Below are 110623 nucleotides of genomic sequence, written 5' to 3' on the forward strand. Positions count from 1 at the left end.
GAAGGGCCTGTTCGTCGTGGTCTCGACCGAGCCGGTGCGGGACGAGGTCACCAGAAGTGCCGACCTGCGCCGCTGCAATGGCTGCGCGGATGACTTCGCCCGCAAGCTCGGCGCGGATGTCGCGATCACCGGCGAGGTGCAGAAAGTCTCGAACCTGATCCTCAACCTCAACGTCTACGTGAAGTCCCTCACCGGCGACGCGCCCGAGAAGGCCTACAGCGTCGACCTGCGCGGCGACACGGATGAGTCCTTCGACCGCGGCATCCGCTTTCTGGTCGAGAACAATATGGGCGCCGGCAAGTAGCTTGCGGGCCAATCAATATTTCGCAGCGCCACGGGATCGATCCAAGTGATTGAGCTCGCACGCGCTGCGGTGCGGCGGCGGGGGCAAGTGGATCGAAAAAGCCTTTTGCCGAGAAAATAGCTATTGACCGACTTGGAGGACGGGCGCAGTCTCCATCTGTGCTTAGCGAGAGCGGGCACGGACCGGCACGAAATCTTGACGCGATCAGGTTTCGCAGCGGTGTCGGTCGTCGGAAGCTGGAGGAGACAGGGATGACTCCACCGCAGCGGAATGCCGCCTAGACGGTTCAGGGACAGGTTCGGCCCGAGACCTAGCGGCACAATACGAACAGCCGGACGGACGCGGCTCCAGGGGCGCAGAAGCGGCCACGCATGGCACGCCTTCGAATGCGCGAAAGGCCCCACTTCGAGCCGTTCCGCCGCGGTTTCTCTTAGAGGATCTGTTCGTGGCCCACCTGCCCGGCATCGCCGCGGCGGGATCTCGTCGTGGCTTTGGCGAGCATGGGACTGGCCGGCGACGTCGAAGTGACAGCCATCCGATCCCGGCACTCATCCTGAGGCCGGGCGCGGACTGGCCGCTCGCCGCGGAAGGCTCACTCGATCCCGAGCTTCGCCTTGAGCAGCGCGTTCACCGCCGCGGGGTTCGCCTTGCCGCCGGTGGCCTTCATGGTCTGGCCGACGAACCAGCCGAGCAGGGTCGGCTTCTCTTTGGCCTGGGCGACCTTGTCGGGATTCGCCGCGATGATCTGGTCCACCGCCGCCTCGATGGCGCCCGTGTCGGTCACCTGCTTCATGCCGCGGCTCTCGACGACGGCGCGCGGGTCGCCGCCCTCGGTCCAGACGATCTCGAACAGGTCCTTGGCGATCTTGCCGGAGATGACGCCCTCGCCGATCAGGTCGATGATCGCGCCGAGCTGGTCCGCCGAGACCGGGGTCGCGTCGATGGACAGCCCCTCCTTGTTGAGGCGCCCGAACAGCTCGTTGATCACCCAGTTGGCCGCGGCCTTGCCGTCCCGGCCCTTCGCCACCGCCTCGTAATAGTCCGCGGAGGCGCGCTCGGCGACCAGCACGCCGGCATCGTAGGGCGAGAGGCCGAACGCCGAGACGAACCGCGCCTTCTTGGCGTCCGGCAGCTCGGGCAGCCCCTCGGCCAGGGCGTCGACGTAGGCCTGGTCGAATTCCAGCGGCAGCAGGTCCGGATCGGGGAAGTAGCGGTAGTCGTGCGCCTCTTCCTTCGAGCGCATCGAGCGTGTCTCGCCCTTGGTCGGGTCGAACAGGCGCGTCTCCTGGTCGATCTTGCCGCCGTCCTCGAGGATGGCGATCTGGCGCCGCGCCTCCGTCTCGATCGCCTGCCCGATGAAGCGGATCGAGTTGACGTTCTTGATCTCGCAGCGCGTGCCCAGCGGCTCGCCGGGGCGACGCACCGAGACGTTCACGTCGGCGCGGAGCGAGCCCTTCTCCATGTCGCCGTCGCAGGTGCCGAGGTAGCGCAGGATCGTGCGCAGCTTGGTCACGTAGGCCTTCGCCTCCTCGGACGAGCGCAGGTCGGGCTGGGAGACGATCTCCATCAGCGCCACGCCCGACCGGTTGAGGTCGACGAAGCTCCGGGTCGGATCCTGGTCGTGCAGCGACTTGCCCGCATCCTGCTCGAGGTGCAGGCGCTCGATGCCCACGGTGATCGACGCGCCGTCTGCCAGGTCCACCAGGACCTCGCCTTCGCCGACGATCGGGTCCTTGTACTGCGAGATCTGGTAGCCCTGCGGCAGGTCCGGATAGAAGTAGTTCTTCCGGTCAAACACGGAGCGCAGGTTGATCTTGGCCTTCAGGCCGAGGCCGGTGCGCACCGCCTGGGCGACGCACTCGGCGTTGATCACCGGCAGCATCCCGGGCATCGCGGCGTCGACCAGCGAGACGTGGTCGTTCGGCTCGGCCCCGAACTCCGTCGAGGCGCCGGAGAACAGCTTCGCCCGGCTGGACACCTGGGCGTGGATCTCCATGCCGACGATCACCTCCCAGTCGTGGAGGCCGCCCTTGATCAGCTTCTTGGGGTCGACGGGTGCGTTCATGGTCGGTCCGAAAGGCGGCTGGCGTTCGAGGCGTCGCCGTCTTCGCGAGCGCAGCGAAGCGATCCAGGGAAGCGCGAGGCTTCCAGGCGTTGCACCGCCGGATCGCTTCGCTGCGCTCGCAGAGACGGCGGAGGCGCCGCATGCGTCGAGCGAGAGATTTTCTAGGAGGCCCCTGCCCGCAGGGTCAAGCGCGGCGTCCGACCGCCTGCCGGGCGCCGTAGCCCACGACGGCCCAGATCAGGGCCGCGACGGCGCGTACCGGGAAGAAGGTCGGGCCGTCGCGGGTGATCGGCGCCGGCCACGGGATGCCGGCCGCGCTGACCGCGTAGGAGAACAGCACCGAGAAGCCGAGCGCCGCGATCGCCGCGATGAAGACCTTGCCGAACTGGCTGGCGGTCCAGCCGAGATAGACCGCCACCACGATCAGCGCCGGATCGAACGCGGCCCAGATCCAGACCGTCCAGGGATAGTACGGGACGGTCATGACCACCACGGCTCGGGCAGGACGGTGCGACCGGCCGCGTCCTCAATCACCTGGGCGACCGCGAACAGCGTCTCCTCGTCGAAGGGCCGGCCGATGAGCTGGAGGCCCAGCGGGAGACCCTGCCCGTCGAGACCCGCCGGCACCGCGATGCCCGGCAGCCCGGCCATGTTCACCGTCACGGTGAACACGTCGTTGAGGTACATCTCCACCGGGTCGGCCGAGGCCTTCTCGCCGATGCCGAAGGCGGTCGACGGCGTCGCCGGCGTCAGGATCGCGTCGACCCCGGCCGCGTAGGCGGCCTCGAAGTCGCGCTTGATCAGCGTGCGGATCTTCTGCGCGCGGACGTAATAGGCGTCGTAGTATCCGGCCGAGAGCACGTAGGTGCCGATCATGATCCGGCGCTTCACCTCGCGGCCGAAGCCGGCAGCGCGGGTGTTCTCGTACATCCCGGCGATGTCCTTGCCGGGCACGCGCAGGCCGTAGCGGACGCCGTCGTAGCGGGCGAGGTTCGAGGAGGCCTCGGCCGGGGCCACGATGTAGTAGGCCGGCAGCGCGTAGGCGGTGTGCGGCAGCGAGATCTCCCGGATCGTCGCGCCGGCGGCCTTGAGCCACGCCGCGCCCTCGTCCCAGAGCTTCTGGATTTCCGCCGGCATCCCGTCGACTCGGTACTCCTTCGGGATGCCGATGGTCAGGCCCTTCACGCCGCGCGACACGGCGGCCTCGAAATCGGGCACCGCGAGGTCGGCGCAGGTCGTGTCCCGGGCGTCGGCGCCCGCCATGGAGCCGAGCAGGATGGCGCAATCGCGCACCGTCCGGGCGATCGGGCCGGCCTGATCGAGGGAGGAGGCGAAAGCCACCGTGCCCCAGCGCGAGCAGCGCCCGTAGGTCGGCTTGATCCCGACCGTGCCGGTGAAGGCGGCGGGCTGCCGGATGGAGCCGCCGGTATCGGTCGCGGTGGCGCCGAGGCAGAGGCGCGCGGCGACCGCCGCGGCGGAGCCGCCCGACGAGCCGCCGGGCACGATCGGCGCGTCCGATCCGGCGCGCCGCCAGGGCGAGACCACGTTGCCGTAGGCGCTGGTCTCGTTCGACGAGCCCATGGCGAACTCGTCGAGGTTCAGCTTGCCGAGCATCACGGCGCCGTCGCGCCACAGATTGGCCGACACGGCCGATTCGTAGTGCGGCTCGAAGGTTTCAAGGATCTTGGAGCCCGCCGTAGTCGTCACGCCGTGCGTGCAGAACAGGTCCTTGATGCCGAGGGGAATGCCCTCGAGCGGCCGCGCCTCGCCGGACGCGATCTTCTGGTCCGAGGCCTCGGCCATCGCCAGGGCGCGGTCCGGGGTCTCCCGGATATACGCGTTCAGGACGCGGGCTTTGGCCATGGCGTCCAGATGGGCCTGGGTCAGCTCGCGGGCCGAGATCCGCTTCGCCTTCAGGGCGTCGCGCGCTTCGGCCAGGGTAAGTTCGTTCGGATCCACGCTGTTCACGTCCCCGCGCGCGCCGCCGCGCGCCTGCCCGCCAGAAATCCGGTCCGCAAGGTCCGGGCCGTCCTCGGCCTACTCGACCACCTTCGGGACCAGGAAGTAATTGTCCTCGGTCTCGGGTGCGTTGGCGACGACGTCGGCGGCGCGGCCGCCCTCCGTGACGACGTCCTCGCGCTTCTTCATCGCCATCGGCGTCACCGAGGTCATCGGCTCGACGCCCGCGACGTCGACCGTGCCGAGCTGCTCGACGAAGGACAGGATGGCGTTCAGCTCGCCCTGCAGGGGCCCGACTTCGTCGTCGGTGACCGCGATCCGCGCCAGATGCGCGATGCGCCGAACCGTCTTCTCGTCGACCGACATGCCGTCTCGTTCGTCCCTGCCCGGGAGCGCTCTCCCGAAGTCGGTCGCGCTATAGCATCGGCGCTCGACGCACCGCAACGCGGGTTGGCTACGCCGCGCCGCCCGCAGGGCGGCCGGCCGCGCGGGACCCGGCTGACCGCGCGCTCGGCGCGGGCGTGAGACGGGTGGATCAGGTCACGACGTGGTGGGGTGTCACCGACATCTCGATGGTGATTCCCGGTTGCCGGACCGGCTGGATCATGGCTTGGGTGAAGCCCGCGACCAGCACCTCGAAGGCGAGGAGCAGCATCCAGCGGTGCTTGCGCGGCATCGCCCGCCGGCGGCCGGACGGAGCGGAAGAGGAGAGCTGGCCGTTCGTCGACAAGGCGGACCCCTACAGCGTGGTTTAACGGAACATTAACCTACCTAGACGCGAACGGCTCCGCGCGCACCGGGGGCGATCTGCGGAGGGACCGAAGTCTGTGGACGGTGGAGCGGGAGCGATGTGGGAGACGGTCTTCGAGGAGCTCGCGCCGGGCTTCGTGCCGGACGAGGTGGCCCTCGACCGTGCGGCGGAGGCGCTGGGCTTCGCCCTGCCGGCCTCCTACCGCGACTTTTGCCGGACCTGCGGCGTCGGCCTCGCGGGCGGGCAGTTCCGCGTCGCCGTGCCGGCACCGTTCGAGGCCTGCGATCTGGTGAGCCAAGCGGCCCTCATCGCCCACAGCGTCGGCGCCGCGGTCGCCATGCTGGAGGACGGGGCGGAGCCGCACCGCTTCGACGTCGAGGGCGGCGACGCCGGCGTCGTCGAGCGCGCCTGCTTCTTCGGGGCGGGCGAGGACGGCAGCTTCCTGTTCTGGGACGTCACCGGGACCGACGGCGAGTACGACGTCTGGCTGCTGGCGCCTGACCTGGAGACGGTGCGGTTCGGCGGCGAGAGCCTCGACGACTTCTTCACATGGGTCACGGCGCCGTCCGCGGCCCTGGTCCTGGGACCGGGCTCGGAGCCCCTCCCCGCCCGGTTCGAGGGCGTCACCGAGGCCATTCTGGCGCGCGCCGCGCGGGCGGAACCATGAATTTCGACGCGATCCGCGCCTTCGCGGCCGAGTCTCGCGGCGGCGCCCGCCTGATCGGCATCGATCTCGGCACCAAGACGATCGGCCTCGCCCTGTCGGATCTCGGCCGCCAGATCGCGACGCCGCTGGAGACGATCCGCCGGGTGAAGTTCACCCCCGACGCGCAGCGGCTCGCCGCCCTGTGCCGGCAGCACGCGGTCGGCGGACTCGTCGTCGGGCTGCCGCTCAACATGGACGGGAGCGAAGGGCCGCGGGTGCAGTCGACCCGCGCCTTCATGCGCAACCTCGCGCCGATCCTCCCCCTGCCCCACGTCTTCTTCGACGAACGCCTCTCGACCGCCGTGGTCACCCGTGCGCTGATCGAGGCCGACGCCTCGCGGGCGCGGCGCGGCGAACTCGTGGACAAGCTCGCCGCCGCCTACATCCTCCAGGGCTGCCTCGACGTGATGCGCAACCTCGCGGACGCCGATGCGGACGACGATCCCGAAGAGGACTCCCTCAGCGGCTGACCAGCGAGACGGTGCCGCTGCCGTGGCGCTCGATCCGTCCGTCGAGCTCCAGTTCCAGCAGCACGCTCTGCACGGTCCGGGCACCGACCCCGGCGCTCCGCGCCAGCTCATCGGTGCCGACCGGGCTCGGGCCGAACAGGGCCACGATCCGCGCCCGGTCGTCCTCGGCCTCGGGAGGCTCGTCGCGCGCGGGATTGTCGGCGGACGCGCCGTCGGCTCGCTCCGGTCCCGGGTCGAGAGCCGCGTCGAGCGCGATCTCGTCCCAGAAATCCGGCTGCTCGGCCAGGTCCGGCCGCCCGCGCGCCGGGGCTGCCTCGGCGTCCGGGCCGCGCTCGATGATCGGTCCCAGCACCTCCAGCACGTGGTCCACCTCGGAGACCAGGGTGGCGCCCTGGCGGATCAGGTCGTTGGTGCCCTCGGCGCGCGGGTCGAGCGGCGAGCCGGGAACCGCGAAGACCTCCCGGTTCTGCTCCAGGGCGTAGCGCGCCGTGATGAGCGAGCCGGAGCGGCGCGCGGCCTCCACCACCACCGTCCCGTAGGACAGCCCGGAGATGATCCGGTTGCGCCTCGGGAAGTCCCGCCCCCGGGGCTCCCAGCCCATCGGCATCTCCGCGAGGACCGCGCCGCCCTCCGCCAGGATGGCCTCGACCAGGGTCGCGTGGCTCGCCGGGTAGATCCGGTCCTGGCCGCCGGCCATGACGGCGATCGTGCCGGTCCGGAGGCTCGCCCTGTGGGCGCGCGCGTCGATGCCGCGGGCGAGGCCCGAGACCACCGTGAGGCCTGCCTCGCCGAGCCCGCGGGCGAGCCGCTCCGTGAAGGCGAGCCCCGCCGACGATGCGTTCCGCGAGCCGACGAGGGCGGCGGCCGGCCGGTTGAGGATCGGTGCGCCGCGCAGGGCCAGAAGCGGTGGCGCCGCGTCGACCTGTGTGAGGAGCCGCGGGTATTCCGCCTCGCCGGTGGCGATCAGCCGGCCGCCGAGGCGGGTCAGGGCCGCCAGCTCGGCCTCGGCCTCAGCGCGGGTTGGTGGCACGATCCGCCGCCCCTGGCGGCCGGTGAGCTCCGGCAGGGCGTCGAGGGCGGCGGCCGCGCCGCCGAAACGGTTCACGAGCCTCCGGAAGGTGCGGGGGCCGACACCCTCGGTCCGGATCAGCCGCAGCCAGTCGAGCCGCTGGGCCTCGGTGAGCTGCATCCATCACCCCCACACCAGCCCGAAGGTCGGCGCGGCGCGCCGGCACTCAGCCCTTCTGGCCGATGCGCCCCTCGGTGCCGGACGCGAGTCGGCGGATGTTGGGCGCGTGCTTCCACCATAGCAGCAGGCCGAGGAGCAGGAACAGCAACGCCTGCGTCGGGGCACCCAGCGCCCAGAGGACGAGGGGTGTGGCCGCGGAGGCGGCGAGCGCCGCCAGCGACGAGTACTTGAGCGCGAAGGCGAGACCGAGCCAGATCGCCGCGAACGCCGCGAGGGCGGGCGGGCTGAAGGCGAGGAGCACCCCGATGAAGGTCGCGACGCCCTTGCCGCCCTTGAAGCCCAGCCAGACCGGGAAGAGGTGGCCGAGGAAGGCGCCGAGCCCGGCCGCGAGCGCCGGGCCCTCGCCCAACTGCCGGGCGATGAGGACGGCCGCCGTGCCCTTGAGGGCGTCGCCCAGGAGCGTCGCCGCGGCGAGGCCCTTGCGGCCGGTGCGGAGCACGTTGGTGGCGCCGATATTGCCGGAGCCGATCGCCCGCACGTCGCCGAGGCCGGCGAACTTCGTGAGGATCAGCCCGAACGGGATCGAGCCCAGGGCGTAGCCGAGGGCGAGGCCGCCGAGGGCGGCCGGGGTCGCGAGGTCGGGGAACATCATGCGGCGGCCGCGAGGTCGTCGACCGCGTGGACGATCCGGCCACCGACCAGCGTCAGCACCGCCGCGCCCTGGAGGCGCGCCTCGTCGAAGGGGGAGTTCTTGGAGCGCGACTTTAGCCGGCGCTTGTCGAGGACGTAGGGGAGATCGGGATCGATCAGCACGAGGTCGGCGGGGGCGCCGACCGCCAGCCGGCCGGCCTCGCGGCCGAGGATGCGCGCCGGATTCACGGTGAGCGCGGCGACGAGCTTGGGCAGCGCGAGGTCGCCGGTGTGGACGAGGCGCATGGCGGCGCCGAGCAGCGTCTCGATGCCCAGCGCCCCGTCCGCCGCCTCGGCGAAGGGCAGGCGCTTGGTCTCCACGTCCTGCGGGTTGTGGTCGGACACAATCACGTCGATCACGCCCTCGTCGAGGGCGCGCACCACCGCCTGACGGTCGGTCTCGTGGCGCAGGGGCGGCGAGAGCCGGCAGAAGGTGCGGTAATGGCCGATGTCGTTCTCATTGAGGACGAGGTTGTTCACCGAGACGCCGCAGGTCACCGGCAGGCCGTCCTGCTTGGCGCGGCGGACGATCTCCACCGAATCGGCGCAGGAGATCATCGCCGCGTGGTAGCGGGCGCCGGTCAGCCGCACGAGGCGGATGTCGCGCTCCAGCATCACGGTTTCGGCCTCGCGGGGGATGCCCATGAGCCCGAGGCGCGAGGCGAGCTCGCCCTCGTTCATGACGCCCTCGGCGACGAGGGCGGATTCCTCCACGTGCTGCACGATCAGCGCGTCGAAATCCCGGGCGTAGGTCAGGGCGCGGCGCAGAACCTGGGCATTCGCCACGGCCCTGAGCCCGTCGGTGAACGCGACCGCGCCGGCCTCCTTAAGCAGGCCGAACTCGGTCATCTCCCGGCCGGCCAAGCCCTTGGTGATGGCGGCCGCCGGCAGGACGTTGACGCTCGCCGTGTCGCGGGCGCGGCGGAGCACGAAGTCGACGATGGCCGGCTCGTCGATCACCGGATTGGTGTCGGGCATGCAGACGAGCGTCGTGACGCCGCCCGCGGCCGCCGCGGCACTCGCCGAGGCCAGGGTCTCGCGGTGCTCGGCCCCCGGCTCGCCCACGAAGGCGCGCATGTCGATCAGCCCGGGGGTCAGCACGCGGCCGGCGCAGTCGACGCGCTTCGCGTCGGCCGGGGCGCCCGGCGCCGCGCCGGCGGCGATGTCGGCGATGCGGCCGTCCCGCACCAGCACCGCGCCGGCGGTCTCGCGGCCGGTCGCGGGGTCGAGGAGGTTGGCGTTGGCCAGAAGGTAGCTGCTCACAGGGGCGCCCTCGCGGAAGAGGCCGGCCCGTCGAGGCGCATGGCGAGGCCGGCCGCCGCCATGTGCGCCTTCGCCTCGGCGACGCTCGCCTGCCCGAAATGGAAGATGGAGGCCGCCAGGACGGCGCTGGCGCCGCCCTCGGCCACGCCGGCCACGAGGTCGTCGAGGCCGCCGACGCCGCCCGAGGCGATCACCGGCACGGTGACGGCATCGCTGATCGCCCGCGTCAGGGCGAGATCGTAGCCGGAGCGCGTCCCGTCCTTGTCCATGGATGTGACGAGCAGCTCGCCGGCGCCCTTCTCGGCCACCAGCCGCGCGAAGGCCACGGCGTCGATCCCGGTCGGGTCGCGGCCGCCATGGGTGAAGATCTCCCAGGCGGCCGGCGTGCCGGGGGGCGAGACGCGCTTGGCGTCGATCGCCACCACGATGCACTGCGCGCCGAACTTCTCGGCGGCCCGGGCCACGAGGTCGGGATCCTTCACCGCGGCGGTGTTGATCGCGACCTTGTCGGCGCCGGCGAGCAGCAGCGCGCGCACGTCCTCGACGTTGCGCACGCCGCCGCCGACGGTCAGCGGCATGAAGCAGGCCTCGGCGGTCCGGCTGACGATGTCGAGCAGGGTGCCGCGGGCCTCGCGGCTCGCGGTGATGTCGAGGAAGCACAGCTCGTCTGCGCCGGCCGCGTCGTAGACCTTGGCGGCCTCGACGGGGTCGCCGGCGTCGCGCAGGCCCTCGAAGCGCACGCCCTTCACGACGCGCCCGTCCTTCACGTCGAGGCAGGGAATGATGCGGGTCTTCAGCACGGGCGGCGTCTCATGTCGCGAGCCTCTGGATATCACGCCGCCGGGCCGCGCGCCGCAGCGATCGCTGCCAGGGCCGCCTCCGGATCGATGCGGCCGTCGTAGAGCGCCCGGCCGGTGATCGCGCCCGCGATCAGGGCGCAGTCGGGCTGCAGCAGCCGGTGGACGTCGTCGATCGAGGCGAGGCCGCCCGAGGCGATCACCGGGATGCGGACGGCCTGGGCGAGCGCCAGGGTCATCTCGACGTTGAGGCCCTTCAGGATCCCGTCGCGAGCGATGTCGGTGTAGATGATCGCCGCGACGCCCGCGTCCTCGAATCGGCGCCCCAGCTCCTCCGCGGTCATGCTGGAGGTCTGGGCCCAGCCCTCGACGGCGACGCGGCCGTCCTTGGCGTCGATCCCGACCGCGATCTTCCCGGGATACTTGCGGGCCGCCTCCCGGACGAAGCCGGGATCGCGCACCGCCGCGGTGCCGATGATCGCGCGGGCAACGCCCTTGCTCAGCCACCCCTCCAGGGTCTTCATCTCGCGGATCCCGCCGCCGAGCTGGACCGGGATCGTGACCCGCGCGAGGATCGCGTCGACGGCCTCGGCGTTCCGCGGGGCGCCCGCGAAGGCGCCGTCGAGATCGACGACGTGGAGCCAGGAGAAGCCCTGCGCCTCGAAGATCGCGGCCTGCGCGGCCGGATCGTCGCCGAAGACCTTGGCCTGCGCCATGTCCCCCTGGATGAGGCGAACGCAACGCCCCTCTTTCAGGTCGATCGCCGGGTACAGGATCACGGGCGCTTCCGTCCTTCTTGCCTGGGCCGAACGGCGCTCACGGGCGCCAGTTCAGGAAGTTGGCGATGAGCGCGAGGCCCAGCCGCTGGCTCTTCTCGGGGTGGAACTGCGTGCCGGCGACGTTGCCGCGGGCGACGAGAGCGGTGACCGGGCCGCCGTACTCGGCGCGCGCGACGACGTCGTCCGGGCGCTCCGCCTGCAGCGCGTAGCTGTGCACGAAGTAGGCGTGCAGCCCGTCCTCGCCGGTGGGAATGCCGCCGAGCAGCGGGTGGTCGCGCTCGGTCCGCAGGGTGTTCCAGCCCATGTGGGGGACCTTGAGGGCCGGATCCGACGGCCGGATCGGACCGACGTCGCCGGGAATCCAGCCGAGCCCAGGCGTGGTCGTGTACTCGAGCCCGCGGCTCGCCAGGAGCTGCATCCCTACGCAGATGCCGAGGAACGGGCGGCCCGCCCCGTGGGCGACCCGCGTCATCGCCTCGACCATGCCGGGGACGGCATCGAGCCCGCGGCGGCAATCCGCGAAGGCGCCGACGCCGGGCAGCACGACGCGGTCGGCCGCGGCCACCACCTCCGGGTCCGAGGTCAGGCAGATCCGCGCGTCGCGCCCGCTCTCGCGGGCGGCGCGCTCGAAGGCCTTGGCGGCGGAGTGGAGGTTGCCCGACCCGTAATCGATGATCGCGACGGTCTCGGTGGTCATGCGCGTCTCGCCCGGGAACTCACCGGGCGCCTTCCTGGGCGGGGAACAACCCGATCACCGGCTCGGCCCGCCGGCTGGGGCCGCTCGGGAACGGGGCCCGGGGGGCGCCCGGGATCGCCTCGATCCAGCGGTTCAGCGCCCGGGCCTCGGCCTCCTCGGGCGTCGCGGCGACCACCGCGTCGCGCGCCGGCCAGCCGCGCCGCGCCAGGGTCCAGCGGCGCAGGCTGGAGGCCTCGAGGCCGATCAGCCAGGCGGCCAGCAGGGTGACGATCAGGCCGGCACCGGCCGGGAGCCCGAGGGCGATGCCGGCAGCGGCCAGCGCCACGAGGCCGACGAGGACGAGAAGGGCGGCGAGCCAGAGGCGGTGGAACAGGAACCACAGCACCGTGAAGGCGAAGGCCGGCCAGGAGAAGCCGTCGCGTACCAGGAGAGCCCGGTCGAGCCCGACCGTCTCGCCGGGCCGCGCATCGGCCGGCAGGTGGAGCGTGTAGCTGCGCATCCGCATCGCGAAACTCCGACAGCGCGCGCCGCGACGGCCGTGTGGCCGATCCGGGCGCCCGACGACAACGGGTCTACAGAGAGCCCTTGGTTGAGGGAACGCGCCCCTCCTCCCGCGGATCGATCGCCACGGCCTTCCGCAAGGCGCGGGCCAGCCCCTTGTAGCAGCTCTCCGCGATGTGGTGGGCGTTGTCGCCGTAGAGGGTCTCCACGTGGAGCGTCAGGCCGGCATTCATCGCGAAGGCCTGGAACCACTCGCGCACCAACTCGGTGTCGAACTGTCCGATCTTCTCCACGCGGAACGTCGTGCGGAACACCAGGAAGGGCCGGCCGGAGATGTCGACGCAGACCCGGGTCAGCGCCTCGTCCATCGGTAGGTGGATGTCGGCGTAGCGCGTGACCCCGCGCTTGTCGCCGAGCGCCTTGGCGAAGGCCTGCCCCAGGGCGATGCCGCAATCCTCGGCCGAGTGGTGCTGGTCGATGTGCAGGTCGCCGTCGACCTTCACGTCCAGGTCGAACAGGGCGTGCCGCGCCAGCAGATCCAGCATGTGGTCGAGGAAGCCGATGCCGGTGGCGATCTTCGACCGCCCGGTCCCGTCGAGATTGACGGTGACCGCGATATCGGTCTCCGCGGTCTTCCGGCTGATGGAGGCGCTGCGCATTTCGGTCTGGACTTCGCGTCGGGGGCGGCCCGGGCCGCCCGCGCCTTCTAGAGGGACTCGTCGCCGAATGGAAAGGCCGGCCGGCTAGCCGTTGAGAACCCGCCCCGCCACGGCGTCGAGCTTGGCGAGGAGCGCCGGATCCCGGACGGCGGGAGCCGTCATGATCGCGCCGTCCAGGGCCCGGTGCGAACCCGCCGGGCACGGCTCCCGCTCGCCCGGGAAATCGCGGGCGAGACGGGCGACGAGCCGCGCCGCCTTGTCGGCGTTGGCCCGGGCGACGGCGATCACCGCGGCGACGTCGACGGCGTCGTGGCCCGGGTGCCAGCAATCGTAGTCGGTCACCATCGCGATGGTCGCGTAGGTGATCTCCGCCTCGCGGGCGAGCTTGGCCTCGGGCATGTTGGTCATGCCGATCACGTCGAAGCCCTGGGCCTTGTAGGCGCGGGACTCGGCCAGCGACGAGAATTGCGGCCCCTCCATGCAGACGTAGGTGCCGCCGCGATGGACCGCGATGTCCTCGGCCTTCGCGGCCTGGGCGATCCGCGCCTGCAGGCCGGGGCCCACCGGGTGCGCGAGGGAGACGTGGGCGACGCAGCCGTCGCCGAAGAACGACGAGGCGCGGCCGTGGGTGCGGTCGACGAACTGGTCGACGAGCACGAAGAGGCCCGGCGGCAGGTCCTCGCGGAAGGAGCCGCAGGCCGAGAGGGCGACGAGGTCGGTGACCCCGGCCCGTTTCAGGGCGTCGATATTGGCGCGGTAGTTGATGCCCGACGGCGATAGCCGGTGCCCCCGCCCGTGGCGCGCCAGGAACACGACCTTGGTGTCGCCGATGTGCCCGATCCGCAGGGCGTCCGAGGGCTCGCCCCAGGGCGACGCCACGCGCTCCTCGCGCACGTCCTCAAGACCCGGCAGGTCGTAGACGCCGGACCCACCCATGACACCCAGTACCGCTGCGCTCATGCCGGACTCCCTCAACGCGCGACGCCTCGGCAGCGCGGCCTATCCCACCCGGCACCTCGTCCTCGGGTGCCGGAGCCATGCAGAGGCCTCGACGGAGACCTCCGGACGCCGCTCTGATCCCTGAAGCCCTCCTGCGAGGCCCGCTGACGCGGTCACCTCAGGATGAGGTGGTGCAGGGGGCGGGCAGTCTCGGGAGGCGGACCGTCGCGGCGGGCGAGCGTTAGCATGGAGCGCCGGCCGAAAAAAAGATGGGCCTCCGCGAGGGAGGCCCATCCGAACTGCGAACCGATCCGGCCCGCCTCAGTAGGTCTTGTGCAGCTCCGGCTGGAGGCCGTGCACCTCGCCACCGACATCCGCCCAGATCTTCTTCTTCACGTAGTAGAGCAGGCCCGACAGGATGATCAGGAACAGGATCACCCTGAAGCCCAGGGCCTTGCGGTCCATCATGTGCGGCTCGGCCGCCCACATCAGGAAGGCCGAGACATCCTTGCCGTACTGGTCCAGCGTCTCGGGCACGACCGGCTGGCCCTGATCGTTCTTGGGGTAGGAGACCTGCCCGTCGGTGATCGGCGGCGGCATCGCGATGATGTGGCCCGGATAGTACTTGTTGTAGTGGCCGCCCTCCGGCAGCGCGAAGTCCTTCGGCGGATCCTGGTAGCCGTTGATCAGGGCGTGGATGTAGTCCGGCCCCTGCTCCGAGTAGCCGACGAGCGGCAGCCAGTCGGTCAGGAAGTAGAGCGAGCCGCGGGAGAAGGTCCGCGCCTTGGCGATGACCGAGAAGTCCGGCGGGGCCTTGCCGCCGTTGGCCGCGGCCGCAGCCTGATCGTTCGGGAAGGGCGGCGGGAAGGTGTCGGCCGGGCGGCCCGGCCGCTCGAACATGTCGCCGGCGTCGTTCGGCCCGTCCTTCACCTGGTAGGTCGCGGCCAGCGCCTTGACCTGCCCGGCGGAGAAGTGCGGCCCGCCCTCCTGCGCGAGGTTGCGGAAGGAGACCAGCTTCATCGAGTGGCAGGCGGAGCAGACCTCCTTGTAGACCTGGAAGCCGCGCTGCAGCTGCGCGGTGTCGAAGCGGCCGAACACGCCGGCGAAGCTCCAGTTCACGCGGGCCGGGATCGGCCCGCCATGCCCTTCCTGGGCGGAGACCGGCACGGCGCCGATCAGCAGGGCCGCCAGGGCGGCCGCGGCGGTCGTCGAGAGGACGCGGGTCATCATCATGGTCCTGTCGTCAGCCCGTCAGCCTTTGGTGGTCGGAGCGGCGGCGGCGCCCGCCGGCATGCCGGATCCGGTCACCTGCTTGCCCGGTCCGGTCACGCTCTCGAGGATCGAGCCCGGCAACTTCTTCGGCGTCTCGAACAGGCCGCAGAGCGGCATGACGATCAGGAAGTGCGCGAAGTAGTAGGCGGTGCAGACCTGGGCGGCGAGCACGTAGCCGCCCTCCGGGGGCTGCGAGCCGAGCCAGCCGAGGAGGAGGGTCGCGCCGATGAACACCCAGAAGAACTGGCGGTAGATCGGCCGGTAGTTGCACGACCGGATCCGCGACGTGTCGAGCCACGGCGCGAACGCCAGGATGATCACCGCCGAGAACATCAGGATGACGCCGCCGAGCTTGCTCGGGACCGCGCGCAGGATCGCGTAGAACGGCAGGAAGTACCATTCCGGCACGATGTGCGCGGGCGTCACCGCCGGGTTCGCCTGGATGTAGTTGTCGGCGTGGCCGAGATAGTTCGGCTGGTAGAACAGGAACCACGCGAACAGGATCATGAACACGCAGGTCGCGAACACGTCCTTGACCGTCGCGTAGGGCGTGAACGGCACCGCGTCCTTGCCCGACTTGATCGGGATGCCGGCCGGGTTGTTCTGCCCGGTGACGTGCAAGGCCCAGACGTGCAGCACGACCACACCGGCAATCATCCACGGCAGCAGGTAGTGCAGCGAGAAGAAGCGGTTCACGGTCGGGTTGCCCACCGAGTAGCCGCCCCACAGCAGGGTCTGAATCGTGTCGCCGACCACTGGGATCGCCGCCAGGATGTTGGTGATGACGGTCGCGCCCCAGAAGCTCATCTGGCCCCACGGCAGCGTGTAGCCGAGGAAGGCGGTCGCCATCATCAAGAGGTAGATGACGACGCCGAGGATGTAGAGCACCTCGCGCGGCGCCTTGTACGACCCGTAATAGAGGGCGCGGAACATGTGCACGTAGACGGCCACGAAGAACATCGAGGCACCGTTGGCGTGCGCGTAGCGCAGCAGCCAGCCGTAGTTCACGTCGCGCATGATCTTCTCGACGGAGGTAAAGGCACCTGTCGCCGAGGGCTCGTAGTGCATCGCCAGCCAGATGCCGGTGACGATCTGGATTCCCAGGAAGGCGGCGAGGATCGCCCCGAAGGTCCAGAAGTAGTTGAGGTTCCGCGGAACCGGGTAGGCGATGAAGGACGAGTGCACCAGCCCGGCAATGGGCAGGCGCGCCTCGAACCATTTGGCCACGCGGCTCTTCGGGACGTAGGTGCTGGCTGTTCCGCTCATGCTTCCGTCCTCCTCAGGCCGCTTCCTTGCCGCCTTCGCCGATCCGGATCTTGGTATCGGTCTGGAAGGCGTAGGGCGGGATCGGCAGGTTGATGGGCGCCGGTCCGTGGCGCACGCGACCCACCGCGTCGAATTGCGAGCCGTGGCACGGGCAGGCCCAGCCCTCGAAATTGCCCTGGTGGCCGATCGGCACGCAGCCGAGATGCGTACAGTTGCCGTAGACCACCAGCCACTGGTCGTGGCCGCTTTTGACCCGCGTCGGGAAGGCGGCCGGATCGATCATGGCCGAGAGCGGGACCGCCTTCATGTCGGTCACTTCCTTGGCGGTCAGCTTGCGCACGAAGATCAGCTTGCCGCGCCAGAAGACGTTGATGATCTGACCGTCCTGGATCGGTGTCAGGTCGACCTCGATCGGCGCGCCGGCGGCGATCGTGTCGGCGTCGGGCGCCATAGAGGAGATCAGCGGCCAGACGACGGCTCCCGCCCCGACCGCCAACCCGGCGCCCGTCGCCAGGAACAGAAAGTCACGGCGGCTGCCCTCATGACCAGAGACCGCGGCAGCGGCGGCTGATGTGTTCGCCAAGGTTCGGAACTCCATGCGTCGGCGTCAGGGCCGCAGGTGCCCTCGTCCCGGCTCGTCCCGGGAACAAAGCATTATGGTTCTAATCTGAGCAATGAGACCGTCTGCCGCCCCCGAGTCAAGCCGCAGTGTGCGGCGCGGCGATAAGGTCGCCCCTCGATCGTAGCGGTATGTTGCCGGCAATCTCGCTCCTCCGACGCTCAGGCGACGGCGCTGTCGTACCGGGCCGTCCCGTCATCGAGAAAGCCGCCCGACTGCCGCGACCACAGCCCGGCATAGACGCCGCCGGCGGCGACCAGTTCGGCGTGAGTCCCCTCCTCGATGATCCGGCCTCGGTCGATCACGACCAGCCGGTCGAGGGCCGCGATCGTCGACAGGCGATGCGCGATGGCCAGCACGGTCTTGCCGGCCATCAGCGTGTCGAGCGATTCCTGGATCGCCGCCTCGACCTGACTGTCGAGCGCCGAGGTCGCCTCGTCGAGAATCAGGATCGGCGCGTCCTTCAGCATGACGCGGGCGATGGCGATGCGCTGGCGCTGGCCGCCGGACAGCTTGACGCCCCGCTCGCCGACCTGGGCGTCGTAGCCGCGCCGGCCCTTGTGGTCGACGAGGTCGGCGATGAACGTGTCCGCGTGGGCGAGCCGCGCGGCCCGCTCGATCTCCGCCTGGGTGGCGCCGGGGCGGCCGTAGGCGATGTTGTCGCGGATGGAGCGGTGCAGCAGGGAAGTGTCCTGGCTGACCATCGCGATGGCCTCGCGCAGGGATCGCTGGGTCACCGTCGCAATGTCCTGGCCGTCCACCAGGATCCGCCCGCTCTCCACGTCGTAGAGCCGCAGGAGCAGGCCCGCCAGGGTCGACTTGCCGGCGCCGCTGACGCCGACCAGCCCGACCTTCTCGCCCGGACGGATCGTAAGGGAGAAATCCTCGATGACGGTGGCGTCGCCGCGCCCGTAGTGGAAGCCGACCTCCTCGAACCGGATCTCGCCGCCGGTGACGGCGAGCGTCCGCGCGTCCGGCGCGTCGACGAGGGCGTGCGGCCGGGCCATCGTCTGCATGCTCTCCTGGACCACGCCCACATTCTCGAAGACGCCTCGCACGGTCTGCATGACCCAGCCCGACATGGCGATGAGCCTGAGGACCAGGGCGAGCCCCGCCGACGCCTCGCCGGTCGTCATGCCGCCGTCGCGCCACAGTACGAGGCAGGCCGCGCCGGTGGCGATCAGGAGCCCGCTGTTGAGCAGGCCGAGGAGGCTCGTCGTCAGGGTGACCAGCCGGAACTGGTGGAGATAGGCGGCGGTGTGGACTTCCACGGCGTCCTGCACCGCGGCCCGCTCCTCGCGGTCGCGGGCGAAGAGCTTCACCGTCAGAATGTTGGTGTAGCTGTCGACGATGCGGCCGATCAGCGTCGAGCGGGTGTCGGCGGTCTTGTGCGAGCGCGCGCGGGCTCGGGGCACGAACCACGCGGTCAGGGCCGCGTAGGCGGCGATCCAGAGCAGCACCGGGACGGCGAGCCACGGCGAGATCGCGCTGAACAGCCCGACCGCGGTGATCGCGTAGATCGCCACGTACAGGAGCGTGTCGATGAAGACGACGGCGAGTTCCCGCACCGCCGGGCCCACCTGGACGACGCGGTTGGCGAGCCGTCCCGAGAAGTCGCCCTGGAAATACGAGAGCGCGTGCCCGAGGGTGTAGAGATGCGCCCGCCAGCGGATCTGGCTGGTCGATTGCGGCACGACGAGCTGGTTGGACAGCACCTCGTGGGCCCAGATCGACAGCGGTCGCACCACGGCGATCAGCAGGACCACCAGCCCGAGCTCGACCGCGTGGTCCGACAGCACCGTCGCCCGGTCGGCCGAGCCGAGCAGGTCGATGAACCAGCGCATCACGAGGTAGAGGGAGGCCTCGACCGTGCCGGCGATCACCGCGATGACGAACAGCGCCGCCAGGGCGGCGCGGATCGGGCGCAGGTAGAACCAGGCGAAGCCGAGCACCGACCGCGGCGGCATCCGCGCCTCGTCGAAGGGCGCGAAGGGGTCGACGCGGCGTTCAAGCCAATCGAGGAACATGTTGATGGGGGCGTGACGCGGCGGGAGCCCCTCATGTAAGCGCCTCCCGCCGCGCGCCAACCGCGCGGCGTGGTCGCGCCGCCCGGCCTCAGCGGTTCAGGGCGAGGGCCGCGCCGGACTTGGTGAGGGCGCCTTCCAGGCCGCCGCCGCCCTGGCGCAGCCGCGCCGCCACCGAGCCGCCCGGCTGGTAGAGGTAGACCTCGCCGTCGCGGAAGTCCCAGGCCGAGACCCGCGCGAGATCCTTGTTGGCGCAGCCCGAGGCCGTCGCCCGGTAGAGGTCGAGGGCCGGGGTGCTCGAGAGCGTGACCTTGCAGTTCGCACCGGTCGCGTCCCGCGCATCCCAGCTTCCGACCACCGATGAGCGGCCGCCCGTGGCGACCGGCGGCGGCGGCGCCGGCGGGGCGACCGGCTCGGCGATCACGGTGGGGCCGCCGGCGGGCGGCGCGGCCGCCTGGGCACCGGGCGGGGGCGGCGCGTCGGGGCTCGCCGCGACGCCGGGCGGCGGCGCCAGCGGGGCCGCCGTCACCGTGCCCGACGGCATGGCCGGCACCGTGTCCAGGGACGCCTGGGGCGACGGCCCCCGGGTGCGCGGCCCGTCGAGGCGGCTGGAGGCGCAGGCGCCGAGGCTGGCGGCCAGACAGAGAACAGCGAACGTCGACAGGCTCGGGCGCAGCATCGGTCCACTTCGGGTCAGGATTCACGGCGCGGAGGCGCTTCGATCCTGACTCCGTGGCAATTGCGCTGTCCGCAAGGCAGCCCTCTCAGCCTGGACCAACTCTGCTGCGGAGAGCCGGCCTTTTCGGCCGGGTGTGGCCCTCAGGCCTCAACACCCGACTCGACTGCGCGATCAGAGCGTGCGCTCGACCATCATCTTCTTGATCTCGGCGATGGCCTTCGCCGGGTTCAGGCTCTTCGGGCACGTGTTGGCGCAGTTCATGATCGTGTGGCAGCGGTACAGCCGGAACGGGTCGTGCAGCCCGTCGAGGCGGTGGCCCGTGTTCTCGTCGCGCGAGTCGATCAGCCAGCGATAGGCCTGCAGCAGGGCCGCCGGGCCGAGGAACTTGTCGCCGTTCCACCAGTAGCTCGGGCACGACGTGGTGCAGCACGCGCACAGGATGCACTCGTAGAGGCCGTCGAGGCGGGAGCGGTCCTCCGGCGTCTGGCGCCACTCCTTCTCGGGCGCGGGCGTCTCGGTCTGGAGCCAGGGCTCGATGGCGGCGTGCTGGGCGTAGAAATTCGTCAGGTCCGGCACGAGATCCTTGAGGACCGGCATGTGCGGCAGCGGGTAGATCCGGATCGCACCGTCCTTGTCCTTGCGGGTCATCACCGGCAGGGCGTTGTCGGGGCTCTTGCACTCGTCGATGCCCATCGTGCAGGCGAGCGCGTTCTGCCCCTCGATGTTCATCGCGCAGGAGCCGCAGATGCCCTCGCGGCAGGAGCGGCGGAAGACCAGCGTCGAGTCGACCTTGTTCTTGATCCACAGCAGCGCGTCGAGGACCATCGGGCCGCAATCCTCGCGGTCGACCTGATAGGTGTCGATCCGCGGGTTGGCCCCGTCATCCGGGTTCCAGCGGTAGATCTTGAAGGTCTGCAGGTTCCTGGCGCCGGGCGGGGCCGGCCAGGACTTGCCCTGGGTGATCTGGGAATTCTTCGGAAGGTTGAACTGAGCCATGGTTCTCGACGGCTTCCGCTGGAGCAGGATGCGGCGGCCGGAGGGGTGAGGCCCCGCCGCCGCAGTCGTTGTGCAGAGTTGCAGATCAGTACACGCGCGCCTTGGGCTCGATGTACTGGATCTCGTTGGACATCGTGTAGGTGTGGACCGGGCGGTAATCGATGACCACTTGGTGCTGGCCCTCGTCGAGCCAGGACAGCGTGTGCTTCATCCAGTCCTTGTCGTCGCGGTCCGGGAAGTCCTCGCGCGCGTGGGCACCGCGGGATTCCGTGCGGTTGGCGGCCGATTCCATCGTCACCACCGCCTGGCCGATCAGGTTGTCGAACTCCAGAGTCTCCAGGAGGTCGGTGTTCCAGACCAGCGACCGGTCGGTGATCTTCACGTCGGCGGCGGCGTTCCAGACCTTGTGGATCAGGCCCTTGCCCTCCTCCAGCACCTCGCCGGTGCGGAACACGGCGCAGTTGTTCTGCATCGTCTTCTGCATCTCGGCACGGAGCTCCGCGGTGGGGGTCGAGCCGTTGGCGTAGCGGAACCGGTCGAGACGCTCGAGGGCCTTGTCGGTCGCGCCCTTGGGCAACTCCATGGCCCGGCCGTTCGGCTCGACGATCTCGGCGCAGCGCTTGCCGGCGGCGCGGCCGAAGACCACGAGGTCGATCAGCGAGTTCGAGCCGAGGCGATTGGCGCCGTGGACGGAGACGCAGGCCGCCTCGCCGATCGCCATCAGCCCCGGGACCACCGTGTCAGGGTTGCCGTCGCGCAGCGTCAGCACCTCGCCGTGATAGTTCGTGGGGATGCCGCCCATGTTGTAGTGGACGGTCGGGATGACCGGGATCGGCTCCTTGGTCACGTCGACGCCCGCGAAGATCCGCGCGGATTCCGAGATGCCCGGCAGGCGCTCGTGCAGGATCTTCGGGTCCAGGTGGTCGAGGTGCAGGTAGATGTGGTCCTTGTTCTTGCCCACGCCGCGGCCGTCGCGGATCTCCATGGTCATGGAGCGCGAGACCACGTCGCGCGAGGCGAGGTCTTTCGCCGACGGCGCGTAGCGCTCCATGAAGCGCTCGCCCTCGGAATTGGTGAGATAGCCGCCCTCGCCGCGGGAGCCTTCGGTGATCAGGCAGCCCGCGCCGTAGATGCCGGTCGGGTGGAACTGCACGAACTCCATGTCCTGCAGCGGCAGGCCGGCGCGCAGCACCATGGCGTTGCCGTCGCCCGTGCAGGTATGGGCGGAGGTCGCCGAGAAGTAGGCGCGGCCGTAGCCGCCGGTCGCCAGGATGGTCATCTGGGCGCGGAAGCGGTGGATCTCGCCGGTGGCCTGATCGAGGGCGATGACGCCGCGGCAGCGGCCCTCGTCGTCCATGATCAGGTCGAGGGCGAAGTACTCGATGAAGAAATCGGTCTGGTTCTTCACCGCCTGCCCGTAGAGGGTGTGCAGCATCGCGTGGCCGGTCCGGTCGGCCGCCGCGCAGGTGCGCTGGGCGGTGCCCTTGCCGTAATCGGTCGTCATGCCGCCGAATGGGCGCTGGTAGATCTTGCCCTCCTCCGTGCGGGAGAACGGTACGCCCCAGTGCTCCAGCTCGTAGACGGCGGCGGGCGCGTTGCGCACGAGGTACTCGATGGCGTCCTGGTCGCCGAGCCAGTCCGATCCCTTCACGGTGTCGTACATGTGCCAGCGCCAGTCGTCCGGGCCCATGTTGCCCAGCGAGGCCGAGATGCCGCCCTGCGCCGCCACCGTGTGGGAGCGCGTCGGGAACACCTTGGTGATGCAGGCGGTGCGCAGGCCCGCTTCCGAGCAGCCCACCGTGGCGCGCAGTCCCGCGCCGCCCGCGCCGACGATCACGACGTCGAAGGCGTGATCGTGGATGGTGTAGGCAGGCCCGCTGCCGTTTGTGCCGTTGGCGGCCATGTTCGGCTCCTCGAGATCGATGTTGGCGGGGTCAGGCCGGCTGTCCGAAGCCGATGCGCAGGACCGCGTAGAGGCAGGCGACGGCCACGACGACCGCGTAGGCGTTGTTGGCGAACACCGCCGCGATCTTCGTCGCCGGCGCGTGCACGTAGTCCTCGATGATCACCTGCATGCCGAGGCGCATGTGGACCGTGACCGACAGTAGCGCCAGGATCAGGAGGATCGACACCAGAGGGGTCGCGACGAGGAGCCGCGCCTCCGGGTAGCCGCGGCCCGCCATCTTGGCGATGATCACCACGAAGCTCAGCATCAGCACGACGTTGGCGACGGCGGTCAGCCGCTGCAGCCACCAGTGCCCGGCGCCGTGATGGGAGACGCCGAGGCCGCGCACGCGGGCGCGCGGCGTGCGGATCGAGACGCGCGTGTCCTGCCGGACCTCTTCCTTAGCCATGTCGTCCTCCTCAGCGGACCAGAAGGGCGACCGCCCAGATGACGAGGGTGAGGGCCACCGAGCCGATCAGCGTCAGCCGGGCCATCGAGAGGCGCTTCTCCCGGTCGAAGCCGACGCCGGTGTCCCAGATCAGGTGCCGGATGCCGCCGAGCATGTGGTGCATCAGGATCCACGTGTAGATGAACAGGATCAGGCGCCCGAAGATCGAGCCGAAGAACCCGGCCACGTAAGAGTAGCCGGCCGGTCCCGAGGCCAGAGCCACGAGCCAGATCGCGACGAGAGCAGTCCCGCCGTAGAGCGCGGTGCCGGTGATGCGGTGGAACACCGACATCGCCATCGTCCAGGTCCAGCGATAGATCTGGAGATGCGGCGACATGGGCTGAGCCACTGTCGGGCGGGCGGTGGGTGCCATCGTGTTGAAGCCTCGCAGCTGCGAACTGGACCGTCTCTAATCTGGTAGCGCTAGAGCCTGAGCGGGCAACCCGCAATCCGTCATGGTGCGGCGCAATGTGCCCTCTGGGGCGACACTTTGCCGATTCTGTCACTTCAGCTGTCCCAGGAGGCGCCACCACGCGTAGTCGAGCGGCGCCGCCACGAGGAGCGACAGGAAACCGAAGCTCAGGGTGAGCCGGGTCGCGTCCCGGAGACGGACCCGCCCGAGCTCGCTGGCGAACACGATCGGGGGCGCCTGATAGGGGAAGAACAGAGTCGAGTAGCCGATCACCTGCAGCGAGACGACCGCGAAGGGTGACAGGCCGCTCGCCTCCGACATCTCGCCCGCGAGCGCCGTGTACAGGGCCGGGGCGCCGTTGGCGGTGACGAGGAGGGTCAGCACCGTGGCGATGCCGGTGAGCACCGCGAAGTTCTGCGTCGGCGCGTCGTGCGCCAGGGGGGCGACGGTCAGCAGCAGATGGCCGAGGCGCTCGCCGAGCCCGGTCTCGTTGACGAGGGCGACGAGGCCGAGCAGCGCCGCGATGTAGAAGCAGGTCCGCAGGTTCACCTGTTGGAACGCCTCCGGCGGCAGGACCCCGATCCGCGGCAGCAGGCAGACGACCGCGGCGGCGAGGCCGACCCAGGCGGGGGCAAGGCCGTGGAGGCTGTCGGTCATCCAGAGGATCAGCGTGCAGGCGAGGATCACCGCGAGGCGCCGCTCGGGCGCGGACAGCGGGGGAAGGTCCGGCAGGGCCGGAGCGGCGGAGCCGAGGTTGTCCGGGAACAGCCGGACGATGAGGCCGACGAGCAGCACGCCCTTCACCAGCGCCAGGACCGGGGCATGCAGGAGGAAGTAAGAGAGGTACGACAGGTGCAGGCCGAGCAGGTGCTCGGCCGAGCCGGCCATCACGAGGTTCGGGACGTTGGCGGGCAGGATCGCCGCAGAGAGGATCGGGGTGGCGAGGCCGACGGCTAGGACCGCACCCGTCCGCCCCGGGCGCCCGGCCGCGAGGCCGAAGGCGTCGCAGAGTGCGAGGGTGACGGGGATCATCAGGGCAATGCGGCCCAGATTCGACGGCATGACGAAGGCGATGAGGAAGCTCAGCGTCACCAGCCCAGCGATGAAGCGGCCGTAGGAGCCGGAGAGCCGCAGGGCGAGGGTGCGCGCCATCCGGGCGCCCAGGCCGGTCCGGGTCATGCCCTGCCCCACTACCATGCCGGACAGGACCAGCCAGAACGCGGAGGACGAGAAGCCCGAGAACACCGTCGCGGCCGAGCCGAGACGCAGCAGCATCGCCAGTCCGAAGAAGGCGAGTGCCGTGACGATCTCGGGCAGCAGCGCGGTCGCCCACAGGCCCATGCACAGCACGAGCAGCCCCGCCGTCGCCGCAACCAGTCCCTCGCCGCTCACCGCGATCGTCCCCGCACCACGCTACGCCGGAAGCGGCATCCTCATCGGATTGGAACGGTTCGCAATTCGGGACTTGTTGAGCGAGCCTTCGCCTGCGGCGAAGGCTGTGGATCCGGTGGGCCGATCTGGCCCAGGGGTCCTCACGACATTGCCCGACCGAAGGCCGGCCGGGCGTCGCGCGGTTTCGAGGATGCGCCGCGGGGACGAGACCCGCGCCGCCTGCCTCAGTAGCCGTAGCCGTAGGAGCCGTTGCAGGCAGCCGGGTCGTAGGCGCCGTAGCCGTAAGTGTAGGCGCAATTGTCGTAGCCGTAGTCGAGACCGCCCAGGCCGTAACCGACGCCGAGGCCGAGCCCGAGGCCGGCAAGTCCGTAGCCGACGCCGCGTCCGTAGCGGTGGCCGTAATAGCCGCGGTTGACGAAGCCGCGACCGGCGATCCCGCGGTTCCCGACCCCGCCGAACCGGCTGGCCTGGTTATATCCGCCGGCCCGCAGGCCGCCGGTCCGGCTGCCGCCGACGCCGGCCACGCCGAGCCCGGCCCCGCGGAAGCCAACGCCCAGTCCGCCGACCCGCGCCCCGCCGACGCCGTTCTGGAAGGCGCCGCCGCCGAAGCCGCCGTTCCGGAACGCCCCGCCGCCGACACTGCCGCCGCGGAAGCCGCCGCCGAAACCGCCACCGTGGAAGCCGCCCCCGCCGAATCCGCCGCCGTGGAAGCCACCGCCGCCGAAGCCGCGGGCATCGGCGACGGTCGGCGCGAACGCGACGGCTGTCAGGAGGGCGGTGGAGACGAGTGCGATACGAGTCATGGGAAAGCTCAGCCTGCTGTGTGGTGCTTTAACCACTCAACCCGGCTCTAAGGCGGCTGTATCCAAGCTTGAGTATGACCGATGGCGTGGCAGTCGGTCGCTGAGTTGGCGATATGTACGTCGGGCTCGAACGTCACCCTGGACTTCATGAAGTCTCACCGGAAGGGCGGTTCATCGAAACTGCGCAGCTTGCGCGAGTGGAGACCTTGCCGATCGGCCCGAAGAACGTCGAGGGCCGCCAGCCCGACCCGGAGGTGCTCCGAGACGGCCCGATCGTAGAAGGCGTTGGCGGCACCCGGCAGCTTGATCTCGCCGTGGAGCGGCTTGTCTGAGACGCAGAGCAGCGCGCCGTAGGGAACGCGCAGGCGGAAGCCCTGGGCGGCGACCGTGCCGCTCTCCATGTCCACCGCCACGGCGCGGGACTGGTTGATCCGACGCCGCTCCTGGCTGAAGCGCAGTTCCCAGTTGCGATCGTCGTAGGTCACCACCGTGCCGGTGCGCAGGCGCCGCTTGAGCGCGTCAGCCTGCTCGCCCGTCACCGCGGCGGCGGCGTCCTGAAGGGCGACCTGCACCTCGGCGAGGGCCGGCACCGGCACGTCCGGCGGCACGAGCTCGTCGAGGATCCGGTCGCGGCGGAGGTAGGCGTGCGCCAGCACGTAGTCGCCGATGGTCTGCGACTGCCGCAGGCCGCCGCAATGGCCGACCATCAGCCAGCAATCCGGGCGCAGCACCGCGAGGTGGTCGGTGATCGTCTTCGCGTTCGAGGGGCCGACGCCGATATTGACCAGCGTCGTGCCCTGCTGGGTCCCGTCGGAATCGCGCGCCACCAAGTGGTAGGCCGGCATCTGATGGCGATGCCAGGGCGAGGCGGCGATCACAGCGGCCGGGTCTGCATCCACCGCCTCGGCACGGGTCACGGACACGCCGCCCGGCAGGACCAGCCGCTCGAACCCCTCCGCGCCCGAGGCGAGCCGCTCCAAGCCGTGGCGGACGAACTGGTCGACGTAGCGGTGATAGTTGGTGAGCAGGATCCAGGGCTGGACGTCGCGCCAGTCGCAGCCGGTGTAATGGACGAGGCGCCGGAGCGAGTAATCGACCCGAACCGCGTCGAACAGCGCCAGGGGCAGCGGCTCGCCAGGGATCTGGTCGAACAGCCCGTCCGCGATCTCGTCGCCCACGAGCGACAGGAGCGGCACCGGGAAATAGGTGGCGAGGTCCGCGCCGTCGACGCTCCGCCCGCGCGCGTCCAGCCCGGCCTCCAGCACGTAGGGATAGGGAATCTCCTGCGCGCTGAGACCGACCTCGAGGGCGATGCCGTAGTCGGCGATCAGCGGCTCCAGCTGGCGGGTCAGGTACGTCCGGAAGAATTCCGGATGCGTGATTGTGGTGGCGTAGGTGCCGGCGGCCTGGAGCTTGGCGGTGGCGCGCCGGACCCGGGGCAGCGGCCCGTCCGGGCGGTAGCTGATCCGTAGTTCCGGGTAGCGGAAGGCGAGACGCTCCGTGGCGTCCGGCGGCGGCCCGCCGGCGAGGTAGCGCTCCAGCGCGGTCCGCAGGGCGCCGGCCGCGTCGTCGTAGAGCTCGACCAGCCGGTCGATGGCGGTCGCGGCATCCGCCACCGCCTGCATCGGCCGCAATTCCCGCTCGATCATGTCGCCTCCGTTCCTGCTGCCGGATCTACACCCCGCGCCATCCGGGGGCGAGATGCGGGGTTGCGAGCCGCGGACACATGGCCGACAAGCCGGCCGGCGCGGAGCGCGGCGGCGAGGACGCGGGCATGGACACGGGGCTGGACGCGGATGAGTTCGGGACCCGTCCCGGTGAAGAGAGGGCCGCCCTGCCCGCGACCTTCGACGCGGGCCTCCACTTCATCGGCCGGCTGCGCACGCCCTGGCAGGCGCGGTCCGACTGTCCGAAGAACGGCCTGCAGGCCGACGGAATCTGCACCGTCGAGGTCGATCCGGCCTACGCCCCCGGCCTGCGCAACGTCACGGGCTGCACGCACCTGATCCTCCTCTACTGGATGGACCGGGCGACCCGCGGCCTCGTGATCCAGCGGCCGCGCCACGCCGACGGCCCCAGGGGCACGTTCTCCCTGCGCTCGCCCGCCCGTCCCAACCCGATCGCCCTGTCGGTCGTGGAACTGCTCGGCCGCGACGGCGACACGCTCCGCGTGCGCGGGCTCGACTGCCTCGACGGCACGCCGCTCCTCGACATCAAGCCCTACTTCGCCTCGACGGACGCGCGGCCCGACGCCCGGGTCGACCGGGCCGGGGCCGAGCCGTGAAGCGCGTCGTTTCCCTCGTTCTCGGCGGGCTCGCCCTCCTGGCGATCGGCGGCTTCGCCGGGTGGCGCCTGCATCGGCCGGGGGCCGACGCGCGGGCCTACGCCGAGATGCGCCTGATCGCCGTGCAGGTCAGCCTCGACGAGGCGCCGCCGGACTACGTGTTCTGGGCCGGCGATTCCCAGGTGGAGTTGCAGCCCGGGAGCCAGCGGCCCTGCGGGCTCGACTTCCTCAACGGCGGGATCAGCGGCGCGACCGCGGGCAGCTACGCGGACTACCTCGCGCGCCTGACCTTCAAGGTGCAGCCGCGGCTCGCGGTCCTGACCATCGGGACCAACGACATCTTGGTGAAGAACAACCCGCAGCTGCACAAGCCGACGGAGCAGTTCGAGGCCGCCACCGAGACGATCGTCAAGCGGCTGCAGACCCTCAGCCCGCGCGTCGTGGTGACCGCCCTCCCCCCGGTCGGTCGCGAGATCGGCAAGCTGGTCGATGCCGGCGCGGTCGCGGATTACTCGCGCCGGTTGCAGAACCTCTGCGGGCGGCTCGGCTGCGTCTTCGCGGATCCGTTCGCAGCCCTGCGCGACGGCGATACGGGCTACGCCAAGCCCGGCGCCCTGCGCGACGGGCTGCACCTCGCGGCATTCCGGCCGGCGCTGAGGGCGGTCGAGCCGGCGCTCTGCACCCCGTGAGGGCCGGCGCCGCGTCGTTGCGAGCGGTGCGTAGCAATCCAGGAGCGCGTCACGGATCGAAGCGTCACGCTGCCCTGGGTCGCTTAGCTCCGCTCGCGATGACGGCGCGGGATCGGGCCGGACGCCGGCTCATTCCCACTCGATCGTGCCGGGCGGCTTCGAGGTGATGTCGTAGGTCACCCGGTTGATGCCCTTCACCTCGTTGATGATCCGGGTCGCGACCCGGCCCAGGAAGGCCATGTCGAACGGGTAGAAGTCGGCGGTCATGCCGTCGACCGAGGTGACGGCGCGCAGCGCGCAGACGTGGTCGTAGGTGCGCCCGTCGCCCATCACGCCGACGGTCTTCACCGGCAGGATCACCGCGAAGGCCTGCCAGATCGTGTCGTAGAGGCCGGCCTGCCGGATCTCGTCGAGGTAGATCGCGTCGGCCTTGCGTAGGGCTTCCAGCTTCTCGCCGGTGATCGTGCCGGGGCAGCGGATCGCCAGGCCCGGGCCCGGGAACGGGTGGCGGCCGACGAAGCCCTCGGGCAGGCCGAGCTCCTTGCCGAGCACCCGGACCTCGTCCTTGAACAGCTCGCGCAGCGGCTCCACGAGCTTCATGTCCATGCGCTCGGGCAGGCCGCCGACGTTGTGGTGGCTCTTGATCGTCACGGACGGACCGCCGGTGAACGACACGCTCTCGATCACGTCGGGGTAGAGCGTGCCCTGCGCGAGGAACTTCGCCCCGCCGATCTTCTTTGATTCAGCCTCGAAAACGTCGATGAACAGGCGGCCGATAGTCTTGCGCTTGATTTCCGGGTCGCTGACGCCCTCCAGAGCCGCGAGGAACATCCCCGATGCCTCCACGTGGACCAGCGGGATGTTGTAGTGGTCGCGGAACAGCGCCACGACCTGCTCGGCCTCGCCGAGGCGCAGGAGCCCATGGTCGACGAACACGCAGGTCAGCTGATCGCCGATCGCCTCGTGGATCAGCACCGCCGCCACGGCCGAATCGACGCCGCCCGACAGGCCGCAGATCACCTTCTCGGAGCCGACCTGCTCGCGGATCTTAGCGATGGCCTCTTCGCGGTAGGCGCCCATGGTCCAGTCGCCCGAGCAGCCCGCGACGTCGCGCACGAAGTTGCGGATCAGCAGGGCGCCGTGGGGCGTGTGCGCCACCTCCGGGTGGAACTGGACCGCGTAGTAGTTGCGGGCCTCGTCGGCAACCGCCGCGAAGGGGGCGTTCCTGGAGATCGCCACGGTGGTGAAGCCGTCCGGCAGCTTGGTGACGCGATCACCGTGGCTCATCCAGACCGGGTATTTCTCGCCCTTGTGCCAGACGCCCTTGAACAGCGGGCAGTCGGCCAGGATCTCGACCTCGGCGCGGCCGAACTCCGCGTGGTGGCCGCCCTCGACGGCGCCGCCGAGCTGGGCCGCCATGGTTTGCTGGCCGTAGCAGATGCCGAAGACCGGGACGCCCGAATCGAACACGAGCTGGGGCGCGCGGGGCGAGGCCTCGACGGTAACCGATTCGGGGCCGCCGGAGAGGATCACGCCCTTGGGCTTCTGCTCGCGGAACGCGGCCTCGGCCTTCGTGAAGGGCACGATCTCGCAGTAGACGCCCTCCTCCCGCACGCGGCGGGCGATGAGCTGCGTCACCTGAGAGCCGAAATCGACGATCAGGATCTTGTCGTGGTCGGTGTTCATCGCGGGCGATTATCCGAAGCCCGCGGCGCGTGCAACGCACAAGTCCGGATTGTCCGGCCTTCCGACGTGCCGTCACCGACGGAATGCCGGACCCGAACGTCAGGTCCCGCGCGTCGCCGTCGCCCCGTCGGTGCCGGCGCGGCCAGCCGCGCGCGGCGGTCTCGGCTGGCCCGACGCGCGCCAGCTCTCAGTCGAAGTTGCGGACCTTGGCCGAGCCACCGAGGCTGATCGCGGGCTTCGCGGCGGCGCCGGCGAGGCTCACCTTCTTCTGGCCGGGCGGGGTCTTGGCGCGCAGCTGCGGGGCGGGCTCGGGAGTCGGTCGCGACGGCTTCAAGTGCGCCTGGCCGTGGATCACCGAGCCGATCTCCCCCGCCACGCGGATCAGGTCGTCGCGCTCGCAGGAACGAGCGACCTTTAGCCCGAGCTTGTGCATGTGGCTCTTGCCGTAGAGGTAGGCGGCGAGCTGCGCGCGCTTCAGCGGCGGGATCTGCTCCAGGATCAGCGGCAGGTCGAAGTCGTCGGCCCGGTACACGGAGCCCAGAACCTCGAGGGTCACCGGGCAATCGACTTCGGGCTCGGCGCCGCTGGTCGGATGCGCTTGCGTCATGGATGCCTCTCGGAGGTCGATGGATCGGGACCGGGCTCGGATGCCCCGGAGCCGGGGTCGAGTTCAACCCCTATCGGAACGGTGAGGTTCGCAATCCTGTCCTGCGCGGGCGCAGGCGTCGGTGGCGGGACCGGTTCGGGCTTCCAGGCGCCCAGGCAGCCGGTGCAGACCGATTCGATCACCGCGCGGGCATGGGCCTGCCGACGGGCCCAGAGCATCTCCCGGGCGAGGCGCGCCGCCTCGGCGTCCGGCAGCGGGCGGATGCGGATGAAGAGCGGCTCCTGCGCGGCGACGGGTGCCGGTGTCAGGGCGAGGAGCCCGAGCAGCGCCATCGCGGGATCGGCGGCACGCCACCGGCGCCGCGGCGCCGACCATGCAGGTCCCGCCATGTCACTCTCCCGCCCGGAACGAGCGCGATACCTCACCCGTCAGGGTAAACCGCCTCTTAACGGCCGCCGCGGCCGCGCGGAACTTCACCTCGGGAAGCCGGTAGAACCAGGGGGGACCGAGCGGGAGACGGCTTGATGCCTCAGATGTTCGACTGGATCTTCTTCGCGATCATGCTGCCGTTCCCGGCCTACCTGGTCTGGGACTTCATGCGGCATCGATAGGCGGGGCGAAACGGCGCTCACCCGCCGGGCGCAGCGGCCGCACGGCCGACCGGCGCGGTCCGTTCGGGCTCGATGCCCGGCTCCGCCGCCTGCTCGGCCCGCCGCCGCTCCTGCGCGCGCCCGAGCCAGACGCTGTTCACGAGCCACGCCATCGACAGCGGGATCGCGGCGCCGGCCACGCTGGCGCTGCCGAGCCCCATGCCCTGGATGCCGGTGAACGACCACGCGCCGACCTGATCGCCCAACCGGTAGACCACCGTGTCGATGAAGCTCTTCGCCTTGTAGCGGTCCTCCCGGGGGACGACGGTGAACAGCACCTCGCGCACCGGCCGGGCGATCGCGAAGTTCCCGGCCCGGCGGAGCACCTGGAACGCCACGATGACGCCGATCGTCGGCCAGAGCGCGAGCGCCGCGAAGCCGAGGATGCTGAAGGCCGGGAGGATCGCCAGCGTCAGGGCGACGCCGATTCGGTTCACGATCCGGCCGGTGAGGAACAGCTGGATGCCCAGCGTGAGGACGTTCACCGCGAGGTCGACGCTGGCGAAGAATGCCGTCTGCGCGCCGCGGTCCGGGAAGCTCCGCTTCGCGATGCCCGCCTGCTCGAAGTACAGGAACGTCGAGGTCACCGAGAACAGCAGCAGGAACAGCGAGATGTTGAGTAGGTAGGGCGACGCGAGGGTCCGGGTGACGCCGGCGAGCACGCTGCCGCCGATCGTCCGGTCCTGCCCGTCCTCGGCGCCCCCGTCGCGGCCCGGCACCTCGTGCAGCTGCGTCGACAGCGCGGCGAGCCCGCGCATGCAGAACACCGCGATCTCGAGGAGCACCACCGCGCACAGCATCAGGCCCCAGGTCGGGACGTTCTTGGCCAAGATCGCCGTGGTCGCCGAGCCCGCGATGGCGCCGAGCGTCGCGCCGGCCGCGATGAAGCCGAACAATCGCTTGCCCTGGGCGTTCGAGAACACGTCGACGATCGTCGCCCAGAAGATCGAGACCACGAACAGGTTGAAGATCGACAGCCAGACGAAGAACACTCGGCCGATCCACACGCCCCACTCGGCGGGCGCGAGGTAGAGCGTCAGCGCGAACGCTAGGATGTTGGCCGCGAAGAACCGATAGGTGATCGGCACGAACCGCGCCCGCGGCATCCGTTTCACCAGGTAGGCGAAGGGCAGGTTGAGGGCGAGCATCCCCAGGAGGGTGGCGGTGAACAGCCAGGGCAGGTTCTCGATGCCGCCGGCGACGCCCATCTGGTCCCGGATCGGGCGCAGGACGTAGTAGGCGGCCAGGATCGAGAAGATGTAGGCCCACGACCAGGCCAGCGCCCGGCCCTCGCCGGGCTGAACGTCGATCAGGCGCGCGAGCGTGCCGCGGGCGGGTTCAGGCATGGGCCGATCTCACCGGAATGGGCTTCTTCCCCGGACGGGCCTCCCTCGGGGAAGGCTCGGTCGGACCCCTCGCCGTTGCGGGGCCCGGCAAGGGGCCGGGCGACGCGCCTACTTCGCCAGTCCGAGTTTCTCGCGCATCTCCGGCGCGGTTACGTCGTGACCGAAGCCCGGGCTGCCCATGGCGAACTTGTCGGCATCCTTGAGCGGGCCGACCACCACCGGGTCGAACCCGGCATCGCGGACGAGGCCCTCGGCGACCTTCAGCGCCTCCGGGTCGTCCCCGGCGATCGGGATCGCCATCCGCCCGCCCGCACGACCCTTGCCGCCGTCCGCGCCCTCCTTGGCGAAGATCTTGTAATTGGCCGCGTTGAAGGCGCGCACGATCTTGGCGCCGGGGAAGTACTTGGCCGAGGTCGCGCCGATCCCGCTGGCCTGGACCTCGTCGTAGAGCGCGCCGTCGCGCTTCTGCGTGGCGTTGCCGGCATCGAGGACGACCTTCCCCTTGAGGGACGGGCCGATCTCCTTCGCGAGGTCCGGATAGGCCTTGTAGGGGACGGCGATGAACACGGCGTCGCCGAACTTGATCGCCTCCTCGGGCGTGCCGGCCCTGGCCTTGGGCCCGAGCTCCGAGACCATCGCGGCGAGCTGCTCCGGGTGGCGGGAGGCGAACATGACCTCGTGGCCGTCCTTGACCCAGAGCGACCCGATCGTGCCGCCGATGTTCCCGGCGCCGATCACGCCGATCCGGATCTTCTTCGCGTCGTCCTGGGCCGCGGCGGGCACGGCCGCGGGAAGAGCGGCGGCCACGGCGAGGCCAACCGCGAGGGCGAGCGCCGCGCGGCGCGAGGTGAGATCAGACCGCATCGATGAACGTCTCCATCTGCTTGCGCTGCGCCGCGTCGGGCAGCTTGCCCCGCGCGGCCCCGAGGTTGTCCTCGACATAGGCGGCCTTCGCCATGCCGGGGATCGGGCAGGTCACGGCCGGGTTGCCGAGCACGTATTTCAGGAAGAACTGCGGCCAGCTCGCGCAGCCGAGATCCTTGGCGACCGCCGGCAACTCCTTGCCCTGGACCGCCTTGAACAGGCGATCGCGGCCGAAAGGCACGTTGGTCATCACCGCCACGCCGCGATCCGCGGCCAGCGGGAGCACGCGCTCCGCGGCGGCACGGTTGTCGATGGCGTAGTTCACCTGAATGAAGTCGAGGCTCTCGCGCTTCATGACGGCCTCCAGGGCGTCGAGCTGGTTGTCGCGCCAGACCGTGACGCCGACGTACCGGACGCGCTTCTGCGCTTTCAGATCGCGCAGGACCGCCAGATTCCCGGTCACGTCGATCAGGTTGTGGACCGCCACCAGGTCGAGGGTGTCGACCTTCATGCGCTTCAGCGATCGGTCGAACTCCGCCAGCGTCGCGTCGCGGCCGGTCGTGTCGACCTTGCTGGCGAGGAAGATCTTCTGGCGCAGGCCGGGCTCCGCCAGGATCAGGCCGAGGACGTCCTCGGCGGTGCCGTAGCTCGGGGCCGTGTCGATCACCGATCCGCCGAGTGCGACGAAGGTCTTCACCGCCTCCTTCAGGGGCGCCACCGCCTCGGGCGTCGGCTCGACCTCGTAGCGCCGGGACGTGCCGATCCCGATGGCCGGGAGCGTCTCGCCGGTGGAGGGTATCGGGCGGCGGATCAGCGGCTCGGCCGCCGCGGCGAGGCGGCCGGCGAGCGGGGCGATAGCGGCTGCGGCGATGACGGCGCGACGGGATACGGGCATGGCCGGCCTCCGACGGATTCAGGACCCGCCGGGAGATAGGGCGCGTCCGCGCTCTGTGTATTCTTAATTCTCACGCTTCCGCGAGGGATGCGCGCTGCACCTTCGAGGCTCGGGCTAATCTTCCTCGGGCGGGTCCTCGAATTCCGCGCCCTCGGTATCGGGGGCGATGCGGAACCGGTACTCGTCGATCGCCAGGAACGCCCGGTGGGCGACCTGCGGGTCGATCCCGTCGCGGACGACCAGGGTCTGGAAGTCGATGAACAGGCGCGCGACGCGGGCCTCCTCCGTCAGGGTGGCCAGGGCGGACGAGCTCGCGCCGGCGCGCATCATGTAGCGCTTGGCCTCTCCGGCCGCGTCTGGCGCGGGCAGAACGACGACCTGCCCGGCGGTTTCCGGCTTCAGTTCCGCCCAGCGGACGGGCGTCCAGGCGATGATGGCGTCGGTGTGCTTCATCGAAGGCTCCGGCAGGTGGACGGGGATCCGCCTACCGGGCGCGGCCGGGAACGTCGAGGCTCCCGGCGTTCCGGATCAGGGTGCGCGCTCCATCTGGCCACGGATCTCGCCCTTCGGGTTCGCGGCGGTGTGGAGGTTGAAGTAGACCTTCCCCGCCTCGAGATCGGCGGCCTTGGCGTCGTCGAGGGTCGCCTCGCCGGTGAAGGGGCTGCTCGCCGCCGTCACCGGCACGAGCACGCCGGCATTCTCGCCCGCCTTGGCCGGCCCGTGGAAATGGGCGGCCGTGACGGGCCCGGTGAGGCCGCTGTACTGGCCCGACCAGATCAGGCGCTTGGTGGCGGGATCGAAGGTCGCGGTGATCTCGCCCTTGCCGGAGGACGCGGTTGCCGGCACCTCGCTGCCGCCGGTGAGCGCCGCGCGGTAGGTGACGTCCTTGCCCGCGGCGAATGCCGGACCCGTGGCGAGCGGCACCCCGAGGACGAGAAGGGCGGCGAGGCTGGTGGTCCAGCGATGGCTCTTGCGCGCTGTCATCGAACGCTCCGCGATCTGACGGGCCGTCGAGCGGCCCGTGCCAAACCTAGCGGGCCGGTACGGGTCGGACATGGCGGACGGGCTGTCGCCGAGCGATTCTCGGTGACAGCCAAGCGTTTCCCTCCCGCGCGCGACGGCACGCGGCCTGCCCGACCTCCGGAGGCGCGATTTGCTCACGGGAAGACGTTGACACGGCACGCCCGCTCTTCCTATACCGCCGCCACTGCACGCATCGTCTCGATGGACGGTCGCGGCTCGTGGCGGGGTAGCTCAGCTGGTTAGAGCAGAGGAATCATAATCCTTGTGTCGGGGGTTCAAATCCCTCCCTCGCTACCAACAGTTTCATTAGTCGACGTCTATAAATTTCAAGTCTCATCTGAGCGTGCCGACCTCTGTGTCGGATCTGGGCCGCAGCCGGAACGCTGATCCTGAGGATCGCAAATCCTTCCGCGAGCGGCCGGTCTCCAGCACAATCAGTTCTTCGCTCGAGCGCTTCGGTCGCACGCGAAGCCACTCACTTTTCAATCCCGTCTCGCTTGCCGCGAAGCAATGGACGTCTGGACTTGCTTCAGGATCTTGTACGGCTTGCTTTCGAGGACGGGGATCGGCGCGTCGAGCGCTACCGACCTTTCGATCTCGGCCGGCCCGACAGCTGATCGGGTCGCGACCCTTTAAGGCAGGCGAAGGTTGATGCCGGCGAACATCGTCCCGTCTTGAAAGTTCAGGACGGTGTCCGTCCATCGCATGACGCGGCGGCCACGATTGCCAGGCGGACCGCGGCTGCCGGTCCGGACCGGCGGGCGACCGTGATCTCTCCAAACGGAACCGGCCGGGACTGGATGGCTTGGCCTCCTGATGCACGACTTCGAAGAGACGCCGGCCATTCGGGAGACGGTGAAATCGATCGGCCCGGACGTCGGCGCGATGTCGCGCGCGCAACTTGAGGCGGAGGTGCTGCGCCTGCGCTCGAGGCTGCCGGAGGCAGGGGGCGAGACCGTCGGCCGGGAGGTGCGCCCAGTGCATCGGACCGCCGGGCAGGACGCGCCAGCGAGCGACTGGCGCCACCGGGTCGTCTTCGACAACGTCAGGGACTTCGCCATCGTCGTCACCGACCGCGACGGCTCGGTCATCGACTGGAACCCCGGCGCCGAGCGGATCTTCGGTTGGACGGCGGAGGAGATGCGCGGGCAGCCCGCCGACCGGATCTTCACGCCCGAGGACCGTGCGGAGGGGCGCCCTGAGGCCGAGATGCGGCTCGCGACGAGCGAGGCGCGCGCCTCCGTCGAGCGCTGGCACCTCCGCAAGGACGGCAGCCGCGTCAGGACGTCGGGCGAGATGATGCCGCTGCTCGACGAAGCCGGTGCGCATCGCGGGTTCACCAAGATTGTCCGCGACCGCACGGCCGAGCACGAGGCCGCAAGGGCGCTGAGGGAGCGCGAGGCCCACCTCCGGCATACCGTCGAATTGAATCCCCAGGTGCCGTGGACCTGCGACCCGGCGGGCAATATCACCTCATACTCGAACCGCTGGCTGGAACTGACGGGCCAGGCACCCGGCGAACCCGACGGCGCGGGCTGGATGAAGGCCCTGCATCCGGAGGACGTCCCCCACACGGTCGCGGTGTTCTCGGCCTGTCTCGCCTCGGGCGAGCCGGTCGACGTGGACTATCGCATCAACATCGCGGCGACCGGCACGTACCGCTGGATGCGGGCGCGCGCGCGTCCCCGCCGCGACGGAGCCGGCGCCATCGTGGCCTGGTACGGGGTGGTTGAGGACATCCACGACCGCCGCCTGGCCGAGGCGGCGCTGCAGGAGAGCGAGGCCCGTTACCGGACGCTCTTCGAGACGGTCGAGGTCGGGTTCTGCATCCTCATGATGCGGTTCGACGCGGACGGACGGGCGGTCGATTACCTGATCGAGGAGGCCAATCCGGCCTTCGCCCGGCAGACGGGCGCCGACGTGGCCGGCCGCTGGGTCAGCACGTTCGCGCCCGACCTCGAACGGCACTGGTTCGACAGCTACGGCCGCGTCGCCCTGACCGGGGAACCCGCCCATTTCGAGAACTACGCCGCCGTGTTCGGGCGCTGGTTCGACGTGCGTGCGCACCGGGTCGGGGACCCGCGCGACCACCGCGTCGCGGTCTTCTTCAGCGACATCACCGCGCGCAGGAGCGCCGAGTTGCTGGCGGAGGCCAGCGCGCGCGAGCTCCGGCTCATCACCGACGCGCTGCCGGTGCTGATTGCGTTCATCGACGCCGGCCACGTCTACCGCTTCGCCAACGAGGCCTACAAGGACTGGTTCTCCGCCCCGCCTGGCGAGGTCGTCGGACGCGATGTCCGCGAGCTGCTCGGCCCGGCCGCCTACGCCGTGCGGCGACCCTTCATCGATCGGGCGCTCGGGGGTGAGCCCGTCACCTTCGAGACGGACTGGCCGCACCGCGACGGGCGCCACCGCGTCGCCGAGATCCGCTACCTGCCGCGACGGACCTCCGGCGGCCGCGTCGACGGTTTCCACGTCTTCGTGCAGGACGTGACCGTCCGGGTGCAGACGGAGGCCGACCTCGCCCGCCAGGTCGCCGCCCGGACCGCCGAGCGCGACCAGATCTGGCAGGCCTCGTCCGACCTGCTCTGCGTGGCCAACCTCGACGGCTACTTCGTCGGCCTCAACCCGGCTTGGTCGCGAACTCTCGGGTGGACCGACGCCGACATGAAGGCGCGGCCGTTCCTCGATTTCGTCCACCCCGACGACGTCGCGTCGACCGTGGCGGCGGCGGGGGGACTGTCGCGCGGGGAGGCCCAGCTCACGTTCGAGAACCGCTACCGCCGCAAGGACGGCAGCTATGTCTGGCTGTCCTGGAACGCGGTGCCCCGCGACGGGCTGATCTACTCGTCCGTGCGCGACGTGACCGAGATCAAGCAGCAGGCCGAGGCGCTGGCCAAGACGGAGGAGGCTCTGCGGCAGTCGCAGAAGATGGAGGCGGTCGGCCAGCTGACCGGCGGCCTCGCGCACGATTTCAACAACCTGCTCGCGGGCATCTCCGGTTCCCTGGAACTCATGCAGACCCGGATGAGCCAGGGGCGGATGGGCGACCTTGACCGCTACATGAGCGTCGCCCAGGGCGCGGCCAAGCGGGCCGCCGCCCTGACGCATCGCCTGTTGGCCTTCTCCCGCCGCCAGACCCTCGACCCCAAGCCCACCAACGTGAACCGCCTCGTCCACGACATGGAGGAGTTGGTCCGGCGCACCGTCGGTCCGGCCGTCCACTTGGAGGTCGTCGGTCTTGCGGGGCTGTGGCCGGCGCTGATCGACCCGGGCCAGCTGGAGAACGCGCTGCTCAACCTGTGCATCAACGCCCGCGACGCGATGCCGGACGGCGGTCGCATCACCATCGAGACCGCCAACAGGTGGATCGACGAGGTCGGCGGCCGCCAGCACGACCTCGCGCCCGGCCAGTATCTCGGCGTCTGCGTGACCGACACCGGCACCGGCATGGCGCCGGACCTGATCGGAAAGGTGTTCGAGCCGTTCTTCACCACAAAGCCCACCGGCGAGGGCACGGGCCTCGGCCTGTCTATGGTTTACGGCTTCGCCAAGCAGTCCGGCGGGCAGGTGCGGATCTACTCCGAGGTCGGCGCGGGGACGACCGTCTGCCTCTACCTGCCGCGGCACTACGGCGAGGCCGACGAGGACGCGGTCGCGCGCAGGCTTTCCGAGGTCGAGCAAGCGGGCCAGGGCGAGACGGTGCTGATCGTCGACGACGAGCCCTCGGTGCGCATGCTGGTCACCGAGGTGCTGGAGGACCTGGGCTACACCGCCATCGAGGCCGCCGACAGCGTCGCCGGCCTGAAGGTGCTGCAGTCGGACGTGCGCATCGATCTGCTGGTGACGGATGTCGGCCTGCCGGGGGGCATGAACGGGCGACAGATGGCGGACGCCGGCCGCGAGCGGCGACCGGACCTGAAGGTGCTGTTCATCACCGGGTACGCGGAGAACGCCGTGCTCGGGAACGGCTACCTTCGGCCCGGGATGCAGGTCTTGACCAAGCCGTTCGTGCTGGAGACCCTCGCCTCCCGCATCAAGGACCTCATCGCCGAGACTTGAACCCCCTCGTCCGAAAGGGCCGCGCCCCCAGAGGGCAGCCGACTGCTCGTGCAACGGAAGCGGGCGAGCCCTGGGGTGCCGCCAGCGAGGTGACCGCCTCGGGGATCGGTCGCCTCGTCCGTGATCCGGTTCCCCGGGCCGGTCGCGCACATGATCGCAGGGCAGGCCGCGGGACGACCGCGTCGTGCCACCGGGTCCGCATTCGCGAGACCGATGACGGAGCGACGCCGAAGGTGTTGATGCTCGGTTCTCGTCGTCGGGCCCTATCCCGGGGCTTGCACGGCCGGGTGATATTGCGGGCTCTCACGCCGGTCGAACATCCCGTAGTCGCGAATGATCCGAACGGCTCGGAGGCGCGTGCCGGCGACTGATGAGACGGCGTTCGCCGCGCCGGCATCTCTCCACGACAGCAGCACCAGCACCTTTCCCGGATTGGTGAAGGAATCGAACGCGTCCCAACTCACCAGCCCCTCGGTCCGCTGGTCGAGACCGAGCATGGCCATGAGGTCGACATCGAAGGGCGTGGGCCGGTCCGCCGACATCGCCTCCGACAGTGTACAGGCCTTGGCTTGGCCGACTTCCGTCTCATCGAGGCGTTGCTCGCGGACCCGATGTCCCGCCGGCGGGTGGGTGTCAGCCGTCACCTCGCCGACGCGGAGATGGTAGTCCGCGAACACCTCGGACCGGCCTTTCCCCTGGATCAGGTGATGACCGGCATGGGTGCGCCAGCGGATCACCGACTTCTCGTCCCGCCACGTCGAGTGCGAAAGGACCCAGCCCGGCCGCGTCCGGCTCGTGAAGCGCTCGTTGTCGATGAAGCCGTCGATGCCCTCGAGTTCAGGCTTCAGCACGCGCGCGTGTTCCAGATAGGCGTCCTTGCGACCGTCGCCGGGTCGGACTTCGAAGATGACGGAGAACATGGGCTCCTCCCTGGGTGTCGATACGGTTCAAGCCGGGACCGGCTCACTCAGACATGTGGTGGAGGCTCGTCAGAGGGCCCTACGCCCGGCCTCGAGATGCATCAGATGCGTGCCGCGCCCGAGCTTGATGTCACGCCGGTCCGGGGTGCCGGAGAAGGCATCGAGCAGCCACGCGGCGTCGGTCGTCAGACCGTCCCGCTCACCCCGGAACTGGGGAGACAGCCGGCGAAGGAACAGTGTGGGCCCGGATCGCGGATCTTCGATCCAATGATGCTCCTGCGTGTCGTCCATCTTATCGGGCGTCATGGGCATACCTCCTGCCGTGGCTGGCGAACCCTGGGCACAGACGTGGCGCGGTTCTCTAGCTTCTCGCTCCCACTCTGATCCGGAGATCCCGGCCGAGTCAGCCGTAAACGCTTCGGTCCAAACCGAAGCGTCGTCGGATGCGGCGGGCGTTGAGCGCGTGTAGGTTCAGCTCATGACGCAGGGTCCTGCACTCTCCGAGATCGGCGCGCTCGTCGGAGATCCCAGCCGCGCCAATATCCTGTCGACCTTGATCGACGGGCGAGCGCTGACCGCGACCGAACTGGCCTGGACGGCCGGCGTCGCGCCAGCCACCGCGAGCGAGCACCTGACGAAGCTCGTGGCCGGCGGCCTGCTCACGGTGTCGCGCCAAGGTCGGCACCGATACTTCCGCCTCGCCTCCGTCGAGGTCGCCCGCATGCTCGAGGCCATGATGGTGATCGCGAACCGGGGCGAGCCGGAGGAAGCGTCGCGCCGAGCGACGCCGCGGATCGATCCAGCCTTGCGCGAGGCCCGCACCTGCTACGATCACCTCGCCGGACGGCTCGGCGTCGGGATCGCCGATGCGCTGGTCGCACGGGGACTGATCGTCCTGGGCGAGGAGGCGGGTGAAGTGACCGCATCCGGCGGTGCGTGGCTGGCCGCGTTCGGTGTCGAAGTCGAACCGGCCGGACGAACCCGCCGCCTGCTCTGCCGCCCCTGCCTGGACTGGAGCGAGCGGAGACCGCACCTCGCCGGCCGTCTCGGAGCCGCCCTGTGCCGCCGCTGCGAGGATCTCGGGTGGATCGAGCGTCAGCGCGACGGGCGCGCCATCCGCGTGACCGAGAGGGGAAGACTCGGCTTCGAGAGCGAGTTCGGCTTGGTCGAGTGACGGTCGGTCGTGATCCGGTCTGCACCCTCCCAAGCGATCATAACGCCTTCCCCGGCAGGGGAAACAGTCCGGCGAACCGCTGCACGACGTCCCGGTCCCCGCCCGCCGCAGGAGATGGGCACGTTCATGTACGGCCGGAACATCGAGGATCCGGATGGCCACGTCGTCGAGCTGACGTGGATGGACCCCGAGGCCGTGACGCGAAGGCAGTCCCCGGCCTGAAGCCTTTCCGCGCGCACCCCGACTCGAGGAGGCAACCCATGACTTACGTGAGCGGGTTCGTCACGCCGGTTCCCGACGCGAACCGGGAGGCCTATGTCGCGTCGGCCAGGGCGGCCTGGGCGCTGTTCCGGGAGTACGGCGCGCTCCACCAGATGGAGGCCTGGGGCGACAACGTTCCGGAGGGCGAGCGGACCGATTTCCGGCGGTCCGTCGCCCTTCGCGACGGCGAGAGCGTCGTCCTCGGGTGGATCCTCTGGCCCGACCGGGAAACGGCAGACCGGTGCGAGGCCGCGATGCGGACCGATCCGCGCTTCCGCGATCTGACCATGCCGTTCGACGGGGCGCGGATGATCTTCGGAGGTTTCGCCGCGGTCTTCGAAGCGTCGTGCGGGGCGGCGTAGAGGAGACGAGGATCCTGATCCTCGACGGCGTGGCCCCGACGCTCCGGTGCAACCCTTAGGCGACCTAGCCTTTTCGATGTTCGGCCTGATCGGCGGTGCCGGCGATGTCGACCGCTGCCCCCGATCCCGCGGGATGTTCCGCCACGAAGCGCTCGAAGGTCGCGCGATCCTTGGCGCGCTTCAGCGCGTCGACGAAACCCTCGAAGTCCCGGAGACGCGTTTCGAGCGCGCGGCGCTCCCCCTCGATGCGGCCGATCTCGCCGTCGCGCCAGGCGTCGAAGGCGGTGTTGCCGCTGGTCCGGGGCGACGTGAACCGGGGCCGCTCACGGAACACGGTGCCGGGCCCGAGGGACCGGCGCAGGCGTTTGAGGCCCGGCAGGCCGGACAGCCCGAGATCGCGCCGCACGAGCGCCTGCCGCGCGACGAGGACGAGGGCGGCGAAGCTGCCGACAGAGAGGGCAACGTGGATCCAGGGCATGATGGGCATGGGACAGCTCCTTGCGCGTACCGGCGCCGTTGAGGACGGACGGAGCATGCCGACATGCCGCTGCTGCGGGCTGAACCGGTCGGTTAAGGCCGGGTTAAGCCTTCAGGCCTGTTGACGGACAACCCGTCCGCGACGCCGCGCGACCGCGGGGCGGAATGCCCTGGGTCCGGGGGTTCAGCCCAGGACGACCCTGAGCTTGTTGGCGAGTTCGTCCCGTTGATAGGGCTTGCTCAGGAGAGGCAGGTCGGCCGGCACCGCGTGCTCGTCGAGCGCCGTGCCCGTGTAACCGGACGTCAGGAGCACCCGCAGGCCGGGACGCAGGCGCCGGGCCTCGACCGAGAGCTGCACGCCGTTCATGCCACCGGGCATGACGACGTCCGAGAACAGGATGTCGATGCGCTCGGGGCCGCCCAGCCGCTCCAGAGCCTCCGACGCCCGGGTCGCGGTCAGGGTCCGGTAACCGAGCTCGCCCAGGCTCTCGACCGCCATCTCCAGCACCGCCGGCTCGTCCTCGACCACCAGCACCACCTCGCCGGAGGCCGCCCGCCGCAGCGGCAGGGTGTTGTCCGGCCGGGCCTCGACGGCCCTCTCAGCCGAGCGCGGCAGGTAGAGCTCGATGGAGGTGCCGGCGCCGGGCTCGCTCTTGATCTGCGCGTGCCCTCCGGCCTGCCGCACGAACCCGTAGACTTGGCTGAGGCCGAGGCCCGTTCCCTTGCCGACATCCTTGGTCGTGAAGAACGGCTCGAAGGCGCGGCTGCGCGTGGCGGCGTCCATGCCCTGGCCCGTGTCGGTGACCGAGACGAGCACGTAGGCGCCCGGCCGCAGGTCGGGCCGGTCGGGAATCTCCGCGGCATCGAGGTGCCCGTTGCAGGTCTTGACTGTCAGGACGCCGCCGTCCGGCATCGCGTCCCGGGCGTTGACCGCGAGGTTCAGCACCGCACTCTCGAACTGTCCCGGATCGAGCCGGACCGGATCGAGGACCGCGTCGAGGTCGAACCGGATCTCGACGGTCTCGCCGACGGCCCGCTTCAGCAGGGCCTGGAAGTCCTTGAGCAGCCGGTTGGGGTTGACGGTCTCGGGTCGGAGCACCTGGCGCCGCGAGAACGACAGCAGCTTCTCGGTGACCTCGGCCCCGCGCCGCGCCGCCGTCATCGCCGACGTGGCCAGCCTCTCGACGCGCTGCGGGTTGTCGGGCTTGCGCACGATCATGTCGAGGTTGCCGACGATGATGGTCAGCAGGTTGTTGAAGTCGTGCGCCACGCCGCCGGTCAACTGGCCGATGGCCTCCATCTTCTGAGCCTGGTTCAGGCGTTCCTCGGCCTCGCGCTGGCGCGTCGTGTCCATCACGACGCCCGCCATGGACCGGGGCTGGCCGCTCCCGTCGCGGTAGACCTTGCCCCGCATCGTGACCGAGCGGGCGGCCCCGTCCTCGGCCCGCCGGATGTGGCAGTCGATGTCGAGGCGGCCCGTCCCGATGGCGGCATCGAACGCCGCCCGCACGGCGTCTCGGTCCTCGGGGACGACGTGCTCGACGAAGGTCCCGACGTCCCATGCCGCGACCGGAGCGCTGTGGCCGAAGATCGCGTCGTGCCTCGGCGACCGGCGCGCCGTGTTGCCACGGAGGTCGAGCTCCCAGTCGCCCATCTCGGCCGCTTCCAGCGCCAGGGCGAGGTTGTCGCGGGCACGCTGCAGCTCCGCCCGCCGGGCCTCCCGGTCCTCGGCGGCGGCCGCGGCCTGGGCGTACAGGAAGTCGACCTCGCGCAGGTAGACGCCGAGCAGGATGAAGCCGGCCACCAGGGCTTCCATCCGGCCCGCGAACCAGCCGACCGTGCCGCGGGCGGCGCCCGGAAGCGTGACCATGTTGTCGAAGACGAGCAGCAGAAGCGACACGGCCAGCCAGAGCTGCAGCACGGTCCGCAGGCGGGTCTTCCACCACAGCACGGCCAGCGCGACGACGGTCAGGGCGACCACGCCCGGCCCGATGCCCGAGGTGGTGAGCAGCCAGTAATCGTCGCCCTCGACGCATTTCGGCAGGAGGTGGACGTAGCGGACGGCCACCACGCCGGTGAGCGCGGCGGCCGCGACGGTCCCGGCGACGGTGGCCCAGCCGATCCGTCCGGCCTTTCCGCGCGGGGCCTGCGGCGGACGCTCGTCGCCCTCCAGGAGCGCGTAGGGCAGCGCGAAGAGCGGCGGCCCGAGATGCCAGAAGGTCCAGAGCCACGTCGTGGTGTCCGGCCCGTCGCCGAGGAGCCGACCCTGCGCGAGGACGTTCGGGAACGACAGCATCTGCAGGAGGACGACGAGCGTCACGTAGAGGCTGCCGGCCCCGAGCACGAGCAGCGGCGCCGAGCCGATGCGGCGGTACTGCGTGAGGAACAGGTACGTGGTCAGGCCGTAGACCACGATCAGCGCCGATTGGTAGACGGGCACGAAGCCCGGCATCGGCGGCATCGGGCGGTTGGCGAACGGCAGCAGCGCGAGGGTGACGGCCCCGAACAGGAGGCTGACGGCGACCGCGAGCCGACGCTGCGTCCGGCCGGCCCGGGCTGTCGCCAGGGTCGCCAGGGTCGGCGCCGTCGAGGACTCGCTCATCGTGTGCTCCGGACCGAAGCGGGATGGCTGGCTGCGCCGGCTGATCGCTCGCGAGACATCAGGTGTACCACGGCGCTTCTCGCTGTTCCACGCGAGGCATCGGGGCGTTCCCGTCCGTTAAAAGGGCGAAGCTCGGCCGTCGCTCCCGTGCCGTGGCGGCGGTGGGCGACGGATGGCGGCCTCGGCGGAATCGCCTTGCCCGGCGAGCGTGGAGAGCTCTTTCCTGAAGGAGGCGGGTCCCCGGCGCGGGCTGGGAGCGGTTCGAGCGGGGCATCGCCCAGCCCGTCGTGCGCACCGTACGGAAGCGAGTCCGGTTCGGTCAGCCGGGCACACTACGCGCGCAGATTCAGCCGATAGCGATAGGCATCGCCTCGGAACAGGCCTTCCACGTACTCGATCATCACCGAGTCCTGATTGTAGCTGTGGCGCTTGATCAGCAGGCACGGGAGGGGCTGTTCGAAGGCGAAGATCTCGCACTCGTCAGCCGTCGGCATGGTCGCCTCCACCGTCTGCTCGCAGCGCACGAGGCGGCCGCCCGGGTGCGCGCTCAGGAAGGCGTAGACGGAACCGGAGAGGTCGCCGGTCTCGAGGGCGGGCACGGCGCGGATGTTGTACCAGGCGACCTCGCGCGACATCGGCACGCCGTCGCCGGAGCGAACGCGCGTCAGACGCAGGAACGGGGCCGTCGAGGGCAGGCCGAAGATCGATGCGATCGAGCGGTCCTCGGTGACCGCCCGATCGAGGATGCGCGAGGATGGGATCTTCCCCAGCTCCCGCATCTCCTCCGTGAAGCCCTTGAGCCGGTCCATACCCGGGCGCACGGGCTCGGGGGGACGGCGCACGAGGAAGCCGCAGCGCCCGCGCGGGACGAGCAGCTCGTTGTCGCTGAGTTCGGCATAGGCGCGTTGGACCGTCACGCGGCTGACCCCGAGGCTGTCGGCGAGCTGGCGCTCGGCCGGCAAGGTGACGCCCGGCGGCAGCGAGCCCGACAGGATCAGTTCGCGTAGCTGACCCTCGATCTGCCGGTACAGCGGCATCGCCGTGTCGGCGCGCAGGCGGAGGAGAGAGAGCACGGAGGGACGCTCGCCCTCCGCGAGGTCCGCCTCGACAGCACCCTTGATCGTCCGATTTTTGGGGCGCACGTCCGATCGGCCTCCGGTACAGCTATTCGCAGTGTACAGGTTCGGAGCGCTCCATGCGCCTGTTCGTCGTCGGAAGCTTCGTGATCGCCTGCTCGGTCAAGGTGGCGCGGCTGCCGCAGGCGGGCGAGTCCCTCGATGGCTTGGCCTTCCTCGCCGAGCCTGGCGGCAAGGGCTTCAACCTCGCGCTCGCCGCGCACCAGCTCGGCGTCGAGGTGGACGGACTCTTCGCCGTCGGCACGGACGTGTTCTCCCCTATGGTCCGCGCCACCTTCGCGCGGGTCGGATTCGCCGAGGACATGCTGGTGCCGCATGCCGGCTCGACGGGCGCCGGCGTCGCGTTCGTCGACGCGGCCGGCGAGAACTGTCTCGCGGTCTGCCTCGGTGCCAACCTCGCCCTCGGTGCGGAGGACGTCCGAGCCGTCGCCGCCCGCCTCGAGCGAGCGGACCTCGTGGCGGCGACGTTCGAATCGCCGGACGCCTCGATCCGAGCGGCGTTCGCGCTCGCTCGGCAGGCGGGCATCCCCACGCTGCTGAATCCCTCCCCGATGCGCCCCATCGACCCGGCGATCCTGGCCGATACCGCGATCCTCGTCGTCAACGCGGTCGAGGCCGCCGACCTCGGCCTCGGGACTCCCGACGCCATCGCGGACGCCACGGAAGCGACGCCGGGGATCGCCGCCCTGCTCTCCGGAGGCCTCGGACTGCTGATCGTGACCCTGGGAGAGCGCGGCGCGGTGGCGTTCCGCCCCGGACTGCCCCCCCTCCGCCAGCCGGCCTTCGCGGTCGCGGCGGTCGATACGGTCGGCGCGGGGGACGCGTTCACGGCCGGGCTGATCGCGGGCCTGCTCGCGGGAGAGCCCCTCGACGCGATCCTGCGGCAGGCCGCGGCCTGCGGTGCGCTCACGACCTGCCGGTTCGGGGCTTTCGAGGCCTTTCCGACCGCGCAGGTGCTGGCCGCCTTCCTCCGCGACGCCGATATGTGATTCACGCCGCGCCCAGGCGCTTCGTCGTCTGCCCGCTGAAGAGCGCGAGCGACGTGACGATGCTCAGCAAATCGGCCTGCCGCTTCGTTCCGGTCTTGTTGAAGATCGAGTTGAGCTGGGTGCGGACGGTGCTTGTCTGGACGCCGACGCTCTCGGCGTAGCTCTGCAGACGCAAGCCTCCGGCGAGCGCCTGGAGCAACCGCGCCTCCGCCGGCGTCAGGTCGAACAGCATGTTCAGCAGGCCGTCGTCCGGAACCGCCCGCGCGCCGACATGCACGAGAACGAGGAGCACCGCCGAGGCACCGAAGACGTCGCCGGGGCGCTGCTTCAGGCGCATGACATGAGCGATCTGAGGACGGTTATCAGAGTAGCTGCGCACCGGCATCGTCTGCGCCGCGCGCCGGCCGCCAACGACGTTGCCGATCGCGTCCTGCAGCAGCTTGCTGTTGATCAGGCTCTTGAAGAGCTGGCCGCCGTGCTGGCCGGGGGGCAGGACCTCCTCCCGCTCCTGCAGCCGGGCATTCATGGTCAGCACCCGACCCGAGGCCGACAGAACGGCGGCGGGGAGTCCGATCTGGCTGAGCGTCGCGGTCGTGACGCGGCCGCGCTCGCAGCTGAACTGAGCGCTGAGCTCGCAGGCGCGCACGAGGTGTGGTCGCAAGGCGTCCAGTCCGGGCAGGACGGAGGCCTCATGGGGGCCGGTTTGAGCCCGCCGTTCGGCGGTCACGATCGCGATGTCGCCTGTCGAAAGGGGAATCGTTGTGCCCACCTGCCAGAACGGCCTGTCGCCTTCGCGGGGCCAGCCTTCGTAGGAGGCCGGCACGAGGTCGACGTCGCGCGTGAAGCCCGCCTGGGCGTCGGTGCGCCACGGCGCCATCCGACCGCTGCTGCGCCCCGCGCCGGTCTGGTGACCGAGTCGCTGCTCCAGGGCCGGTGAGGCGATCCAGCGGGAGGTCCCGACGGGCGGGAGCACCGTGAGCACAGCGCCGTCCGAGTTCGCCATATCGCCGATGGACTGGAGGACGTCGGGCCAGAGTTCCGGCGTGCCCGCAGCCTCGTAGATCCGGTCGATAAGCGCTTCCCGCATTGGCACGTCCCGCGACGATTCTTCTGACCGCGGTAATACCAATATCAGTCCAAAACCGACATTTGCATCCTTCAAATAGAGGATGCCGTCCGGCAGGGACGGTGCGCCGAGGGCCGTTTTGACGGACTTGCCGCCCCCCGGCCCCGGACACGCGGCGTCGACACGGCCGCCCTGACCGCCGGCGCGGCGGTGTAAGTGCCTGGCGCCACGGTGCTTTGTCGCCCGACCGGAACGCCGGCGGCGAGCGCGACGCGGCGCTGGCGGTGCCATCCGCCGAACAGAGGATGCCAGGGTTCCGGCCCTCCCTAGTGTGTCGACGCGAGGGAGGAACAGCCATGAAAACAGTCGTCGCCACCGCCGTGGTCGTCTTGTTCTGCGTCGGCGCCCGCGCCGACGAGCTGAACGACATGCCGGACATCGCGTGTGCCCAAGCGTCGTCCGCCGTGGAGCGCGATCACATCGGGTGCCCGGGCACCGACAGGGCGGCCGCGGGGTCCCGGGCGGCCGCCTCGCCCCTCGACCGCGCGGAAGACGACTGACCGGATTCCCGGTGCCATGAGCGTCGTCGCCACGGCACTGCTCACCGGCGCGAGTCTCGGTCTGTCCATCGCCGCGCCGATCGGGCCGACGAGCTTGCTGTGCGTTCAGCGAACGCTGTCAGGCGGCCTGTCGACCGGCCTCGCCACCGGGCTCGGTGTCGCCACCGTGCACCTGACATACGGGGGTCTCGTCATGCGCTGGGGCGCGGAGCTCGCCGCGGTGTGGTCGAACGGCGCCGTTCTCTCCCTGATCTCGGGGGCGGTGCTTCTCGCCCTCGCGGTCCGGGTGCTTCGCAGCGTCTCGGTGCTGCAGGAGGGCCGCGCGTGCCGCGACACGCTGGCGGTGAGCTACGGCAGCGCGGTCGTGCTGGCCCTGACGAATCCGGTCACTCCCGTGCTGTTCCTGGCCGCGATGCCGGCCTTCCTCGAGCGCGGGACCGCGCCGTTCCCGGTCCTGGCGGCCGGTGTCTTCGTCGGCTCGTTCGGCTGGTGGGTGATGCTCAACACCGCGGTGTCCCTGTTCCGGCGCTGCGTGACCAGCCAGGTTCTGAATCGGATGAACAAGGCCGCGGGCCTTCTTCTCGCCCTCCTGGCGCTGAGCTTGCTCGTTCGGGGGCTGGACGGTGGCACGGCGGCCCGTTCGAGCAGCGCGGGCGTGAGCGGGGTGTCGGGCGCGGGCACCCGAGCGCCGAGCCGGCTCTGAGCCGCCGCGCAGCGCGGGACGCGATCTCGCCCCGGCTCGCAGCGCGGTCGACAGCGTGGCCGCCCCCGGCCGTGTCGGCGGTGATACCGCGGACCGGATCCGGAGAGCCGCGCCCGTCAGGAGCGTCGGAGGCGTACGGTGGGCGCGGGCCGCGTCACTGCCTGCCAGGCACGGTGCCGTGGACGGCGTTGCGCCATGCCTCCGCGCCGCCGGCTTGGTGCCAGAGCCACGCCGTTGCCGCCACCCAGGGGCCACCAATCAGGATGAAGGCGATCAGACCCATGTCGTCCCTCCTCGGCTAGGGAACGCCAGCCTACGCCAAATCGACGCGAACGCCAGGTGGACTTGGCCCGGCCGCGCGCGCGCCGGGGCCGCTCGGCGTCGTGGCACGTCAGCCGACCGGGCCGGCATCGAGCGACACGCGGAAGCGCATCCGCACCACGCCCGTGTCGTCGCGGACCGCCGCGATGTAATCCTGGCGCCCGGGCCGGTCGGAGAGCCCCTGCGCGATCCGCGTCATGATCTTCACGGCCTGCGACCGGGCGGCTTCGAGACCGGGCAGGTCGTAGCCGTCCTTGTCGCGGACGAGCTCGGTTCCGTCGTGCAGGTCGATGAAGAAGCGGGGCATGGGCGGCTCGGCGGGGGGATCCGTCCGCTACGCTAAGCAGTTTCCGCACCGGCCCGCGTACCCCTTTTCGGCAGGTCGCCGTCGCGGCGCTCCCGTGATCGCGCCGGCACCGGCGGTGGCTCGGAACGGGCCGGGCGACGGCCCTAGCGGTAGTCGCCCGGGGTCAGACCGTGCCGGGCCATCTTGTCGTAGAGGGTCTTGCGCGGCAGGCCGAGGGCTTCCGCGGCGGCGCGGACATCGCCGCCGGCCATGATCAGCTCGTCGCGGATCAGCTGCCGCTCGAAGCGATCGACCTGGTCGGTGAGGCTGGCGGCGGCCCTCTCGGCCGCGGGCTGCGCCGCCGCCGCGAGGCCCAGCGCGCAGCGCTCGGCGAAATGGCCGAGCTCGCGGACGTTGCCGGGCCAGGCGTGGCGGCGCAGGTGCTCGCGGATCGCCGGCGTGACGGGCGGCACCGGGCGCCCGAACTTCTCCGCGGCCCGGCGCAGGAAGTGCTGGAACAGCAGCAGCACGTCCTCCCCGCGGTCGCGCAGGGGCGGGATCGCGATCGTGATGACGTTGAGCCGGTGATAGAGGTCGTCGCGGAAGGTGCCCTGCGCGGCTGCCTGCCCGAGATCGACCTTCGTGGCGGCGACCACGCGCATGTCGACCGGGCGCACCTCGTTGGTGCCGAGCGGTTCCACGGTGCGCTCCTGGAGCACGCGGAGGAGCTTGACCTGCAGCGGCAGCGGCATGCTCTCGATCTCGTCGAGGAAGAGCGTGCCGCCCTGCGCGTGCTCGATGCGGCCGACCCGGCGCTTGAGGGCCCCGGTGAAGGCGCCGGCCTCGTGCCCGAACAGCTCGCTCTCGACCACGCTGTCGGGCAGCGCCCCGCAATTCATGGCGACGAGGTTTCGCTCCGCGCGGCGGCTCCACCGGTGCAGGGCGCCGGCCACGACCTCCTTGCCGGACCCGGTCTCGCCGAAAACCAGCACGTCGACGTCGGCCTGCGCCACCTCGCGCACCAGGGCGCGCAGGCCCACGATCTCCGGGGAGGTCCCGAGGAAAGCCGGATCCTCCTCGATCGCCGCGTCGAGCCGGGCCCGCAGCGCCCGGTTCTCGATCACGAGCCGCCGCCGCTCCAGCGCCCGGCGCACGGACACGACGAGCGCCTCGGCGGGATAGGGCTTGGCCAGGAAGTCGTAGGCCCCGTCCTGCATGGCGGCCACCGCCATGCGGATGTCCCCGTGGCCGGTGATCAGGATGACCGGCAGGTCGGGGTCGACCCGGCGCAGCCGCGTCAGGAGGGCGACGCCGTCGAGCCCCGGCAGCCGCACGTCGGTGACCACCACGCCGGGCGGCGCGGCCAGGATCGCCGCGAGCGCCGGCTCGGCGGCCGCGAAGGCCTCGACGGCGAAACCCTCGAGCTCCAGGCTCTGGCCGTTGGCCCGGCGCACGTCGGCCTCGTCGTCGATGAAGACGACGCGCTCGGTCCCCGCCTGCGCGTCCGCCGGTCCGCTCACGGTGTCGCTCCCACGGGCTTGCCCACGTTCGGGACCGCGTCCGCCGCCCGGATCATCTCCATCCGGAAGACCGTCCCGGCGCCGTCGCCGCCGGCCAGGATCAGGTTCCCGCCGCAATCCTCCACGATCCCGCGGGATATGGCGAGGCCCAGGCCGAGGCCGTCCGCCTTGGTCGTGAAGAAGGCGTCGAAGATCTGGCCGCGCACCTCCGCGGGGATCCCGGGCCCGGTATCGGTCACCTCGATCGCGACGCGCTCGTCCCCCTCGACGAGGTGCAGGCTGACGCGGGCCACTTCGCGACCCGCCACGGCGTCGACGGCGTTCTGCAGCAGGTTGACCAGGACCTGCTCCAGCCGCGGGCCGTCCCCGAGGACGCGCAGATCCGGGGCGGGCCGGTCCGCCTCCAGCGGGACGTGCAGCGCGGCGGCGCGCGCCGCCACGAGCTCCAGCGCGTTCGCCACCACCTCACGCAGGGAAACCGGTTCCCGCCGCGGCGAGGCGCGGCGGGCGAAGCCCTTGAGTTGCCGGGTGAGTCCGGCGATGCGGTCGGTGAGCCGCCCGATGGCGGCGGCATTCTCGGCCGCGTCCTCGCCCCGGCCGCGGCGGATCAGGATCGCGGCATTGTCCGCGTAGGAGCGGATCGCCGCCAGCGGCTGGTTGATCTCGTGGGCCATGCTGGCCGCGAACTGGCCCAGCGCCGCGAGCCGGCCGGCCTGCGCCAGTTCGCGGCCGAGGCGCTCGCGCTCGGCCTCGGCGCGCTGCCGCTCCGCGATCTCGGCGCGCAGCTGGGCATTGGTCTCCCGCAGCGCCCGCGTCCGCGCCTCGACGCTCGATTCCAGCTCCGCCCGGCGCGCCGCGGCCTCGGCGAGCCGCGCCCGGGTCCGGCGGCCGCGATCGGTGAGCGCGAAGATCCCGTATCCGGCGAATGCCGTGACGAGGGCCGCGATGATCCAGGCCTGCAGGCGTTCCCGCTCGACGGCGGTGCCGAGCGGCGTCAGCGTCCGCAGCTGCCAGTCCGTGCCCGGTACGGGCGCCTGCGACAGGATCGCGCTCCAGGCCGGCAGCGACCCGCGCCCGACCCGCACCACGTCCGGCTCGCCCGCGACCGGATGGAGCGGCAGGCGCTCCAGGCGTGCGTTGCCGAATTCCTGTCCCGCCTCGATCCGGGCGCGCTCGGCCGCGTCGACGGCGCTGAGCGTGTCGAAGCGCCAGCCCGGCTCGCTTGTGACGAGGACGATGCCACGGGCGTCGGTGACGAAGGTGACCTCACGGGCGGCCCGCCACGCCGACTCGACGGCGTCGAACTCGACCTTCACCACGACGACGCCGCTCCCGGCCCCGATCCGGCGCGCGAGGTACAGGCCCGGCCGGCCGCTGACCGTCCCGAGGGCGAACTGGGAGCCGGCGCCGCCGGCCAGGGCCTGCTTGAAATACGGGCGGAACCCGTAGTCCCGGCCGACGAAGCTGCGATCCTCGCCCGCGTTGCTCGCCGCGACCGTGAGTCCGTCGGCGCGGATGATGTAGATGACCGCCGAACCCGTGGCGGCGGCGACCTGGGCGAGCCGCCGGTCGACACGGTCCAGGAGGTCGCGCCCGGGATCGGGACCGACCGCGGCGGCGACCTCGGGGTCGGCCGCGAGCGCCAGCGGCAGGGACGCCTGCTTCTGCATCTCCGCGAGCAGGACGCCGACCTGAAGACCGATCGCCGAACGGGCGCCGCGCCGCAGGTCCGAGAGGGCCCAGCGCTCCGCGGCGCGCCCGGCGAGCCAAGCCGTCACGAGGATCGCGCAGAGCCCGACCACGACGGCGACACCCCGGCGCGAAGGCGGGCGGTGACCGGAGGGCGGGTGCCCGCTCACCGACGGCGGGCCAGTGCGGAGATCCGGACCGTTCCGACCGGCGACGTGCGGGAATCCGCAAGACCACCCGCAGCCCTGCCGGGAGTCTGCTTGAAAAAAGCTATCTTCAGCAAGTGGTTAAAGAAATGTAGCGGCCGCCGGTCAATTGGCATGCCGGTTGCCATTCTCGTCACGAAACGCAGCCATGTCGTCAGAGAACGGCTGCGCGCCGGAAGGCCAACAGCAAGCGCGGACACCGCCGGGACACCCCGACGCGAGCCGCCCCGCCCGAAACCCGAGACAGGGAGAACGCCCGATGGCTGCCGTACCGTCACCACTCACCGCCCCGCATCCGCCCGCCAAATCGAAGCCGCTGTACCGGACACTGTACTTCCAGGTCTTGGTCGCCGTCGCGATCGGCATCCTGCTCGGCCATTTCTACCCGCAGCTCGGCGCCGAGTTGAAGCCGCTGGGCGACGCCTTCATCAAGCTCGTCAAGATGATCATCGCGCCGGTGATCTTCCTGACCGTCGTCTCCGGCATCGCCGGGATGACCAACCTCGAGAAGGTCGGTCGGGTCGGCGGCAAGGCGCTGATCTACTTCCTGACGTTCTCGACGCTGGCGCTGATCGTCGGCCTCATCGTCGCCAACGTGCTCCAGCCGGGCAACGGCCTGCACATCGATCCGAAGTCGCTCGATCCGAAGGCGGTCGCCACCTACGCCGGCAAGGCGAAGGAGCAGAGCATCGTCGACTTCCTGATGAACATCATTCCCACGACGGCGGTCGGCGCGTTCGCGGGCGGTGAGATCCTGCAGGTGCTGTTCTTCTCGGTGCTGTTCGGCTTCGGTCTCGCCTTCCTGGGCGACCGCGGCAAGCCGGTGCTCGACATCATCAAGGTCCTGTCCGAGGCGATCTTCGGCGTCGTCAACATCATCATGAAGGTCGCCCCGATCGGCGCCTTCGGCGCGATGGCGTTCACGATCGGCAAGTACGGGATCAGCTCGCTGGCCAACCTCGCCTACCTCGTCGGCGCCTTCTACCTGACGTCGGCGATCTTCGTGCTGGTCGTGCTCGGGGCGGTCGCCCGCTACAACGGCTTCTCGATCATCAAGCTCATCCGTTACATCAAGGAAGAGCTGCTCCTCGTGCTCGGCACGTCGTCCTCCGAGTCGGCACTGCCCTCGCTGCTGGAGAAGATGGAGCGGGCCGGCTGCTCGAAGCCGGTCGTCGGCCTCGTGGTGCCCACGGGCTACTCGTTCAACCTCGACGGCACCAACATCTACATGACCATGGCGGCGCTGTTCATCGCGCAGGCGACCGACACGCCGCTGAGCTACGGTGAGCAGGCGCTGCTGCTGCTCGTCGCCATGCTGTCGTCCAAGGGTGCCGCCGGCGTCACCGGCTCGGGCTTCATCACCCTGGCGGCGACGCTCGCCGTGGTGCCCTCAGTGCCGGTGGTCGGCATGGCGCTGATCCTCGGCGTCGACCGCTTCATGTCGGAGTGCCGGGCGCTGACCAACTTCATCGGCAACGCGGTGGCCTGCATCGTGGTGGCGCGCTGGGAGAACGAGGTCGACGAGGCCAAGCTCGCCGCGGCCCTGTCCGGCCAGACCATGGCGCCGCTTCCCCCCGCGCCGGCTCTCCAGCCGGCCGAGTGAGCCAGCGGCGTCGCGGGCCGCGCACGGCGCAGCGCGCGACGCCGTGACGGTGGAAAACGCACGCCGCGCCGCGGATCCCACCGCGGCGCGGCTCTCGCATGCCGAAGGAACGCGGCCGAAGGAACGCGGCCGAAGGAACGCGACGGAGCCGCGGCCCGACGCCGCCGAACGCTGTCAGGCCGCGTCGAGGGTATGGGGCGCGAAGGCGGCGACGACCGGCCGGAACGCGCCGACGATCGCGGGGTCGAGCCGCCCCGCCATGCCCTCCAGGATCGCGTAGGCCGCCTCGCTCGCCATGGGCTGCTTGTAGGGCCGCTGCTCGATCAGGGCCGCGTGGATGTCGCAGACGGTGACGAGGCGGACGAGGTCGGGGATCTCCTCCCCCTTGAGCCGGTCCGGATAGCCCGACCCATCGAGCATCTCGTGGTGCGACCGGACGACGTGCAGCATCTGCTGCTCGAAGCCCTGATCGACGAGCATGCTGTAGCCCTTCTCCGGATGCAGCCGCATGACGGCCAGCTCGGCGTCGTCGAGCCGGCCCGGCTTGTTGAGGATCGCGGCCGGGATGTGGATCTTGCCGACGTCGTGCAGCAGGGCCGCCTTGGTCAGGCGGTGGCGCTCCTGCTCGCCGAGGCCGAGGCTCGCCGCGAAGGCCGCCGCCAGACCGGCGACCAGCAGGCAGTGCTGGTGCGTGGCGTCGTCGAACTGGCGGACCGCCCGGACCCAGTCGCGGATCCCGGTGTCCCGGATCGCGAGGTCGATGGCCTGGGTTCCGTTGTCGATGACGCCGGGCGTGATCGGCTGGTCGGGCACGAACACCGAGGCGTAGAATCCGCGCACCGCCGCGGCCGTCCGCACGGCGCAGGCCGGCAGGGGCTCGTCCGCGAAGGTCGCGAGGCGCGCGGTCGCGCGCGGCGCCCCCAGCGTCTCCCGCAGGCGATCCGTGTCGAAGGGCGCGCACAGCGTGTGGGTCGCGCCGAGGGCGACGCCGAGCAGCCGGGTTCGTGGGCTGTCGGTGTGGAGCAGGACGGTCAGCGGAGCGCCGTGCCGGACCTCCGCGAGACGGCGGCGGAGGCGCTCGACGGAGCTCGCGCCCAGATCGTGCACGTCGGTGACGATCGCGGTCGCGCCGCCGAGGGGCAATTCCGCGGCGCGCAGATCGTGGAGCTCACAGGACAGGCCATCGGACAGGTCCTGAGCCAGGACCTGGCTGCGTGCGGGATCGTCCGTGATGAGGAGTATCCGGCCCATCGGCACGCCTTCCGGACCGCGCCTTACGGGAACATCGCGTCGACCGTGTCCTGCGATACCGAGGCGTCGCCGGGCAGGACGGGGCCGTTGAGCAGGGCCGCCTCCTCGCTGCGCGTGTCGGCCGTCGGATTCGGCCGCGACGGCGGGTCGCCGGGACCGGACCAGACGCGCAGCATCTCGCCGATCCGCTCCTCGACGAGGACGATCGTGCGCACGACCTTCGAGATCCGCTGGCCGGTAAGGTCCTGGAAATTGCAGGATTCGAAGATCGTCTGCATCTCGATCTGGATGGCTCGGGCGTCGGCCCGGTTGGCGTCCTCGCCCGACCGTCTGACGATGCCGCGCGCGAGCGTGTCCACCTTCTCCGAAGCCGTCAGGATCGCGTTGGTGGCGTCCTCGGTGCCCTGCACCACGGCGAGGAGCTCGTCCCGCGCGCGGCTCGTCTCCTGTTCCTGCCGGAGGTCGGCGATCTCCTGGCGCGTGCGCGCGATCGCGTCGGAGATCGACAGGAGCTGGGTCCGGAGGAGCCCAACACCCTCTTCGATGGAGGCAACGTCCGGCAGAGCGCGGGCCATGATCGGGGATCGCCATGCGGTTTATATTGCCCGGTGAAACTATCGGCGACCTCTTAAGCCGCGCTTAATGGCACTTATCTCGACGCGATTCTGTGCCGCTCCGGCCGATCGTGACTGTGCAATGTCCTATTTCCACGTCATCCATACGTCAAAGCACGCCGAACGTGCGCCGAACCCGCGCCTCGTCTTGTCGACCGCTTCGCGCGACGTCGACGCGACGATCTCCGCCTGACCGACGAGTGCGATCTCGCCGCGTTACCGATGAGGGCTGGAACAGCGGCGCTCTCAACTGTTGGTTGATGCTAACGAACTATTCCGGCGCCCGCTCGGTAGCACATGTGCGTGAACGGCACGACTTTGAGCAGTGATGCGCGGAGAAAAGTAAGCTTTTGATGCTCTCTCGAGCTCGGTGGTTCCGATTTCGAGTTGGGATGTGAGCAGGGCAATCCGAGCGGCGTCGCGCTTGCTCGACCTCCGAGAACGGGCCGCGCGCTTCGCGCGGGCACGCGGGGGCGCGACGGCCGTGGAGTTCGCCCTGGTGGCCCTGCCGTTCTTCGCGCTGGTCGGGGCCTGCCTCGAGAACGGGATCGTGTTCTGGGAGCAGGAGATCCTCCAGCAGGCGGTGTCCGACGCCAGCCGGCAGATCTACACGGGCACGTTCCAGACGACGAACGCCGGCACAACCGACCCCGCGACGCTGATGAGCCGCTTCCGGACGGCGATCTGCACGCAGCCGAACGGCACGCCCCGGATCACGATCTTCACCTGCGCCAACGTCCGGGTCAGCGTGATGAAGGTGGCCGATTACGGGTCCGCCACCCCGGTCTCGCCGGTCGCGACCAACGCCAGCGGTGCGAGCGACTGGAACCCGAACTTCGCCAGCTACGCCTGCGCCGGGAACTCGGCCATCGTGATCGTGCAGGCCGCGGTCGACATCCCGGTCTTCTTCCCGCTGCTCGGTGCCGCCGTGCCCAACCTGCCGAACAAGCGGCGGGTGCTGCAGGCCGCGACGGTGTTCAAGGTGGAGCCCTACTCCGCGCCGTCGGGGTGCTCGTGATGGGCGGCCTGCCGATCGGCTTGAGCCGCTTCCGCCACGATGAGCGCGGGATCGCCGCCGTCGAGTTCGCGCTCGTCCTGCCCCTGCTGATCGTCCTGTATTTCGGGACCGCCGAGCTGACGCGCGTCGTCGACGCGACCCGGAAGCTGACCCTGTTCGCGCGCACGCTGAGCGATCTGTCCGGACGGGTGGACAACGCTCTGGCGACCCAGAACGGGATGGCTCTGGCGACGCAGGACGGGATGACGAAGATCACCAGCGCGGCGACCGCGATCCTGCGCCCGCTGGACGCGTCCGGCCTGCAGATCGTGGTCAACGCGATGGGCGTGGAAACGGTCAACGGGTCGCTCAAGGGCTTCGTCTGCTCCAGCTGGCCGCAGAACGCCACGAAGCGCCCGGCCAACCAGGCCAACGGGAGCAACGGACTCCCCGCCACGCCGGCCGCCTATCAGTTCGACGGGGCCCGCTACATCCTGGCGGAAGTCACGATGCCCTACACCCCGATCATCGGGAGTGCTCTGTACCGCTGGATCTTCGGCGGCCGCGGATTGACCTTCTCGCGGCAGATCCCGTGGTCCGAGCGCACCCCCAGCGAGATCGTCATGCCGGGCGGCACCGCCTGCCCGGTCTACAACTAGTGTTTGAGGGAAGGCCCGTGTCGGTGTTCCGCATCCGGTTGAACCGCGCTCTCAGGCTGGCCGTCGCGGCGTTTCCGCGGGCGCGCTCCGGTCAGGTCGCGCTGACGTTCGCGCTGGTCACGCTGCCGGTCATGTTCGCCACGGCGGCGGCGATCGATTACGGGCGCCGCAACGCCGCGAAGACCCAGCTCGACACCGCCCTCGACGGCGCCGTGCTCGCGGTGATGTCGCAGAAGACCAACACGATCCCGGCGACGACCTTGCAGAACATGGAGACGCAGTTCCGCGCCGAGGCCGCCAAGGTTCCGGGCGTCACGGTGACCTCGTTCGTCCCCGGCGCGCCGGTGAACAGCGCGAAGACGCTGAGCCTCACCGCCACCTACACGGCGACGGTCAAGACCAGCCTAGCATCGATGATGCAGATCCCGGCCATGCCCATCAGCGGCACGTCCTCGGCGACCCGCAACACCTCGCAGTACATCAACTACTACCTGCTGCTCGACAACTCGCCGTCGATGGGGCTCGCGGCGACCGATGCCGACGTGAGCAACATGAAGCGCGCGACCAACGGGTGCGCGTTCGCCTGCCACCAGCACACCTTCGACAACAAGGGCAACATCATCGGCGACGATCAGAACGACTTCTACCATGTGGCGTCGCGGAACAACATCAAGCTCCGCATCCAGGTTCTGAGGGACGCGGTCTCGGCGCTCGTCGATCAGGCGAATGTCAGCATGTTGCTGCCGCAACAGTTCCAGATGGAGATGTGGACCTTCAACGATTCGGTGACGCAGACGCGGCTGCAGGCGATGACGCCGACCTTAAACAATATCAAGATCGCGACCCCGAATATCGATATCGCCTACGCCTACTACAATCAGTCCGACAATCAGACCGATTTCGAGCGGGCCATCGCGAAGATGAACGCGACGATCCCGGCCAGCGGCGACGGGCTGACGCCGGACAAGCCGATCCGGTTCCTGTTCATGGTCACCGACGGCGTCGAGGACACCGGCGGCAGCGTCACCAACCAGAGCGCGGGTTTCCAGATCCAGAGCAACCGCTTCATCGGGCCGCTGAGTCCCTCGACCTGCACGAATCTCAAGAACAAGAACGTCAAGATCGGGATCATCTACACGCAGTACCTGCCGATCTACGACAACGATTTCTACAACAGCTACGTCAGGCCGTACGAGTCGAAGATCGGGCCGGCCCTGCAGGCCTGCGCGTCCGACGGCATGTATTTTCCGGTGACCACGAACGGCGACATCACCGCCGCCATGCTGAAGCTTTTCAGCACCACGCTCGCGAGCGTGCGCCTGAGCAACTGACGCGCCGCGCCCCGCTCACGTCGTCGCCGGTGATCCGAGGACGTTGACCCACAGGACGGTGGTCTGGCTGCGCGGGTCGGGATTGCTGAAGCGGTGCGGCCGCCGGCTCTCGAAGCGGAAGCTGTCGCCCTCCGCGAGCTGGAGCGTCCGCGCCTCGACGATCAGGGTGAGGCGCCCCGCGAGGACGAGGCCGGCTTCCTCGCCGTCGTGGCTGAACGGCTCGTCGCCGGTGCTCGCGCCGGGCTTCAGCACCATGTGGAACAGGCTCATCCCCTGCGTGCCCCCTGGCGGGGTCAGGAGCTGCTTGGTGATGCCGGCCCGCCAGAGCTGAAGTTCCGGCCGGTCCTTCCGGAACACGACGATGGGATCCGGGTCGGGCGCGTCCGGCCCCGCTTCGAACAGGCCGCCGATCCCGATCTGCAGCGTGTCGGCGAGCAGCGCCAGGACCCGCAGGGACGGCGACGACAGGCCCCGCTCGACCTGGCTGATGAAGCCGATCGACAGGCCCGTGCTGGACGCCACCGCCTCCAGCGAGAGTCCGCGCGCGCGACGCAGGCCGCGCAGGCGCTGACCCACAGCCCGGTCGACCGGTTCCGGACCCGTTGCCTCGCCTCGGGGGATGCTCACCGTCACGCCAGCCTGCCTCTCGTGTGCTTCTTCATGCACGTGAAAGTCGCTTGCGTCGATACCGAAAACGTGCGGTATTCTTCACGAGAATGAAATCGGGCCCGGCTTCCGCCGCGTGACCCGGGCACTGCACGGGAGCGGCACCATGAGAAGACGGTTGGCCAAGCTGTGTCTGTCGTCGGCGCTGCTCCTCGGCGTCCTCGGCGCTCCCGTCGGCGCGCAGGCCCTGAAGGTGGGATCGACGCCCACCGGCCTGCCCTTCACCTTCCTCGATACCAAGACGAATAGCATTCAAGGCGTGATGGTCGACCTCGTCAACGCGGTCAGCAAGGAGGCGGGTTTCACGGTCGCGGTCGAGCCGCTGCAATTCTCGACGCTGATCCCGGCGCTCACCGCCTCGAAGATCGATATCATCGCGGCGGCGATGTTCATCACGCCGCAGCGCAAGGAGGTCGTGTCGTTCTCGGCGCCCGTCTACAGCTACGGCGAGGGGCTGATCGTCCCGAAGACCGACACGAAGGACTACACGTCCTTCGCCGACCTGAAGGGCGAGACGGTGGGCGCCCAGGTCGGCACCGCCTTCGTCGAGCCGCTGAAGAGGTCGGGCCTCTTCAACGAGGTGAAGATCTACGACGCGATCCCCGACATCATCCGGGACGTCAATTCCGGGCGGCTGAAGGCCGGCTTCGCCGACGCGCCGATCCTCGCCTACTACGTCAAGCAGGGCCTGTTTCCCGGCGTCCGCCTCGTCGAGACCTTCAAGCCGACCGTCGTCGCCTCGGTCGGCCTCAGCGTCCGCAAGACCGACACCGAGCTCCTCGCCAAGATCGACAAGGCGCTCGCCAAGCTGAAGGCCGACGGGACGCTCCAGGCGATCCTGACCAAGTGGGGTCTGCCGCCGTCGGCCGACCGGTCCTGACCTTCATGCGCGAGTTCCTCGCCGACGCGCAGGACTACCTGCCGATCCTGCTGCAGGGCGTGCAGCTCACGATCCTGATCACGATCGCGTCCCTGGTGGTCTCGACGCTGCTCGGGCTGGTCTGGGCGGTGATGCGGGTCTCCGGCATCGCGATCCTGTCGGGCTTCAGCGCGGTGATGATCAACATCCTGCGCGGCATCCCGATCATCGTGCAGCTGTTCTACATCTACTTCGTGATGCCCGATTTCGGCCTGTCGCTCACCGCCGTCCAGGCGGCGATCATCGGGCTCGGCATCGCCTACTCGGCCTATCAGGCCGAGAACTTCCGCGCCGGCATCGAGGCGGTGGATCGCGGCCAGGTCGAGGCGGCGCTGTCGATCGGCATGGGCTGGGGCATGACCATGCGGCGGGTGATCCTGCCGCAGGCGATCCGGATCGCGCTGCCGCCCTACGGCAACATCATGATCATGATGCTCAAGGACTCGTCGCAGGCCTCGACCATCACGGTCGCCGAGCTGGCGCTCCAGGGAAAGCTGATCGCCTCGTCGACCTTCAAGAACACCAGCGTCTACACGCTGGTGGCGCTGATGTACCTCGCGCTGAGCCTGCCGCTGATCCTGCTGGTCCGCCACTTCGAGGCGAAGGGACGGCATCGATGATCGTGCTGGAGGACGTCCGCAAGCATTACGGCGCGCTGGAGGTGATCAAGGGCGTCTCGGCCGAGGTCACCAAGGGCGAGGTCGTCTGCATCATCGGGCCCTCGGGATCCGGCAAGTCGACACTCCTGCGCTGCATCAACGGGCTCGAGGCCTACGACGGCGGCGAGATCCGCGTCGACGGGCAGCGTGTCGACCGGGACAAGCGCGGCATCAAGGCGATCCGCACCCGGGTCTCGATGGTCTTCCAGCGCTTCAACCTGTTCGCCAACCGGACCGCGCTCGAGAACGTCGTCGAGGGGCCGATCCACGTGAAGGGCGAGCCCCGGGGCGAGGCCGAGGAGCGGGCGCGCGCCCTGCTCGCCCGGGTCGGGCTCTCGGGCAAGGAGCACGCCCGGCCGAACGAGCTCTCCGGCGGGCAGCAGCAGCGCGTCGCGATCGCCCGGGCGCTCGCCATGCGGCCGGAGGCGATCCTGTTCGACGAGCCGACCTCGGCCCTCGATCCCGAGCTCGTCGGCGACGTGCTGAAGGTCATGCGCGCCCTCGCCGACGAGGGTATGACGATGCTCGTGGTCACCCACGAGATCGGCTTCGCCCGCGAGGTCGCCGACCGGGTCCTCTTCCTCGACGGCGGCCGACTCGTCGAGCAGGGGCCGGCCGCCGAGGTCCTCAACCGGCCGCAGAATCCGCGTACCCGGGACTTCCTGCAGCGCGTGCTGCACCCGCTCTAGGACACGCCGTGGCCGAACCGTTCCCGCTCGCACCCTCGCTCTGGGCCACGACGGCGGCGCCCGCGCCGGACACGCCGCCGCTGGCCCGATCCGGCCTAGCCGAGGTGGTGATCGTCGGCGGCGGGTTCTGCGGCCTGTCCACCGCCCTGCATCTCGCCGAGCGCGGCATCCGACCCGTCGTGCTCGAGGCGCAGGAGGTCGGCTACGGCGGGTCCGGTCGCAACGGTGGCCAGGTCATCCCCGGCCTCAAATACGATCCCGCCGACCTCGTCGCGCGGTTCGGTCGGGAGCGCGGCGAGCGGCTCGCGCGCTTCGCCGGCGGGACCGCCGACGTCGTGTTCGACCTCATCGCCCGGCACGGGATGGACGTGCCGCATTCCCGCGCCGGCTGGATCCAGGGCGCCCACACCGAGGCCGGGCTCGCCGAGGTCGCCAAGCGGGCGGCCCAGTGGGCGGATCTCGGTGCGCCCACCCGCGTCCTCGACAGGGCCGAGACCGAGCAGCTGCTGGGGACCGACCGCTATCTCGGCGGCTGGCTCGACAGCCGCGGCGGGGCGATCCAGCCCCTGAGCTACGCCCGCGGCCTCGCCCGGGCCGCCCAGAAGGCCGGCGCCACGATCCACGGCGGATCGCCGGTCACCGGCCTCGAACGGACCGGATCGGGCTGGACCGTCACCACGGCCCAGGGCGAGCGGGTGACGACCGGCCGGGTCGTGCTGTGCACCAACGGCTACACGGGCGGCCTGTGGCCGAACCTCGCGCGGACGGTGATCGCGGCGAACTCGTTCCAGGTCGCCACGGTGCCGCTGACCGACAACCTGCGGCGCTCGATCCTGCCCGAAGGCCATGTCTCCTCGGACACGCGCAAGCTCCTGCTCTACTTCCGCCTCGACCATACCGGACGCCTGCTGATGGGCGGCCGCGGTCCGTTCCGGGAGCCGCGCGACCCCGCCGACTGGGCCCATCTCGAGCGGATCGTCGGCAAGCTCTTCCCCCAGCTCGACGGGATCGCCTTCGACCATCGCTGGTGCGGCCGCGTCGCGATCACCCGGGACTACCTGCCCCATCTCCACGAGCCGGCGCCCGGGCTCCTCATCGATATCGGCTGCCAGGGCCGGGGCGTCGGCCTCCAGTCGGCGATGGGCCGGGCGATGGCCGCCTACATCGCGACCGGAGATGCCGGCAACCTGCCCCTGCCGCTGACGCCGATCGAGCCGCTGCCGCTCCACGGGCTGAACCGGCTGTACGTCTCGGCGATCATCGCCTGGTACCGCCTGCGCGACGGCGGCATCCGCTGATCCTACCGGCTCGCCGTCACCGCGCGCGCCACAGCGCCCCGATCAGGCCCAGGGCGGCGAGCGCCAGCGCGAGGAGCATCCACCACAGGGCCCCCGGCCCGACATGGGTGAGCACGACGGCCCCAGCCGGCGGCGCCAGGGCCTGGGCGGCCAGGGCCGGCCGGGCGAGGCGGCCGACCACCAGCGGGTAGCGCACGGGGCCGAACAGGGCGAGCGGGACCGTGCCGCGAGCGATCGAGTAGATCCCGTTGCCGCCCGCGTAGAGCACCAGCCAGAGCGCCACGCCCGGCAGCCCGGCCGCAAGGAGCCACAGCCCGAGGGCGATCAGGCCGAAGGCGGCCGTCAGTGTCCAGAGCGGGTGGTGGCGGCCCTTGAGGGAGATCTCGGCGACGCGGGCGCTCACCTGCGCGGGCCCGATCAGCGCCCCGTACGAGACGGCGGCGGCGAGCGACACGCCGCGCGCCTGCAGCAGGGTGAGCAGGTGGACCGACACCTGGGACATGATCGCGCCGCCGAGGACCAGCACCCCCGCGAACAGCAGGAACGCGCGGCGCTCCCGGGTCGATAGCGGCGCGGACCCCGCCTCCTGTGGCCCGTCGGAGACCGGGAGTTCCGGCGCGTGCGGGATCATCGCGAGGATGAGCGGCAGCGTCACGGCGAGGTGCAGGCCGGCATAGGTGAGGCAGGCGCCCCGCCAGCCGACATGGGCCACCAGGAAGGCCGAGAGCGGCCAGCACACGGTGCTGGCGAACCCGCCCCAGAGGGTCAGCGTGGTGATGGCCGGCCGCGCGGCCGCGCCGTAGAGCCGCCCGAGGGTCGCGAAGGCGGGGTCGTACAGGCCGCAGCCCATGCCGGCGCCGAGGATCAGCCAGCCGGCGAGATAGATCGGCAGGCTCGGCGCCACGGCCACGACGGTCAGCCCGGCGGCGAGGAGCAGCGCCGCGAGGGCGAGGACCGGCCGCCCGCCGTGCCGGTGGATCGCCGCCCCGACATGCGGCGAGGCGAGGGCCGCGACGAGGAGGCCGAAGGCCAGTCCGCCGACCACCCAGGCGAGGGGCCAGCCGGTGCTCTCGGCGATGGGGGCCGCCATCACCGCCGGCAGGTAGAACGACGAGCCCCAGGCGAGGATCTCCACGACGCCGAGTGCGGCGATCACCGGCCAGCGGCTGGCTTCGCTCATGTCCGGACCGCCGCCACGGCCCGCGGGCGCTCAGGCCGTGGCGACACGGCGGCCCTGCTCGTCGACCACCGGCTCGCCGTCCTCCTTCACGAACCCGCCCCGCTGCGGCGGCAGGAGATCCAGCACCGCCTCCGATGGGCGGCACAGGCGTACGCCCTTCGGCGTGACCACCAGCGGCCGGTTGAGCAGGACCGGATGCGCCGCGACGGCGTCGAGCAACTGCCCGTCGGTCAGGTCCGGGTTGCCGAGGTCGAGCTCGGCGTAGGGCGTGCCCTTCTCCCGGAGCACGTCGCGCACCGACAGCCCGGCGCGGTCGAGGAGCTGTAGCAGCAGCGCGCGGGCCGGCGGCGTCTTGAGATACTCGATCACGTGGGGCTCGATCCCGGCGTTACGGATCATCGCGAGGGTGTTGCGCGACGTGCCGCAGGCCGGATTGTGGTAGATCACGACGTCGAACGGCTCAGACATGTGCGGCGTCTCCCGAGGGGCTGAGGCAGGCGGCCAGGGTCTCCGCCGCCGGCGTGCAGATCTCCGCGCGGCCCTGGCAGCAATCGCGCATCAGGAACGCGATCAGATCGGCCAGCACCGGGTAGGCGGCACTGTAGAGGATGGAGCGACCGTCGCGCCGCGAGCTGACCAGCCCGGCGCGGCTCAGTTCCTTCAGGTGATGCGACACCGTGGCGGCCGACACGCCGACCGCCGCGGCCAGCGTCCCGGAGGCGAGGCCCTCCGGACCGGCTCTCACCAGCGCCCGCACCAGCCGCAGTCTGTGCTCCTGCGCCAGGGCCGCGAAGGCCGTCAGGGCTTGCGCGTCGTCCATTTTCCCGACAATCTTCAAACGGTTGTTTGAACGTATGAGAAAGCGTCCCGGTGAGCAAGAGCCCGGCCCCTGCCCCTTCGGTCCGTGACGGCCTGCCGAATCTCAGCGCGGCGCATTTCGCAACGCCGACCGACGGGGCCGGTCGGGGGATCCCGCTCGCGCACGCGCCGCGCTTCCTGATCCTGTACGGGTCGCTCCGCGAACGCTCCTTCAGCCGGTTCCTGGCCTATGAGGCCGCGCGGCTCCTGGAGGCGATGGGCGGCGAGGTCCGCATCTACCACGCCGACGGCCTGCCGCTGCCCGACGACGCGACCGCCGACCATCCGAAGGTGCGGGAGATCCGCGCCCTCTCGGCCTGGTCCGAGGGGCAGGTCTGGGTCTCGCCCGAGCGGCACGGCGCGCTCACCGGCGTGATGAAGAGCCAGATCGACTGGCTGCCCCTGTCCGAGGGGAGTCTGCGCCCGACGCAGGGCCGGACCCTCGCGGTGATGCAGGTCTCGGGCGGCTCTCAGAGCTTCAACGCCGTGAACGCCCTGCGCGTCCTCGGCCGCTGGATGCGGATGATCACGATCCCCAACCAGTCCTCGGTGCCGATGGCCTACCGGGAGTTCGACGAGGCGGGCCGTATGAGGCCCGGGCCGCTCTACGACCGGGTCGTCGACGTGTGCGAGGAACTCATGAAGTTCACGCTGCTGACCCGCGGATGCGCCGATTACCTCGTGGACCGCTACAGCGAGCGCAAGGAGCGCGATCCCGACCGGCTCGCCGGTGTCGCGGCCGATATCGGCTTCGCGAAGCCCTCACCGCCGGGCGCCTGAGCCCCGCCGGCCCGAGCGCGCCGCCACGCGGTCCGGCCCGGGCCGGTGCTCACTGGAATCGCCGCATCTCCGGCGCCAGCGAGCGTCCCGCTTCGAGGAGGGCGCGGACCTTGCGGGTCGCGTGCTGGAGGATGTCCGGCCGCGCATCCTCGTAGGACGTCTCCTCGACGAAGCTCCGCAGGGCCTCCGTGATCCGGTCCTCGATCTCGTCCATCAGGGCGAGCCCCTCCGGACCTTCCCGCCGCAGATGCGCGTCTGCGAGCGTCAGGTAGGCGGCGCTCGCCAGCAGGAAGGCGATCCCGTTCGCCTCCTGAGCCGCCGCGGAACTCGCGTCGCCGCCGTCCATGCCGTCTGCGACGTCGTCGTCCATCGGCTCACATACTCCCCGTTCGTTGCTCACGCTGTGCCGCTCCCGCCGCGTCGCGCCAAGTAGAGAAAAAGGGTCGGTCCCCGTCCCCATTCGGGCGACGTCGGGGGCCGATCCGGACCGCCGGCCCCGCGTCGCCGCCGGGCGCCGGACCGGTCCGCTCGCCTCTCCCCGGGCCTCAATGGCCCGGATCGGCGCGGTCCTCGGTCGCGCGCCGCTCGCGCATCCGGAGCAGTGCCCGGCGCCAGGCATCCACCACCGCCGCGCGTGCGCGGGCATCATTCTCGCGGTCGGACTCCGCCGTCCGGGCCTTGCCGTCGGCCTGCCTGCTCCGGGCTCTCGGATCTCGGTTCATGATCGCCTCCTGTCGTGTCCAGACCGAGAGACACCGGATCCCGGGACGCCGCGGTGAGGCGGCGCACGCGGACCATGGAAATCGCGTGCGGCGGAGCACAGGCGGCCGACGGCCCCGCGACGCGCGCAATTTTTCTGATCGTGGACCGAAGAGTTTTTCAGGAGCGCCCACACTCATTTTCGGAGTACTGTCACGGCGCCGGCATGTGCCCTCGTGCGATGCCGCAAATATTGATGCGGTGCAATAACGATCGTATTCAAAACTCAGCCGATCTCCGGGGCCGAGACGTCCCGGCACCACGGGGGCGGCGCATGGCACAGTCGGAGGCGACGGGCATCACGGCCGGCCGCACCTCTACGTGCCGGGGAGGATCACGGGCTCCATGAGGAAGAACAAGGTCATCTCGGCGGAAGAGGCGATCGCGCTGATCCGCGAGAACGACGTCGTGACCACCACGGGGTTCGTCCAGAGCTGCATCCCGGAGGCCCTGCACGCCGCCCTCGAGAAGCGGTTCGTCGAGACCGGATCACCCCGCGGCCTCACCCTGATCATGACGGCCGGCGCCGGCGACAGCAAAGGGCTCGGCACCGGCCGCCTGCACCATGACGGCCTTCTCACGCGGGTCATCGCGGCCAATTTCGGCCGCATGCCCAAGGTCGCCAAGGCCGCGCAGGACAACCTGATCCGCGGCTACAACCTGCCCCAGGGCGTGATCTCCCAGCTCTACCGGGCCTGCGCGGCGGGCCAGCCGGGTCTGTTCTCGAAGGTCGGCCTGAAGACCTATGTCGACCCGCGCCACGGGGGCGCCAAGGTAAACGAACTGACTACCGAGGACATCGTCAAGCTCGTCGAGGTCGATGGCGAGGAGTGGCTGTTCTACACGGCGACCAAGATCGACGTGGCCTTCATCCGGGCCACCTCGGCCGATCCGTCGGGCAACCTCTCCTACGAGAAGGAGGCGCTGACCCTGGACTGCCTCGCCCAGGCAATGGCGGCCCGCAACAACGGCGGCATCGTCATCGCCCAGGTCGAGCGCATCGTTGACGACGGCTACCTTCTGCCGAAGGACGTGCGCGTGCCCGGCATCCTCGTTGACTGCGTGGTGGTCGCCGAACCCGAGATGCACCGGATGAACTACGGCGTGATGCACGACGCGGCGCTCGCCGGCGAGATCCGGGTCCCGGTCACCGGCATCAAGCGGATGGCGCTCAACGAGCGCAAGATCATCGCGCGCCGCGCCGCCTTCGAGCTGCCGCCGAACGGCGTGGTCAATCTCGGCGTCGGCGCGCCCGAGGGCATCTCGTCGGTCGCCAACGAGGAGAAGATCACCCCCTACATCACCCTCACCACCGAGGCGGGCGCGGTCGGCGGGGTGCTGGCGTCCGGTTCGAGCTTCGGCGCGGCCACGAACGCCGACTGCATCATCGACCAGAACCAGATGTTCGACTTCTACGACGGCGGCGGCCTCGACATGACCTGCCTGGGCATGGCCGAGTGCGACGCGGCCGGCAACGTCAACACCTCGCGGTTCGGCGGCAAGCTGAACGGCTGCGGCGGCTTCATCAACATCTCGCAGAACGCCCGCACCGTCGTGTTCGCCGGGACGTTCACGGCCGGCGGTCTCGAGATCGCGGTGTCCGACGGTCAGGTGCGCATCGTGAACGAGGGCAAGGCCCGCAAGTTCGTCACCCAGGTCCAGCAGAACACCTTCTCGGGCCCCTACGCGGTGGAGCGGTCGCAGCCGGTCCTCTACGTGACCGAGCGCTGCGTCTTCCAGCTGACTCCGGAGGGCTTGGAACTGATCGAGGTCGCGCCGGGGATCGACATCGAGCGCGACATCCTCGCCCACATGGATTTCGCGCCCGTCGTGCGCAATCCGGTGCCGATGGATCCGCGCATCTTCCGCGAGGAGCCGATGGAGCTGATCTCGGATCTGCTCAACCTCGATCTGAAGTCCCGCGTCAGCTACGACGGCGAGCGCAACATCCTCTTCGTCAACCTGGAAGGCTGGTACTGCCGGGTAAAGGGCGACATGGACGAGCTGCGCATGACCATCGTCGAGGCCTGCCGGAAGGCGGGCCAGCGGGTCAACGCCGTGATCAATCACGACGGCTTCCGGCTCAACGAGAACTTGGTCGACGACTACGCCGGCATGGTCCAGTACCTGCAGGCGAACTACTACGCGACCACGACCCGCTACGCGACCAGCGCCTTCCTGCGCCTCAAGATGGAGGAGGCCCTGAACAAGCGCGGGGTCGCGCCGCACGTCTTCGAGCGCAAGGAGGAGGCGCAGGCCTTCGTCAGCAGCACCGAGGACAAGAAGGCCCGCAAGCGCATCTCCCCGGCGGTCGCGTCGGCGGCGTGACGGCCGGCCGGGTCCGCTCCGGGCGCGCCGGGCGCGCCGGGCGCCGCTCGCGCCACGGCGCGGTCGGTGCCGCGGCCAGCCTCAGGCGACCGGCAGGCCGAGGACCCGCCGCGATTCCTCGGACAGCACCGCGTGGCGCGCCGATTCGGGGCCGTCATTCGGCGTCCGCGCGGCCGCCTGCGTGACGAGGTCCCGGAACCGCTTCTTGTCGAGGGCGCGGCCGCGCAGGCTTCCGAGCACGGCGTCCAGCACCATGCGGACCGCCCGGGCGCGCTGGCGCTCGCGCTCCAGTTCGGCGGCGAGCAGCGGATCCCCGAACTGGGCCGCGCCGAGCGGCGCCACCAAGACGGCGCCGTCGATGACGGCGGGATCCCGGTCGTCGGTCTCGACCGCAGAATCCGTGATGCCGTCGAGGATCTTGGTCGCTTCGGTCAGCAGGATCTTGTGCTGGACCGCCGCCGAGAGGTTCCCCGGAACCTTCTGGCTCGCCGCGGCGATCAGGCGCTTGAACTCGGCCCGATCCAGCCCGAAACGGCCGATGCTGGCCCGGAGCGCCGCCAGCACGGTGCGGAGCGCCTCGGTCCGGTAGGTCGCCTTGAGGAGCTGATCCCGCAGCGCCCCCGCCGAGGCCATCTCGACGAAGGACGTCTCGGGCAGTTGCTGCACCTGCTCCGCCAGCTCGACGATGGCGCGCTGCATCAGCGCGGTGCGCTGCTCGCGGATCTCGTCCGGCGCCAGCTGCTCGCGTCCCTTGCGGAGCCACACGAAGAATTCCGTCGCGTCCCGGTCGAGGAAATCCTCGACGCGCAGATCGATGTAGCCGAGCTGCGCCAGCTCCAGGATCATCAGATTGAAGCTCGCCGGCACGAACACCCAGGCATGGGCGTCGGCGTAGTAGGGCAGTTGCGCGGCGCCGAGCCACTGCGGCTCGTCGGTGAGCGGATTCGCGGGAATGGCCGGCCGCGTGTCCTGGCCCGACCAAGCGCCGACCGTGCCGTTGTCCTTCAGCGCCATGTTCAGGGCGTAGTCGATGTGGGTCCGGACCGTGTGCCGGTTCCGCTTCTCCAGGAACGCCGCGACCGCGTCCGCCGTCCCGGTGAGGGAACGGTAGAAATCGAAGCATTTGCGCTTGTCGGGCACGGCCAGGATCACCACGCCGTCCGGCCGAAGCAGCGTCTCGGCGGCGCGCAGGAAGGTCACGATGTCGGTCGTGTGCTCGATGACGTGGCTGGCGATGAACGCGTCGAAGGTGCCGTGCTGGTCGACCGGGACCGCGTCCGCGATCGAGCCGCCTGTCCAGACGAAATCCACCTCCTCGATGCGGTCGACCGTCTGGTCGTGATACTTCTCGATGAGCTCCGAGCGCGGCGCGTGATCGATGACGAACGTGTTCCAGCCGTCGCGCTTCGGCGCGAGCGGGCTGAAGCTCGGGCCAATCTCCACGATGCGGGCGTCCTTGGTCAACGACCTCAGGAGTTGCTGCGCACGATCCATTGCCACTAAGCTCCGATCAAACGCTTCGCGAATGCGCTGTAGACGCGCGGTGAAGGCCGCGTTGGCGGGAAGGAATACCGTTGCACAAGAGGCCGCTCGCCGCCGTCACGATGGCCTACAACGAGAAGACCATGCTTCCGCTCTGGCTGAAGCACTACGAGCGACAAGTCGGGGCTGAAAACTGTTATATCCTCGACCACGGTTCCGACGACGGCTCGACGACCGGACTGCGCGCGAACGTCGTCCGGTTGCCGCGGTTGCCCCTGAACGAGTGGGAGCGCGCCCACACGGTCAGGGATTTCTGCGCATCGCTGTTCATCGGCTTCAAATATGTTCTCTATGCGGATAGCGACGAGCTGATCCTCCCCGATCCGGACGTATCGTCTACTCTCTCCGATTACATCGCCGCGCGGCCGCTGCCCCCCATCCTCGATTTGTTCGGGGCCGACGTCATGCACGTCGGGGACGAGGCCCCTATCGACGTCGCGGCACCGATCTCCGGCCAGCGGGGCTACATCCGGCCGATATCCACCCTGTGCAAGGCGACCATCGTGTCGGAGCGGGTCGACTGGCACGTCGGCTTCCACTGCCTGATCCAGGACCACCGCCCCGATTTCCGCGACCTGTTCCTGTTCCACCTGGCGTATCTGGACCACGACATCCTCTTCAGGCGTCAGCAGAAGCGGAATGCGGCCGCGCCGATCGGCATCCCGAACTCCCACCACGCCATCGACCCGACGGAGTTCCTGGCCTTCGTGAAGGCCGATATCGGTCGCGTCCCGCGCCGCCCCGTTCAGATGCGTCCGGGTGAGGCCCATTTCGAGACCACGAAGCGGTTGTTCGCCGACGCGATCGAGCGCAAGAGCGCGATCCAGGCGCCCGACCTCTGGACGCTGCCCGAGCGCTTCGTCGGATCCTTCTAGGGCAGGACAGTCGAACCGGCTCGGAGAACGCCGCGTCTGTGCCGGCACGGCCATCCGGTATATCTCGGGCCGCCCGACGCCGCTTCGGCCATGCCGGCGAACCCTTGGGGAGCTTCGACCCTGCGCGACGATCAGAGCCTCATCGCGCCGGGCGCGGACCGGAGCAACGCCGCCGCGCCCTGGGCCGAACGCGTCGCGGATCTCGCGCACGCGGCGCTCATCGGCGAACTGGAGACCTGGCCCAAGCCCGGCCTCGTGAGCCCGGTCGATTCCGGCAGCCACGACGACATGGATGCGGAGACGCTCCGCCGCAGCGCGGCGGCGCTCCGGCCGTTCTTCGCGGAACTGGTCGCGGCGGGCGCCCGCGATGCCGTAATGGCGGAACTCCGGGCAATCGGTCTGGCCGCCGAGACCGCGATGATGCGGGCGACCGGCGGCGTCAACGCGCATCGGGGCGCCATCTTCTCGCTGGGGCTGATCTGTGCCGCGGCGGGAGCGCGGGGCGTGGGGCCCGGTGCGGAGCGCGCGAGCGCCGAAGGGCTGGCGGAGGCGGTCAGTCACCTCTGGGGGACAGCGATCACCCGGGCGCCGGTCTCGGCCGTCAGCCACGGCGGCCGCGCGGCGCGGCGCTTCGGCGTCGGTGGCGCCAGCGCCGAGGCCGCGGCGGGCTTTCCGACCATCCGCGCCGTCGCCCTGCCCGCTCTCCGCTTCGGCCGATCGTGCGCCCCCCACGATGCCGAGGCGGCCCGCGTGCACTGCTTCTTCGCCCTCCTGGCGGTCGTCGACGACACGAACCTCCTGCACCGCGGCGGTGCCGACGGCCTCGTCGGCGCGCGCGCGGCCGCCGCGACCTTTGTCGACGCCGGAGGCATCGCGGCCCCCGACTGGCGGGCGCGCGCGGCGGCGATCCACCGCGCCTTCGTGGCCGCGCGCCTGAGCCCCGGCGGCTGCGCCGATCTCCTCGCCGCGACGCTGCTGCTGGACGCCCTCGCCTCCCCACCCTGACGCGCGCGCAGCCCCGGGGCGCGTCGGTCGCAGTTTCGCGGATGCGGGCTCTACCTACATGCGGATTCTATCCCGCCCTCCCCCCCGGACCGCCCGTGACCCTGTTCAGGATCGCCCTCCTCGCGCTCGCCGCGCTCTTCCTCGTGCCGGTGGCGATCTCCGCCCTGCTCTACGCGACGCGGGCGAGCGGCGACTGGCGTCTGGCGGATCGATCCAGCGCCGGCCTGCTGCCGCGCGCGGACGCGCATCCCGGCGCCGTGCTGCGCATCTTCTCGGCGCGGACCGTGAGCTGGCGCGGCATCGTGGCCACGCACAGCTGGATCGTCGTCAAGGAGCGCGGCGCCCGCGCCTACAGCCGGTTCGACTACACGGCCTGGGGCCAGCCGATCTGGATCGACCGGTTCGTGCCGGACGGACGCTGGTTCGGGAACCCGCCGACGGTGGTGTTCGCGGCCGACGGCGCCGAGGCGGAGGCGATGCTCCCGCGGATCCGGCAGGCCGTGGCCGAATACCGGTTCAGCCGGCCCGGCGACTACGTCGTGTGGCCCGGCCCGAACTCGAACACCTTCGTGGCCGCCGTCATGGCGGCGGTGCCGGAGATCCGCGAGAGCCTGCCCACCACCGCGATCGGCAAGGACTTCCCCTATGACGGGCGCTGGATCGGCCTGACGCCGTCGCGGACCGGGATCCGCATCAACCTCGGCGGCTATGCCGGGGTAACCCTCGGCTGGGTCGAGGGCCTGGAGCTGAACCTGCTCGGCGGCGTCGCCGGGATCGACCTGCGCCGGCCCGGTCTCAAGCTGCCGGCCCTGGGTCGGGTCGGGCTCTGAGCACCGACGCGCTCCCGGGGCGCGCGACCGTCGGCGCCCCGGGACGCGCCGCTCACGGCGCGAGGTCGTGGACCGGCTCCTTCACCGGCGTGGCGCTGCTGTTCAGCACGGTGCTGCCGGTCGAGACCGGCTTCAGCACGGCCCGGTCGATCTGCGGCGGGGTCGGGAGCTGGAGCTGCGCGCTCGTGTCGGCCCACTCGCGCGCGACGCGGTCGGGATCGTCGTTGAGCTTCGTGCCGTAGCTCGGCACGATCTCCCGGATCTTCGCCTGCCATTCCGGCGTGGCGACCTTCTGGGCGAAGACCTTCTCCAGCACCTGCAGCATGATCGGCGCCGCCGTGGAGGCGCCGGGCGAGGCCCCGAGGAGCGCCGCGATGCTGCCGTCCCTGGCGTTGACGATCTCGGTGCCGAGCTTCAGCACGCCGCCCTTGTTCGGGTCGCGCTTGATGATCTGCACCCGCTGCCCCGCCTGCCAGAGGCGCCACTCCTCCTTCTTGGCCTTCGGGAAGTACTCGCGCAGCGCCGCGATCCGGTCGTCGTCCGACAGCATCAGCTGCCCCGCCAGGTACTCGACCAGCGGGAACTCGTCGACGCCGACCTTCATCATCGGCCAGATGTTGCTGGTGGTCGTGGAGCTGAGGAGGTCGAAGTACGAGCCCTCCTTCAGGAACTTGGTCGAGAAGGTCGCGAACGGCCCGAACAGGATCACGCGCTTGCCGTTGATCACGCGGGTGTCGAGATGCGGCACCGACATCGGCGGGGAGCCTACGGACGCCTTGCCGTACGCCTTGGCGAGATGGAGCGTGGCGACGTCGGGATTGTCGTTGATCAGGAACGAGCCGCCCACCGGGAAACCGGCATACTCGTCGCCCTCGGGGATGCCGGATTTCTGCAGGAGGTGCAGGGCACCGCCGCCCGCGCCGATGAACACGAACTTGGCGTCGGTCGTCCGGCGCGTCCCGTCCTTCAGGTTCTTGGCGGTCACCCGCCACGAGCCGTCGCCGTTCTTGGTGATGCTCTCGACCTCGGTGGAGAGCCGGAGGTTGAAGCTCGGCTGCTTCTTCAGGTGGGCGACGTACTGGCGGGTCACCTCGCCCCACTCGCAGTCGGTCCCGAGCGGCGACCAAGTCGCGGCGACCTTCTGCTTCGGGTCGCGGCCCTCCATCATCAGCGGCACCCACTTGCGGAGCTGCTCGGGATCCTCCGAGTACTCCATGCCGGCGAAGAGCGGGCTCGCCTTCAGGGCCTCCCAGCGCTTCTTCAGGTAGGCGATGTTGTCGTCGCCCCAGACGAAGCTCATGTGGGGCGTGTAGTTGATGAAGGCGCGCGGGTCCGTCATCACGCCGGTCCTGACCTGATGGGCTAGGAACTGCCGGGTCACCTGGAACGCCTCGTTGATCTCCACCGCCTTGGCGATCTCGATCTGCCCGTTCTTCTTCTCGGGCGTGTAGTTCAGCTCCGCCAGGGCCGAGTGTCCTGTGCCGGCGTTGTTCCAGCCGTTCGAGCTCTCGAGGGCGACCTGATCCAGCCGTTCGACCATCTGGATCGACCAGTTCGGCTCCAGCGCGTTCAGCCAGACGCCCAGCGTCGCGCTCATGATCCCGCCGCCGATCAGCAGCACGTCGACCTTGCTGTCCGCGCCCTCGGCCAGGGCCAGCGCGCCCGGCAGGGCCGCCAGCGCTAGGCCGGTGGCGGCCGTGCCGAGGAGCCGCCGCCGGCTCAGGGGCAGCACGTCCGCGGCCCGGCGGTCGCGCCGGTGTTGGGTCTCGTCGTCGCCACGCATGGGCAGATCCCGCTTTTGCGTACCGCACGGCCCGATCGGCCGCCGCGCGTACGGAAGACACTCGATGCGACGGGCGCGAATCCCGCCCGTCCGGCCTTCCGGATCGTTTCCCCGTTCCCGTCGCGGCACGCTCGCGGTCTCGCTCAACCCGGCACGACGGTCCTGCCCTGGCCCGCATCGCGTCCGTCGTCCCCGAGCCGCACGGATCGTGGGACGACGGGGCGCGCTCGCGCGACGCAGAGGCCTTCCCTCCGCCTAGGCGCGCGATCTCGCCGGAGAACGGATCACCGGTTCAAGACCTCGCTCGCGCGGTGGCGCGATTGCCGGGTGGGCGGGAAGATGCTGGCTGGCTTGGCTCAGCAGATTGATGGTGGCCTCATAGAGGACGGGGCCTGAAAGGACAATTACTGCCAGGGTTGCAATCGCCGCCATCCTGTCAGTCCGTCGCGACGACCGGCGCGCATGGCGGCGACCCGCCGATAGACTGGCCGCGATCGGTCGCCCGATCCGTCGCCCGGTCCGTCGCCCGGTCCGTCGCTCGACGCGACGGCGTGGCGAAGGCGCGCCGCTACGGGATGTGCTTGAACCGGATGATACTGCGCGACAGGCGGCCGTCATCCCAGTTGGGCATCACGCGCCAGGGAGTCGTGACGTCGGCGTAGTCGCCGTCGATATGGATGGTGCGGCGCTGCTCGGTGCCGACCCATTCGGGCGCCCACGCGGTCTGCACGCTGGTGACCCACTGGTCACCCTCGATCCGGTAGCGGCCGATATAGGCGACGAGGGTCTTCATCAGCGCGGCCCGCTCGGCGTCGGTGGTCGCCGGCGTGCGGGCGCTGCCCTCGAGGTTGAAGGCGACCCAGCCGTCCTTGGTGAAGATGACGCGACCGCGCGGCGTGCCGCCCATGGCGTCGACGAGCGTGCCGGTCTCCTTGTCCTCGACCTTGTAGGAGACGAGTTCCCAGGTGCCGACGATCCGGTCCGCCAAGCGCGCCCCGACCACCGCCGCGCCGACGCGGTCCGGCGCGGAGGCGCTCCAGGCCAAGTCGGCCGCCAGGACACCGGAGAGCGCCAGGAGGATTCGGACGGCCGCGGCGGCCGATCGTTGTGCGGGCATGGTCTGGACCGGGGACTCGCGTGTCGCGGCGCCGGAACGCGCCGCCACCGCGTTCTGCGGGCCGGCACGGCGCGTTCCAAGCGCCGCGCGAGCAGTGCTGGTAGACCGTCTGCGCGCTTGCGGCCGTTGCCGCGGGCGAGCCGTCGTCAGCCGCCGTTGCGGGCCATGCGGGTCGTGACCGTGCCGGCGGCGAGGCTCGGCAGCGGGTCCTGCGTGCCGCTGACGACCACCAGCCGCTGAACCTCGCCGCGCAGGAAGGCCTGGAGGAACCGGTCGTAGTCGCGGAACGATACGCAGCCGTTCGAGTCGCCGCGCGGGCCCAGCATATAGGTGTGTGCCAGCAGGCCGACACGGCCGTAGACCGCCTCGTTGCCGCCGACCGGCGTGAGGCGGATCGCCCGCACGCCGTGGAAGGGCCGTTCGCGCTCGGTGAGATCGTAGGTGCCGGGCGGAGTCGGGCCGCGCATCCGGACGTTGACGAGGCGCGGCTCGTCCAGCCCCTCGCCCAGGCCGGAATGCGCCTCCAGGCGCTCGCCGTTCGGAAGGGTCACGGTCCGGGCTGCGATGTTGTAGACCGCGATGCCGGCCGAGGGGCCCGGATCCCGGGCCGGGGCCAGCGGCGGCGAGACGCGCTGCTGCGGCGGCGCGACGTCAGCCGGCTTGCTCTCGAGCGCCGTGTAGGCCAGCGCCGGTCCGCGCTCGATGCCGAACAGCTTCTCGATGAACGAGCGCTCTTCGGGTTGGGGGATAGGCTGAGCCGCCTGCGGCATCTCGCGGCGCGCCATGCGCCGGTCGGACCGCCGGGCGAGTGCGGTGCCCGCGGGCCCGCGGAACTCGGGCGGACGGGGGATCGGCAGCGGGACCACCATCGCGCTGAGCGGTGTCTCGGTGACCTGCGTTCCGGGCTGCGCGTCGGCGCCGGCATCGGCGCTTTCGGGGACGGGTTCGGGCGTCAGCGAGGGTGGGGCGATCTGATTCCAGGCCCATCGTGACTGCGAATTGCCGAGGGCGTCGCGACCGGGCTCGGGCGATTCGGCGGCCTCCGGCTCGGCGGCGGCGGTCTCGGCCCTGTCCTCCGCGGACGGTGCGGGCACCGGCGCTTCCGTCCGGGCGTTCTCGATGCCGGTTATCGGGACCGGGGCGCGATGCAGGACGCTGCCCCCGAGGGCGGCGAGCGTCACCGCGCCGGTGAGCACCGTCAGGGGCGCGAGCCAAGTGCTGCGCGCGTTCCGGGTCTTGAGGCCGTCCAGCGGCACGGATTCGACAGCCATCGCGGTTGCCCATGCTCCTCGTCGCGAGGCGGGGCTTGCCGGCTGCCGCCTTCCGCACAGGATACGGATCCGCGGCGGGCGGACCGGCCCCGCTCAGCGTGAGACAGCGGGGTCGGGCCGGCTTTTCTGGGGCGATGCGATGGTCGATCTTGGCTCGATCGGGACCATTTTCGGGCGCGCCGCCGCAGTTCTCGCAATACGTCTCGGTCTATTCGAGGCCGAGATACTGCTAATTGTTGTCGATCTGGCGCCCGAGAATGGCGATCGCTTTCTCGTAGACCGGCGCCGCGTTCCAGCCCTGGATCGCCGCGAAGTTCGGCTCGCCGGGCTGGTAGCCGGCGCCGGCCCGCCAGCCATGCGCCTTGAGGAAATTGGCCGTGGACGACAGGGCGGCGCCGACGTTGTTGAGGTCGCCGGTGCCGTAGGCCAGCACGTTCTTCGGCAGGAACTGGGTGTGCCCGACCTCACCGTGCGCCGCGCCGCGGGTATTCGGTGTCAGGAGCCCGCGATCGACCAGGGTCAGCGCAGCGTAGAGCTGGTCCGTGAAGTATTCGGAACGCCGGCAATCGTAGGCGAGCGTCGCCACCGCGGAGAGCGTGTTGACGTTGCCGCGCACCGCGCCGAAGCCGGTCTCCATGCCCCAGATCGCCAGGAGCGGGCCCGGCGGAACGCCGTAGCGCTGCTCGATCGAGTCGAAGAGGGCCGCGTTCTGCTGCTTCAGCGCGCGGCCCCGCTTGACGATGGTCGGGCCGCCGCGCTTGGCGAGAAACTGCTCCAGCGACAGCTTGAAGCTGTGCTGCCCCCGGTCCGCCGAGATGGTGGCGGTCGAGTAGGTTGTGTTCTGCAGCGCCGCGAGGCTGGCCGCGCTGGCCCGGCCGCGCGCCTCCTCGGCGAATTGCCGCTTCCACGCATCGAAGCCGGCCGCGGTGTTGCCGCACTGCGCGGCCTGCGCCTGCCCGGCGCTGAGAGCGATCCCGGCGAAGGCCGCGACCGCGATGGTCTGACGCCGCAAATTCTCGATCACGCGAAACACTCCTTCGGCGCGTCGTCGCGCCCTGTCCTGCTGGGGATACCGGGTCACATCTCGTCGATATCAGGGCGAGAAAATGTCGAAGGCGCGACCTGCAGGCTTCCCGCCCTCAAATCATCGCGCATCTCGGGATCTGCGACGAGACCGCAACGGCAGGGTCTTCGGAGCATCGTGAACACCGCGTGTGCGAGAAGCCGACGCGCGGCCGATGCGCGGCCGAGGCGTTCGTCACCGGGCAAGATCAGGTAGCTCGAAGGGTCGCATATCACCCCTCGTGCATAGATGTGACGCGTGGCACATCAGTATTTTGCCAGCAAATGGAATGGCCGTTGGCGTGTTTGACGGACATGTCACAAGCTTGTCAAACGAACGACATAGCTTTGCCGGCGGAAAGACTTCTGCGGAGAGGCGGGGTGGGGTCGTTGATGATCCGGGCGGCGTGGCACGATCGAGATCCCGCCTCCCTCGCCCACTGTGACCGCCCCCTGCCTTGTCGCGACGCCGCTCGGCGCTCTCGAGGCGGACAAGCGCGAGCCCTTGGCTGGATCTTGGTCTGACCGACGGACGCGCGGTGACGCGAACTGAGCTGGTGAACGCCTGCCTCAGACCTGCAGCCCACGGTCGAGGCGAGCCGTCGGGCCGACCTAGCCGACAACGAGACAGGACGCCCATGGCCCTCGGAATGCACGACACCGGTTCCTCGCGCGCGGGCACGCTCGGGCCCGATCTCGACCGCGACGGCGTCGCCAAGGCCTACCGCCGCTGGGCCCCGGTCTACGATCTGGTCTTCGGGCCCGTCTTCGCGCAGGGCCGTACCCTGGCGGCGGCCGCCGCCGAACGGATCGGCGGCCGCATCCTGGAAGTCGGCGTCGGCACCGGCCTGTCGCTGCCGGCCTACAGGCGCGCCCGCAGCATCGTCGGCATCGATATCTCGGCCCCCATGCTCGAGAAGGCGCGTCAGCGCGTGGCGCGGCTGCGTCTGCGCAACGTGGAGCGCCTCGCCGTCATGGACGCCGAGCAGCTCGACTTCCCGGACGCCGCCTTCGACGTGGTGGTGGCGCAGTACGTCGTCACGGCTGTCCCCAATCCCGAGGCGGCGCTGGACGAGTTCGCCCGGGTGCTGCGCCCCGGCGGCGAGATCGTGATCACCACGCGGATCGGCGCCGAGGCCGGCCTGCGGCGCGCGGTGGAGCGCACCCTCGCTCCGGTGACGAGCCGCCTCGGATGGCGGACCGAGTTCGCCTGGGAGCGCTACGCGGCCTGGGCCGCCGGCGCGCCGGTGGAGATCGTCGAGCGCCGGGCGCTCCCGCCGCTCGGCCACTTCTCCCTGCTGCGCCTGCGCAAGCGCGCCGCCTGAACGCGCAACAGCTTCGACCAACCCACCACCATCGATCGGGGACCCACATCATGGCGAGTTTTCGGGAGGCACTGCGCGTTCAGCGCTGGGACGACCACCGCTACTATCACCACAACCGCGTCAATCAGAGCTTGCACGTGGTGAGCGCGATCAGCTTCCTGGTCGCCTACGCCCTGGCGTTCAGGGATCCGGCCACGGCGGCCCTGATCGGCTGGCTGGTGGCGATGACCTCGCGGCAGGCCGGCCACCTGTTCTTCGAGCCCAAGGGCTACGACCACGTCAACGACGCGACCCACGAGCACAAGGAGGAGATCAAGGTCGGCTACAACCTGCAGCGGAAGGTCGTGCTCCTGGCGATCTGGGCCCTGTCGCCCCTGCCGCTCTACTTCGACCCGAGCCTGTTCGGCCTGATCGCGCCGCACCAGAGCACCGCGGACCTGATCCGCAACGTCGGCTGGATCTGGCTGTGGCTGGCGCTCGCCGGCCTGCTGTTCCGGATGGTGCAGCTCTTCGTCCAGCGCGACGTCCAGACCGGCCTCGTCTGGGTGACCAAGATCCTCACCGACCCGTTCCACGACATCAAGCTCTACCACAAGGCGCCGCTGGCCCTGCTGCACGGCGAGCTGGTCGAGGAGCGGGAGCCGCACGAGCGCGGCGCCTGAGCGGGGGGCGCGCGCCGGGCCCGTTCCCCGGCGCGCCGGATCAACCCTGATCCGGTGCCCGCAGGCCCAGGCGGGCCCCGAGGCCGCCCAGACGGATGGCCGCGACCTCCCGCAGGATCGACCGGCGGATCGCCCTGTCGCTCGGCGCGCCGCCGTCCCACCAGCCGTCCGCCCGCATGGCCCGCGCCGCCGCCTCGAAGCGCGTCGCCACGGCCTCGAAGGCCGCGTCGTCGTACGCGAGGCTGAAGATCATCCGGCCGGTCCCGACCCACGACAGGGCCAGCCCCTCGGCGCGCAGGTAGAATTGCAGCATCCAGTTGTAGCGCGACGGCTCGGTGTACAGGACCGTCCACACCGTCGACATGTTGGCGACCCGCACCGGCAGGCCGGCCTCCGCCAGCCGGGCGTTCAGGTGACGTGCGCGCGCGTCCCAGGTCGCGTCGAGGTCGGCGTAGAGTGCGGCCACCGCCGGGCTGTCCAGCCGGTCGAGGAACGCGCCCATCGCTCCCATCACGTAGGGATGGGCGTTGAAGGTGCCCCGCGCGAAGCAGATGTCGACGGGCCGGTCCTCCCTGTACCGGCGCATCAGGTCGGCGCGCCCGCAGAGGACGCCGACCGGCAGGCCGCCCCCCAGGGTCTTGCCGTAGGTGACCATGTCGGCGCGCAGGCCGAAATACGCCTGCGCGCCGCCGCGGGCGAGCCGGAAGCCGAGGAAGACCTCGTCGAGGATCAGCACGATGCCGCGGGCACTGCACACCGCCCGGAGGTCGTGGAGCCACTTGGTGTAGGCGGCGCGGTCGAAGGACGCCCTGCGGCCGCTGTCGACCAGCGCGGAATCGGCCGGCGCGCCGGCATTCGGGTGCATCGCCTGGAGCGGGTTGACCAGGACGCAGGCGACGTCGCGGCGGCCGGCGAGCACCCGCAGCGTCCGTTCGGACATGTCGGCCAGGGTGAGCGTGTCGCGGGTCGGGACCGGGTTGCCGATGCCCGGCTGCACCTCGCCCCACCAGCCGTGATAGGCGCCGCACAGGCGGACGATCCGGCGGCGGCCGGTGTGGTAGCGGGCGAGCCGCACGGCCTGCATCACCGCCTCGGTCCCGGACATGTGGAACGAGACCTCGTCGAGGCCCGAGATCGCCTTCAGCCGCGCGACGTTGCCGGTGACGACCGGGTGGAGCGGCCCGAGCACGGGACCGAGGGCCGAGACCCGCGCCGCGCCCTCCTCCAGGCAGGCCCGATAGAAATCGACGCCGAACAGGTTCACGCCGTAGGAGCCGGCGAGGTCGTAGAAGACGTTGCCGTCGAGGTCCGTGACGGTGACGCCGGCGGCGGCGGCCGCGAAGGCGCCGGTGCCGAGATGGGCGCGCACGTGCCGGGCGTACTGGAACGGCACCCGGTAGAGCCCGGTGAACTGGAGATCCGAGAGCCCGTCGCGGACCGCCTCGGTCTCGGCGCGTGTCCGGGCGAAGCGCGCCCGGAACAGGTCGGAGAGCCGCGCGAAGCCGGCCTCGCGCCGGCGCGCCACCGCCTCGTCCGGATCGTCCGACCGGAAGAAGGCGCGCTCCGAGTAGGCGTAGTTCGGGATCAGCCCGGCGACGCGCCGGGCCATGCGGGCGTGGCCGGTGAGCGAGCGATGCTTCGCCCGGGAGAGCTGCAGGCGCTCGGCCGCCCGCGGCAGGGCGAGCACCGCGGCGACGGTGGTGGCGGACAGGGTGACGAGGAGCGCGGACATCGCCCCGCGCCCTACCGGAGGCGGTTCACGGCATGATGACGGTTTCCGGATCCCGGCTGCGGACGGTTCTGGCGCGTGTCGGGGCGCAGGAGGATCTCAACTTCCTGCTGACGAACCGCCTGCCGCGCCGTCTCGCCACCCGCTTCATGGGCTGGTTCAGCCGGATCGAGCAGCCGCTGATCCGCGACCTCTCGATATCGACCTGGCGGCTGTTCTGCGACGTCGACCTCCGCGACGCGCGGGAGACGCACTTCCCCAGCCTCCACGCCGCCTTCGTGCGGGCCCTGCGCCCCGGTGCCCGGCCGATCGCGGCCGATCCGGCCGTGCTCACGAGCCCCAGCGACGCGATCCTCGGGGCCCATGGGCGCATCGAGGCCGGACGCCTGTTCCAGATCAAGGGCCTGTCCTACCCGCTCGCCGACCTGCTCGGCGGGGATGTCGCGCTGGCGCGCGCCCACGAGGGCGGCAGCTACGCCACCCTGCGCCTGACGGCCGGGATGTATCACCGATTCCACGCGCCGCACGACCTGCGGGTCGAGTCGGTGCGCCATATCTGGGGCGACACCTGGAACGTGAATCCGATCGCCCTGAAACGCGTCGAGGCGCTGTTCTGCCGGAACGAGCGCGCCGTCCTGCGCCTGCGCCTCGCGGAGGGCGGCCACGCGGTGACGCTGGTGCCGGTGGCGGCCATCCTCGTTGCCGGGCTGCGGCTCGGCTTCCTGCCCGAGGGTCTCGCCCTGCGCGAGACGGGCGGACGGACCCTGCCCACCGCGGCGCGCCTCGCGAAGGGCGCCGAGATGGGCTGGTTCGAGCACGGCTCCACCATCGTGGTGCTGACGCCTCCGGGCTTCACGCTCTGCCCCGGGCTCGCCGTCGGATCGATCCTGCGGGTCGGCGAGCCCCTGATGCGGCTGCCACCGCTCCCCGGATCGCCCGGCCGCTGAGCGTGTCGCCTCAGGCGGCCCGCACCGCTGCCAGGTACTCCGCGACCGCCGCGTTCAGGGTCTCCGACTGTCGCGACAGGGCGGTGGCCGCGTCCAGGGCCGCGGCCGCGGTCCGGCCGGTCTCGCCCGCGGCCTGCGTGATGCGCCCGATCGTGACCGTGACCGCCTGGGTGCCGTCGGCGGCCTGGCTGACGTTCCGCACGATCTCCTGCGTCACCGCCTCCTGCTCCTCCATCGCGGCCGCGACGCCCGTGGCGATGGTCCGAAGGTCCAGGACAGCGGCGGTGATCGCCTGGATGACGTCGACCGCGCGGTGGGTCTCCTTCTGAATGGTCGCGACCTGTTCGGAGATCGTCTCGGTCGCCCGGACGGTCTGCGCCGCCAGCGCCTTGACCTCGGTGGCGACGACGGCGAAGCCGCGTCCCGCCTCCCCGGCGCGGGCCGCCTCGATGGTGGCATTCAGCGCGAGCAGGTTCGTCTGCGCGGCGATCCCGGCGATCAGGCTGACCACGGTCCCGATCCGCTCGGCGCCGTCGGCGAGGCTCATCACGAGGGTGTTCGTCTCGACGCCTCAGTGGCCGCGCGCCGGGCCATGTCCGAGGAGCGCGTGATCTGGCCGTTGATGGACCCGATCGACGTGGCCAGTTCCTCGCCGGCCGCCGCGACGGTCTGAACGTTGACCGCTGTCTGCTCGGCCGCCGAGGACACCTGGAGCAGCTGCGTCGCGGTCTCGCCGGCGCTCCGGTCCATCGTCGCGGCGGCGGCTTCCATGGACGAGGCGCTGGCGGACAGCGCCTCGGTCAGGCGATCCATCCGGGCACGGAACGCCGCGGTGGCGCTGTCCAACGTCTCGGCGCGGCGCGCCTTCGCGGCCGCCTCGTTGGCGGCGGCGGCATCCGTCGCGCGCTTCGCGACGAGCGCGTCCTTGAAGACCTGGACAGCCTTGAGCATCGCGCCGATCTCGTCGCCGCGGTCCGCACCGTCGATCCGCACGTCGAGGTCGCCCGCGGCGAGACGGGTCATCGTTGCCGTGGTCCGCGCGATCGGGCGGGTGACTTGGACGAGGATCACGCGGATGCCGTACCCGACCGCGAGCGCGGCCCCGGCGAGTGTCGCGAAGAGCAGGATTCGCAGGCGCCGCGCCATCGCGTCCGCGCGTTCGAACTCGGCGCGGGCCTCGCGGACCTGCAGGTCGGACAACTCGCCGATGGCCGCCGTCGTCGGACCCATCGCGCGGAGCAGATCGATCCGGGTCGCGGTCACAGCGTCGAGGTCCCCCTTCGTCAAGGCGCGGACGAGGTCGGTGACGATCGCCACGTCCCGATCGAATCGCGTCGTCAGGCTCGCGACGAGCTGTGCCTCCTCGGGCGTGAGGTACGTGGTCAGGTAGGCGGACCAGGCTTCCTTCGCCCGTGCCAGCTGGCGATCGAGGATCGTCACGGCTTCGGACGCCTGAATCGCGTGGAACTCGAAATCCCGCGTCGCGGTCAGCATGGCATCGAAGGCATCGCGCATCGCGCCGAACTGGCTGAGCGGCATGACCCTGTCAGCGTAGATCGATTCGAGGCCCCGGAAATCTCTGTAGAGCGCGTAATTGCTGAGCGCTGCTGATCCTACGAGGAGTGTACCCAGCACCCCGAGAAGCGCGAAAAGCCTACCTTTGATCGTGTGAATCATCGATGGCGACCGTATCGTAGTCGGAGTCTCGAGCGACGATGGCGGTCTAACACTCCGCATGAGCGTTTCAAGAATTTTCATGTCCTTCGAGACGGCGATACCGTGAAAATTTCACGCCGTAGGATCTGGTTTTTTGAGAAAAACGACAGTTTATTGAGATCAAGATTTGTTCATCGGTTCGATCGTGCGAGCAATGTTAATTCTGTTCCTCGGATGGACGTTGAAACGCGGGCGTTCAGGTGATGCGTCCAGTTCGATGCCGGCGGCTCCGTGAACGCCGCGCAGCACCACAGCTACGACTCGCGCACAGCGCCGTCGATTCTGCGGAACGGTGTCCTGCTGTAGCCCGGTGTACAGACCTTCGGGTGGCGGGCCGCGTTCGACGACGAAGCCTGCCGCTCAGCGCTGCACGGCCTCGATATCATCCTCGTAGATCGAGTCCGGCTGGCAGGCGTGCCATTCCTTCTTCTCGTCCGCCTGCCCCTTGCGGCCCCAGCAATAGCCCGCCTGCGCCAAGCGTCCGCTCAGCCGATCGCGCAGCCGACACTGCTCACGCGTGATGGCGGGATCGCCGGTGCTCTCGCAGGCGCGTGCGGCGTTCGCCTCGGCCGTCAGCAATTCCGGGACGGTCGGAAGCTGCTGCTGGGCGCGCGCGCCCGTGGCGGCGAAGACCAGAGCGAGGACGGCGAGATCGGCGCGCATGGGCGCACGATAATCGAGCTCCGGCGTTCCGCAACCGCGGGCCAATCGACGCCGGCGCCTTTGGGGCCGTGGCCGCCGAGGTCGGCTCGTTGCTTCGGCCATCGATCGATCGCTCATGGACTCTCCGCGAGCCGGTCATCACCCTGTGGCGGCCGCGCGGACATGCGCGAACAGGCCGCTCCCGCCGCGCTCGATGTCCTCGCGCACGGCATCCCGGGCCGCCTCCGGGTCACCGCGGCGCAGGGCGTCGATGATGCGGCGATGGGGGTGCGGCTCCCAGTCGGGGACGCCGTCATCGTAGAGGTGCGACAGGATCGGGCCGCAGCGCACCCACAGCAACTCCACGATCTCGTACAGGATCGGCATCTGTCCGAGCCTGCACAGCGTCAGGTGAAACTCGGTGTTGAGGTTCACCGCCCGCGCGAAGTCGCGGCTCGCGTGACAGTGCGAGATCTGCGCGTGGATCGCCTCGAGGTCGTCGACCTCGGCCGCGCGGCTGGCTGCCCCAGCGGCGGCGGCACGCCCCTCGAGATCGGTGCGGATCGCCCGGATCTCCAGGAGCTGATCCAGGGTCAGGCGGGGCACGACGACGCTGCCGCGCGCGTCGAGGGCGAGGGCCTTCTCGGCGACGAGCCTGAGAAGGGCCTCGCGCATGGGGGTCGCGCTGATGCCGAACCGGGCCGACATCGGCCGGAGCCGCAGGCGCGTGTCGGGTCGCAACTGCCCGCGCATCAGCGCGACGCGCAGCTCGCGGTAGGCCCGCTCGCTCAGGCTCTCCTTGACGATCGGACGGACCCAGTCCGGCACGATATCGCCTGTTTCCGGTTCGGACGCCGAAGCGCTTGACATATTCCTCCCCTTCGTCCGATGTTTGTTATAACAAATTACGCCTAGCGTCGACGGCACGTGCCGCGAGGCAGGCCGCCGGGCCGGCAGGCTCGGCGGGAGACAGGGGACGGAAATGCTTGCGTTACGCAAGGCGACCGCCGCCTTCGGGGCGGACCTCGTCCACGTCGATGCGCCCGCTGCCCCGGGCACGGGACGCGTCACCGTCGCGGTCGCCGCGGCCGGCATCTGCGGCAGCGACATCCACGCCTTCGAGTGGACCCCGGGCTACGGGTTCATGACCGCGTTCATGCCGGTCACTCTCGGTCACGAGTTCTCCGGGACGGTCCGGGCGGTGGGGGACGGCGTGACCGCGCTCGCGGTCGGCGACCGAGTCACCTGCTGGCCGACGGTGCCGTGCGGCGCCTGCGCGGCCTGCGCCGCCGCGCGGCCGCAGGATTGCCAGGGCCGCCGCATCGTCGGCCTGCACGCCGACGGGGCCTTCGCCGAGCAGGTCGTCGTCCCGGCCGACAATTGCCGCCGCCTGCCGGACGGGTTGCCGCTGACCGTCGCGGCCCTGGCGGAGCCGCTTGCGGTCGCGGTCAACGCGGTGGATGTCGCGGAGGTCGGTCCCGGCGACCGCGTGGCGGTGCTCGGGCCGGGCCCGATCGGCCTCTGCATCGCCTTCGTGGCACAGCAGCGGGGCGCGGACGTGCTGCTCGCCGGGCTCGACGACGCCGCGCGCCTCGACCTCGCCCGGCGGATCGGCATCCGCCACACGGTCGATCTCGCCGACATCGGCCTGGACGACGCCGTCCGGCGCACCTTCGACGGGGAGGCCGACCGGGTGGTCGAGGCGACCGGTTCCGCCCGGTCGGTCAGTGACGGGTTGGCCGTCCTGCGCTCGGGCGGCGTGATGGTGGTGGCCGGCATCCATTCCGGCTCCCTCGACCTCGACCTGACGGGTTTCGTGCGCAGCAAGCAGCAGCTGCGCGCGGCCCACGACACGACGGCCCGCGCCTTCGACGCCGCGCTCGCGCTCCTCGCGGCGCATGCCGGGACGCTGGCGGCGCTGATCACCCACCGCCGCCCCCTCGCGGAAGCCGGGGCGGCGTTCGAGCTGGCGCGCAGCCGGCAGGCCATGAAGGTGCTGCTTCTCCCGGAAGCGGCGGCGAGCCGGGAAACGGAGCGATGAGCATGGGCATGCGAGCCGTGATCGCCGACGGACAGGGCGGTCCCGAGGTCCTCCGGATCGTCGAGCGTCCGCGCCCGGAGCCGGGACAGGGCCAGGTGCTCGTGCGCGTCGAGGCCGCGGGCATCAACCGTCCGGACGTGATGCAGCGCGAGGGCCGCTACCCGCCGCCCCCCGGCGCCTCGGACGTGCTCGGGCTCGAACTCGCCGGGATCGTCGAGGCGCTCGGGCCCGGCGCGGGCCGCTTCCGGACCGGGGACCGGGTGATGGCGCTGGTCCATAGCGGCGCCTACGCCGAGTGGGCCGTCGTCGACGAGGCGGTCGCTCTGCCCGTGCCGGAGGGCCTCCCGGCGGTCGAGGCGGGGGCGATCCCCGAGACCTACTTCACCGTCTGGAGCAACGTGTTCGAGCGCGCCCGGCTGCAGGCGGGCGAGAGCCTCCTGATCCACGGCGGCTCCTCGGGTATCGGCACCACGGCGATCCTGCTGGCGAAGGCCCGGGGCGCCCGGGTGATCGTCACCGCGGGCTCGCCCGAGAAATGCGCGGCCTGCCTGACGCTCGGCGCGGACGCGGCCATCGATTATCGGCGGGAGGATTTCGTCGCCGCGGCCAAGGCCGCCACCGGCGGGAGCGGGCCCGACGTGATCCTCGACATGGTCGGCGGCCCCTACATCGCCCGCAACCTCGATGCCGTGGCGGTCGACGGGCGCATCGCGCAGATCGCCTTCCAGCAGGGCTCGCGCGTGGCGGAGATCGACTTCCAGCCGCTGCTGATGAAGCGGGTGACGCTCACGGGCTCGACGCTGCGCGCCCGGCCGGTGGCCCTGAAGGCGCGCCTCGCCGAAGCCCTCGCCGAGCACGTCCTGCCGCTGCTCGCGGCGGGCCGCGCGCGGCCGCCGATCGATTCCGTGTTCCCGTTCGAGCGGGTCGCGGAGGCCCATGCCCGCATGGATGCGGGCCAGCATATCGGGAAGATCGTCCTGTCGATGGGCGACGCCGCGCACGGGAGCCGCTGATGTCCGAGATGTCCGAGCGCGCCAACATGACCGGTGCCCACGCCCTCGCGGCCGCGCTCCACCGGCACGGCGTCCGCGACGTGTTCGGCCAGAGCATCCCCTCGGCGCTGTTCCTGGCCGCGCCGCACCACGGCATCCGCCAGATCGGCTACCGCACCGAGAACGCGGGCGCCGCCATGGCCGACGCCTACGCGCGGATCTCCGGCCGGGTCGCGGTGGTCGCGGCCCAGAACGGTCCCGCCGCGAGCCTGCTGGTGCCGGGCCTCGCGGAAGCCCTGAAGGCCTCGATTCCGGTCGTGGCGATCGTCCAGGACGTCCACCGCCGCTTCACCGACCGGAACGCCTTCCAGGAACTGGACCACCTCGCCCTGTTCGCGGGCGTCGCCAAGTGGGTCCGCCGGGTCGCGGTCGCCGAGCGCATCGACGACTACGTCGACATGGCCTTCGCGGTCGCGGCCTCCGGGCGGCCCGGGCCGGCGGTGCTGCTGGTGCCCCTGGACCTCCTCGACGAGCGGCCGGACTTCGAGGCCGCCGCGCCGCGCCGGTCGGCGATCCTGGGCACCTACCCCCTCGACCGCACGGTCGCCGACCCGGCCCGGATCGCCGAGGCCGCGGACCTGATCGCCGGCGCGCGGCGTCCCCTCGTGATCGCGGGCGGCGGCGTCCATTCCTCCGGGGCCTACCCGGAACTCGCCGCCCTGCAGGGTCTCGGACTGCCGGTCGCCACCACGGTGATGGGCAAGGGGGCCGTCGCCGAGACCGACCCGCTCTCCGTCGGCGTCGTCGGGTACTTCATGTCGCCGCGGGCGCGCTCGTCCCACCTGCGCAGCCTCGTCACGGAGGCCGACGTCGTCCTCCTCGTCGGCAACCGCACCAACCAGAACGGCACTGACAGCTGGTCGCTCTACCCGGCGGACGCCCGCTTCATCCATCTCGACGTCGACGGGGGCGAGGTCGGCCGCAACTACGAGGCCCTGCGCCTCGTCGGCGACGCCAAGCTGACCCTCGCCGCCCTCGCCGAGGCGCTCCGGCAGCGCGACCTCGCGGGATTGGAGGGCCGCCGCGCGCCGCTCGCCGACACGATCGCCCGCGCCCGCGAGGCCCAGGCCGGCGACATGGCCCGCCTCGTCGACATGGAGGCCGCGCCGATCCGGCCGGAGCGGATCATGGCGGAGATCGACGCGGTCACGACCGCCGAGACCGTCGTCGTCGCCGACGCGAGCTACGCCTCGATCTGGATCGCCAACTTCCTGACGGCGCGGAAGGCCGGCCAGCGCTTCCTGACGCCGCGCGGCATCGCGGGCCTCGGCTGGGGCCTGCCCTTCGCCCTCGGCGCCAAGGCCGCCCGCCCGGACGCGCCCGTGATCTGCGTGACCGGCGACGGCGGCTTCGGCCACGTCTGGTCGGAGCTGGAGACGGCGCGGCGCATGCGGCTGCCGGTCATCGTCGTCGTCCTGAACAACCAGATCCTCGGCTACCAGAAGCACGCGGAGCTGAGCCTGTTCGGCGACTTCACCGACGTCTGCGACTTCGAGGCGGTCGACCACGCCGCCATCTCGCGGGCCTGCGGCTGTGCCGGGACGCGGGTCGAGCGCCCCGAGGATCTCGCACCGGCGCTGCGCGACGCGCTCGCCGGCGGCGCCGTGACGGTGATCGACGTGATCACCGACCAGCGCGCCTACCCGCCGATCACCAGCTTCGAGGGCAAGGACGCCCTCGCCTACTGACGCCGACGATTGACCCGACCGGAAGGCGCGCGAAGCGCCGGGTCGACGACTGACACGGGAGGAAACGATGAGAGTTCTGGCGCGTGCACTCGCCGCCGCCCTCGTGCTGGGCGCCGCGGCCCAGGCGGCGGGACCGACGACGGCCCGAGCCGCCGACGTGAAATTCGGCGCGCTCTTCCCGTTCAGCGGGCAGCTCGCCCTGCTCGGCGAGGAGAGCGCCCGGGGCGTCGAGATCGCCGTCGACGAGATCAACGCCGCCGGCGGCGTCCAGGGGCAGAAGGTGGTGCTCGCCCGCGGCGACGCCGTCGACAACAACCAGGCGATCGGCGAGGCACGCCGCCTCATCTCCCTGGAGAAGGTGGCGGCGATCTTCGGCTCCTACTCGTCCGCCCGCTCCATCGCCGCGAGCCAGGTGGCCGAGCTGTCCGGCATCCCGTATTTCGAGCTCGGCGCGGTGGCCGAGGAGGTCACCGGGCGCGGGCTGCAATATCTCTACCGCACCAACCCGACGGCCGAGGACATGGCCAAGCTGGCGGTGGAGATGATCGTCAACAAGGTCGCCGCCGGGCTCGGCAAGAAGCCCGAGGACCTGAAGGTCGGCATCATCTACGAGGATTCGAGCTACGGCACGTCGGTGGCGGGCTTCCAGAAGAAGTTCGCCGCCCAGGCCAAGCTCAACGTCGTGACCGCGCAGGGCTACCCCGCCTCGACGGTCGACATGTCCTCCCTCGTCCTCGACCTGAAGGGGCGCGGCATCGACGTCCTGCTCCAGACGTCCTACCAAAACGATTCCGTGCTGTTCCTGCAGCAGGCCAACGAGGCGGGCTTCAAGCCGGGCGCCATCATCGGCGGCGGCGGCGGCTACTCGATGCAGCCCACCGCCGACGCGGTCGGCCACAAGGTCATGGAGGGCGTGCTCGACACGGATTTCACACAGTACCTCGTCAACACGAAGTACACGCCCGGTATCGAGAACTTCGTCGCGGCCTATCAGAAGAAGTACGGGAGCGCCCCGCGCTCCGGGCACTCCCTGAACAACTACGTCGGCGCCAAGCTCATCCTCGAGGCCATCGGCAAGGCGAAGGGCTTCGAGCCCGACACCATCGTCAAGGCCGTCCAGGCCATCGACGTGAAGGACGGCGTCACCGCGGTCGGCTACGGGTTCAAGTTCGGCAAGAACAACCAGAATGAGCGCGCCGCGATGATGGGCATGCAGTGGCAGGGCGGCAAGCTCGTCACGGTCTATCCCGACAGCGCCGCCGTCGCGCCCATGGAGATGCGTAAGTAACCGCAGGTCTCCGAAGGTAACAGCGCCGCCGTCACGCAGGTCCACGGAGATCGGGGATGGACGTCTTCCTCCAAGTGCTCGCCAACGGGGTGATGCTCGGCGGCCTGTTCGCGATCGTCAGCGTCGGGCTGACCCTGATCTTCGGCATCGTGAAGGTCGTGAACTTCGCCCACGGCGAGTTCCTGATGGTCGGGATGTACCTGACCTATCTCGCGGTGACCGGGCTCGGGCTGCACCCCTTCGCGGCGGTGATCCTCGTCGTGCCGGTCCTGTTCCTGCTGGGCGCCCTCACCCAGCGGTTCCTGATCCAGCCCCTGCTCGCCGCTGGCGACCATCACATCCAGATCTTCGCCACGGTGGGCCTGTCGACGGTGCTGATCAACCTCGCCCTCCTCGTCTTCGGGGCCGACATCGCCAACACGCCGCCGTCGGGCCTGCGCCAGCCGCTGGAGATCGGCCCGGTCCGGGTGCTGCTCGGGCAGGTGGTGATCCTCGGATCCGCGATCGTGCTGGTGGCGGGGCTCCAGATGTTCCTGGCGCGCACCCGCACGGGCCGGGCGATCCGCGCGGTCGCCCAGAACCGCGCGGCGGCCGAGCTGATGGGCATCGACGTCGACCGGATCTACGCCCTGACCTTCGGCATCGGCGCGGCCTGCGTCGGGGTGGCGGCGGTGCTGATCGCGCCGCTCTACCCGACCTCGCCCAACAGCGGCACCTACTTCGTGCTGATCGCCTTCGTGGTCGTCGTGCTCGGCGGCCTCGGCTCCATCCGCGGCGCCTTCGTCGGAGCGATCCTGATCGGCCTGATCGACAGCGTCACGGGCTTCTACGTCGGCGCCGACATGCGCGAGGTCGCGGTCTTCGGCGTGTTCCTGGCGATCCTGATCCTGAAGCCCTTGGGCCTCTTCGGGCGGCAGCTGCGGCTGTCCCACGTCTCGCCGTGAGGGAGCCCGCGATGACCGATATCCCGCTCGCCGCAGCACCGTCCGCGGCCCCGACAGCCGCACCGTCCGCCGCACAGTCCGCCGCACAGTCCGCCGCATCGTCCGCCTTCCCGCGCCGGGGCGCGGCAGCGCTGGCGCTCGTCCTCGCGGCCCTGGTGGCGGTGCCGGTCGCGGTCGGCAACCCGTTCATCTACCACGTCTTCATCACGATCTGCGTCTTCGCCGCGCTCTCGACCGCCTGGAACATCGTCGGCGGCTACGCCGGCCAGCTCTCCCTCGGCCACGGCATCTTCTACGGTCTCGGCGCCTATTGCGGGATGCTGCTCGTCGGCGCCGGGATCAGCCCGTGGATCGGCATGGTGGCCGGCGCCGCCCTCGCCGTGCTGGTGGCGCTGGCGATCAGCTACCCGTGCTTCCGGCTGCACGGGCCGTTCTTCTCGCTGGCGACCATCGCCTTCCTCGAAGTCTTCCGCGTCCTGGCGCTGCATTTCCGGGACCTGACCGGCGGCGCTACCGGTCTGATGATCCCGCTGAAGTTCGGCTGGACGTGGATGGTGTTCCGGGATCGCTGGCCGCCGCTGGCCATCGCCTTCGGGCTCCTCCTGCTGACCCTGGCGGTCGCGTGGTGGATGCGCAGCCACCGGATCGGCTTCTATCTCGTCGCCACCCGCGAGCGGGAATCGGCCGCGCGCGCCGCGGGCGTGCGCACGGTGCGGGTGCGGCTCGTCGCCGTGGCGGTGTCGGGGGGGCTCACCGCGATGGTCGGTACCTTCCACGCCATGTACCTGACCTTCATCGAGCCGGCGGCGATGTTCTCGCTGACCCTGTCGATCCAGATCGCGATGTTCGCGCTGATCGGCGGACTCGGCACGGTGTTCGGGCCGCTCCTCGGCGCGCTGCTCCTCGTGCCGATCACCGAGCTGGCCCGCGGCTGGCTCGGCGCCAAGGCCCTGGGGCTCCACGGCCTCGTCTACGGCCTCGTTCTGGTGCTCGTCGTCCTGTTCCTGCCCAACGGGCTGATGGGCCTCGTGTCCCGCTTCGCGCGGGCCCGCGCTGGCGGCCGCGGCGCGCAGGCGGCGTCGGTTCCGGCCGTTCCGCGGGCCCCGGAGCGGCCGCCGGTCGGCGCGGACCTGATCCGGGTCGAGGGCCTGCAGAAGCGCTTCGGCGGCCTGCACGTCACCAACGATGTCGGCTTCACGCTCCGGGAGGGCGAGATCCTCGGCCTGATCGGCCCCAACGGGGCGGGCAAGACCACCGTCTTCAACATGATCTCGGGCTTCCTCAAGCCCGATGCCGGCACGGTGAGCGTCCGCGCGCCGGACGGGACGTGGCACCGGCCGGGCCGGCCGTCGGATTTCGCGACGCTCGGCGTCGGCCGCACCTTCCAGATCGTGCAGCCCTTCGCGGCCATGACGGTCGAGGAGAACATCATGGTCGGCGCGTTCCACCGCCACGGCGACGTCCGCGAGGCCCGGGCGGTCGCGCGCGAGACCGCCGAGCGGATGGGGCTCGCGCCCTGGCTCGGGAGCGAGGCGCGCGGCCTCACCATCGGGGGCCTCAAGCGGCTCGAGGTCGCCCGCGTGATGGCGATGCGCCCGCGCGTGCTGCTGCTCGACGAGGTCATGGCCGGCATCAACCAGACCGACGTGCGCCGCGCCATCGACCTGATGCTGTCGATCCGCGACACCGGCGTCAGCATCATCGCGATCGAGCACGTCATGCAGGCGGTGATGGCGCTCTCCGACCGGGTGATCGTCCTGAGTTCCGGGCAGATCATCGCCCAGGGCAGCCCGCAGGATGTGGTGCGCGACGCAGCCGTGATCGAGGCGTATCTCGGCAAGGAGTTCGCCCATGCTCACGCTTGAGCGCGTGGATGCCGGTTACGGCGCGACCAGCATCCTGCACGCCGTCTCGCTCGAGGTGCGCGCCGGCGAGGTGGTGACGATCGTCGGCGCGAACGGGGCCGGCAAGACGACGACGCTGCGGACCATCGCGGGCCTGGTGAAGCCCACCCGCGGCCGGATCCTGTTCGAGGACGAGGACGTCACCCGGCTCTCGGGCCACGAGATGGTGGCGCGCGGCGTCACCCTGATCCCGGAGGGGCGCCAGCTCTTCCCCGAGATGACGGTGCGGGAGAACCTGCTGATGGGCGCCTACCGCCGCGCGGCGCGCGAGCGCCAGTCGGAGACGCTCGCGGACGTGCTCGACCTGTTCCCGCGGGTGCGCGAGCGCCTCGACCAGAATGCCGGCTCCCTCTCGGGCGGCGAGCAGCAGATGGTGGCCATCGCCCGCGGGATGATGGCCCGTCCCAAGCTCCTGATGTTCGACGAGCCCTCGCTGGGCCTCGCCCCGATCGTGGTGGCGCAGGTCTTCGCGGTGGTGGACCGGATCGTGAAGACCGGCGCCACCGTCCTGATCGTCGAGCAGAACGTGTTCCACACGCTGCAGGTGGCCGACCGGGGCTACGTTCTGGAGAACGGCGAGATCGTCCTCGCCGACGCGTCCGCGGCCCTGCTCGACAACGACCACGTCCGACGCGCCTATCTGGGGATCTGAGATGACCGAGCGGCAGACGAACCCCGAGGCGATCGTCCGGCGCGCGAGCCACGCCGGACGGCGCGTCCTCGTCACGGGGGCCGGCCGCGGGATCGGCCGGGCGATCGCGGAGGGGTTCGGCGCGCGGGGCGCCCTGGTGGGCGTGGCCGACGTGAACCCGGACGACGTCGCGGCGACCGTCGCGGCGATCGAGGGCGGAGACGGTCGCGCCCTGCCGCTGCGCCTCGACGTCGCCGACTACGCGGCCGTCGAGGCGGCCCTGTCGGAGGCCGCCGCCGCGATGGGCGGCGCGTTCGACACGGTGGTCAACAACGCCGGCATCTCGCCCAAGCACGACGGGGCGGCCCACCGGGTCTGGGAGATGGACCCGGCGGAGTGGAGCCGCGTCGTCGCGGTCAACCTGACGGGGGCGTTCAACACCGTCCGCGCGCTGGCGCCCGCGATGTGCCCGGCCGGGCGCGGCTGGATCGTCAACATGTCGTCGGTGGCGGCCAAGACCCACTCCCCGATCGTCGCCTGCCACTACGCGGCCTCGAAGGCCGGCCTGATCGGGCTCACCAAGCACCTCGCGGCCGAGCTCGGCCCGTTCGGCATCCGCGTCAACGCGATCGCGCCGGGGCGGATCGAGACCCCGATGGTCCGGGCGGTGGGCCGCGCCGTCAACGACGAGCAGGTGCGCCTGACCCCGATGGGCCGGCTCGGCGCCCCCGAGGAAGTCGCGGATCTCGCCCTCTACCTGACCTCCGCCGAGGCCAGCTTCGTCACCGGCCAGACCGTCGACGTCGCCGGCGGCCTCTACATGACGTGAGCCGGGACCGGTCGGACAGGCGATGGACGGGAGGACGGCCATGAGCAGCGCGGTCACCGCGGCCGGGATCACCGGGCGGACCCGGGTCTACGGGATCCTGGCGGACCCGATCTACCACGTGAAGGCGCCCGAGGTGATGGGGGCGCTCTTCGCCCGCCACGGCGTGGACGGCGTCCTCGTCCCGCTGCACGTGACGGCGGACGGCCTCGCCGCCGTGATGGACGGGCTGCGGCACCTGCGCAATTTCGGCGGCTTCATCGCCACGGTCCCGCACAAGACCGCGATGACCGGCCTGTGCGACGCCCTCACCCGGGAGGCCGAGCAGATCGGGGCGGTCAACTGCGTCCGGCGGGAGGCGGACGGGCGCATGGTCGGCACGATGCTCGACGGGATCGGCTTCGTCGAGGCGCTGCGCGCCTCGGGCCTGGAGCCGCGCGGCCGGAGCGCGGCGCTGGCGGGGGCCGGCGGCGCGGCGAGCGCCATCGCCTTCGCGCTCGCCGAGGCCGGTGTCGCCCGCCTGACGATCCTGAACCGCACCGCCGACCGCGCCCAAGCGCTGGCGGAGCGCCTGCGCGCCGCCTATCCCGGGCTGGCGGTCGCGGCCGAAGGCGTCCAGGCGGAGCACGATCTCCTCGTCAACGGCACGTCGCTCGGGATGCGCCCGCAGGACGCCGCCCCCTTCGACCTGGGCGCCCTCCACGCCGGCCAGTTCGTCGCCGAGGCGATCATGGATCCGGAGATTACGCCGCTGCTCGCCGCCGCGCTGAGGGCGGGCTGCCGCGTCCAGAAGGGCCTGCCGATGCTGGAGTGTCAGATCGCCCTGATGGCCCGCCACATGGGCGCCCTCTGAGGCGGGAACCGGGGACTGAGCTTGGGGCGCACCGTGGGACCGACCGACATCGACGCCGTCGCGGCCGGCGCGTTCGACTACGTGATCGTGGGCGGCGGCACCGCGGGCTGCGTCCTGGCCAACCGCCTGACCGAGTCCGGGACGCACCGGGTCCTGCTCCTCGAGGCGGGGGGACGGGCGCGCAGCCCCTGGGTCGCGATCCCGGCGGGCTTCAGCCGCCTGCTCCAGCACCCATCCTACAACTGGCGGTTCCGGACCGAGCCCGAGGCGGCGACCGGCGGCCGGGTGATCGCGGTCCCGCGGGGCAAGGGCCTCGGCGGGTCGACGCTGATCAACGGCATGATCTACGTGCGCGGACAGCCGCAGGATTACGATGCCTGGGCGCAGGCCGGGTGCCGCGGCTGGGGATTCTCGGACGTGCTCCCCTATTTCCGCAGGCTCGAGGATTACGAGGGCGGCCGCGAACCGTTGCGCGCCCGCGGCGGTCCGCTGCCGCTGACGGAAGTGGCCGAACGTCCTGCGATCGCGGAGGCCTTCATCGCCGCCGCGCAGGCGGCAGGCTACCCGCGCAATCCCGACTACAACGCGGAGAGCCAGGACGGCTTCGGCTACTACCAAGTGAACCAGCGGCGCGGCCGGCGGGTCAGCGCCGCCGATGCCTATCTGCGGCCGGCCCTGGCCCGCCCGAACCTCGCCGTCGTGACCGACGCGCACGTCCTGCGGCTGACCTTCGACGCGGGTCGGGCGAGCGGCGTCGCCGCTCTGGTCGGCGGCCGCGAGCGGCTCTTCCGCTTCCGCGGGGAAGTGATCCTCGCCGCGGGTGCGGCCCAGACCCCGCAGATCCTGGAACTGTCCGGCCTCGGCGATCCGGCGATCCTCGGAGGGCTCGGCGTCGCCGTGCGGCGCGCCCTCCCCGGCGTCGGCGCCAACTACATGGACCATTACTGCACGCGCATGAACTGGCGCGTGCGCCTGCCGGTGACGCTGAACGAGCAGACCCGCGGCCTGCGCCTCGGCCTCGCGGCGGCGCGCTACCTCGCGACGCGGCAGGGCATCCTGGCGCTGGGGACCGGTCTCGCCCACGGCTTCGTGCGCACCCGGCCGGGGCTCGACGGGCCCGACGTGCAGTACTTCTTCATGCACGCGAGCTACGCCAACGCCGCCGAGCGCAAGCTCGACCGCCTGCCCGGCATGACGATCGGCGTCACGCAGTTGCGACCGGAATCGCGCGGGACGATCCACGCCGCGTCGCCCGACCCGCTCGCGCCGCCCGCCATCCGCCCGAACTTCCTCGCCACCGCGGAGGATCGCCGGGCGATGGTCGAGGGCATGAAGATCGCCCGCGCCATCGTCGCGCAGGCGCCGATGGAGCGCTTCCGCGGGGCCGAGCTCAACCCCGGTCCGGACTGCCGGACCGACGCGGACTGGCTCGATTTCGCGCGCCGCGACGGCCAGACGATCTACCACATCTGCGGCACGTGCCGCATGGGCGACGATCCGGATTCGGTGACGGATCCCAGCCTGCGCGTGCGCGGCGTGGCCGGCCTTCGGGTGGCCGACGCCTCGATCATGCCGCGCATCGTCTCCGGCAACACGCAGGCCGCGGTGTTCATGATCGCCGAGAAGGCCGCCGACCTGATCCTTGCCGATGCCTGATCCGGTCTGGCCATCGGGCGCCGCGGCGCGTACGGCAGCCCCGCGCCGGTCTCGGCCGCGTCTCGGCGTCGTCCGGCGCTTCGCGACGCAGCAGACCGCAGGTCAAACGCCCCGGCACGACCGGCGGCAGAGGTTCGACGTCATGCTCTACATGGTCCACATGCAGGTCAACATTCCGGCGTCCCTCCCGAAGGAGGAGGCGGCTCGCCTGAAGGCCGAGGAGAAGGCCTACGCCCAGAAGCTCCAGCAAGATGGCCGATGGCGGCATCTCTGGCGCATCGCCGGGCAGTACGCCAATTACAGTGTCTTCGACGTGGCGGGAAACGATGAACTTCACGAAGTCCTGAGTTCGCTGCCGCTCTACCCGTATATGGCGATCAGCGTGACGCCGCTGGCGCAGCATCCCTCCGCGATCGCGGCCAACTGACCGGACCACCGCCATGCCTTACATGATCGAGACCTTCGACAAGGCCGGGAGCCTGGACGTCCGCAGGGCGAACCGCGCGGAGCATCTCGTCTACCTCGACCGGATCAAGGACCGGCTCCTGGCCTGCGGCGCGAAGCTGAACGACGACGGGAGCGACGCCGGCGGCGGCCTCTACGTCGTCGACGTCGAGACCCGCGCGGAGGCCGAGGCGCTCATCCACGCGGACCCGTTCTACAAGGTCGGGCTCTTCGAGCGCGTCGAGATCCGGCGCTGGCGCAAGGCCTACCTGGACGGCCGCAGCTATCTCTGAGACCGAGGGAACGCGGTTTCGAAGGACAGGCGGCCTTCCGGTACGGGGCAGCCGCTGAAGAACAAGAGATTGGGAGGAAACAATGATCCGTCGTCCTTGGGTGGCGGCCGCCGCGTTCGGCGCCGCTGCCCTCACCGCCCTGCCCGCCTCCGCGCAGTACGCGGATGGCGGCATCAAGATCGGCATCCTGACCGACATGTCCGGCGGATACTCGGATCTGGCCGGCCGCGGCTCGGTGACGGCCGCGCAGCTCGCGGTCGAGGATTTCGGACGTCCGATCAACGGTCGGAAGGTCGAGCTCGTCTTCGCCGATCACCAGAACAAGGCGGACATCGCCTCGTCGATCGCGCGCCGGTGGTTCGATACCGAGGGCGTCGACGCCATCTTCGACACCAATTCCTCGGTCGCCGGGCTGGCGGTGCGCGAGGTCGCGCGCAGCAAGGGCAAGATCGACATCAACTCCGGCGCCGGCTCCATGGCACTGACCAACGCCGCGTGCTCGCCGACCGGCGCCCACTGGTCGTGGGATACCCACTCGCTCGCGGCCGGCACCGCCGCGGCGCTGGCGGACGATCCGAAGAACACGTGGTTCTTCATCACGGCCGACTACACCTTCGGGCACGATCTGGAGGCGCAGGTCACCCGGGTCGTGAAGGCCAAGGGCGGCACGGTGCTCGGGTCGGTCAAGCACCCGTTCCCCAATCCGGATTTCTCATCCTACCTGCTGCAGGCACAAGCGTCGGGCGCGAAGATCATCGGCATGGCCAACGCCGGTGCCGACACGATCAACACCATCAAGCAGGCAAGCGAGTTCGGCATCCTGCAGGGTGGCCAGAGGCTGGGCGGGCTCAACATCTTCCTGACCGACATCTACTCCGTCGGATTGCCGGCGGCGCAGGGCATGATCCTGACGACGGGCTTCTACTGGGACATGGACGACCAGACGCGCGCCTTCGCGCGGCGCTTCGGCGAGCGGATGGGCGGCCGGATGCCGACCATGGTCCAGGCCGGCGACTACTCGGCGGTTCTCCACTTCCTGAAGGCGGCCGAAGCCGCCGGCACGGATGACGGCCTGAAGGTGATGGCCAAGATGCGCGAGCTGCCGATCCAAGACTTCTTCGCCCGCAACGCCACGCTGCGCCCGGACGGCCGCATGGTCCACGACATGTACCTCGCCCAGGTGAAGTCCCCGGCGGAATCGACGGGGCCCTGGGACTTCTACAAGATCCTGAAGACGATCCCGGGCGACCAGGCGTTCCAGCCGCTCTCCGAGAGCACGTGCAAGCTGGTGAAGGGCTGACGCGCGCCTTCGCGGCTCGTCGCTCACAGGGGGGCGCGGGCCGTGCACCCCTGTCTCCACCGGGGTCGCCGCTCGCGACGGCCCTAGTGGGACGTGCTCTCGACCGCGGCGGCGAAGACGTAGCCGACCCCGCGCTCGGTCACGATGAGCTTCGGGTCGCTGGGCCTGCGCTCGATCTTCCGGCGCAGCCGCAGGATCTGCACGTCGATGCAGCGATCGAAGACGTCGTCGTGGACGCGGGTGACCTGGAGCAGGTACTCGCGCGTGAGCGGACGCTGAGGTGCGTCGAGGAACGCCGCCAGGAGCGCGTAGTCGCGCTTGCCCAGGACGACCTCTTTTCCGTCGGGATTGATCAGACGCCGGCGTCGGCGGTTCAGGACCCAGCCGTCGAAGCGCCGGCACGGCGCCTCCGCCGGACGGGACGAGGCCTGCGCCGCGACGCGGCGGAGGACGACGCGCACGCGCGCCAGGAATTCGCGCAGGCCGTAGGGTTTGACGATGTAGTCGTCGGCGCCGAGTTCGAGGCCGAGCACGCGGTCGAACTCCTCGCAGCGATGGGCCGTCGTCAGGATGACGGGAACATCGCTCACCGCGCGCAGGTCCCGCAGCAGGTCGAGGCCGTTCTCCGCGCCCGGGCGAAGATTGAGCACCACGAGGTTGAACTGCGACGGATCCGCGAGCTCTCCGCGCGCCTCGGCCCGCGTCGACGCCGGGACGACGTCGACCCCGTGCCCGTCGAGGTATCCGGAGACGACACGCTGAACCTCCGCGTCATCGTCGACGAGCAGAATGCGCAGGCCGTGATGATGCATAAGCGATGCTCCTCCGGAGTCCCGACTGGCGCGATCATCGGAGCAGCGGTCCGAAGGTGTCCGGCCGTCCCGGGGCGGCCGGATGCGCGTCGTCATCCCGTCGCCTGCCGATCGGCTTGGCCGCTGCTCCCACGGCGTGACGGTTCATCGGCAGGCCCGCTCGTAGCGGCCCCACACCGGGCTGAAGAACAGGCGACAGTCGCCGAAAAAGCCGCCCGCGGCGTATCCGCCCGCCGGGCTCCACCAGCCATGGCCGCCGAAGCGGTGATGGAAGCCGTGATGGAAGCCCCCGTGGTGGAAGCCGTGATGGAAGCCGCCATGGTGCCCGAAGCTTCCTTGCCCGAAGCCGCGCGCTTCGGCTCGTCCGGGCACGGTCGCCAGGGCGGCGAGGGCGAGACAGGACAGGATCGCGGTCTTCGTCGAGGTGATCGTCATGAGATGTCTCCCGTTGCGATACGGGGACGATGCACCGGAGAGCCCGGGGTGGACTGTGACCCGGGTCACAGTTTCAGTGTGATCCTCCGGCCGGTCAGCGACGCGCTCGGGGGAGCGGCTAGGACGTCGTCGCGCGCGGGTGGCGCAGCCAGACCTCAAGGGGCTGGCTGCGGCCGCGGATCGCCGCGGTCCGGCTCTCGAATCCTCCCTCCGACCGCTCGAGCCCGGCCGCCTGCGCCAGCTCGGCGCTGAGTGCCAGGCGAGCGTGGGCGTCCGCCGCGACCGCCAGCAGGCGGCTCGCCACGTTGACCGTGTCGCCCGTCGCGGTGATGTGCTGGTTGGTGTCGCTGCCGAGGCGCGAGAGGATCACCGGCCCGTAATGCGCGCCGATGCGCAGATCGAGGGCCGGCCCGGATCCGTGCAGGACCGGGCTGTCCGCGATCCAGGCGCGCGTGCGGACGATGAGTTCCTCCGCGGCCTGGACGGCGTGCGCCGCCTGGTCCGGGTCCGGATCGAGGGCGCCGAACAGGATCATGGCGCCGTCGCCCATGAAGTTCACCACGACGCCCCCGCGCAGGGTCACCGCTTCGTCGACGAGATCGTGGAACGTCTTGAGCATCGCCCGCGTCCGCGCCGGGCCGAGCTGCTCGCTCCGGCGCGTGAAGCCGGTGAGGTCGACGAACAGCACGGGGATGTCGCGCGCGATCGGCTCGGCGAGGTAACCCGGGTCGCGCGCGAGCCGCTCGGCCAGGGCGGCAGGCTGCATCCGCCGCAGCACCTGCTCGGACCGCGCCACGCGCGCGCTCTGGCGGCGCTCGAGCGTCTGGCGGCCGACCGCGCAGACCAGCGCCGGCAGTCCCACGGCCGCGAGCGGCAGGGCGGCGCTCAGCCAGATGCCGTGGGCGAACGCGACGGCGCCCGCGGCGAGCCATCCTGCCGTCGCGAGCAGGACCAGGATCAGGCCCGGGCCCGGCGGCAGCACCGCGATGGCGAGCGCGGACCCGACCGCCAGGAGGACCGAGGCCGCGGCGTCTCGCTGCCGCACGCCGGCGTCCCGGACGAGGGCGTCCCCCGTGGTGAGGTGGGCGATGCCGGTAGCGAGGAGTTCGACGCCGGGCAAGACGGGATCGAACGCGGTGGCGAAGGTGTCGCCGCCGCCGAGCGCGGTGACGCCGATCACGACGATGCCGTCCGAGAGCGCCGCGGCCGGCGCCGTCCCGTCGAGGAGGGCGGCCGCGCTCACCGTCGCGATCGTGCGTCGCGGACCGTAGGGGCGCAGCGGAAGGTGGTAGCCGAGGTCCAGCGACAGGGCGCGGTCGCCGATCTGGACGCGCCCCTTGCTGAGCACGGGGTCGTTGCGCGCCGCCAGGGCGGCCGCGCGCAGCACGAAGGACGCGGCGACGCCGTCGGCCGTGCGCACGACCAGGGGGAGATGGCGGGGTACGCCGGACGCGTCCTCGGCGACGTTGACGACACCGGACGCGACGTCTTCGCCGAGCTTCGGCGACGGCCGGTGGAGCGCGGTGGCGAACGGGATGCCGTCCTCGCTGGCGCTCCCGTCGAAGACCGCAGCCGAAGCCAGGATCGCTGTGGTCTTCCCGAGGGCGACGGCGAGCGCGCTGTCCGCCTCCGGCTGCCGCCCCGCCTCGAGGAAGAGCACGTCGACGGCGATCACGCGCGGGCGGGCCTCCGCCACCCGCTCGACGATCCGCGCCATCGTGGTCCGCGAGACCGGGAAGCCGCCTTCGCGCCGCACCGTCGCGTCGTCGACCGCCACCACGGTGAGGTTGGCGGGCGGCGTGCGCGGGCCGGCGAGCCGCAGGCGCAGGTCCGTGAGGGCGGATTCCAAACGATCGAGGGGCGTCGCGCGCCCGGTGAGATGGAGATGGCCGAGCCAGGCGCCCCAGGCGAGCGCGCCGAGCGACGCGGCGAGCAGGAAGACGCGCCGCGCCAGCCGGAAGGTCCGGTCGGGCGTCGGAGCCGCCGGCCGACCGGCCTCGCTCAACGCCCGAACCGCTCGAGCAGACTCCTGACGCGCTCCTGGGGCCAGCGCCGGACCTCCAGAGGGTCGCGGCCGTCATCGACGTCGACCCCCTCGCCCGGCCCGAGCGTGACGGCGACCTGCGGGTCGGTGCGCCGGGCGACGTCGACCCGTCCCTGGGCCACGAAGACGGAGGTGCGCGCCCGCGTCACGTCGACGGCGTAGACCGTGCCCCGCACCGAGGCCACCGCGTGGGGGGTGAGGATCTGGAAGCCGTCGCGGCGGACGCGGCGGCTCGCCGGGATGGTGACGAAGACCGCGTTGCCGCCGATCTCGGCGCCCTTGAGATGTCCGTCACCGTCGGGTCCCACAGGGCGCAGGCTGCCCGCGCGCTCGGTTTCGAGCGTCAGGCCGTCGGCGCAGTGCAGGATCCGCAAGGGCGGATCGAAGCGCGTCGTCTCCGTACATCGCGTCTGCGCTGCGGCGCTCGACGCCGCGATGGTGAGGGCGGCCGTGGCCGCCAGGCGCGCTGTCGTTCTCATGCGGTGAAGCCCTGTCGCCCCGATCATGTCTGCGCCCGCGCGCCCAGCGCGACGAGCCGGTGTGAGGCCCGCACGGTGACGCGCGCGCGGCCGAGATCGATGAGGCCCGATCTCTGCCAGTCCTGCAGGACGCGGTTCACGCTCTCCCGCGCCGCGCCGACGAAGGCCGCGAGTTCCTGCTGCGTCACCTGGATCTCGGCGCCGTAATCCTCCGACAGCATGATCAGGCGCCGGGCGAGGCGCATGTCGAGCGGCAGCAGCGTCGCCTCCTCCATGCGCGCGCTCATCCAGCGCAGGCGCTGGCACAGCAGGCCGATGATCCGGACCGCCAGGGCGGGATCGCCGTGGAGCAGTTTGAGGAAGGCCCGCCCCTCGACGACGAACAGGTCGGCCGGCTCGAGCGCCACGGCCTCGGCGGTCCGTGGATGGCCGTCGAGGAAGGCGATCTCGCCGAAGACGTCGCCCGGCCCGAGCAGGTTGAGGGTGACCGCGCGCCCGTCGTCGGAGCCGGCCCCGATCCGGATCTGCCCGCGCCGCACGGCGTAGAGGGCATCGCCCGGATCGCCCTTCTGGAAGAGGATCTCGTGTCGCGCGAGGCTGCGCGTCGTGCAGAGCCCGGCAATGGTCTCGATCGCCTCCGGACCAAGCTCAGCGAAGAACGCGTTGGCCTTCAGAAACCGAACGAGCGTGTGCGGCGTGCTCACGACTGCATCTCTCCGGCCGTCGAGCTGGGGCTTATGCGCGTGTCGAGGGCCGATTAGCAAGGCTTACACTGCGAGAGCGGAGGAAGATCATGGGCTCCGCCCGCGGGCGTGCTCACGGCGGCGACGATTGTTACAGGCCGCGCGCCCGCTCCAGCATGCCGGTGGCCCGTCCGCCGATCACCCCGCACGGCGCCTGGCTGTCGCCGGCGGCCGCGCGGGGCAGGATCGAGGCGTCGAAGACCGTCCGAACGTCGCGGCCCGCTCGGGCGGTGCAGCCCTGGAGCCGGTCGGTGACCGCGGCAGCACGGATTCAGTCCGCCCTCGCCGCGCCGGACGGGCGGAACGCCCGCGCGCTGCCGCGGGCGCGGCAGAGGTCGGCGCGGGCCGCGTTCGCCGTCACGTCGGCCGGGTGGGACAGGTCGTTCGCCTCGATGACCGGCGGCGTCGCCATATCGGCGCGCCGCGCGCGATCAGGCCTCTCGAGAGCGTCTGCGGCGGGTCGGAGCGACTGTCGCGCGCGGATCGTACCCCCGTGGACGATCACTTGTCCGAGCGCGTCTTCCTCGGATCGTCGGAGGGATTGATGTAGTCGAGCCCGAAGGGCCCTGTTCCCGAGACCTGGATCACGGCCGGGTCGCGCGTCGTCCACAGCGCGTGGGGCATCTCGGCCGGCAGATACAGGAAGGCACCCGGCCGGAGAGACTGACCCCGGCTCGCGTCGATCGTCTTCCCCATGTCGTGGACGAGTGTGCCGGACAGCAAGGTCACGCTCTCGTCGGTCGCGTGCGTGTGCGGAGCGATGACGTAGTTCGGCGGGAACCGGAGCCTGAGCGTGAACGGTCCGGGCTTGTCCGGATCGCCGGCGATGATGCTGATCTCGCTGCCCTTCGGGAGGGAGGGCGGCGCGGCGCGCCACTGGACGGCTTCGTCACCGGTGACCATGACCATCTCGCCCGCGCGCGCGTCCGGCGCGAGGCATGCGAGGAAGAGGACGAGACAGCAGCTCTGGCGCAAACGCATCGACAATCTCCAGATCGGCGCTGGGGCGAGCCCGGATCGAACCTGTCCGCTGACGCCGAGCCCACTCTACCGTCGGCGGCGCTCGCGACAGGGTCCGTCCTGTTAGACCGCGCGCCTTCGGACCCGCTACGGCAGAACGCCCGTACCGACCCGGGCAAATCGCACGACCTTGCCGGAGACCCTTCCAAGACGGTCGCGCGCTCGCGTACTCTCGGCCTTTCGGGAGAACACGGGTGACACCCTTCAGGCTCAAGCAGGTCCTGGCCGTCTGGGACGCGCGCGAGCTGGATCTCAAATGGGCCCTCGTCGGACGCATCGCGCTGATCGCGATCCTCTGCGCTGCCGGAGCGGCCGCCTACGCGATGCACGACGTCGCGGCGAAGACCCGACAGCGGAACGCCGAGACGGCCGATGAGGTGCATAAGCAGCTCCGCCTCCAGCTCCTGCGAATCGAGCGGGCAGCCGACATTCCCCAACGCTTCCCGGATTGGGAGATCATCACCCGGTACGCTCTGCAACCGGGCCAGTGCGTGCAGCTGATCCCGGCGGAGGCCGGTCCGACACGGTCGAGCTGCTTGGGCGTCGAGGCGCACGCGCGCGCCGCACCCGACTGGTTCGCGACGCTCTACCGGTTCCTCTTCTTCGCCGGATCCACCGTCAGCCTGCCGCTCGAGCATCAGGGGTCGCGGATCGGGATCGTCGAAGCGGACTTCGATCCCGACGCGGTCGTCGGGTCGGCGTGGATCGTGCTGAAGCAGGTGTCCGGCGCTCTCGCGGCCATGACCGTCGTCCTGTGCGTGCTGGTCTACGGCGCGGTGGCGCACGCGCTGCGTCCCGCCAACGAGATCCTGATCGGTATCGATCGCGTCGCGAAGGGCGACCTCGCGTGGCGTCTGCCCAGCCTCCGCCTGCGCGAGCTCCGACGCATCGCGACGGTCTTCAATCAGCTCGCCAGCCATCTCCAAGTCGCCACGCGGGAACGTGCCGAGCTCGCGCGCCGGCTGATCGATGCCCAGGAGCAGGAGCGGCGGTGGCTGTCGCTCGAACTGCACGACGACGTCGCGCAGCGTCTGACGGCGTTGAGCCTTCTCGCCCGGTCGATCCAGGAGGGCGCGCGCTCCTCGTCGCCTTCGGTCGTGGCCGAGAGTGCCGAACTCGCCACCATGGCGTCGGACGCCGTGCGCGCGCTCCGGAGCACCCTCGCCGCACTCAGGCCGCCCGAGATCGACGATCTCGGGCTGCGGGTCGCGCTCCGGAGTCTGATCGCCGCCCAGGCGCAGCGCGCCGGGGGCCGGATCCACGTCACGCTCGCGGCCGACGCGCAGGCCAATCGCCTGCCCTCCGACGCGGCGGCCCATATCTACCGGATCGTCCAGGAAGGCCTCACCAACGCCGTCCGCCACGCGGCCGCGCGCACCGTCGCGATCGCGCTGAACGTCGCGGAGACCGACGGCGGCGCCGAGGTCCAGCTGATCCTCACGGACGACGGGAGCGGCGCCCCCGTGGAGGCGCTGGAGCGCCCGCATTCCGGTCTCGGCCTGCTCGGCATGCGCGATCGCGTCCACGCGCTCGGCGGGCAGATCGTGACGGAAACGGCCCCGGGCGGCGGGTTCCGCTTGCGGGTCCGCTTTCACGCCGCGCTCGCGGGCGACGAGGTGTCATGACCAAACGGCGCATACGCGTGATGCTCGTCGACGATCACGCCGTCGTGCGGGAGGGCTATCGGCGGCTCCTGGAGCGGCAGCCCGACATGGAGGTCGCCGCCGAGGCCGGGGACGGCGCGGAGGCCTATCGCGCCTACCGCATGGTGGAGCCGGACGTCGTCATAATGGACATCAGCATGCCCGGCCGCGGTGGGATCGACGCCATCCGGCAGATCCGGCAGGTGGATCCGAGCGCCCGCATCCTCGTCTTCAGCGTGCATGCCGCGGTGAGCTACGCGCTCCAGGCCATACGCGCCGGCGCCCGCGGCTACATTACCAAGAGCAGCGCTTCGGATCTCCTCATCGAAGCGGTGCGAAGCGTGTTCGCCAACAAGCTGACCCTGTGCGCGGAGATCTCGCACCTGCTGGCCGCGAGCCGGCTGGCGGAGGAGACGTCGCCGATCGACCAGCTGTCGCCTCGGGAATTCGAGATCCTGCGGATGATCCTCGACGCACGGCACACGGACGCGATCGCGGCCGATCTCAGCCTCTCGCCCAAGACCGTCGCGAACTATCACTACGCCATCAAATCGAAGCTCGGCGTCAGCTCGGACGTGGAACTCGTCTACTGCTGCATCCGGTGCGGGCTGATCGATCCCTTCGCGGTCGTCGGAGCGGACTAGAACGCGCGGGCGCGCGGCCCGCAGCGGTATGCGTCACACGTCCAGGTTCGCGACGCTCAGCGCGTTCTCCTGGATGAACTCGCGCCGGGGCTCGACCACGTCGCCCATCAGCTTCACGAACAGGTCGTCGGCATCGGTGACGTCCTTGACCTTGACCTGCAGCAGTGAGCGGACGTCGCGGTCGAGCGTGGTCTCCCAGAGCTGCTGGGCGGTCATCTCGCCGAGGCCCTTGTACCGCTGGAGCTGAAGGCCCTTGCGGCCGAAGGCCATCACGGCCTCGAAGAGCGCTACGGGCCCGTGCAGAACCGTCTCGTCGGACTTCCGCATCAGCGTGGCCGGCTCGCCGTAGATCTCCCGGAAGGCATCGGCCCGCTCGGAGAGGCGCCGGGCCTCCTGCGAGGTGATCAGGCCGGCGTCGAGGGTCGAGACCTGGCGAACGCCCCGGAGCGTCCGGCTGAGGCGATAGCCGCCCTCGAACGACTCGCCCTGCCAGCCCCGCTCGATCTCGTCGGCGATCGCGTCGAGCCGGCGGGCGGTCATGTCGGCCAGGACCTCGGCCTCACCCGCCCGCGACGCCGCCTCGGCATCGAAGGCGCCGGCCAGCACCGCCTGCTCGACCACGGAGCGGTCGTAGCGCGTGTGCAGGCCCTGCAGGATGCTCCGGAACGTCCGGGCCTCCTCGACGAGGCTCTTGAGCTGCGCCCCGGCGAATTCCGCGCCGGTGGAGAGTCGCAGGATTGCGCCGTCGGTGCCCTGGTCGATCAGGTAATCCTCGAGGGCGCG

The 110623-nt window shown here is 70.7% G+C and carries 112 protein-coding genes, 1 tRNA gene and 1 pseudogene (2 of these 114 only partly in view); 44 read left to right on the forward strand and 70 right to left on the reverse strand.

Annotated elements, in window-relative coordinates; translation table 11 throughout:
- Positions 1–304, forward strand: partial view of a DUF3280 domain-containing protein gene (locus C4T42_RS12540; protein ID WP_103985179.1) — the 3' portion only. Its footprint begins 179 nt before the window's first position; the window shows 304 of its 483 coding nt (coding positions 180–483); its start codon lies beyond the left edge, outside the window; it ends in the stop codon at positions 302–304.
- A gap of 592 nt (positions 305–896) precedes the next feature.
- Here C4T42_RS12540 and gatB read toward each other — a convergent pair.
- From gatB to C4T42_RS12565, 5 genes are all read right to left on the reverse strand, one after another.
- Complete coding sequence (gene gatB, locus C4T42_RS12545) at positions 897–2369, reverse strand: Asp-tRNA(Asn)/Glu-tRNA(Gln) amidotransferase subunit GatB (protein ID WP_103985180.1); 1473 nt, start codon at positions 2367–2369, stop codon at positions 897–899.
- 184 nt (positions 2370–2553) lie between these two features.
- A complete protein-coding gene (locus C4T42_RS12550) occupies positions 2554–2853 on the reverse strand; it encodes a hypothetical protein (protein ID WP_100252959.1) in 300 nt (99 codons plus the stop codon).
- Positions 2850–4328: an Asp-tRNA(Asn)/Glu-tRNA(Gln) amidotransferase subunit GatA gene (gene gatA / locus C4T42_RS12555; RefSeq protein WP_181049163.1), complete on the reverse strand. Its 1479-nt coding sequence runs from the start codon at positions 4326–4328 to the stop codon at positions 2850–2852. The genes C4T42_RS12550 and gatA overlap by 4 nt, the downstream gene beginning before the upstream one ends.
- A gap of 78 nt (positions 4329–4406) precedes the next feature.
- Positions 4407–4694, reverse strand: coding sequence for an Asp-tRNA(Asn)/Glu-tRNA(Gln) amidotransferase subunit GatC (gene gatC / locus C4T42_RS12560; RefSeq protein WP_020091789.1), 288 nt, complete (start codon positions 4692–4694; stop codon positions 4407–4409).
- Positions 4695–4863: 169 nt separating this feature from the next.
- Positions 4864–5004 (reverse strand): hypothetical protein, encoded by a 141-nt coding sequence (locus tag C4T42_RS12565; RefSeq protein ID WP_012317484.1) that lies wholly within the window; start codon positions 5002–5004, stop codon positions 4864–4866.
- A gap of 172 nt (positions 5005–5176) precedes the next feature.
- Between C4T42_RS12565 and C4T42_RS12570 the strand changes: the two genes are divergently transcribed.
- Positions 5177–5746: an SMI1/KNR4 family protein gene (locus C4T42_RS12570; RefSeq protein ID WP_103985182.1), complete on the forward strand. Its 570-nt coding sequence runs from the start codon at positions 5177–5179 to the stop codon at positions 5744–5746.
- On the forward strand, positions 5743–6255 hold the full coding sequence (ruvX, locus tag C4T42_RS12575; RefSeq protein ID WP_020091786.1) for a Holliday junction resolvase RuvX: 513 nt from the start codon (positions 5743–5745) through the stop codon (positions 6253–6255). Before C4T42_RS12570 ends, ruvX begins: the two co-directional genes overlap by 4 nt.
- Here the strand turns inward: ruvX and dprA are convergent.
- From dprA to C4T42_RS12680, 21 genes are all read right to left on the reverse strand, one after another.
- Entirely contained in the window at positions 6245–7444 is a 1200-nt protein-coding gene (gene dprA / locus C4T42_RS12580) for a DNA-processing protein DprA (protein WP_103985183.1), read from the reverse strand. The genes ruvX and dprA overlap by 11 nt on opposite strands.
- 46 nt (positions 7445–7490) lie before the next feature.
- The gene (gene plsY, locus C4T42_RS12585) at positions 7491–8093 is read right to left on the reverse strand and encodes a glycerol-3-phosphate 1-O-acyltransferase PlsY (protein ID WP_026604735.1); all 603 of its coding nucleotides are present in this window, start codon (positions 8091–8093) and stop codon (positions 7491–7493) included.
- Entirely contained in the window at positions 8093–9397 is a 1305-nt protein-coding gene (locus C4T42_RS12590; protein ID WP_103985184.1) for a dihydroorotase, read from the reverse strand. Before C4T42_RS12590 ends, plsY begins: the two co-directional genes overlap by 1 nt.
- Positions 9394–10197 carry an imidazole glycerol phosphate synthase subunit HisF gene (gene hisF, locus C4T42_RS12595; RefSeq protein ID WP_103985185.1) on the reverse strand — a complete coding sequence of 268 codons (804 nt, stop codon included), beginning with the start codon at positions 10195–10197 and terminating at the stop codon, positions 9394–9396. Before hisF ends, C4T42_RS12590 begins: the two co-directional genes overlap by 4 nt.
- 32 nt (positions 10198–10229) lie before the next feature.
- A complete protein-coding gene (hisA, locus tag C4T42_RS12600) occupies positions 10230–10973 on the reverse strand; it encodes a 1-(5-phosphoribosyl)-5-[(5-phosphoribosylamino)methylideneamino]imidazole-4-carboxamide isomerase (RefSeq protein ID WP_103985186.1) in 744 nt (247 codons plus the stop codon).
- 37 nt (positions 10974–11010) lie between these two features.
- A complete protein-coding gene (hisH, locus tag C4T42_RS12605; RefSeq protein WP_056521252.1) occupies positions 11011–11670 on the reverse strand; it encodes an imidazole glycerol phosphate synthase subunit HisH in 660 nt (219 codons plus the stop codon).
- A 19-nt stretch (positions 11671–11689) separates the two neighbouring features.
- Entirely contained in the window at positions 11690–12175 is a 486-nt protein-coding gene (locus C4T42_RS12610; protein WP_020091779.1) for a DUF2628 domain-containing protein, read from the reverse strand.
- Between the two features lie 67 nt (positions 12176–12242).
- A complete protein-coding gene (hisB, locus tag C4T42_RS12615; RefSeq protein WP_020091778.1) occupies positions 12243–12830 on the reverse strand; it encodes an imidazoleglycerol-phosphate dehydratase HisB in 588 nt (195 codons plus the stop codon).
- Positions 12831–12914: 84 nt separating this feature from the next.
- Complete coding sequence (locus C4T42_RS12620; RefSeq protein ID WP_056521255.1) at positions 12915–13790, reverse strand: S-methyl-5'-thioadenosine phosphorylase; 876 nt, start codon at positions 13788–13790, stop codon at positions 12915–12917.
- Positions 13791–14090: 300 nt separating this feature from the next.
- Positions 14091–15002 (reverse strand): cytochrome c1, encoded by a 912-nt coding sequence (locus C4T42_RS12625; RefSeq protein ID WP_020091776.1) that lies wholly within the window; start codon positions 15000–15002, stop codon positions 14091–14093.
- Positions 15003–15020: 18 nt separating this feature from the next.
- Positions 15021–16307, reverse strand: a complete 1287-nt coding sequence (locus C4T42_RS12630) for a cytochrome b N-terminal domain-containing protein (RefSeq protein ID WP_020091775.1) — start codon at positions 16305–16307, stop codon at positions 15021–15023.
- A gap of 13 nt (positions 16308–16320) precedes the next feature.
- Positions 16321–16905: a ubiquinol-cytochrome c reductase iron-sulfur subunit gene (petA, locus tag C4T42_RS12635; RefSeq protein ID WP_165923088.1), complete on the reverse strand. Its 585-nt coding sequence runs from the start codon at positions 16903–16905 to the stop codon at positions 16321–16323.
- Positions 16906–17087: 182 nt separating this feature from the next.
- Positions 17088–18953, reverse strand: coding sequence for an ABC transporter ATP-binding protein (locus C4T42_RS12640; protein ID WP_100252967.1), 1866 nt, complete (start codon positions 18951–18953; stop codon positions 17088–17090).
- Between the two features lie 88 nt (positions 18954–19041).
- On the reverse strand, positions 19042–19629 hold the full coding sequence (locus C4T42_RS12645) for a protease inhibitor Inh/omp19 family protein (RefSeq protein WP_056521266.1): 588 nt from the start codon (positions 19627–19629) through the stop codon (positions 19042–19044).
- Positions 19630–19800: 171 nt separating this feature from the next.
- A complete protein-coding gene (locus C4T42_RS12650; protein ID WP_024831121.1) occupies positions 19801–20625 on the reverse strand; it encodes a succinate dehydrogenase iron-sulfur subunit in 825 nt (274 codons plus the stop codon).
- Between the two features lie 85 nt (positions 20626–20710).
- Positions 20711–22528, reverse strand: coding sequence for a succinate dehydrogenase flavoprotein subunit (sdhA, locus tag C4T42_RS12655; protein WP_056521268.1), 1818 nt, complete (start codon positions 22526–22528; stop codon positions 20711–20713).
- A gap of 31 nt (positions 22529–22559) precedes the next feature.
- Complete coding sequence (sdhD, locus tag C4T42_RS12660; protein WP_042674306.1) at positions 22560–22979, reverse strand: succinate dehydrogenase, hydrophobic membrane anchor protein; 420 nt, start codon at positions 22977–22979, stop codon at positions 22560–22562.
- Positions 22980–22989: 10 nt separating this feature from the next.
- Positions 22990–23391 (reverse strand): succinate dehydrogenase, cytochrome b556 subunit, encoded by a 402-nt coding sequence (gene sdhC, locus C4T42_RS12665; protein ID WP_091924687.1) that lies wholly within the window; start codon positions 23389–23391, stop codon positions 22990–22992.
- A gap of 129 nt (positions 23392–23520) precedes the next feature.
- Positions 23521–24822 carry an SLC13 family permease gene (locus C4T42_RS12670; protein ID WP_091978061.1) on the reverse strand — a complete coding sequence of 434 codons (1302 nt, stop codon included), beginning with the start codon at positions 24820–24822 and terminating at the stop codon, positions 23521–23523.
- A 224-nt stretch (positions 24823–25046) separates the two neighbouring features.
- The gene (locus C4T42_RS31490) at positions 25047–25625 is read right to left on the reverse strand and encodes a hypothetical protein (RefSeq protein ID WP_146073999.1); all 579 of its coding nucleotides are present in this window, start codon (positions 25623–25625) and stop codon (positions 25047–25049) included.
- 155 nt (positions 25626–25780) lie between these two features.
- Positions 25781–27274, reverse strand: a complete 1494-nt coding sequence (locus C4T42_RS12680) for an AMP nucleosidase (RefSeq protein ID WP_103985187.1) — start codon at positions 27272–27274, stop codon at positions 25781–25783.
- A gap of 125 nt (positions 27275–27399) precedes the next feature.
- On the opposite strand from C4T42_RS12680, the gene tsaA reads away from it, so the two are divergent.
- Both tsaA and C4T42_RS12690 read left to right on the forward strand, forming a co-directional pair.
- Positions 27400–27909: a tRNA (N6-threonylcarbamoyladenosine(37)-N6)-methyltransferase TrmO gene (tsaA, locus tag C4T42_RS12685; RefSeq protein ID WP_103985211.1), complete on the forward strand. Its 510-nt coding sequence runs from the start codon at positions 27400–27402 to the stop codon at positions 27907–27909.
- Positions 27906–28598, forward strand: a complete 693-nt coding sequence (locus tag C4T42_RS12690; RefSeq protein WP_103985188.1) for a GDSL-type esterase/lipase family protein — start codon at positions 27906–27908, stop codon at positions 28596–28598. Before tsaA ends, C4T42_RS12690 begins: the two co-directional genes overlap by 4 nt.
- Before the next feature lie 129 nt (positions 28599–28727).
- Here C4T42_RS12690 and guaA read toward each other — a convergent pair whose 3' ends face one another.
- From guaA to C4T42_RS12730, 8 genes are all read right to left on the reverse strand, one after another.
- On the reverse strand, positions 28728–30284 hold the full coding sequence (gene guaA, locus C4T42_RS12695; protein ID WP_091924678.1) for a glutamine-hydrolyzing GMP synthase: 1557 nt from the start codon (positions 30282–30284) through the stop codon (positions 28728–28730).
- Positions 30285–30471: 187 nt separating this feature from the next.
- Complete coding sequence (locus tag C4T42_RS12700) at positions 30472–30891, reverse strand: hypothetical protein (RefSeq protein WP_020091761.1); 420 nt, start codon at positions 30889–30891, stop codon at positions 30472–30474.
- A complete protein-coding gene (locus C4T42_RS12705) occupies positions 30888–31223 on the reverse strand; it encodes a hypothetical protein (protein WP_091924676.1) in 336 nt (111 codons plus the stop codon). The genes C4T42_RS12700 and C4T42_RS12705 overlap by 4 nt, the downstream gene beginning before the upstream one ends.
- 296 nt (positions 31224–31519) lie before the next feature.
- A complete protein-coding gene (locus C4T42_RS12710; RefSeq protein ID WP_091924674.1) occupies positions 31520–32887 on the reverse strand; it encodes an MFS transporter in 1368 nt (455 codons plus the stop codon).
- A 108-nt stretch (positions 32888–32995) separates the two neighbouring features.
- Positions 32996–33751 (reverse strand): NADPH-dependent F420 reductase, encoded by a 756-nt coding sequence (locus tag C4T42_RS12715; protein ID WP_091924672.1) that lies wholly within the window; start codon positions 33749–33751, stop codon positions 32996–32998.
- The gene (locus tag C4T42_RS12720) at positions 33741–34646 is read right to left on the reverse strand and encodes an aldo/keto reductase (RefSeq protein WP_100252973.1); all 906 of its coding nucleotides are present in this window, start codon (positions 34644–34646) and stop codon (positions 33741–33743) included. The genes C4T42_RS12715 and C4T42_RS12720 overlap by 11 nt, the downstream gene beginning before the upstream one ends.
- A 114-nt stretch (positions 34647–34760) precedes the next feature.
- A complete protein-coding gene (locus tag C4T42_RS12725) occupies positions 34761–35099 on the reverse strand; it encodes a hypothetical protein (RefSeq protein WP_056521301.1) in 339 nt (112 codons plus the stop codon).
- A 75-nt stretch (positions 35100–35174) separates the two neighbouring features.
- Positions 35175–35630, reverse strand: coding sequence for a CHRD domain-containing protein (locus C4T42_RS12730; RefSeq protein WP_103985189.1), 456 nt, complete (start codon positions 35628–35630; stop codon positions 35175–35177).
- A 259-nt stretch (positions 35631–35889) separates the two neighbouring features.
- Between C4T42_RS12730 and C4T42_RS12735 the strand changes: the two genes are divergently transcribed.
- Both C4T42_RS12735 and C4T42_RS12740 read left to right on the forward strand, forming a co-directional pair.
- Positions 35890–35966, forward strand: a tRNA-Met gene (locus tag C4T42_RS12735).
- Positions 35967–36485: 519 nt separating this feature from the next.
- Positions 36486–39731: a PAS domain S-box protein gene (locus C4T42_RS12740; protein WP_103985190.1), complete on the forward strand. Its 3246-nt coding sequence runs from the start codon at positions 36486–36488 to the stop codon at positions 39729–39731.
- 263 nt (positions 39732–39994) lie between these two features.
- On the opposite strand, the gene C4T42_RS12745 is transcribed toward C4T42_RS12740, so the two are convergent.
- Positions 39995–40651, reverse strand: a complete 657-nt coding sequence (locus C4T42_RS12745; protein ID WP_020091752.1) for an antibiotic biosynthesis monooxygenase — start codon at positions 40649–40651, stop codon at positions 39995–39997.
- Between the two features lie 69 nt (positions 40652–40720).
- Positions 40721–40957: a hypothetical protein gene (locus C4T42_RS12750; RefSeq protein ID WP_103985191.1), complete on the reverse strand. Its 237-nt coding sequence runs from the start codon at positions 40955–40957 to the stop codon at positions 40721–40723.
- Between the two features lie 172 nt (positions 40958–41129).
- Here C4T42_RS12750 and C4T42_RS12755 point away from each other — a divergent pair, with 172 nt between their 5' ends.
- The 3 genes and pseudogenes from C4T42_RS12755 to C4T42_RS12760 all read left to right on the forward strand — a co-directional run bounded on the left by C4T42_RS12755 (position 41130) and on the right by C4T42_RS12760 (position 42448).
- A complete protein-coding gene (locus C4T42_RS12755) occupies positions 41130–41825 on the forward strand; it encodes a helix-turn-helix transcriptional regulator (protein ID WP_103985192.1) in 696 nt (231 codons plus the stop codon).
- A gap of 96 nt (positions 41826–41921) precedes the next feature.
- A pseudogene (locus C4T42_RS32410) lies at positions 41922–42047 on the forward strand (lactoylglutathione lyase); the annotation flags it as partial.
- A 38-nt stretch (positions 42048–42085) separates the two neighbouring features.
- A complete protein-coding gene (locus C4T42_RS12760) occupies positions 42086–42448 on the forward strand; it encodes a DUF1428 domain-containing protein (RefSeq protein WP_103985193.1) in 363 nt (120 codons plus the stop codon).
- Positions 42449–42512: 64 nt separating this feature from the next.
- Here C4T42_RS12760 and C4T42_RS12765 read toward each other — a convergent pair whose 3' ends face one another.
- The 3 genes from C4T42_RS12765 to C4T42_RS12775 form a co-directional block, all read right to left on the reverse strand.
- A complete protein-coding gene (locus C4T42_RS12765) occupies positions 42513–42935 on the reverse strand; it encodes a DUF2852 domain-containing protein (RefSeq protein ID WP_103985194.1) in 423 nt (140 codons plus the stop codon).
- Positions 42936–43109: 174 nt separating this feature from the next.
- Complete coding sequence (locus C4T42_RS12770; RefSeq protein ID WP_103985195.1) at positions 43110–45527, reverse strand: MASE4 domain-containing protein; 2418 nt, start codon at positions 45525–45527, stop codon at positions 43110–43112.
- Positions 45528–45859: 332 nt separating this feature from the next.
- Positions 45860–46669, reverse strand: a complete 810-nt coding sequence (locus C4T42_RS12775; protein ID WP_170868080.1) for a GntR family transcriptional regulator — start codon at positions 46667–46669, stop codon at positions 45860–45862.
- A 53-nt stretch (positions 46670–46722) separates the two neighbouring features.
- Between C4T42_RS12775 and C4T42_RS12780 the strand changes: the two genes are divergently transcribed.
- Positions 46723–47652 carry a ribokinase gene (locus tag C4T42_RS12780; protein WP_091924660.1) on the forward strand — a complete coding sequence of 310 codons (930 nt, stop codon included), beginning with the start codon at positions 46723–46725 and terminating at the stop codon, positions 47650–47652.
- A 1-nt stretch (position 47653) separates the two neighbouring features.
- On the opposite strand, the gene C4T42_RS12785 is transcribed toward C4T42_RS12780, so the two are convergent.
- Positions 47654–48739: a helix-turn-helix transcriptional regulator gene (locus C4T42_RS12785; RefSeq protein WP_091924657.1), complete on the reverse strand. Its 1086-nt coding sequence runs from the start codon at positions 48737–48739 to the stop codon at positions 47654–47656.
- 335 nt (positions 48740–49074) lie between these two features.
- Between C4T42_RS12785 and C4T42_RS12790 the strand changes: the two genes are divergently transcribed.
- Positions 49075–49278, forward strand: a complete 204-nt coding sequence (locus C4T42_RS12790) for a hypothetical protein (protein WP_091924654.1) — start codon at positions 49075–49077, stop codon at positions 49276–49278.
- 16 nt (positions 49279–49294) lie between these two features.
- Positions 49295–49981 (forward strand): LysE family transporter, encoded by a 687-nt coding sequence (locus C4T42_RS12795; protein WP_091924652.1) that lies wholly within the window; start codon positions 49295–49297, stop codon positions 49979–49981.
- 154 nt (positions 49982–50135) lie between these two features.
- Here the strand turns inward: C4T42_RS12795 and C4T42_RS32735 are convergent, their stop codons facing one another.
- The 4 genes from C4T42_RS32735 to C4T42_RS12810 form a co-directional block, all read right to left on the reverse strand.
- Positions 50136–50264 carry a hypothetical protein gene (locus C4T42_RS32735; RefSeq protein WP_020091741.1) on the reverse strand — a complete coding sequence of 43 codons (129 nt, stop codon included), beginning with the start codon at positions 50262–50264 and terminating at the stop codon, positions 50136–50138.
- Positions 50265–50372: 108 nt separating this feature from the next.
- Complete coding sequence (locus C4T42_RS12800; RefSeq protein ID WP_020091740.1) at positions 50373–50609, reverse strand: hypothetical protein; 237 nt, start codon at positions 50607–50609, stop codon at positions 50373–50375.
- 143 nt (positions 50610–50752) lie between these two features.
- Positions 50753–52108 carry a sigma-54 dependent transcriptional regulator gene (locus C4T42_RS12805; protein WP_056521335.1) on the reverse strand — a complete coding sequence of 452 codons (1356 nt, stop codon included), beginning with the start codon at positions 52106–52108 and terminating at the stop codon, positions 50753–50755.
- Complete coding sequence (locus C4T42_RS12810) at positions 52105–53910, reverse strand: ATP-binding protein (protein WP_244540685.1); 1806 nt, start codon at positions 53908–53910, stop codon at positions 52105–52107. Before C4T42_RS12810 ends, C4T42_RS12805 begins: the two co-directional genes overlap by 4 nt.
- A 352-nt stretch (positions 53911–54262) precedes the next feature.
- Between C4T42_RS12810 and C4T42_RS12815 the strand changes: the two genes are divergently transcribed.
- Positions 54263–55606, forward strand: coding sequence for a dicarboxylate/amino acid:cation symporter (locus tag C4T42_RS12815; RefSeq protein WP_091678645.1), 1344 nt, complete (start codon positions 54263–54265; stop codon positions 55604–55606).
- Between the two features lie 174 nt (positions 55607–55780).
- Here the strand turns inward: C4T42_RS12815 and C4T42_RS12820 are convergent, their stop codons facing one another.
- Both C4T42_RS12820 and C4T42_RS12825 read right to left on the reverse strand, forming a co-directional pair.
- Entirely contained in the window at positions 55781–56857 is a 1077-nt protein-coding gene (locus tag C4T42_RS12820) for an HD domain-containing phosphohydrolase (protein WP_020091736.1), read from the reverse strand.
- Between the two features lie 23 nt (positions 56858–56880).
- Positions 56881–57432: a protein phosphatase CheZ gene (locus C4T42_RS12825; protein ID WP_020091735.1), complete on the reverse strand. Its 552-nt coding sequence runs from the start codon at positions 57430–57432 to the stop codon at positions 56881–56883.
- A 463-nt stretch (positions 57433–57895) separates the two neighbouring features.
- Here C4T42_RS12825 and C4T42_RS12830 point away from each other — a divergent pair, with 463 nt between their 5' ends.
- From C4T42_RS12830 to C4T42_RS12840, 3 genes are read left to right on the forward strand one after another with little or no spacing between them, the layout of a single operon-like run.
- Positions 57896–58489, forward strand: a complete 594-nt coding sequence (locus C4T42_RS12830) for a TadE/TadG family type IV pilus assembly protein (protein WP_020091733.1) — start codon at positions 57896–57898, stop codon at positions 58487–58489.
- Positions 58489–59127 (forward strand): TadE/TadG family type IV pilus assembly protein, encoded by a 639-nt coding sequence (locus C4T42_RS12835; RefSeq protein WP_042673245.1) that lies wholly within the window; start codon positions 58489–58491, stop codon positions 59125–59127. The genes C4T42_RS12830 and C4T42_RS12835 overlap by 1 nt, the downstream gene beginning before the upstream one ends.
- Before the next feature lie 17 nt (positions 59128–59144).
- Positions 59145–60458, forward strand: coding sequence for a TadE/TadG family type IV pilus assembly protein (locus C4T42_RS12840; RefSeq protein ID WP_020091731.1), 1314 nt, complete (start codon positions 59145–59147; stop codon positions 60456–60458).
- 15 nt (positions 60459–60473) lie between these two features.
- Here the strand turns inward: C4T42_RS12840 and C4T42_RS12845 are convergent, their stop codons facing one another.
- On the reverse strand, positions 60474–61085 hold the full coding sequence (locus C4T42_RS12845) for an XRE family transcriptional regulator (RefSeq protein ID WP_234081040.1): 612 nt from the start codon (positions 61083–61085) through the stop codon (positions 60474–60476).
- 145 nt (positions 61086–61230) lie between these two features.
- On the opposite strand from C4T42_RS12845, the gene C4T42_RS12850 reads away from it, so the two are divergent.
- From C4T42_RS12850 to C4T42_RS12865, 4 genes are read left to right on the forward strand one after another with little or no spacing between them, the layout of a single operon-like run.
- Positions 61231–62004, forward strand: coding sequence for an ABC transporter substrate-binding protein (locus C4T42_RS12850; RefSeq protein WP_026604723.1), 774 nt, complete (start codon positions 61231–61233; stop codon positions 62002–62004).
- Positions 62005–62009: 5 nt separating this feature from the next.
- Positions 62010–62663 carry an amino acid ABC transporter permease gene (locus C4T42_RS12855; protein WP_012317380.1) on the forward strand — a complete coding sequence of 218 codons (654 nt, stop codon included), beginning with the start codon at positions 62010–62012 and terminating at the stop codon, positions 62661–62663.
- Positions 62660–63391, forward strand: coding sequence for an amino acid ABC transporter ATP-binding protein (locus C4T42_RS12860; protein WP_020091727.1), 732 nt, complete (start codon positions 62660–62662; stop codon positions 63389–63391). Before C4T42_RS12855 ends, C4T42_RS12860 begins: the two co-directional genes overlap by 4 nt.
- A gap of 8 nt (positions 63392–63399) precedes the next feature.
- Positions 63400–64689, forward strand: coding sequence for an FAD-binding oxidoreductase (locus C4T42_RS12865; RefSeq protein WP_020091726.1), 1290 nt, complete (start codon positions 63400–63402; stop codon positions 64687–64689).
- Positions 64690–64705: 16 nt separating this feature from the next.
- On the opposite strand, the gene C4T42_RS12870 is transcribed toward C4T42_RS12865, so the two are convergent.
- The 3 genes from C4T42_RS12870 to C4T42_RS12880 are packed head-to-tail and all read right to left on the reverse strand — an operon-like array spanning position 64706 to position 66689.
- A complete protein-coding gene (locus C4T42_RS12870) occupies positions 64706–65869 on the reverse strand; it encodes an MFS transporter (RefSeq protein WP_020091725.1) in 1164 nt (387 codons plus the stop codon).
- A 30-nt stretch (positions 65870–65899) separates the two neighbouring features.
- Positions 65900–66337 carry an arsenate reductase (glutaredoxin) gene (arsC, locus tag C4T42_RS12875; protein WP_020091724.1) on the reverse strand — a complete coding sequence of 146 codons (438 nt, stop codon included), beginning with the start codon at positions 66335–66337 and terminating at the stop codon, positions 65900–65902.
- Complete coding sequence (locus C4T42_RS12880; RefSeq protein WP_020091723.1) at positions 66330–66689, reverse strand: metalloregulator ArsR/SmtB family transcription factor; 360 nt, start codon at positions 66687–66689, stop codon at positions 66330–66332. Before C4T42_RS12880 ends, arsC begins: the two co-directional genes overlap by 8 nt.
- Before the next feature lie 92 nt (positions 66690–66781).
- Here C4T42_RS12880 and arsH point away from each other — a divergent pair, with 92 nt between their 5' ends.
- Positions 66782–67507: an arsenical resistance protein ArsH gene (arsH, locus tag C4T42_RS12885; RefSeq protein WP_026604722.1), complete on the forward strand. Its 726-nt coding sequence runs from the start codon at positions 66782–66784 to the stop codon at positions 67505–67507.
- 49 nt (positions 67508–67556) lie between these two features.
- Here the strand turns inward: arsH and C4T42_RS12890 are convergent, their stop codons facing one another.
- Both C4T42_RS12890 and C4T42_RS31940 read right to left on the reverse strand, forming a co-directional pair.
- Positions 67557–67877: a hypothetical protein gene (locus C4T42_RS12890; protein ID WP_020091721.1), complete on the reverse strand. Its 321-nt coding sequence runs from the start codon at positions 67875–67877 to the stop codon at positions 67557–67559.
- A 175-nt stretch (positions 67878–68052) separates the two neighbouring features.
- On the reverse strand, positions 68053–68229 hold the full coding sequence (locus tag C4T42_RS31940; protein ID WP_020091720.1) for a hypothetical protein: 177 nt from the start codon (positions 68227–68229) through the stop codon (positions 68053–68055).
- A 382-nt stretch (positions 68230–68611) separates the two neighbouring features.
- Between C4T42_RS31940 and C4T42_RS12895 the strand changes: the two genes are divergently transcribed.
- Positions 68612–70594: an acyl CoA:acetate/3-ketoacid CoA transferase gene (locus C4T42_RS12895; protein ID WP_020091719.1), complete on the forward strand. Its 1983-nt coding sequence runs from the start codon at positions 68612–68614 to the stop codon at positions 70592–70594.
- 81 nt (positions 70595–70675) lie between these two features.
- On the opposite strand, the gene C4T42_RS12900 is transcribed toward C4T42_RS12895, so the two are convergent.
- The gene (locus C4T42_RS12900; RefSeq protein ID WP_026604721.1) at positions 70676–72088 is read right to left on the reverse strand and encodes a methyltransferase domain-containing protein; all 1413 of its coding nucleotides are present in this window, start codon (positions 72086–72088) and stop codon (positions 70676–70678) included.
- A gap of 110 nt (positions 72089–72198) precedes the next feature.
- Here C4T42_RS12900 and C4T42_RS12905 point away from each other — a divergent pair, with 110 nt between their 5' ends.
- The 3 genes from C4T42_RS12905 (at position 72199) to C4T42_RS12915 (ending at position 74846) form a co-directional block, all read left to right on the forward strand.
- On the forward strand, positions 72199–73011 hold the full coding sequence (locus tag C4T42_RS12905; protein WP_042673236.1) for a glycosyltransferase family 2 protein: 813 nt from the start codon (positions 72199–72201) through the stop codon (positions 73009–73011).
- A gap of 90 nt (positions 73012–73101) precedes the next feature.
- Entirely contained in the window at positions 73102–74016 is a 915-nt protein-coding gene (gene mdcB / locus C4T42_RS12910) for a triphosphoribosyl-dephospho-CoA synthase MdcB (protein WP_020091716.1), read from the forward strand.
- A 95-nt stretch (positions 74017–74111) separates the two neighbouring features.
- The gene (locus C4T42_RS12915) at positions 74112–74846 is read left to right on the forward strand and encodes a DUF3750 domain-containing protein (RefSeq protein WP_020091715.1); all 735 of its coding nucleotides are present in this window, start codon (positions 74112–74114) and stop codon (positions 74844–74846) included.
- A gap of 52 nt (positions 74847–74898) precedes the next feature.
- On the opposite strand, the gene mqo is transcribed toward C4T42_RS12915, so the two are convergent.
- From mqo to C4T42_RS12935, 4 genes are all read right to left on the reverse strand, one after another.
- Positions 74899–76629, reverse strand: coding sequence for a malate dehydrogenase (quinone) (gene mqo / locus C4T42_RS12920; RefSeq protein ID WP_020091714.1), 1731 nt, complete (start codon positions 76627–76629; stop codon positions 74899–74901).
- 568 nt (positions 76630–77197) lie between these two features.
- Positions 77198–77746 carry a lipocalin-like domain-containing protein gene (locus C4T42_RS12925; protein ID WP_234081041.1) on the reverse strand — a complete coding sequence of 183 codons (549 nt, stop codon included), beginning with the start codon at positions 77744–77746 and terminating at the stop codon, positions 77198–77200.
- Positions 77747–77892: 146 nt separating this feature from the next.
- Positions 77893–79017: a DUF2778 domain-containing protein gene (locus C4T42_RS12930; RefSeq protein WP_020091712.1), complete on the reverse strand. Its 1125-nt coding sequence runs from the start codon at positions 79015–79017 to the stop codon at positions 77893–77895.
- 229 nt (positions 79018–79246) lie between these two features.
- Entirely contained in the window at positions 79247–80041 is a 795-nt protein-coding gene (locus C4T42_RS12935) for a lytic transglycosylase domain-containing protein (RefSeq protein ID WP_020091711.1), read from the reverse strand.
- Positions 80042–80717: 676 nt separating this feature from the next.
- On the opposite strand from C4T42_RS12935, the gene C4T42_RS12940 reads away from it, so the two are divergent.
- Complete coding sequence (locus tag C4T42_RS12940; protein ID WP_103985196.1) at positions 80718–81404, forward strand: methyltransferase domain-containing protein; 687 nt, start codon at positions 80718–80720, stop codon at positions 81402–81404.
- Positions 81405–81454: 50 nt separating this feature from the next.
- Positions 81455–82066: a membrane protein gene (locus C4T42_RS12945; protein WP_020091709.1), complete on the forward strand. Its 612-nt coding sequence runs from the start codon at positions 81455–81457 to the stop codon at positions 82064–82066.
- A gap of 40 nt (positions 82067–82106) precedes the next feature.
- On the opposite strand, the gene C4T42_RS12950 is transcribed toward C4T42_RS12945, so the two are convergent.
- Positions 82107–83798, reverse strand: a complete 1692-nt coding sequence (locus tag C4T42_RS12950) for an aminotransferase class III-fold pyridoxal phosphate-dependent enzyme (RefSeq protein WP_020091708.1) — start codon at positions 83796–83798, stop codon at positions 82107–82109.
- Between the two features lie 32 nt (positions 83799–83830).
- Here C4T42_RS12950 and asd point away from each other — a divergent pair, with 32 nt between their 5' ends.
- A complete protein-coding gene (gene asd, locus C4T42_RS12955) occupies positions 83831–84742 on the forward strand; it encodes an archaetidylserine decarboxylase (protein WP_020091707.1) in 912 nt (303 codons plus the stop codon).
- A 10-nt stretch (positions 84743–84752) separates the two neighbouring features.
- On the opposite strand, the gene C4T42_RS32415 is transcribed toward asd, so the two are convergent.
- From C4T42_RS32415 to C4T42_RS12970, 4 genes are all read right to left on the reverse strand, one after another.
- Entirely contained in the window at positions 84753–85289 is a 537-nt protein-coding gene (locus C4T42_RS32415; RefSeq protein WP_020091706.1) for a methyl-accepting chemotaxis protein, read from the reverse strand.
- Positions 85289–86419: a Tar ligand binding domain-containing protein gene (locus C4T42_RS12960; protein ID WP_244603201.1), complete on the reverse strand. Its 1131-nt coding sequence runs from the start codon at positions 86417–86419 to the stop codon at positions 85289–85291. Before C4T42_RS12960 ends, C4T42_RS32415 begins: the two co-directional genes overlap by 1 nt.
- A 399-nt stretch (positions 86420–86818) precedes the next feature.
- Entirely contained in the window at positions 86819–87121 is a 303-nt protein-coding gene (locus C4T42_RS12965) for a hypothetical protein (protein ID WP_020091704.1), read from the reverse strand.
- 138 nt (positions 87122–87259) lie between these two features.
- Entirely contained in the window at positions 87260–87970 is a 711-nt protein-coding gene (locus C4T42_RS12970; protein WP_026604719.1) for a GntR family transcriptional regulator, read from the reverse strand.
- A 112-nt stretch (positions 87971–88082) separates the two neighbouring features.
- Here C4T42_RS12970 and C4T42_RS12975 point away from each other — a divergent pair, with 112 nt between their 5' ends.
- From C4T42_RS12975 to C4T42_RS13035, 13 genes are all read left to right on the forward strand, one after another.
- Positions 88083–89141 carry an alcohol dehydrogenase catalytic domain-containing protein gene (locus C4T42_RS12975; RefSeq protein WP_020091702.1) on the forward strand — a complete coding sequence of 353 codons (1059 nt, stop codon included), beginning with the start codon at positions 88083–88085 and terminating at the stop codon, positions 89139–89141.
- Positions 89138–90154 (forward strand): NAD(P)H-quinone oxidoreductase, encoded by a 1017-nt coding sequence (locus C4T42_RS12980; RefSeq protein WP_026604718.1) that lies wholly within the window; start codon positions 89138–89140, stop codon positions 90152–90154. Before C4T42_RS12975 ends, C4T42_RS12980 begins: the two co-directional genes overlap by 4 nt.
- Positions 90154–91881, forward strand: coding sequence for an acetolactate synthase catalytic subunit (locus C4T42_RS12985; RefSeq protein ID WP_020091700.1), 1728 nt, complete (start codon positions 90154–90156; stop codon positions 91879–91881). Before C4T42_RS12980 ends, C4T42_RS12985 begins: the two co-directional genes overlap by 1 nt.
- A gap of 67 nt (positions 91882–91948) precedes the next feature.
- Positions 91949–93169: an ABC transporter substrate-binding protein gene (locus C4T42_RS12990; protein ID WP_020091699.1), complete on the forward strand. Its 1221-nt coding sequence runs from the start codon at positions 91949–91951 to the stop codon at positions 93167–93169.
- A gap of 56 nt (positions 93170–93225) precedes the next feature.
- Entirely contained in the window at positions 93226–94113 is an 888-nt protein-coding gene (locus C4T42_RS12995) for a branched-chain amino acid ABC transporter permease (protein WP_103985197.1), read from the forward strand.
- Positions 94114–94124: 11 nt separating this feature from the next.
- Complete coding sequence (locus C4T42_RS13000) at positions 94125–95978, forward strand: branched-chain amino acid ABC transporter ATP-binding protein/permease (RefSeq protein ID WP_103985198.1); 1854 nt, start codon at positions 94125–94127, stop codon at positions 95976–95978.
- Complete coding sequence (locus C4T42_RS13005; protein ID WP_020091696.1) at positions 95965–96669, forward strand: ABC transporter ATP-binding protein; 705 nt, start codon at positions 95965–95967, stop codon at positions 96667–96669. The genes C4T42_RS13000 and C4T42_RS13005 overlap by 14 nt, the downstream gene beginning before the upstream one ends.
- A 1-nt stretch (position 96670) precedes the next feature.
- A complete protein-coding gene (gene fabG, locus C4T42_RS13010) occupies positions 96671–97477 on the forward strand; it encodes a 3-oxoacyl-ACP reductase FabG (RefSeq protein WP_020091695.1) in 807 nt (268 codons plus the stop codon).
- A gap of 40 nt (positions 97478–97517) precedes the next feature.
- Entirely contained in the window at positions 97518–98327 is an 810-nt protein-coding gene (locus C4T42_RS13015; protein WP_026604716.1) for a shikimate dehydrogenase, read from the forward strand.
- A 21-nt stretch (positions 98328–98348) separates the two neighbouring features.
- Positions 98349–99983 (forward strand): GMC family oxidoreductase N-terminal domain-containing protein, encoded by a 1635-nt coding sequence (locus tag C4T42_RS13020; protein ID WP_103985199.1) that lies wholly within the window; start codon positions 98349–98351, stop codon positions 99981–99983.
- A 142-nt stretch (positions 99984–100125) separates the two neighbouring features.
- Positions 100126–100410: a muconolactone Delta-isomerase gene (gene catC, locus C4T42_RS13025; RefSeq protein WP_020091692.1), complete on the forward strand. Its 285-nt coding sequence runs from the start codon at positions 100126–100128 to the stop codon at positions 100408–100410.
- A 13-nt stretch (positions 100411–100423) separates the two neighbouring features.
- Complete coding sequence (locus C4T42_RS13030) at positions 100424–100720, forward strand: YciI family protein (RefSeq protein ID WP_020091691.1); 297 nt, start codon at positions 100424–100426, stop codon at positions 100718–100720.
- 82 nt (positions 100721–100802) lie between these two features.
- Positions 100803–102020, forward strand: coding sequence for an ABC transporter substrate-binding protein (locus tag C4T42_RS13035; protein ID WP_042675772.1), 1218 nt, complete (start codon positions 100803–100805; stop codon positions 102018–102020).
- Positions 102021–102103: 83 nt separating this feature from the next.
- Here C4T42_RS13035 and C4T42_RS13040 read toward each other — a convergent pair whose 3' ends face one another.
- The 7 genes from C4T42_RS13040 to C4T42_RS13070 form a co-directional block, all read right to left on the reverse strand.
- A complete protein-coding gene (locus C4T42_RS13040; RefSeq protein ID WP_020091689.1) occupies positions 102104–102832 on the reverse strand; it encodes a winged helix-turn-helix domain-containing protein in 729 nt (242 codons plus the stop codon).
- A gap of 144 nt (positions 102833–102976) precedes the next feature.
- Positions 102977–103267: a hypothetical protein gene (locus tag C4T42_RS13045; RefSeq protein WP_020091688.1), complete on the reverse strand. Its 291-nt coding sequence runs from the start codon at positions 103265–103267 to the stop codon at positions 102977–102979.
- 118 nt (positions 103268–103385) lie between these two features.
- Positions 103386–105272, reverse strand: coding sequence for an adenylate/guanylate cyclase domain-containing protein (locus C4T42_RS13050; RefSeq protein WP_020091687.1), 1887 nt, complete (start codon positions 105270–105272; stop codon positions 103386–103388).
- Positions 105269–105790 carry a FecR domain-containing protein gene (locus C4T42_RS13055; protein ID WP_020091686.1) on the reverse strand — a complete coding sequence of 174 codons (522 nt, stop codon included), beginning with the start codon at positions 105788–105790 and terminating at the stop codon, positions 105269–105271. The genes C4T42_RS13050 and C4T42_RS13055 overlap by 4 nt, the downstream gene beginning before the upstream one ends.
- A 23-nt stretch (positions 105791–105813) precedes the next feature.
- Complete coding sequence (locus C4T42_RS13060) at positions 105814–106494, reverse strand: Crp/Fnr family transcriptional regulator (protein WP_020091685.1); 681 nt, start codon at positions 106492–106494, stop codon at positions 105814–105816.
- Between the two features lie 310 nt (positions 106495–106804).
- Positions 106805–106945: a hypothetical protein gene (locus C4T42_RS31945; RefSeq protein ID WP_020091684.1), complete on the reverse strand. Its 141-nt coding sequence runs from the start codon at positions 106943–106945 to the stop codon at positions 106805–106807.
- 89 nt (positions 106946–107034) lie between these two features.
- On the reverse strand, positions 107035–107514 hold the full coding sequence (locus C4T42_RS13070; RefSeq protein WP_042675771.1) for a cupin domain-containing protein: 480 nt from the start codon (positions 107512–107514) through the stop codon (positions 107035–107037).
- A gap of 233 nt (positions 107515–107747) precedes the next feature.
- On the opposite strand from C4T42_RS13070, the gene C4T42_RS13075 reads away from it, so the two are divergent.
- Complete coding sequence (locus C4T42_RS13075) at positions 107748–109178, forward strand: sensor histidine kinase (protein ID WP_103985201.1); 1431 nt, start codon at positions 107748–107750, stop codon at positions 109176–109178.
- Complete coding sequence (locus tag C4T42_RS13080; protein WP_026604713.1) at positions 109175–109840, forward strand: response regulator transcription factor; 666 nt, start codon at positions 109175–109177, stop codon at positions 109838–109840. Before C4T42_RS13075 ends, C4T42_RS13080 begins: the two co-directional genes overlap by 4 nt.
- Positions 109841–109873: 33 nt before the next feature.
- Here the strand turns inward: C4T42_RS13080 and gyrB are convergent, their stop codons facing one another.
- On the reverse strand, positions 109874–110623 hold the final stretch of the coding sequence (gyrB, locus tag C4T42_RS13085) for a DNA topoisomerase (ATP-hydrolyzing) subunit B (protein ID WP_020091680.1). Its footprint extends 1695 nt past the window's final position; the window shows 750 of its 2445 coding nt (coding positions 1696–2445); its start codon lies beyond the right edge, outside the window — the gene reads right to left on this strand; it ends in the stop codon at positions 109874–109876.

This window comes from Methylobacterium sp. 190mf (genome assembly GCF_900107945.1).
In the GTDB taxonomy this organism is placed as follows: Bacteria; Pseudomonadota; Alphaproteobacteria; order Rhizobiales; family Beijerinckiaceae; genus Methylobacterium.

Excerpts from the sequence above, each read along its gene's own strand:
- gatB (WP_103985180.1), bottom strand. The coding sequence starts at position 2,369 with ATGAACGCACCCGTCGACCCCAAGAAGCTGATCAAGGGCGGCCTCCAC.
- C4T42_RS12550 (WP_100252959.1), bottom strand. The coding sequence starts at position 2,853 with ATGACCGTCCCGTACTATCCCTGGACGGTCTGGATCTGGGCCGCGTTC.
- gatC (WP_020091789.1), bottom strand. The coding sequence starts at position 4,694 with ATGTCGGTCGACGAGAAGACGGTTCGGCGCATCGCGCATCTGGCGCGG.
- C4T42_RS12565 (WP_012317484.1), bottom strand. The coding sequence starts at position 5,004 with ATGCCGCGCAAGCACCGCTGGATGCTGCTCCTCGCCTTCGAGGTGCTG.
- C4T42_RS12570 (WP_103985182.1), top strand. The coding sequence starts at position 5,177 with ATGTGGGAGACGGTCTTCGAGGAGCTCGCGCCGGGCTTCGTGCCGGAC.
- ruvX (WP_020091786.1), top strand. The coding sequence starts at position 5,743 with ATGAATTTCGACGCGATCCGCGCCTTCGCGGCCGAGTCTCGCGGCGGC.
- dprA (WP_103985183.1), bottom strand. The coding sequence starts at position 7,444 with ATGCAGCTCACCGAGGCCCAGCGGCTCGACTGGCTGCGGCTGATCCGG.
- plsY (WP_026604735.1), bottom strand. The coding sequence starts at position 8,093 with ATGTTCCCCGACCTCGCGACCCCGGCCGCCCTCGGCGGCCTCGCCCTC.
- hisH (WP_056521252.1), bottom strand. The coding sequence starts at position 11,670 with ATGACCACCGAGACCGTCGCGATCATCGATTACGGGTCGGGCAACCTC.
- C4T42_RS12610 (WP_020091779.1), bottom strand. The coding sequence starts at position 12,175 with ATGCGGATGCGCAGCTACACGCTCCACCTGCCGGCCGATGCGCGGCCC.
- hisB (WP_020091778.1), bottom strand. The coding sequence starts at position 12,830 with ATGCGCAGCGCCTCCATCAGCCGGAAGACCGCGGAGACCGATATCGCG.
- C4T42_RS12620 (WP_056521255.1), bottom strand. The coding sequence starts at position 13,790 with ATGAGCGCAGCGGTACTGGGTGTCATGGGTGGGTCCGGCGTCTACGAC.
- C4T42_RS12625 (WP_020091776.1), bottom strand. The coding sequence starts at position 15,002 with ATGATGATGACCCGCGTCCTCTCGACGACCGCCGCGGCCGCCCTGGCG.
- C4T42_RS12630 (WP_020091775.1), bottom strand. The coding sequence starts at position 16,307 with ATGAGCGGAACAGCCAGCACCTACGTCCCGAAGAGCCGCGTGGCCAAA.
- petA (WP_165923088.1), bottom strand. The coding sequence starts at position 16,905 with ATGGAGTTCCGAACCTTGGCGAACACATCAGCCGCCGCTGCCGCGGTC.
- C4T42_RS12640 (WP_100252967.1), bottom strand. The coding sequence starts at position 18,953 with ATGTTCCTCGATTGGCTTGAACGCCGCGTCGACCCCTTCGCGCCCTTC.
- C4T42_RS12645 (WP_056521266.1), bottom strand. The coding sequence starts at position 19,629 with ATGCTGCGCCCGAGCCTGTCGACGTTCGCTGTTCTCTGTCTGGCCGCC.
- C4T42_RS12650 (WP_024831121.1), bottom strand. The coding sequence starts at position 20,625 with ATGGCTCAGTTCAACCTTCCGAAGAATTCCCAGATCACCCAGGGCAAG.
- sdhA (WP_056521268.1), bottom strand. The coding sequence starts at position 22,528 with ATGGCCGCCAACGGCACAAACGGCAGCGGGCCTGCCTACACCATCCAC.
- sdhD (WP_042674306.1), bottom strand. The coding sequence starts at position 22,979 with ATGGCTAAGGAAGAGGTCCGGCAGGACACGCGCGTCTCGATCCGCACG.
- sdhC (WP_091924687.1), bottom strand. The coding sequence starts at position 23,391 with ATGGCACCCACCGCCCGCCCGACAGTGGCTCAGCCCATGTCGCCGCAT.
- C4T42_RS31490 (WP_146073999.1), bottom strand. The coding sequence starts at position 25,625 with ATGACTCGTATCGCACTCGTCTCCACCGCCCTCCTGACAGCCGTCGCG.
- C4T42_RS12680 (WP_103985187.1), bottom strand. The coding sequence starts at position 27,274 with ATGATCGAGCGGGAATTGCGGCCGATGCAGGCGGTGGCGGATGCCGCG.
- tsaA (WP_103985211.1), top strand. The coding sequence starts at position 27,400 with ATGGACACGGGGCTGGACGCGGATGAGTTCGGGACCCGTCCCGGTGAA.
- guaA (WP_091924678.1), bottom strand. The coding sequence starts at position 30,284 with ATGAACACCGACCACGACAAGATCCTGATCGTCGATTTCGGCTCTCAG.
- C4T42_RS12700 (WP_020091761.1), bottom strand. The coding sequence starts at position 30,891 with ATGACGCAAGCGCATCCGACCAGCGGCGCCGAGCCCGAAGTCGATTGC.
- C4T42_RS12705 (WP_091924676.1), bottom strand. The coding sequence starts at position 31,223 with ATGGCGCTGCTCGGGCTCCTCGCCCTGACACCGGCACCCGTCGCCGCG.
- C4T42_RS12710 (WP_091924674.1), bottom strand. The coding sequence starts at position 32,887 with ATGCCTGAACCCGCCCGCGGCACGCTCGCGCGCCTGATCGACGTTCAG.
- C4T42_RS12715 (WP_091924672.1), bottom strand. The coding sequence starts at position 33,751 with ATGCGGTCTGATCTCACCTCGCGCCGCGCGGCGCTCGCCCTCGCGGTT.
- C4T42_RS12720 (WP_100252973.1), bottom strand. The coding sequence starts at position 34,646 with ATGCCCGTATCCCGTCGCGCCGTCATCGCCGCAGCCGCTATCGCCCCG.
- C4T42_RS12725 (WP_056521301.1), bottom strand. The coding sequence starts at position 35,099 with ATGAAGCACACCGACGCCATCATCGCCTGGACGCCCGTCCGCTGGGCG.
- C4T42_RS12730 (WP_103985189.1), bottom strand. The coding sequence starts at position 35,630 with ATGACAGCGCGCAAGAGCCATCGCTGGACCACCAGCCTCGCCGCCCTT.
- C4T42_RS12740 (WP_103985190.1), top strand. The coding sequence starts at position 36,486 with ATGCACGACTTCGAAGAGACGCCGGCCATTCGGGAGACGGTGAAATCG.
- C4T42_RS12745 (WP_020091752.1), bottom strand. The coding sequence starts at position 40,651 with ATGTTCTCCGTCATCTTCGAAGTCCGACCCGGCGACGGTCGCAAGGAC.
- C4T42_RS12750 (WP_103985191.1), bottom strand. The coding sequence starts at position 40,957 with ATGACGCCCGATAAGATGGACGACACGCAGGAGCATCATTGGATCGAA.
- C4T42_RS12755 (WP_103985192.1), top strand. The coding sequence starts at position 41,130 with ATGACGCAGGGTCCTGCACTCTCCGAGATCGGCGCGCTCGTCGGAGAT.
- C4T42_RS12760 (WP_103985193.1), top strand. The coding sequence starts at position 42,086 with ATGACTTACGTGAGCGGGTTCGTCACGCCGGTTCCCGACGCGAACCGG.
- C4T42_RS12765 (WP_103985194.1), bottom strand. The coding sequence starts at position 42,935 with ATGCCCATCATGCCCTGGATCCACGTTGCCCTCTCTGTCGGCAGCTTC.
- C4T42_RS12770 (WP_103985195.1), bottom strand. The coding sequence starts at position 45,527 with ATGAGCGAGTCCTCGACGGCGCCGACCCTGGCGACCCTGGCGACAGCC.
- C4T42_RS12780 (WP_091924660.1), top strand. The coding sequence starts at position 46,723 with ATGCGCCTGTTCGTCGTCGGAAGCTTCGTGATCGCCTGCTCGGTCAAG.
- C4T42_RS12785 (WP_091924657.1), bottom strand. The coding sequence starts at position 48,739 with ATGCGGGAAGCGCTTATCGACCGGATCTACGAGGCTGCGGGCACGCCG.
- C4T42_RS12790 (WP_091924654.1), top strand. The coding sequence starts at position 49,075 with ATGAAAACAGTCGTCGCCACCGCCGTGGTCGTCTTGTTCTGCGTCGGC.
- C4T42_RS12795 (WP_091924652.1), top strand. The coding sequence starts at position 49,295 with ATGAGCGTCGTCGCCACGGCACTGCTCACCGGCGCGAGTCTCGGTCTG.
- C4T42_RS32735 (WP_020091741.1), bottom strand. The coding sequence starts at position 50,264 with ATGGGTCTGATCGCCTTCATCCTGATTGGTGGCCCCTGGGTGGCGGCA.
- C4T42_RS12800 (WP_020091740.1), bottom strand. The coding sequence starts at position 50,609 with ATGCCCCGCTTCTTCATCGACCTGCACGACGGAACCGAGCTCGTCCGC.
- C4T42_RS12815 (WP_091678645.1), top strand. The coding sequence starts at position 54,263 with ATGGCTGCCGTACCGTCACCACTCACCGCCCCGCATCCGCCCGCCAAA.
- C4T42_RS12820 (WP_020091736.1), bottom strand. The coding sequence starts at position 56,857 with ATGGGCCGGATACTCCTCATCACGGACGATCCCGCACGCAGCCAGGTC.
- C4T42_RS12825 (WP_020091735.1), bottom strand. The coding sequence starts at position 57,432 with ATGGCCCGCGCTCTGCCGGACGTTGCCTCCATCGAAGAGGGTGTTGGG.
- C4T42_RS12835 (WP_042673245.1), top strand. The coding sequence starts at position 58,489 with ATGGGCGGCCTGCCGATCGGCTTGAGCCGCTTCCGCCACGATGAGCGC.
- C4T42_RS12850 (WP_026604723.1), top strand. The coding sequence starts at position 61,231 with ATGAGAAGACGGTTGGCCAAGCTGTGTCTGTCGTCGGCGCTGCTCCTC.
- C4T42_RS12855 (WP_012317380.1), top strand. The coding sequence starts at position 62,010 with ATGCGCGAGTTCCTCGCCGACGCGCAGGACTACCTGCCGATCCTGCTG.
- C4T42_RS12860 (WP_020091727.1), top strand. The coding sequence starts at position 62,660 with ATGATCGTGCTGGAGGACGTCCGCAAGCATTACGGCGCGCTGGAGGTG.
- C4T42_RS12870 (WP_020091725.1), bottom strand. The coding sequence starts at position 65,869 with ATGAGCGAAGCCAGCCGCTGGCCGGTGATCGCCGCACTCGGCGTCGTG.
- arsC (WP_020091724.1), bottom strand. The coding sequence starts at position 66,337 with ATGTCTGAGCCGTTCGACGTCGTGATCTACCACAATCCGGCCTGCGGC.
- C4T42_RS12880 (WP_020091723.1), bottom strand. The coding sequence starts at position 66,689 with ATGGACGACGCGCAAGCCCTGACGGCCTTCGCGGCCCTGGCGCAGGAG.
- C4T42_RS12890 (WP_020091721.1), bottom strand. The coding sequence starts at position 67,877 with ATGGACGACGACGTCGCAGACGGCATGGACGGCGGCGACGCGAGTTCC.
- C4T42_RS31940 (WP_020091720.1), bottom strand. The coding sequence starts at position 68,229 with ATGAACCGAGATCCGAGAGCCCGGAGCAGGCAGGCCGACGGCAAGGCC.
- C4T42_RS12895 (WP_020091719.1), top strand. The coding sequence starts at position 68,612 with ATGAGGAAGAACAAGGTCATCTCGGCGGAAGAGGCGATCGCGCTGATC.
- C4T42_RS12900 (WP_026604721.1), bottom strand. The coding sequence starts at position 72,088 with ATGGATCGTGCGCAGCAACTCCTGAGGTCGTTGACCAAGGACGCCCGC.
- C4T42_RS12905 (WP_042673236.1), top strand. The coding sequence starts at position 72,199 with ATGGCCTACAACGAGAAGACCATGCTTCCGCTCTGGCTGAAGCACTAC.
- mdcB (WP_020091716.1), top strand. The coding sequence starts at position 73,102 with ATGCCGGCGAACCCTTGGGGAGCTTCGACCCTGCGCGACGATCAGAGC.
- mqo (WP_020091714.1), bottom strand. The coding sequence starts at position 76,629 with ATGCGTGGCGACGACGAGACCCAACACCGGCGCGACCGCCGGGCCGCG.
- C4T42_RS12925 (WP_234081041.1), bottom strand. The coding sequence starts at position 77,746 with ATGCCCGCACAACGATCGGCCGCCGCGGCCGTCCGAATCCTCCTGGCG.
- C4T42_RS12930 (WP_020091712.1), bottom strand. The coding sequence starts at position 79,017 with ATGGCTGTCGAATCCGTGCCGCTGGACGGCCTCAAGACCCGGAACGCG.
- C4T42_RS12940 (WP_103985196.1), top strand. The coding sequence starts at position 80,718 with ATGGCCCTCGGAATGCACGACACCGGTTCCTCGCGCGCGGGCACGCTC.
- C4T42_RS12945 (WP_020091709.1), top strand. The coding sequence starts at position 81,455 with ATGGCGAGTTTTCGGGAGGCACTGCGCGTTCAGCGCTGGGACGACCAC.
- C4T42_RS12950 (WP_020091708.1), bottom strand. The coding sequence starts at position 83,798 with ATGTCCGCGCTCCTCGTCACCCTGTCCGCCACCACCGTCGCCGCGGTG.
- asd (WP_020091707.1), top strand. The coding sequence starts at position 83,831 with ATGATGACGGTTTCCGGATCCCGGCTGCGGACGGTTCTGGCGCGTGTC.
- C4T42_RS32415 (WP_020091706.1), bottom strand. The coding sequence starts at position 85,289 with ATGAGCCTCGCCGACGGCGCCGAGCGGATCGGGACCGTGGTCAGCCTG.
- C4T42_RS12960 (WP_244603201.1), bottom strand. The coding sequence starts at position 86,419 with ATGATTCACACGATCAAAGGTAGGCTTTTCGCGCTTCTCGGGGTGCTG.
- C4T42_RS12965 (WP_020091704.1), bottom strand. The coding sequence starts at position 87,121 with ATGCGCGCCGATCTCGCCGTCCTCGCTCTGGTCTTCGCCGCCACGGGC.
- C4T42_RS12970 (WP_026604719.1), bottom strand. The coding sequence starts at position 87,970 with ATGTCAAGCGCTTCGGCGTCCGAACCGGAAACAGGCGATATCGTGCCG.
- C4T42_RS12975 (WP_020091702.1), top strand. The coding sequence starts at position 88,083 with ATGCTTGCGTTACGCAAGGCGACCGCCGCCTTCGGGGCGGACCTCGTC.
- C4T42_RS12980 (WP_026604718.1), top strand. The coding sequence starts at position 89,138 with ATGAGCATGGGCATGCGAGCCGTGATCGCCGACGGACAGGGCGGTCCC.
- C4T42_RS12985 (WP_020091700.1), top strand. The coding sequence starts at position 90,154 with ATGTCCGAGATGTCCGAGCGCGCCAACATGACCGGTGCCCACGCCCTC.
- C4T42_RS12990 (WP_020091699.1), top strand. The coding sequence starts at position 91,949 with ATGAGAGTTCTGGCGCGTGCACTCGCCGCCGCCCTCGTGCTGGGCGCC.
- C4T42_RS12995 (WP_103985197.1), top strand. The coding sequence starts at position 93,226 with ATGGACGTCTTCCTCCAAGTGCTCGCCAACGGGGTGATGCTCGGCGGC.
- C4T42_RS13000 (WP_103985198.1), top strand. The coding sequence starts at position 94,125 with ATGACCGATATCCCGCTCGCCGCAGCACCGTCCGCGGCCCCGACAGCC.
- C4T42_RS13005 (WP_020091696.1), top strand. The coding sequence starts at position 95,965 with ATGCTCACGCTTGAGCGCGTGGATGCCGGTTACGGCGCGACCAGCATC.
- fabG (WP_020091695.1), top strand. The coding sequence starts at position 96,671 with ATGACCGAGCGGCAGACGAACCCCGAGGCGATCGTCCGGCGCGCGAGC.
- C4T42_RS13015 (WP_026604716.1), top strand. The coding sequence starts at position 97,518 with ATGAGCAGCGCGGTCACCGCGGCCGGGATCACCGGGCGGACCCGGGTC.
- catC (WP_020091692.1), top strand. The coding sequence starts at position 100,126 with ATGCTCTACATGGTCCACATGCAGGTCAACATTCCGGCGTCCCTCCCG.
- C4T42_RS13030 (WP_020091691.1), top strand. The coding sequence starts at position 100,424 with ATGCCTTACATGATCGAGACCTTCGACAAGGCCGGGAGCCTGGACGTC.
- C4T42_RS13035 (WP_042675772.1), top strand. The coding sequence starts at position 100,803 with ATGATCCGTCGTCCTTGGGTGGCGGCCGCCGCGTTCGGCGCCGCTGCC.
- C4T42_RS13040 (WP_020091689.1), bottom strand. The coding sequence starts at position 102,832 with ATGCATCATCACGGCCTGCGCATTCTGCTCGTCGACGATGACGCGGAG.
- C4T42_RS13045 (WP_020091688.1), bottom strand. The coding sequence starts at position 103,267 with ATGACGATCACCTCGACGAAGACCGCGATCCTGTCCTGTCTCGCCCTC.
- C4T42_RS13055 (WP_020091686.1), bottom strand. The coding sequence starts at position 105,790 with ATGAGAACGACAGCGCGCCTGGCGGCCACGGCCGCCCTCACCATCGCG.
- C4T42_RS31945 (WP_020091684.1), bottom strand. The coding sequence starts at position 106,945 with ATGGCGACGCCGCCGGTCATCGAGGCGAACGACCTGTCCCACCCGGCC.
- C4T42_RS13070 (WP_042675771.1), bottom strand. The coding sequence starts at position 107,514 with ATGCGTTTGCGCCAGAGCTGCTGTCTCGTCCTCTTCCTCGCATGCCTC.
- C4T42_RS13080 (WP_026604713.1), top strand. The coding sequence starts at position 109,175 with ATGACCAAACGGCGCATACGCGTGATGCTCGTCGACGATCACGCCGTC.